Origin of the sequence: Zobellia galactanivorans, from assembly GCF_000973105.1 — a bacterium.
Taxonomy (GTDB): Bacteria; Bacteroidota; Bacteroidia; order Flavobacteriales; family Flavobacteriaceae; genus Zobellia; species Zobellia galactanivorans.
Genome location: NC_015844.1, coordinates 287,714 through 403,056, shown reverse-complemented (window position 1 = coordinate 403,056; position 115,343 = coordinate 287,714). Strand labels below are relative to the sequence as shown.

Here is a 115,343-nt window from a genome sequence, read left to right as displayed (position 1 = left end):
TTGTCACGGATCAATTTGCCTAATAATGAACTTACCGAGATCAACGCCGGTTCAAAAGAAGGTCAATTTACAGAGGGATTTGGGGTAGAATCAACACTTCGCTCTTTTTTCGGTAGGGCCAACTACGCTTTCAAGGATAAATATTTGTTCGAAGCCAATTTGCGTTACGATGGTTCTTCAAAATTTGCAAAAAGTGATAGATGGGGATTGTTCCCATCCGTCTCGGCTGCTTGGAGAATATCACAAGAGTCTTTTTTGTCCGAGGCCTCTTGGTTGAATAATTTCAAGCTTCGTGCTTCTTGGGGAAAATTAGGAAACCATCGTATCGGTGACTACGAATACATACCTAAGATAGCAACTAGTGTCAACTATAGTTTTTTCGACGAAGTGGCCGATGGGGTGGCAGAAGTCGTTGCCGTAAACGAGAACCTGACGTGGGAAACCAATACCAGCTATAATCTAGGTTTGGATTTAAGTTTACTTGAAGGGAAGGTGCAATTTTCTGCCGATTATTACAACAGGTTAACCGAGGATATTTTAACTCCGGTGCCGGTGTCACAAATATTCGGTTTGCCCGCACCTCTTGTAAATGCAGGGGCAATGCGAAATAAAGGTATAGAATTCGTTATCGGCACTTCAAAGATTCAAGGCGACTTTACCTACGATTTATCGTTCAACATCGGCTTCAACGATAACAATGTTGAAAAATACGCCAAACCTGACAAGAGCAATGATCGTTTACGGGAAGAGGGGTCTCCTTGGAACGCCTATTACGGATATGAGTCTATCGGATTCTTTCAAACCGACGAAGAGGTCTTGAACGATCCGAAAGTGGTAGGGGCACCCATTCAAAAAGGGGATTTGAAATTTAAGGACCAAAACGATGATGGTGTAATAAATGCCGATGACCGAGTGGTCTTGGGTAGTGATATACCAGGAACTTCCTATGGCGTGAACCTAAGTTTTGGCTATAAGAACTTTGATCTATCTATGTTCGGAATCGGAGCGGCGGATGTTTACGGTCTTTTGAACGATCAAGTGGAGTTTCCTTTTGTAAACGGAGGGAAGGCACAAGCAAGACATTTAGATCGTTGGACTCCCGAAACCCCTAATGCAGAGTATCCCATTACCCATATCAATCAATGGCATAACTATGAGGCCTCGAGCTTCAACGTTAGGGATGCAAGTTATTTCAGGTTAAAGAATGTTCAGGTAGGGTATAACTTGTCAACAGCGGTCTTAGAGACTTTGGGCGTCTCCAAATTGAGATTGTACCTAAGTGCCGAGAACCTATTTACCATTTCAAAATTTTCAAAGGACTTCGATCCTGAAAGCCCTGATAATGCCTGGACGAATTATACCCCGGTCAAAATTTTCAGTGGAGGTATTGTAATTAATCTTTAAAATTTTTCATCATGATATCTAATAGACATTTAATAGGAATTGCCTTGATATTCTTAATGGGGTCGTGTTCAAAAGATTTTTTGGATGTAGCTCCTAAAGACCAACTTTCAGACGCAACGTTTTGGAAGACCGAAAATGATGCCGATCTCGCCTTGGTCGGGGCATATGGTACCCAGACCACGGATGCATTTCCCAATTTTTTTGATTGGAACGAGAAAAGTTCAAGTTGGGAATCTTCGTGGAATATCAACTTTATGGATTTAATGACCGATAACGGATACTCTCAATTTATTTGGGATGGTGTTCAAACATCGGGAAACGGACAGGTAAATCCATCCGATAGGAACATGCACAATTTTTTCAAATACAACCGAATCACAAAATACAACACCTTTTTGGAGAATATCGATAGGGTTGAAATGGATGGGGAAAAAAGAAGCAGGTACAAGGCCGAAGTGAGGTTTTTACGGGCTTATGACTATTTTAAAAAAGTAATGTGGTATGGCGATGTTCCTTTGGTTACCGCCAGTATTGTAGATCCCCAAGAGGCGAATTTGACACGTGACCCCAAAGAGGAAGTTGTAGCTTTTATTCTTAACGAATTGGGTGAGATTGCCCCTGATTTACCGGTGCAAGACGCTATTGAATCTGGTGGACATGCCACTAGGGGAGCGGCACTGGCGTTAAAGGCAAGGCTTGAGTTGTACGAGGAAATGTACCCAGAGGCAATGGTAGATGCCAAGGCCGTAATGGACATGGGGGTGTACGAATTGTACCAAGATGGGCCGACCGCTTATTACGACATGTTCCTTTCTAAAAATGAAGGAGTGAACAAAGAGGTGATTATGGCGGTTCAGCATATACAGAATGAATTCCCTTCAAGTGTAATGCAACATTTGCTGTCAGGCGAAGATGGGGGATGGTCTTCTATTAATGCCGTACAGGGTATTGTAGATGCTTACGAAACCATAGATGGCAAGACCATCGATGACCCTAGCTCGGTTTATGATCCCGATAAACCTTTTGAGAATCGAGACCCAAGATTGAGCATGACCGTGCGCCATGCCGGTGTAGAATGGAGTGGAAGATTCTTTGATCCCTTCAATTCGGAAAGCAACGACTTCCATGCCGTTGCGGTCGGACCGAATAGTGGTTATGGGGTAAATAAATATGCCGAGATCGTGCCAACGGCGGACTTGTTGAACGGTGATGTAAATGTGGTGGTGTTCCGTCTTGGGGAAATGTTGTTGACCTATGCGGAAGCGGCCATAGAGAGTAATCAAATCAACGATGATGTCTACGATGCCCTTGACCGATTAAGGGTTCGTGCAGGTATGCCGGTAGTGGATCGGGCGGTTTATGATAGCCAAGAAAAACTAAGGGAGCTGGTGCGCCGGGAGCGTCGGGTAGAACTTGCCTTTGAAGGTTTACGCCACTACGATATTAAGCGTTGGGATATTGGAGACCAAGTGATTCCCGGTCCCTTGTACGGTAGTCGTACAGGTTCGGTCGATCCGGTAAGCGGAGAGGTTACCCTAGACGATGAAAGTACCCGTATAATTTTAGAGGAAAGGGTCTTTCTGCCTTCCCGTAATTATCTGTTGCCCATACCACAGGCAGAAATCGATGCGAACCCGAATATGGTGCAGAACCCAGGGTATTGATAATGTGGTAATAGAGCTTCCTTTGGTCTTTTCCCTGTGTAACACAAAGGGGAAGACCAAAGGCCTCTTAATTAGAAAGATCTTTAAATTAAAAAACAATCATGAAAAGAAGGGATTTTATAGCATTGTCGGGAGTTGGCGTAGGTTCATCCCTATTTGCATATCCGACGATTGATTCGTTGTTTAAGAATAAAATTAAATGGCAAAAAGCAAGTGACGGCAAATTGTTTCATCAGGTAAGTTGTGATGGTATTCCTTTGGTTGGATCGGAACAGTTGGGACTCTTGAATGCCAATATACGTATTTCCGATAGTCGGCATCGAACAAAACTCGATCCGGAAAATAATCGTGGAAAGTTGGCAGGTTTGAAATTGAATCTGGCACACCAGCTTAAAACATCCGGGTTGTTGGGGGAAGATGTACTCGAGGCGACCTTGTCAATTGAAAATCAGAGCAAAGATGCAACCCTTATAGATATAGCTTTTACAACTGCGGCACAACCTTCGGCTAAGGTCGGGGGACAAAAAATCTATATCCCCATATCGGCCACGGCACTTAATAAGGATCCGCGGTATACAGAATTTGGTAGTGCCGATTTCCTCCAGGAGTGCGAGCAAAAAATAGGAGAAGACAGTTTCAGCTGTCATTATTTGGAACCTATGGCCAGCACCCCAAATGAACAAAAGACCAAAGCCTTGCTATTAGCTCCGGTGATTCATATTGAAAATGATAGTTCAACATGGAGGGTCGCCCTTTTTACACCTTCCGACCAACCCTATCGTTTCGCGACGATCAAGGATGGTGGGAAAAGAAATGGTTGGGAGGCGACGCGCACAGTTGAAGTAAAAGCGAATCAAAAAATGGAATTGAAGTGTTATCTTCTTTGCCATAAAGGGGAGGCCGATACAGCATGGAAGGCATTTCACAAATTGGCCCACACCGATAAGTTGGAACCTATTGATTGGTTGCACGACGTAAAGGTGCATTATTACGATTTCTTATCATCGGCCAAGGGTGAATATGGCTTAAGGGGCGATGGTTATGAAGCCGACCTTTCACATTTCTGGGACTTTAAAATAGGACTGGCAACGCAACATGGATATTATCCATATATAGGAGATTTTTTAGATCCAAATCGTAAAGATTGGTTGGCTATGCAAGGAGACGCGGCCGGCCCGGCCCATATGTCTATACAAAAAATGAAAGATCGTATAAGCGCTACTCGAAAGATGGGTTCCCGTGCTGGGGTTTATATGCATACCGTTCTTTTTGACGAAGGCTCTCCATTGTTCAATTCCCTTCAAGACTCTATTTTAATCGACCCTAACGGTCAAAAAAAAGGTTTTAAATGGATAGGCCCTGACACAGTTAAACGAAATTGGTGGATGTCTTTTGCCGCCGAGGATTGGAGAAATCATATACTAAAACAAGTAGAATATATCATGGAGATACTGGATCCAGATGCCATTGTGTTTGACGAAACTTTTGTATGTCTGGGTTATGATCACCATCCTGATCGTATGGGGCCATTGTCTACTTACAGTATACCTTTGTTTAAGGAAATTCGAAAAGTGATTCGTTCTTATGGGGAAGAAAAGGCCTTGATCACTAGTGATTGCGGTGGGTCTAATATGGTTATGTGGGCTGATGCCGATGGAGGGGACCACTCTTATCCAAAATTGTTGGGAAATCCTCTTTATCGGCAAGAGCCGATACGTTATAAGGCGGCCCTAGGTCAAAAGCCTTGGGTTCCCTGTTCATGGCATTTCCTTAAAATGTGGGACGAGCAAATGGATCTGGCCCAAAAAACAGGTAGTGCGATAGGTGTTTCAAATGGGTGGATCGAATTCAATGGTCTGCACGGCCTTGATGAGCAAACTAGCGCACGCCTAATCAGCGATATTAACCAACTCTATTGAGCCAATGAACTTTATTCACTAGTTTCTATCTCTAAAATTATTGTCTTTGGACCGGGCAGACTAGGGTCGGTTTAATCGAATCTCGAACAGGCATACATCCGCTCCGTGATAGTGCGTCGGTAGGCCCTCGGTGTTTTTTAGCTTTTTTATTCCCAAAAAATCAAAGCCGCAGCGCGTATAGTGATCGATCAACCTTTGGTTATTGCCGCAGGTATCCATTCTGATGAATTGTCTGTCTTGCCCTTTAGCAAATCCTATGGCCCAATCCACAATGATTTTTACAAAGTTGTTGCCCCTAAAATCGGGGTTCGTGGCAATTCTATGGATATATATGGAAACAGGGTTGTCATCTTCTTCCCAAATATTGGGATCGCTGAAGGTTATCGCCCAAACACAGGCGATTTGATCGTCGATCAGTAATTTAAACTGTCTGTTCTCGGTAATCTCGCCACGTATCAAGGCTTCCTCGAAAACCGGCCATTGGTTTTCGGGGAATTTGATTTTCTGAAAATCGGTAGCGACTTTATAGAGCTCGAAAATCTTTGAAGTATCTTCCTTGGTACAGTTTTGTATTTCCATTTTTTCTTCGATTCATCTAGGTTTGTATTCCTTTCTTAGCAACTTTTTTGCTGTCCAGATCCGTTATTTTCCTTGCGTGTTCTAAGGTAAATCTTTTCTATGGACTTGCTTTTGTGGTGGCGAGGGCGATTTGCTTTAAAATGTGCGCTATGTCTTCCTTGTGCTTTTCAATAAGGGGCGCTTGCAACTTATGATATGCCCTGAGCGCTAAGCCAAGGCCTGCTAATTGCCAAAAAAAGTTGGGATCCTTGGGATAGGGGATGCGAAACGAATCGTTTTTAAGGGCCGTATTGTGAGCTTTCTGATAGGTGGGTGAATGCCATATCGCGTAGATGTAGCCCATTAGGTCTTTGTGGTCAAAGGTGTCTTTGTACTCGTTTCGGACTTCGGGATTATTGGCCATACACATGTTTCCGTGTTCGTCTTTTTCGGGAACAAAGCTCAGTCCTAATGCCCTTTCCATGTTTGGGACAATTTTAGGGCCAAGGTCAAAGGGGGGAGGGGCCTTCTCCGGGTTTTCCGTGGTAAGGGGCTTGAGTAGGGTCTCTATGTTTTTTACATAGGTCATAAGCATAGCCCCCGAAACGCAAAAGTCCGTTGTTGCTTCCGATGCTTCCCCCATGTTTTTTGATGCTTTGCCATCGGCCTTATAGCTCATGTTTCAGTTCTTTTTCCAAGGTCTTGATTTTGGGGAAAAGGATGTTGTTCTCTAAATGGATATGTACCAACAGGTCGTTCACGAATTCTTGAAGCGCCGTAAAGGCGGTTTGGTAGGCATCGCGGCCATCATCGGGTAGGGCATAGTTGTTGGTTAGCTCCACAATATGACTGAAACGCTCGCTTTCGGTCTTGTGGGCGTTCTTCATCTTTAAAACAGGGTTTTTCAGACTCCCGAATTGACTCTTGGTCAATTTTACCCTTGAGTGTTCGGCCTTTACCATTTTACGGACAGACGGAAAAAGAAAGAGTTCTTCATTCTCCATTTGGCTCGTAAATTTCATAACGGAATCATTGAACTGTTCGGAAAGGGCTATGAGTTCAGGATGTCTTTCGCCATTTGTTTCGGCCAGTTCTTCTAACTGCGCCTTGACGATCGGTGCGTTTTTCTTTATGTAGCGGTGATGTTTTTTTTCAATATAATCGACCAGCAGGTCTAAAGGCCAAGACACAAAGTCGATGTTTTCCTCGCTTTCGAGACTTTGAATGGCTTCTACTTCCTCTAGTAGGAGTTGGGCATCCAGTTGATGTTCTTCGGCGACTTGGGGAATCGTTCTATTTCCTAAAAAATAAAAATTGATTCCGTGCTTTTTGAAGATTTTGACCGTGCGAAAATCCTCGGCAACGATTTGTCCGATAGGTTTTTTCGATAAAATATGCATCATTGATTTGAAGTTAAGTAAGGGGGCAGCTTGTTGACATGGACTTTAGTCGCAGGCTGTCCCAAAATAGCTGCTTGCCACGTAGCAGACGTGTTCGGGTTTATTCATGACGATTGTTAGAACAAGGCTAGGCCCGTGAAAAACAATCTAGGTTTTTTAAAGAATATTTTTTGTATCAAAGCTTGTCAAAGCTTCTATTATTGCAGGAAATTCAGGGTTGACAAAAGATTGATATCGGTTGAACTACAAAAATAATAAATTGATCGTATTTGAGGGCTATGTAGACCCATCCTAATTTAATTTAATACTTCGGTTTTATGTCGAGATGGTCTGTGTTCGCTGTCGGATACTTATATTTTATTCCGCATATTTGTGATTTTTTCCATCGATAAAAATTAAGGAGGAGATCTTGCTCCTTTAAGAATAAGGCTCGAAAATTCTTTTCTATGATGCTCATTTATAGTGGTAAAAAACAATTCGGAAGGGCAGGGCTACTTGAAGGAAGCTGCTGATAAAAGGGGAGAACGACGGAGCTTAAAGTGTAGGGTTTCAGTTTTCCGTTGAGGAAATATACGTATTATTGTACATGTTCGATTTTCGCTTAAAAGTTTTTTATACGGTTGCAAGAAGGCTCAACTTTACCAAGGCGGCCGAGGAGCTGCTGATATCGCAACCCGCGGTAACCAAGCATATCAAAGAATTGGAAAGTGGTTTCAACTTGGCACTTTTTGACCGAAAGGGCAACAAGGTCGTGCTCTCTCCCGCAGGGGAGGTATTGTTGAAACATACCGAGGATATCATGGATATCTACAGGCAAATCGAATTTGACCTGAACCAGTTTAACCAAACCCTCAAAGGGGTATTGCACATCGGTTCAAGTACCTCCATTACCCAATACATCCTCCCTCCCTTGTTGGCCCGATTCCATAGCATTCATCAAGACGTAAAGGTGGAGTTGCTCAGCGGTAATTCCGAACAGATAGAACAGGCCCTCTTGAACAAAAGTATTGAGCTCGGGGTCGTCGAGGGAAAATCCAAAAGGCGCGAGATCCACTATACCCCGTTCTTGAAAGATGAGATCGTTTTGGTGTGCAGTAGCAAGAACCATCTGATCAAAAAAGAGGAAATCCGTCCCGAGGAACTGAAAAACATCCCCTTGCTTCTTAGGGAACCGGGTTCGGGAACCTTGGAAGTGATCGCCAATGCCCTAAAGGAAAAAGGGATTCGTTTGGCCGACCTAAAAATTGAAATGCAATTGGGCAGTACGGAAGCGATCAAGTCGTACCTACAGCATTCCGATTGCATGGCTTTCTTGTCTTTGCATGCCGTTCTTAAAGAGCTTGAGAATAATGAACTGAAAATAATAGAAATCAAAAAAATGCCCATTCCCAGACATTTTTACTTTATTACGCCACAGGGTCCCGAAGGCGGCTTACCGGCCTTGTTGATCCAGTTCTTGATCCGAAATCACAAATTGTAAAACCTCATTGTTGCACAAGGTCTAAGCAAACGCTTGTCGCGTTCAAGGGCTTCTTTCTTACATTTTATCATAACTATTTTATTGAAAATCTCGCATTAGTATAACTTCAGGTTATTATAAATCAAAATTTGCTATGAGCGATTCATCGGGCTGGCGGTTACCTTTGTCTTCACGGAAAGCTAGAACCGACAGGTACGATGCTTTAATACATAACCAAATAAAAAGTAAAACAATGAGTTTAAGAATTGGAGACTACGCACCTAATTTTTCAGCCCAGACCACGTTGGGTGAAATTGATTTTCACCAATGGTTGGGAGATAGCTGGGGAATCATTTATTCCCACCCCGCCGACTTTACCCCTGTTTGTACTACCGAGCTTGGCCGTACCGCACAGCTAAAGGACGAATTTGAAAAAAGGGGCACCAAGGTGGCCGCGATAAGTACAGACGATTTAGATTCCCATATTGGGTGGATTGATGATATCAACGAAACCCAAAACACTCAGGTTGAGTTCCCTATAATTGCCGATGCCGATAAAAAGGTAGCTACGCTCTATAACATGATCCATCCTAATTTTTCTACCACGGCAACCGTACGTTCGGTGTATTTTATAGACCCCGACAAAAAGATACAGGCCATCATTACCTATCCGGCCTCTACCGGAAGGAACTTTGCCGAAATTTTACGCGTACTCGATAGCTTACAGCTTACGGCCGCACACAGTGTGGCTACACCTGTAGATTGGGAGCCAGGGCAAGATGTTATTATTTCCCCTTCGGTAAAGCAGGAAGATGTCGAGGCTAAATTCCCAAAAGGGCATCGCGTTATAAAGCCTTATTTGAGGTATACGCCACAGCCTAACAAATAACCTGAAATTATTATAAAGCATGGAACTGAAAAAGGGATTGGAAAGAGGTCCGTTCAACGATAGGCAGGCGGAAAAACTCAGTGAGGCACTGTCGGGACTCGATACGGAACAGCTTTCTTGGCTTAGCGGATATTTTTCGGGCCTCGGCCAAACATCGGCCACAACTGTTGCTGTAACCGATACGAATGTAGGCATTCCAGCCCAGGCCCTTGCCGAAGCAAAGCCGGAAAAACTGAATATTTTGTTCGGCACCCATACGGGAAACAGTGAGGCCCTGGCCCAAAACCTTGCCCTAGAGGCCAAGGAAAGAGGGGTGGAAGTCGAGGTTTCCGATATGGCTTCCTTTAAGACCCGTGACCTGAAGAAAATCAAAAACCTGGCAGTGATCGTGAGTACCCACGGATTGGGCGAACCCCCTGTACAGGCCGAAGACCTTCATAAATACCTTCACGGTAAAAAGGCGCCCGATCTTTCCCATCTCAATTTTTCGGTTCTAGCGCTTGGTGATAGCAGTTATGTCGATTTCTGCCAGACCGGTAAGGATTTTGACGCCGTTCTGGAAAAGTTGGGGGCAAAGCGACTCGCACCCCGTCAAGATTGCGATGTAGATTATGGGGAAACGGCGGAGGCCTGGCAAAAAACACTTTTGGACAGCCTTGTAAAGTTAACTCCCGAAACGGGCACCCCAACTGAGCCGAGCAATGAAACCGCAACGGTCGGGGAGGTGAAGTACTCCCGGAAAAACCGCTTTGAGGCGACGGTTTTGGAAAAGATAAACCTTAACGGAAAAGGCTCCTCAAAAGAGACGGTACATATTGAATTGGACCTGGAAGGTTCGGGCCTAAAGTATGAGCCTGGGGATGCTTTGGGCGTATACGGCAGCAATTCCCCCAAATTTGTCCAGTCCGTTTTAGAGGCAACAAACCTTTCGGGCGAAGAATTGGTGGAAAGCCATGCAGGGGAAAAAACCTTGCGCGATGCCCTTACCTATGATTATGAACTCACCCCGTTGACCAAAACCACCCTATCGAAATATGCCGAGTTGACTGACAGTGCACGATTAAAGAACATCTTGGCGGACCCTAGCTTGGTTCCTGAATACCTCCAGGGACGCGATATCTTGGATTTGATAAAAGAGGAAGCCCACGGTTTTTCGGCCAAGGAACTGATTTCGGTCTTACGGAAAAATACCCCGCGTATGTATTCGATCGCTTCTTCGCAAGAGGCGGTAGAAGACGAAGTGCACCTATTGGTGTCGGTAGTGCGCTATCAAGCTTATGGAAGGGATAAGGAAGGGCTCTGTTCAACTACCATTGCCGACCGCTTGGAAGTGGGCGACAAGGTGGAGGTATTTGTGGACAGGAACACCCGTTTTAAGCTTCCGGAAAATCCTGATGCCCCTGTCATAATGGTAGGTCCTGGTACGGGGGTTGCCCCTTTTAGGGCCTTTATGCAGCATCTTGAGGTATCCGAAAATAGAAGGCCTTCGTGGCTTTTCTTCGGAGATCGGAATTTTACCACCGACTTCCTATACCAAACCGAATGGCAACAATACCTGAAAGAAGGGGTGCTGACCAAGGCCGATGTGGCCTTTTCCCGAGATCAGGAACAAAAACAGTACGTGCAACACAGGATGTTGGAAAATGGCAAGGAATTGTTCGATTGGCTGGAAAACGGCGCCCATTTTTATGTTTGTGGCGATGCCCAAAAAATGGCCAAGGACGTAGACCTCGCCCTAAAAGAGATCATTCGGCAGCAGGGAGGCGTAACGCTTGAAAAAGCGGAAGAGTATGTAAAAAACCTTCAATTGGCAAACCGGTATCAAGCGGATATTTATTAACTCGGTCGGGTATTGGTAGCAACAGCCCGTAAAATACAAGTATGGACAAACAATTTGCACAAGATAATCTGTCGGAAGACGAACATATCAAAGATAAAAGTGACTTTCTTAGGGGAAGCATAAAGGAAAGCCTAAAGGATCGTTTGACCGGGGCCTTAGACCCCGACGATGTCAAGCTTATCAAATATCACGGGTCGTACCAACAATACGACAGGGACCTCGAGAGCGAGCGTAAGCAACAAAAATTGGAGCCCCTATACCAGTTCATGGTCAGGGTAAGGGCCGCTGGTGGCATTACCACCCCTGAACAATGGTTGGCCCTCGACGGACTCTCCGACGAACACGGCAACGGTACACTGAAACTGACCACGAGGCAATCCTTCCAGTTTCACGGGATATTAAAGCGAGGGTTAAAACCAACGATCCAGGCCGTGAACGAGGTCTTGTTGAGTACCCTTGCCACCTGTGGCGACGTGAACCGAAATGTAATGTGCAACCCCAACCCCTACCAATCGGCCATACACCAGGAGGTCTATGCCCTCGCCGGTGAGATAAGTAATTATTTCCTTCCGAAGACCACGGCCTATCACGAGATCTGGCTCGACAAGGAAAAAGTGGCGGGGACACCCGATTTTGAACCCCTTTACCACCACACCTATTTGCCTCGCAAATTTAAGATCGCACTGGCCATTCCGCCCCATAACGATATCGACGTTTTTGCCAATGACCTCGGGCTGATTGCCATTGAGGAAAACAATAAGCTTAAAGGTTTCAATATTTGTGTCGGAGGCGGACTCGGAAGTACGCTAGGGAACAAGGCCACTTACCCACGGCTGGCCGATGTCATAGGTTTTGCACCTAAGAACAAAGTCATAGAGGTGGCCGAAACCATAATCGGTATCCAGAGGGATTACGGGAACCGATCCGACCGCAAGTTGTCTAGGTTGAAGCATACCATAGACGATAGGGGGCTCGAGTGGTTTGTAAGCGAACTGAACACCCGATTGGGATGGAAGCTCCAGAGTCCGAAACCCTATCGGTTTGTGTCGAATGGCGATACCTATGGCTGGCTCAAAGGGGTAAACCAAAAATGGTTCTATACCTTGTTCGTAGAACACGGAAGGGTCAAGAACGAAGAAGGTTATACCTTAAAGGAGGCGCTAAGGGAAATCGCCCACATCCATAAGGGGGACTTCAGGTTGACGGGAAACCAGAACCTGATTATTGGAAACGTCGAAGAAAAAGATAAGGAAGGGATTGAAGCTATCTTAAGGAATCACGGGATCAAAGACCACAGAAAGCTTACCGGCCTCCGAAAAAACTCCATGGCCTGTGTGGCTTTGGGTACTTGCGGACTCGCCTTTGCCGAATCGGAACGTTACCTTCCTTCCTTGATCGACAAGCTCGATGTAATCATGCGAAAACATGGACTTGAGGAAGACGAGATCAATATTCGAATGACCGGCTGCCCCAATAACTGTGCCCGTTCTTCCCTCGGGGAAATCGGTTTCGTTGGCCGTGCCATTGGGCGCTATAACCTGTACTTGGGAGCGAGCCACAATGGCGATAGGTTAAATTCGCTCTACAAGGAAATGTTGTCTGAGGAAGATATCCTTGCGGAATTGGAACCCATTATAGCGGCCTATGCGCAGGAACGGGAAGCCAAGGAAACTTTTGGCGATTTTGTGATCCGAAAGGAAATCGTGGAAACCAGCCATCGCCCGTTACAATTGCTTCAATAGGGAGGGAACCTATGTCGACAATAGGGTATGCTAGGATTTCAACACGGGCAATTCTTTATTCTGATAATTTTGTCCGAAATAAAAAAGCCATTATCTTTGCCGTATCCAATAGACAAAAAATGTTTTCAAAAGCTTGTGAATACGGCATCAGGGCAACGACCTATATCGCCCTACAGTCCATGCAAAACAGAAGGGTAAGCCTAAAGGAGATCTCTGAAGAAATCGGATCTCCTACGGCATTTACGGCCAAGGTGCTGCATCAATTGGCCAAAAACAACATCTTGGACTCAACTAAGGGGCCTTCGGGCGGGTTTCAGATTGCAAAGGAACGAATCGACGGTATAAAACTGGGCGATGTCGTCTTCGCTATCGATGGTGATTCTATCTATGAAGGTTGCGGTCTAGGCCTGGATAAATGTAGTAATGATAGGCCTTGCCCCGTACACGATAAGTTTGCCGTGGTTCGCGATGAACTAAAACATATGTTGGAGCATACCAGCCTCCTTGAATTGGCAACAGGTTTGGAAACCGGGGAAACCTATTTAAAAAGGTAAAAACCTTCCCATTAATGATGATATAATGGTCAAAATATCTAAATCTGTAAGCTGGCGGAAGCCCAAACCCCTAAAAGCCCTTTTTTGATGAAACGAGAGATACTGCATTTGGAAGATGTACAACTTTTGGTAGATACCTTTTATACCAAGGTAAGGCAAGATGGGCTATTGGGCCCCATTTTTGAAAATGTGATCCAAGACCAATGGTCGAAGCACCTGAATAAAATGTACACTTTTTGGCAAACCGTGCTCTTGGGCGAACATACGTATTCGGGACATCCGTTTATGCCCCATATCGATCTTCCGATTGAAAAGCGGCATTTCGAGCGCTGGCTTGAACTTTTCTACCAAACTTTGGACGAAAATTTTGAAGGGGAAAAGGCGGATGAGGCCAAATGGAGGGCGTCGAAGATGGCCGAAATGTTCCTATACAAACTTACCTATTTCAGAAATTCAGGTTCAACCCATCTCATATGACCATAAAAGTCAAGTATCCCCTGGCATTGGCGTCCGTGTTTCTGTGGATCGGCTTCGTTGGGGCCATTAGTTTTATGGAGGCCTGGCTGAAATTCAGGGCACCGGGGATTACCATTCCCTTGGGGCTCGGTATAGGGCGCTTGGTTTTCAATGCCCTCAACAAGGTCGAATGGGTTCTGGCCCTCGTGGTTTTAATCAACCTACTAATCGTAAATGACGGTGTTTTTTCCAAAAGGACCATCACTTATTTTATTGCGCTCTTGGGCTTGGCGATTCAAACAGGATGGCTTTTGCCGGCATTGGACCTTCGGGCCGAACTGCTTATTCAAAACTTAGAGCCGGGAGCTTCATATCTTCATTTTTATTATGTCGGGATTGAGATGGTCAAAATACTTTGCCTCTTTATCTTTGGCATCAAACTTTTTAAAACCTAAGAAATGTCCGATACAGGAAATAAAATCAAGGAAAAGTACGAACATTTGGGAGAGAACCCCGAAACCTATCTTGAGGGACTTCTACATGCCAAACCTATTAATTACTGGGATTATGTAGAGGTTGATACCTTGCTTTCGCTTCAAAAGCCCCGTACGGATTTTAAGGACGAAACGATCTTTATCATGTACCATCAGGTGACGGAGCTTTTGCTAAAGATGATGCGCCACGAATTGGAACAGATCGTTGATGAGGAGAAGATTACCGAAGCTTTTTTATTGACCAAATTGGGAAGGGTCAACCGCTATACCACCATGCTGATCACTTCTTTCGATATCATGAAAGACGGTATGGATTATGACGATTTCAACCAATTCAGAAAGGCATTGACACCGGCCAGCGGCTTTCAGAGTGCCCAGTTCCGTTATATCGAAATTCTATGTACAAGCCTTGGTAACCTGGTCAATGACGAAGGAAAGAAAAGGTTGCCTGCCGAAGCCTCGGTCGAAGATTACTTTGAACAGATCTATTGGAAGGATGCCGGGTTGAACCGAAAAACGGGCAAAAAGACCCTGATGATGGAGCAGTTTGAGGAAAAATACCTGGAAAGCCTGATGGCCTGGGCCAAAAAAGTGCAGGGCCGTACGGTTGAAGATAGGGTGTTGGAGGTGCAAAATCCGTCCGTAGCGCTCACCGAAAAGCTTAGGGATTTCGACCGGCTATACAATATAGAATGGCCCCTGGTACATTTAAGGACGGCGGAACACTATCTGAACAGCAAAGGGGAGAACAAGGCCGCTACAGGGGGGTCGGAATGGAAAAAATACCTGCACCCCAAATACCAACAACGCAAGTTTTTCCCGCTATTGTGGACCGAGAGTGAAAAAAAGCACTGGGGAGAAACCGCAGACCTTAATTAAGGGAACAGCGGTTCAAACTGGGGTAGGGGATATAGGGAAGTATAAAAGGGGGCTTCCCTTCCGACATTAAACCACAATATGCCAATCTTTTGCCTATCCCATAGATGTCCCGATTTTTTGTGTTCCAAAGAAACCAGACCTTCCTTGTCCCTTCAGCAACTAGGTTTACACCGCTTCAAAACCTGTTTAGGGGATGCAATGGGGGAAATCGGTATATTTGATGCTGATACCCTTGGTTTTAGAGGTTTGAAAAACGTTGACAATGGATTATTTCAAGAAGGTTTGGCGCTACTTGCTCGTAGTTACGGTTTTTACTTCCTGTGGAAAGGATGCGGTTGATACTTCGCCCCTTGTACTGTCATATGTGCCCATAGATTTTTCAAAATTGGAATCCGTTGTGGCTTTTGGGGAAGAGATCAATGCCGAAAAGAAGAGTCCCGCCATAGAATACATCCTTCTCGATGCCAATGCCGATATCCATGCCATGGCATCGGGCTATGTTGAAGCTTTGGTCATGAACGAAGGTATTGCCGATTATGAAATACGGGTAAGAAATAAGAAATCGCCCGACTGGCTCGTCATTTATGACCATGTTTTAGATGTAAAGGTTTCCGAGGGCGACCCTATTGATCCGGGAATGGTCTTAGGTAAGGTAGGAATCGGTCAACGAACCGAAATACAGCTCAATGTAAAGACCAAGGGAACCGAATTGTCGTATTGTCCCTTGGGCAACGCAAGCCCTGAATTTGTAAGGGAACACCAAGCGTTTATATCAGATTGGTGTCTTGAAGATTCGGTAGTGCCATAGCGTTCTCAGCCGACCGAAATGCTAGACTAGCGCTTTTTGTGTAAACATAAGGGCCGTGAATTGCTTCTTTTTAAAGGTAGAAACCGATAACATCCTTTGGCGGGGTAGGTCGTAAAAAAATCCCTTTTAATTTTTTTAAAACTGACGAAGGTCATTCTTGGCCTCGGGAAAAATGCTAAGCTTTGTAACCAAAGTTACTTCGCAGATTATCAATCCGTTGTAATTTTACCCTAATTAAAAATAAAGCAAAGCATAATGAAGATAGAACAAATTTATACGGGATGTTTGGCACATGCGGCCTATTACTTGGAAAGCAATGGGGAGGCAGCTATTTTTGATCCACTTCGTGAGGTGCAGCCTTATATCGATAGGGCGGAAAATGACCATGCGAAAATTAAATATGTATTCGAGACCCATTTTCACGCCGATTTTGTGAGTGGCCATTTAGACCTGAAAAAGAAAACGGGGGCCGAGATCGTTTTTGGCCCTACCGCAAAACCGGGTTATGATGCCTTGATTGCCGAAGATGGTCAAATTTTTACCGTAGGAGCCTATAAGGTGAAGGCCATCCACACCCCAGGGCATACCATGGAGAGTACCACATACCTCTTGATCGACGAAAAAGGTAAGGAACACGGACTCATTACGGGGGATACCCTTTTTATTGGCGATGTGGGTAGGCCGGATTTGGCCCAACACGTAGTGGCCGACCTCACGGAAGAGAAATTGGCAGGCCATCTTTACGATTCGCTCCGCAACAAGATCATGCCCTTAGACGATAACCTGATCATATACCCTAACCACGGTGCAGGTTCTGCTTGTGGAAAGAAGATGAGTAAGCAAACGACAGACACCCTACGTCACCAAAAAGCGACCAATTATGCCTTGCGTGCCGATATGGGCAAGGAAGAGTTCATTAAGGAACTGTTGACGGGCTTGACCACGCCTCCGAGCTATTTTCCACAAAACGTGATGATGAACATTAAGGGCTATGATAGCTTGGATACGGTTATGGACCGCGCCAAAAAACCGCTGTCGGCCGAAGCTTTTGAAGTGCTTGCCAATGAAACCGGGGCATTGTTGCTCGATACCAGGGATGCTAAGGATTTTGCCAAGGGCTTTGTTCCCAACAGTGTTAATATAGGCCTTGATGGAAGTTTTGCCCAATGGGTAGGGGAAATGATCCCCGATGTAAAACAGGAAATTTTACTGATTACCTATCCCGGTAAACAAGAAGAGGCCATCACCCGATTGTCGCGTGTAGGTTATGACAATACCATAGGCTATCTCAAAGAAGGATTCGACACTTGGAAAAATGCCGATAAAGAAATTGAAACCGTTGGTCGTATTACTCCCCAAGAATTGGAATTGGCCTATGCTTCGGAAAAACCGCTGATCATCGATGTCCGGAAGAAAAGCGAATTCGATTCCGAGCATGTTATCGGGGCGATCAATGTTCCGCTCAATGAAATCAATCGGAATTTGGCCCGCTTTCCAAAAGACCGGCCCTTTGTTATCCATTGTGCGGGCGGGTATCGGAGTATGATCGCAGCGTCTATTTTAAAGCAAAGGGGCTGGGACGATTTTGTAGATGTCGCCGGCGGATTTGAAGAGATGAAAAATACGGGGATACGAATATCGGAATACGTCTGCCCGACCACACTACTCTAAAGCGCAAGCTTGAATACCCGTAATTTCCTGTAGATAAAAACGGAATGTCGGGACATAAAAAACAAAAACAGTAATTGAATTTGGTTGGTTATTTTTATGGGAAGCGGTCTTATTGATCAGGCCGTTTCCTTTTTTAAATCCCTTCCCTTAAAATAAAAACTATGTCATTCTTAAGTACAATATTCGGTCATAATAACGAAGCCTCCGATAAGATAGTGGTCTTGGACAAGATCGATTATGCATCGGCCATTTCAAATAAAAAAGTGCAATTGGTAGATGTGCGTACCGCTAATGAATTCAGCGGCGGACACATCAAGAACGCTTTGAACATCGATTTTTTCAATGCGGCCAATTTTGAGATTTCTTTTTCAAAACTTGATAAAACAAAACCCGTCTACATCTATTGCCGTTCAGGGGCAAGGAGTCAGAAAGCTGCCAAAAAATTAGTAGATATGGGCTTTTCGCAAATCTTTGACTTGAAAGGGGGCTATTCAAGATGGTCATAAATACGATTCACAACGAACAGGTTTAGCTTGATACAATAAAAGGTAAAATCAATATGAAGACAACGATTATAGTACAGAATTTAAAGTGCGGTGGCTGTGCCCATACCATAACCTCCAAAATTTCAGGGATGGAGGGTATATCTAACCTTAGGGTTGATGTAGCATCGGCCAAGGTGTCCTTTGTTCACGAGGATATTAACGATGCCTTAGTGGTAAAAGACCGCTTAAAGGCCTTGGGATATCCCTCTATCGAGAGTGATAATTCCATGGCGGCCAAGGCCATTTCCTTCTTTAGCTGTGCAACGGGCAAGATGTCGAAATCGTAAAAAGGCTTCTTGTCAGAGGTCAATAGAGTGGGGAAGCTAGGCGAGATACGCGTACAAAGATCTAGAAACAACTAAATTTTATATATTATGAAAACAAATATGGGGCGTACAGATCGTATAATTAGGCTTATTTTCGCAATCATTGTAGGGGTGTTGTTTTGGCAACATGCAATAGGAGGTATTTTGGCCTATGTGCTGTTGGCAATAGCAGCTATTTTTGTGATAACAAGTTTTATAGGTTTTTGTCCGCTGTATACCCTCTTCGGCTTTTCAAGCTGTAAAATAAAGGAAAAGTAAACCGCTTTAAGGGATGAAGCTTGATTGGGCAAGGAGCAAGGTCGATCGCTTATAGGGAAAAGGACTGAATTATTAGAATGAACCAACATTTAAAAGAGAAGTACGGACATATTTTTGAGAGCGACCTTCTTCAAGAAATCGATAGGGTGGCTACCTATAAGGAAATACCCGAAGGGTTTAAGCTTATTGAAATAGGGGAATTTATCAAAACGATGCCGCTCTTGGTTTCGGGGGTGGTAAAAGTACTTAGGGAAGATGATAAAGGAGATGAATTGCTGCTTTATTTCCTTGAGCATGGCGATACCTGTGCCATGACCTTAAGCTGTTGCGTAGGCCATAAAAGAAGCGAGATCCGTGCGGTGGCCGAAACCGAAGCCGTATTGATTATGGTGCCCGTGGGGAAAATGGAGGAATGGATGGCCAAATACCCAAGCTGGCGCAACTTTATTCTACAAAGCTACCACAACCGTCTGAATGAAATGCTGGAAACCTTGGATAGCATCGCATTTTTAAAGATGGATGAACGCCTATTGAAATACCTAAGGGAAAAATCACGGGTTACCGGCAGTAGCACCATTAACAGCACCCACCAAGAAATTGCCTACGAACTACATACATCGCGCGTAGTGGTGTCGCGTTTGCTCAAAAAACTTGAGAATATGGGCAAGGTAAAACTACACAGATACTATATTACCCTGGTGGACCTATAAATTTTTCGATAGGGCGGCATCTTCCTTGTAAAGATTTAACCTGTTGTAAGCTGTCGCGAGATAGACTGCCCAGTGTTCTACAACTTCATTCAAGCTATTGTTTTTAATTCGTATGGGACTAGCCCCAAAGCAATTGAATCAAGGGACAGGGGTTGATTTACAGACCCGGCATTAGTTTTTTGCAAATTCAATTAACTGTTTATAATTGCCATGGTCTGCTTCTCTTAGGGCTTTTATATATTGTTTTCTTGTTTCATTAGCTTCAACCATATTTGATTGATGCCAAGAAAATATTTCATTTCCAAATATTGATTCCATAATAATGTCGGCCATCATTCTCGAGTGTCTTCCATTTCCATTTGGAAAGCAATGAATGGATACTATGCGATGTTTAAATCTTATAGCTATTTCTTCAGGTGGAAAAGTTTTGTTTTCTATCCAATACTTAGTGTCGTCCAGTAAATTTTTTAATTCAATTCCAATTTGCGTCCACGGAATTCCAATGTTCTTTTCGGTCTTTCTAAAATCGCCTGCCCATTTCCATACATCACCATACATTCTTTTGTGCAAGCCTCTTACAAACTTTTCAGTTAAAATTTTTTCAAGTTTGAATTTTGTATGAATAGTCCATTCCACTGCTTTTTCAATATTCAATTGCTCAAATTCATCTAGTTCTGCTTGAGTAGTAATAGACTTTATTTTAAGGCCTTCCTTTTCTTCTTCGTCTAAAGGTGTTTGTCCATCTTTATAATCGAACTCTAATCCCATAATGATTTTTTCATCTCTCGTTTTATTTCGTCAGCAAGTTCTTTTATGGTTTTGTTTATTTTTTCATCCCCAATTCCTTGGTTCTCTAATTTCATGTTTTGATTCGTCCTTAAAACTATTTTTCGTGCTAGCTTTTCGGCCTTTAAGTTTACTAAGCTTTCAATCGTCCCATCTTTCGGAATAAAACCATAGACAAGTTTCATATTCAAAGCATTACCGACATCTTTTAATTTATTGAGGGTTATCTGGCCTGTAGCTTCACGTTCCTCGATTTTTTGTATAGCTCCTTTAGTTAAGTTAAGTTTGGTCCCTAATTGGTCCCTCGTCATATTAAGGGTAGTTCTAATAGTATTCACCCATCCCTTTTGTGGGACCAGGACGGTTCCGGCATCTTTAAAATTCGCCAATTTTTGGTCTAGTTGTTCTATGAGTAGTTTTTTCTTGTTTCTCATTTGTTCGTATTTTATACATATAAGTATGTAATTTAATTTAAAAGTATACATATAAATATAAAAAAAATAATAAAAGAATACTTATATGTATCTTTTTTGGATTTTGATTATACAAATACGTATTACCAAGTTTGTGTGAGAGCCTAAGTTTTAAATTAATGTCAAGGGTCTTGGCTAAGCGTAGTTGCGTGGGGTAGCACTAAATTTTGCAAGTACGCACCAAACTGACACGAGCGCAGCGAACTGGCGCAAGCAAAATCTGCGGGGATTTTCAGAAGTAGGTGAGAACAAGCAATTATTTATGGCCATTGTGCCTGTTGCGCAACTATGAATTCCATCTGCCTAATCTTGACGTTTCGGAGCGTATTCTGTGAGAAATATATCAACGTAAACTTGCTCACGTTTCCGTTTATATAAACTTGCTAAAATCCGTTTGTGTTTTATCTTTCTGTAAGCTTCCAGTTAGCTGTCTTTTGACATTTCAATCTTCCGCGAAAGTGAATAGCAGCTTTACAAGAAACATTTTGCAATGGAGTAAAAAACAATGCTCATGTTAACCTATTATTTTTTTCTTCATCAAATGGTCAATCATAATACTAGAGGTCATGAGAAAAATAGAAATAATTACGATAAAAATTTTAGCACTTTGCTTAATTGTAAGCTGTTCGGCACCAGAAGTTGAAATTATTCCAGAAACCGAAACCCAAGGAGAATACGTAAACCTTATAAACCAGCAGTCAGAACTAAAGCCGCAAGGTGGAAGGGGTACATGTATTGTGTTCGCAGCGGTAGCAGCTGTGGAGGCCAAATTGAAAAGAAAGGGTTTTGGAGAAGTGGATCTGTCTGAAGAATTCGTAAACTATGCCAGAAAGGCATTTTATATTCATCCCGTAATGCAAGATTATGTAGATGGAAGAAAAACAGAGAATCAATTAGGATCACAAGGTGGTGGTGGAGGTTTTTATACTGCTTCGCATATGCTAGCCGGATTAAAAGTGCCAAAGGAAGTGGTTATGCCCTATCAAACGAGTAATAATTACTACACACAAAATTACCCTATACTAAATCGTTTATTGAATGAAGACGAATTTAAAACCCAATTTAATTACAATACTTTTAACTTGAATCCTGAAATTTTAACTGACGATTTGTTAAGGGGGGAGCATACTTGGTATTCCGTTACCGGTGTTCAAGAAATTATTGACCCAAGGCAAAATATCGACCAAATAGAAAATGCCCTGCGCAATAGAAATGAGGTCATTATAGATTTTAGGGTTCCTGTAGATTTTAACCTTGATGAAAATAATACGTGGAGAGCCTCATCTAATGATTCGGCAAATGGTGCCCACTCGGTGCTATTGGTTGGTTTTGATAAGAGAAATCCAGATGCTTCAAAACATTATTTTATCGTAAAAAATTCATGGGGAAATGTGCGTACGGATAAACGGGAAGAGTATGCTGGGTACACTACTTTTAGCTATGATTTTATTCAGAAAAATGTTACTGTTGCAGGTTTTATCAAAGACGTTAAAACCCTTAGTTTTGGAAATGATGGATTTAAATGGCCAGAACTAAAATTTATTGGGCGTTGGAAAACAGTTTTTCATGGACAAAACGGAACTTTAGACATCTATAATATTCCAGGATTGAATGATGCCGTGATTGAAAGTCATTTTCAACAGGGCAGAATAAGTTCCAAACATGAAGATTATCGTATTGGGACTTATTATGACGAAAACGGCACTGTTTATCGCGTTAATGGAAAAATGGAAGGAAATAAATTAACATTCAGTCTCAATTATGAACAGCCCATATTACCATGGGAAGAGCCTTTTCCCGGTATATTTTCAAACGAGGAGACCTATGCGAGAGATGGTTATAAAAAATTCACATTCTACTTAGATAAGAATAATTTTATGGGTGGTTATGCCACCAAAGGGGAGTATTATAGCAGTGCGCATAAATATGTAGGTGGATTTGCAACAAAGATGGAACGCCCTAATATTAATTATACCATATTAACACGTACAACACCTTCCAATTATTTACAAAGACCGTTTAAATTTTATTCAGAATTGATTGAGGGTGATATATATTTTGATAAAACAACCTTGTATTCTAGTTCATATTTTGAAGTGAGTGGTCAATTCATAAGTGAAAATAATTTTGGTGTCTCGGTTAAGCTGTTAGTGCCAAGGGATGCTAATGAAAATACTATTTTTAAAATTGTATATCCTAATAAAGAATTACGTTTTGAATGTAAATTAGCACAACGAAAAGATGCATTTATAGGAATTCTCCCAGATGCCGATGAAGATAAGGTTATCCCCTTTTTACTATACGTTAACGAGTAATAAACTCTGATACGAAATCAGCATAGGATAGTTTTTTAGTAACTGTTGGGTCTGTAAATTAAACTTTGTCCGATTTGTCAATCCCTCTGGGACTAGGCCCAAAAGAATTAAAAACAATAGCTTGAATGAAGTTTTAGAAAACTAAGCAGTTCTATCTAGGGGGAGCTTATAAGATGTGTCATAATTGATTCCAGTAACCAAAATATAGAAAGTCCCAATACTCCCCCAATGAGATATGACAATTCCTTTTTTCTTCTAGATAGTTTAGAATATTTAATCTCATAGAAAACGAATACTTGAGTATATAAGCCAAAAGAAAGAAGTCCAATTACATAAATAATAATTGCTGTAATTATTTTCTTTTCAAACGAAATATATCTAAGAACTCCAAGAATTGTTAACCAACCCAAAATTTCAAAAAATTTTGGAACATACTTTAGAATAGCTTTATCATATTTTTTTAGAGGATTTTTAGACTTCTTCGACATTTTTTATTGGTGCTATATGCGTTTCAAGTTTAGTACAGTTCATTTCAGCTTGCAGGTAACGATTGGGCTAAGCGTAGTGTGGAGGTACGACATCTGCGACAGCAGTGGGCGAGTTGGCGCGCTGGCCAGTTTACGTCTGCGCACGAAGCTAAAGCTTTTGGTTTTGCTTTTTTTGTTCCAAAGCTAAAATTTAATATTTCGCTGTCGCGTAATCTTCAATTTAGCGACATCATAAAAATACACAGACATTTAGATTTAGCCCTAAACTCCGCATTACGTATAGGTTTTGTGCCTGTTGCGCAACTATGAATTCCATTAATACGTACTTCTTGGTTATTTATTACGAAATATAACTAGCTGATATATTGAGTTTTAATTGTTTTTGATAATTCAAAAACTATCAATTTATTCCTGATGACGAGTTGTGCAACGGTTACCATTGTTGTAACCAGTACTTATTCTACAATGCTTAATAAATCTGTGAACATTTCCGTGAATTCGTATCGCTCTGTTCCATTGTCATCATATCTCTCGACTTCTCTTATTTGCTCTGTTGTCATAAGTGTCCAATAATCTTCAAGAACATTTTGTTTTCTTGATGTCTTTTCTGCCGCGATTAAAACCTTTGCATCGCAGGTATCTGTAAAATTAAATGTGCTACCTGCTGGCAAATTCAAAACATCAATATGTACATAATTTTCAGGCTCTCGTTTACGAGTTAAATATGCTTTTATTCCATTATTCCTTAATTCTTGAATTTTATCTCTGTTTTGTTGTTCTTCATTTGTACCTAAGTCTGAGTCTAACATTACACCATATGGAATAGCAAATTGCTCAATGAGTCGAAGAGTTGTCCAATGTTTTAAGTTTCCACAACCTCCAATAGGAACTAAAGCAATCCTTTTATCCACAAAGGTATGAGCAATATATCCTCCGTTTTTTAATTGTGTAGCAGTATGATTTATAAACGTCACATCGCTTTTACCTTCTATTAGCAAAATTCCGCTTGCATTTTTTGAAATTGGGTCTGCTAAAACTCCTAAAGTATCTGCAATTTTTTCAAAAACATCTTCCGTACCTAATTCGATTGTTCTGTCATTTCCATTTTTTTGAATGAAACGTAAACTATCTAATGGCAGTAAACCTGCAAGAGCAGGTGTATGTGTAGTTAAAATTATCTGTGAATTACCTGTATTTGATAGTTCCATAAATGCTTGAATCAGCATTTCTTGATGGTCAGGATGTTGAGAGGTTTCAGGTTCTTCAAATGCGAATATTATTTGATTTCCTTGATGTTGAGCTCTTAATCTTTCTGCTTCTGCTCTGAAAAAGTTTAATAGAATTAATCTTCTTACTCCACTTCCTCTTTTATTTATAGGAATATCCTCTTCAGATTTTATTGTTAATTTAAATTGTGAATCAAATTTAGGTTCGGTTTTAAACTCTGGAATTAATTCATTCGCTAAATCAGGCGACATCTCTTTAAGTTTGTTTAAAGTCCTGTTAGCTGTGTCAATAGCTTTAATCCTAACTTGTTCTTTTATGTGTTCAAGTTCAGTATTTAATTCAGATAAGGCTTGTTGAACCGCAATTTTCATTGGGTCACTTACTTCTTTATCATCATCTTTACTTTGCCTATCTGATTGAAAAAGAGCATAAAGTGGTAAGTAAGTTTTTATAGTATCGTAAACTTTTTTAGTGTCTTCTTTGTCAACTAACAATTCTGTTTCCTCGAGCTCGAGATTTTCAAAAGAATTTCTTATTGCTTCTCGAATTGATGAATTGACATTTCCATTATAATTTTCAGTTGGAATACCCAACGCCTTAGCTCTTTGTTTTAGTTCAGCTTTTTTAAGAGTAAGTAAATCATTTCCATTATCTACACTCGGATGATTACAAATTATATAAACTTTCTCTTTAGGTTTTGCGGCGGTAGCTGCAAAGACCTTTTTTATCTCTAGTTTATTTTGTAAATTTAATAGATATTCGTTTTGTAAAGTAGTAGGATTTGCTGTATCAATTATTAAATCAGCCGGAAAATCAGTAAAAACACAGGTTATTTCAATCTTATTATTATCCGCTGTAGTGTTTAAATCGCCCTTTTCACAATTCACTAAAGAATTATTGAAGAATATTTCAAGAGCTTCGAGAATAGTAGATTTCCCTGCATCATTCTTTCCAATAAATGCAGTTAGATTAGAAATTGGAACAATTGTCTCAGTTTTATAACCTCTAAAATTTTTGATTTTTACTGTTTCTAATATCATTGGTTGGATTTTTTCGTATTGGTTACAACAACAGGATATAGTTATTGATGCTATCCTTCTTATAGCACCCGCAAACCGATATCCTTCTTTTTAACTCCTCTAATTTACCACCTTTACGAACACCTGCCTTACGGATTTACGTAAGGCCTTTAAGAAAGTTTTTAACAGGGGCTCCGTAGGGGGCAGAGAACAGTAGATAGGTCGGTCTTTGCCCTAAAAAGCGCTTAGGAGGTGGTTATTTCGACAATTATAGACTGGTGCAAGGGGTACTATTGTTGTAATTCGTTTCCCCCTCTGTAAATTCACCAGGTAGTTTTTTTCTTGCCGAGCTTGCCCATAAGTACGGGATACATCCTATCCATATCAGAGTCCTTGAATAGCTTTCGATAACGGCAAAATCTTTGTTTTGGGGCAATTGAAGATAACGTTATCATGTGAACAACGTTTTTTTTTAAATAGTGCATTTAGCAAACCATACTGTTTCTTTGGCAAATCCTTTCAATGCGGTGAACTGCCTACAGTTCATATTGGATTTCTTCGATGTCGATGTGATGCTTAAAACTGCTTTGAGTTTTAATGGTACAATTAAAAGTAAGATTGTGTCGTTAACTTTAATAACTAGCTGAAATAACTTACTATATTCATTTTTCCGATTAAAGCCTTCAAAATCCCTATTTTCACCTACTAAGATTGAAGGATAAATAGCCTTAAATTCAAATCATTACCAGCAAGTACTATTATTTATGAGACAAGTTACTATAATTGTTACCAGTTTTACCTTGGCAAATGCACACATTCCAAGCTATCCCGATAGTCAAAATTATCAAATTTTATATCGAGTTCCATTGTACCGTATTTATGTCGAGGGGAGGGACGCTGCGAACAACTTAGTACAAGAAGATTTTGAAGCGATTCGCTTTGGAGTACATAAGAGTACTTCTAGCCAACCTATGGTCGTAGGTATGGCCCAGGCTCAAACACATACGCTGTCATGGGAGGATATAAGTACAATGCCTGGTAACGCATGGAGAGTCTATGACGGGTTTTTTATTCACGAAGGACCAGAGTACCCATTAAATGGCAATTTCGGCTCGATTGGATGCGTAGAGATTTGTGGTGTATCGGAGTGGGATCGATTCAACAAGGTAATCAAAGATTTAACGGGAGTGAATAATTATAATCAAATAAGCAATAGTAACCTTTTGACCGCGGAATACGAAATTGCTACACGCCCGCCACTAATACAGGTATAAGATATGAAGCAGTTAATTATTATTTTATTGGCTATTACGCTGTTTTCCGCTTGTAAAGAGAATACGAAACAAAAACCGGAAACTCATCTAAAGCAATCAATATCAAAAACTGATAGCGTCTCAAGGTCACCAATTAAAGTTTTTACTATCATACACGATAGTACTTCTATCGGTGGTATGGAACAATTGACCAAGCTGAATAAGGGCTTGGACCAATCTTTCAAAGAAAATAAGGATGTGCTAGATGAACAATGGTTAAAAGAAAGTTTAGACAGCTATGAACGCATGGGATTTAAAAAAGTTTTAGCTCGAGATTTCGAAAATAACAGCTTTGTCAAAGCGACCCAAACCCATGTGTCTTTTTTGGCTCCTGAACGTGAAGGTACAACCGGTACTATCAATTTGGAAGAATGGCATTTTGAAGATGAGGCCACGGCTATATCTTGCTTTGAAAGTCTTACCACTTATAGGGAAAGAGAAATATATTATAAAGTCATCAATTGGATTTTTGTACGTAAAAAAAACAAACTGTTTTTAATATTTGGTTTTCACTTTAATGTAGACTCTGAACCGATGCGAACCGTAAAACAACATTTGATCGATGACCTAAAAGGACAAGGGGAATATGAGGTAATTGAAATTGGTCCAAAACGTCGACCATCTTGATGATTCTTATATATAGCGGTTACTGAAACTGGACGATTATCGTCAACTAGCTGTTTTAAGGTAGCTTCTGGAGCTATACAAACTATAAGCATATTGTAAGGAAACAGGGAGCATATAATCTTATCGCAATGGGGTAAATGTTATTTTTAATCAAATGCAAATTCCTATGGTTTTTGGGAGCCATTGGGGATAAGGGTCTTGACTAAGCGTAGTTCCTTGGGTTAGCACTTACATTTTGCAAGTACGCACCAAGCTGACACTAGCGCAGCGAACTGGCGCAAGCAAAATCCGCGGGGATTTTCAGAAGTAGGTGAGAACAAGCAATTATTTATGTCCATTGTGCTTGTTGCGCAACTATGAATTCCATTAATACATGCTTGTTAGGTTATTTTTTGAAAAATATAACTAACTGATATATCGGGTTTTAATTATTTCAAATAATTCAAAAACTATCAATTTATTCCTGATGACGAGTTGTGCAACGCTTACCATTGTTCTACACCGTTTTTTACTCAGCCAACAGCTTCTCCATTTCCTTTATCGAATCTGTATAGTCGGACGTTTTATGGCCTTTTCCGATGTGGATTGGGCTTGTGTTCAGTCTATTTGTCAAGTCCTTGATCGGCATGTTTTCGAGACTGCCGAACTCATATTTCCACCAGTCCAGGTCCCGTAATCTGTGATTTTGGTAACCAGTTGTTTTTCGGTCATTGTCCGTTGGCAAAAACTCCAATTGTCCGATTATCAAGTCCAACTTTTCAAAGTCCGTTATTATACCGTCGTACACGAGTTGTCCAAAGAACGATTCCTTGAATATTGAATCGATGTTCGTCAAGTCCGACGCTTTGATGTCCGTCAGGATTACGTTGTATTTGGTAAGTCCATTTGTGAGCAACCAACATTTTTTTCTGTCTACGTAGAAGACCGTTCCATTCCATTTGCCGAGTTTCCCGGAATCGTGATTCTGATCGGTCGAAATCAGTTTCTTGACCAACTTTTGCAGTTTCTTCGTGGTATGGATTTTTGTTCTTTTCAAAATGGTGTAGAGCGGTCTGGTATAAGATTAGTTACGTTGTTTGACGTACCTAATTTAGCAAATACAAACCGAATATAAAATCCGAGAGGATCTTCGTAAGTAGGCTTGCACTAGCAATTAATTTCATACGTTGTGTGTGCCCGGCATGGGCATCTTTTACCTACGGAAAAGCAGTATGAATTAACCTAGATTTGTAGAAAACCTGTCCTACTAATTGGGGAATGAACACTTAGAGAACTTGGTGTAGAAAAATAATCATTTAGGTGAATTTGAGTCTTCTTTATTAGTATCTTTTCCATTAAACTGTTTTTAGAGGAATGTTTTTTTTGCAACTATAAAATACAACTATTTTAAACAGTTTTTCTCTTTTTTACTTCACGAAAACATCAGTAAAATCAATACTTAACAAAATATTATAGATGATTTTCAGGGGATGGCTAAATAAAACTGGATTAAAAAAGTATAAGAAATAATAGGGTTTTTCTTTTATAATTTGTTTTTATAAAAAACACACATCAATATGTTTAGTGATACAGAAATAGCAAAAGAAATGGGAAGACAACTTGTAAAGAGAGGTGTCATGGATAAACAAACTTTAAGTAGCCTTATTAATGATGGCACCACCGAAAATGATGTAAGAGATAAGGGGAATACTATAGACCAAGGTAAATTTAAAGATTATTGGAAGGAAATGGAAAAATGGGTAAATAATAACGGAGGTGATTTTAATAAACTCAGTGGTAATTTAGCCCAAGGGCGTGAAGGAGGTAATCCAAGGGGGTTGACAGCGAAGCCATTATATAATGATGCCTTTAAGGATGTTAATATTCATATAAATTCTAGTGGTTTCAAGCCTATTAAAGCAATTTCAAATCAATTACGTTTTATAGAAATCTATCAAGGTCTACAACAAAGTCAGTCCCCATCAAGGGCATCAAGTCAGTCCCCGTCAAGGGCATCAAGTCAGTCCCCATCAAGGGCATCAAGTCAGTCCCCAAAGGGCATCAAGTCAGTCCCATCAAGGCCTAAATTTAGAAGATAATAGATAGAGCGCACCAGTGGCAAGAAAGCAGTTATTAAAATCGTTACAGAGAAAATTTGATAAACTTTCAGTCTGAGTAGTGAAATGAACGCTAACGTGTTTGTGTCTGGTTAGTTACGTGGTTTATGTAACTAATTTGGCAAATAAAAACTGAATTAAAAGTCTGCGAGTATTTTCCTAAATAAGCCATAAACAGCAATAAATTATTCACGGTGTGTGCCCAGTATGGTCGTCTTTTAACCACAGAAAAGTAGTTAATTAATCTAGAGGGTGCAAGTCCCTTATGCGCCGGGGTAACGTCTGGAAGCATTAGTAAGTCGCAAAAGGGGTAACCGTGAGGTTACACCTGAAGAAAGCGAGACTACAAAACTCGGTACCGACGAACAGGAACCGTATACGGAGGCATATTTACTTGGGTAAGCAAGCACATCATTGTAACGCCCCAAGATTACAAAAGGGTAAGTATGTAGATACGGCGGTTATTGAGCGAAAGAAGATGCAATTACCCCGATAAAGATCGGGGCAGGCTCTGGGGAGGTCTCCAAAGCTACGTGTAGCTATATGGAGAAGTCAGCAGAGGTCATATTACTTAAGGGAAACGAGCTAGGGCAGTATCCTAGAGGTCTCACGAACAAGGAAGGACCGAACGTAATTCTCTTCAAAATTCGCATAGGAGCACATGTTGTGAGACTGTAAACTGAACTCTGTCTGAAAAAAGATTATAATTATTAATTTTATTCAGACAGAATTATGACAAAGAAAGAACAGACTGAATTTGAAAAAAAGGTGCTCGAGCAGTTCATGTCGGGCAAGAACCTATTCGGAGAAGGGGGCGCCTTTGCCCCCATGCTGAAGAATGTGATCGAGAAGGCCCTTGAGGCGGAGATGGACGGCCATCTGGACGAGGGTGAGCGCGCCAAGGGCAACAAACGCAACGGCAAGGGGAAAAAGACCCTGAAAAGTGGTTTTGGCACCTTCGACATCGATACTCCCCAGGACCGCCAGAGCAGTTTTGAGCCCGAGCTGGTGAAGAAACGTCAGACCATTTTGGCGGACAACCTTTCGGAGAAGATCATCGGCCTCTACGGCCTTGGGATGAGTTACCGGGACATCTCGTCCCATCTGTCAATTTATTCCTGATGACGAGTTGTGTAACGGTTACCAATGTTGGCGTTTCGTTTTTTTTATTCTAAGGTCGTTCCGTCTTCAAAAATTACTTTTTCTGGTTTCCAAACAATTTTCAAATCTTTCAAGTCTTTATTTTTTAAGGTCTTGTCATCGTCCATAAATTGATTGTAATCGGTAGTAGCGTTCCAATTTACTTCTTGTCCTGCTGGAATTGGTTGGTCATAAACGAAGTTTAATGATTTGATTTCTTCATCAAATAAATTAGTAAATGTTATTCCACCTTTTACCGCCCTGATGGCTTTATCTGATTTGTTTTGAATTACAAACTTATAGGTGATATAGTCTTGGTAATCAACTTCTGTATATCCTTTCTCAAAACAAGAAACAATAACAGCTTCTGTTAACTTTTTAATTCGCTTAGCTTCTTCTCTTGCAGCTTTTTCAGCAAGTGCTTTTTGTTCGGCTTCAATTTTTTCTTGCTCCGCTTTCCACTTTTTGCCATCTTCTAAAATTTCGGCATAAGTCATATCTTCAAGTTTCTTGTCTTGAAATTTTAGCCTTATCATCGAACCTGCCAAAAGCTGTAATTCAGTTGAGTCAATTTTGTCTTTGATAGTTTGAATATCTTCTTTGGCTGTTTCCTCATTAAATTTCTTGTCTAATGGAGAAGAGCAAGAAAACATTAATGCCACCATTGCAATTAGTAAAAGTTTTTTTTTCATTTCTGATTAATTTAATTTTTGTCTACTCTTTAAAATCGGATTTTCGACTTTACTCCATTTATGGCTTTTTCAAATGAACGCCAACAACTGTATATGTGTACAATTACACATATACCTCTTTATTCGGGTGTAAAAACAATAGTTTAGCTTGCCCAAATACACGCGCAATGTAAAACGTCCTGTATTTTTTTCCTTACGTAAAAGCGTAACGAGGTGTTAATTAGAATATTTTTTTTTGGGATTATAAGGAGGCAGAGGATTGACGGTTGGAAATTAAAAGCCCTATAAGCGACTTGTTAGAGTTATGTATTTATAAAACCGAGGGATTCTATATCAGGTGCATTTACCACCAAAACTATTCTTTAATTAAAGGTTTTCCGGAACTCCAAGGGAGACATTTCCGTTTTGTTCTTAAACAGTTTGTTGAAGGAGCTTGGGTATTCAAAGCCTAAATTATACGCAATCTCGTTAATGGGCAAAGGGGTGGTTGAAAGCTGTTCTTTTGCTTTTTCGATCAGTTTGTTATGGATATGCTGTTGGGTGCCCATTCCGGTCAAAGACTTCAACATACTACTTAGGTAACTTGGGGAAAGGTGGAGTTCTTGCGAAATATGCTCCACCGTCGGTAGGCCGAGTTCCATTAAATTTTCTTGATCGAAGTACGCTTGCAATAGCTGTTCTACCTGCCCTAAAAGTTGATGGTTCGGGGTGTTGCGCGTGATAAATTGCCGTTCGTAAAACCGTTCGGCATAGTTGAGCAAGAGCTCCAATTGCGATACGATAATTTTTTGGCTGAATTTATCGATTGGGGAGCGATATTCTTTTTCTATACGCTTAAAGATATCGATCATCATCTCTTCTTCCTCTTCCGACAAGAACAAAGATTCGTTGATGTCATATCCAAAGAATGCATAAGATTTCATGGTTTGGGCCAAGGAGGTATTCCACAAAAAATCAGGATGCACCAAGAGGAGCCAACCGGTAGGTTTTGATGCTCCCTTTAAATTGATATTCGGATTCCTTTCCATGCCCATCACCTGGTCCGGGGCCAAAAAGGTCATTATGCCCTCGTTAAAATCGTACTCCTTTTGTCCGTAAAACAGTTTATAGGGCACGTTTCGCTTTAAACCGATGGTGTAGTATTTCTGCACCAATTTCAGTCCCTTTAGGTCTTCGGGAAACCTTACCTGGCCAAAATCGATCAGACTTATTAAAGGATGTCTGGGGGCGGAAAGATTCGCAAAACGGTGAAAGTCCAGAATTTTCGGAATGTATTTGAGATGGCCCATATTCGTATTTTACTCGATCATCGAGATGACATGCCCCTAGGCTTGCCCCGAGGTAGTTTACGGTAAGGTATATTTTTTTTTGATAATGCCCCGTGGAATATCTTGCGATTGGCAAAGATAAGTTCCAAAATACTCTAGGTGTTTCACTTAAAACGCTTTGTGCCGAGGCTTTCTTCGACTAGGCCATTCCGCCGTTGATCCCTATATTCTGGGCATTGATCCATTTGGCTTCGTCACTCGCTAAAAAAGCTACCACCTGGGCGATATCATGGGTTTCGGCAATGCGTTGAAAAGGGGAAAGTGCGGCCAAGCGGTCTACGGTCTCTTTTGTTTTTCCTTGCATAAACAACTCGGTATTTGTCGGTCCCGGGGAAACCGAATTAACATTGATCCCACGACTCCCTATTTCTTTGGAAAAAATCCGTGTAAGTTGCTCTACGGCCGACTTTGTAGCGACGTATGTACCGTAGGTTGGGAGCATCAACCGGTTTACCGAGGTGGAAACATTGATGATGCTTCCGTTTTCAGAAAGCTTTGTAGCGGCCTCGCGAAGTGTATTGAAAACGCCCTTTACATTGGTGTCAAATTGAAGTTCGAAAGCTTCGTCAGTGGTGTCTTTTATCAATTGATTGACCATAATTCCGGCATTGTTCACCAAAATATCCACTTGGCCAAAATGGGCAATGCTTTGGTCGAATAAACGGCTTACGTCTTCCTTTGACCTTACATCGGCCTGAATTTGTATGGCTTCGCCGCCTTCGGCGATAATCGCGTTCACTACATTTTTAGCGGCTTCTTCGTTACCGGCATAATTGACTACTACCTTTGCCTTGTTTTTGGCCAAGGTTTTAGCGATTTCCGCACCGATTCCTTTAGATGATCCCGTTATTAAGGCCACCTTGCCTTCTAGATTACCCATGTTTTTTTCGTTTAAGATTCATACGACAAAGTTGGGGTATTTGGTCGACTTAAACTTGTCCAAATCGGGTTTTTACTTGTCCTTATTTGCTATGGTTTGGTATTGTGGGGCAAGGCGGTTTGTTTTTTTTACTGATGGGGGCTAAGGTTTCATTGACTAAATCGTTCCTTTCCAGTACATAGAAAGTTCTATCGTTTCAGAATTTAATGAAGTCGATATATGGGGTGATATTCCCCCATATATCGGGCATGGCCTAATTCACCTGTCTTTGAAACGATTTGCTGAATATTAAAAATAGCAATCCACAAAGCAACCATGCGGGCAGGGTTACAAACGAAAGGAATACATCAAATTGAATTGAAATAAAATAGAACAACCCGAAGCTGATCGCCCACGCCAAGAACACCGACTTGTTGAATTTGATTTGGGCAACTTCGGCATAGTTTTTTACGATTCCCACTTTTTTATGGAAAAAGTGTTCGAATACGATTACGGCCCCAAAAGGCGCCAAGATGAATCCGTACAAGGCTACAAATCCGAGAAGCTTCATGGCAAAAGCGGGGAACAGTCCTGCTATGGTGGCTACGGTACCCGCTATAATGGTTACCCAAAAGGTGGATAGTTTGGGCATAATGGCCTGAAATGCCAATCCGGCCCTATAAATTGTGGGGTTTGCCGTGGTCCATCCCGCTAAGACTACCGCAATGATTCCAAAAATCCCAATAGCATTATTGGCCAAAGGGCCAGGGGCTACCGGTGGTGCCTCTCCGTTAGAGAGGAAGGCTTGCGCCTCGGGCGACTTCAAATAGACGGCATAGAGGAGGGCAGCGGCGATCCAGGCCATGTAATGGCCCACATACATACCGGCTGCGGTCGTCCAACCGGCATTGGCGGTTTTCGCAAACCTGAAAACCGATAGGTCGGACATGCCTACGTGCATAGCGGCATTGGCGAACCAAGACCAGATAACTACGTGCCAAAACGTATATTTCAACTGCCCGGGGAAGGGGTCGGAACCTTCTCCCCAGATATTCCAAAAATCGGAAAAGCCCTTAACTCCCAATTGGTTTAAGGCCACGATGCCGCAGGCCAAAAAGGCAAGTACGATAATGGGTGACATCCAATTGGCGGCCTTGGATACGGTATCATATCCTTTGGAGGCAATTAATGAGATTACCGCACCAATGAGCACTACAATAATTACCCAGGTTGCCCCGTTGGGCGTGGTATCGGTCAGTTTTGGCATTTCCATATCAAAGGGGATGCCCACGGCCGTGGCCGAAACCGTTATCATGGCACCTGCAAGAAAGCAAAACAGTATTCCGTTGGCCAGGTTGTAACCGATGACCAGTTTTTTGCCACAGATTTTTTCTAGTTGATAGTAAAGTGTCAATCGATTTTCGACGGCTATTTTCGCCGTCAAAAATCGCCAGCTCAATACAGCCAAGAGGTTTCCTAATAATAAGCCTATGATGAGGTCAAAGGCGCTGACCCCTGCCGTCAAGAACAAAGGGCCGATCATAAATTCGGTGCCGGCCGCGTGTTCACCGGCGTACATGCCCAAAAAACTCTTCCAGCCTTTTAGTTTTGAAGTAGGTACAGGCTCTCGTTCATATTCACCGCCTGCTATCTCCTCGATTTCTTCGTCTATGTTATACTGGCTCATTTTTAGTACACTTTAGTTGGTTCTTGGGTGTTTAGGTAAATCTTTTATACGTTTACGGCACAACTGGTACACCACTTGTGGGAACCTCGGTTTCAATATGGTTTAGCTAGGGTCTCTACCTTATTTTGGGTGCCGACAACCATTGAAAAAAACCGGCTTCCCTAAAATATTGGCCCTACTGGCCATGGCCTAAAGCGACAAGGTTTTCGTCGCTAATTTGCTCAATACCCATGGGGGCGAGCCGGACGTGTTTAAACTTCTATTAAAAGAAAGGGCTTTTGTTGCTTGCACCACTATCAAATGCGGCCCTTAATTTCTTGTTTATAATCCTGATGCTACCGAGTTGGCGCCTCTTTCCTTGATTAGGTTTTCCCTCACTTTTAAAGATCGATAAGCCTTTATCGGGCTTAGAGCTCCACCTTGGTTTAATCTGGCTTTTTCTAAAAGTGGCCTGACATCGGTACGGTATGCATCTTGAATGATTTCTTGACACTTTACTACATCGTGGTTCAATTGTGCTTCGGTCAATAATTTTTGGTCGACCAGTAGGGCTTTGGCGTGTGCCTCTTGTATGGCCTCTAAAGATTGGATCAAATCTTCCAATGGATCTTTTATGTTATGGCTGGCGTCTATCATCCAAGCGGGATATGGGTTTTGCGGATTGTTTTCCATTCCGTACACCAAGGCATTGAAAATTAAGAATAAGGCATAAGGTTTGACACTGCCGACCGTAAGGTCGTCATCACCGTATTTACTATCGTTAAAATGAAAGCCGCCCAGTTTACCCTTAAGCATTAAGGTCGAGACGATCTGTTCGATATTAGCGTTGGGAAGGTGGTGTCCTAAATCGACTAGGGTATAGGCTTTTTCCCCGCAGGCATTGGCTAGCATAAATGAGGTTCCCCAATCTTGGATTACCGTACTATAGAAGTTAGGTTCGTAGGGTTTGTACTCTATGAACAACTTCCAATCTTCGGGAAGGGTTTTATAGATTTCCTTTAGACTGTCTTCGGTATTTTGTAATGCGGTTTGAAAATTACTTTGTCCTGGAAAATTGGAGCCGTCTGCCAACCAAACCGTCAGGCTTTTAGATCCCAGTTTTTCCCCGATTTTGATGACTTCAATATTATGGGCTACGGCCTGCTCGCGAGCGGCCTTGCTGGTGCTGCTTAAAGAACCGAATTTATAACTTTCCTTACTGTTTTTTTGGTCTTGAAAAGTGTTTGAGTTTACGGCATCAAACAAGATGTCATGGGAGTTGGCCAAATCTTTAATGGCATTGTAATCGGTTGGCACGTCCCAAGGTATATGTAAAGATATGGCACCCGCACTTTGGGTAAGTGCATGTATCAATCCAACATCATCTATTTTTAGCTCTAGGGTCGAAGGCTCCCCTTGAAATCCAAAACGTCCGAATCTCGTTCCTCCTGCACCCAAAGCCCAACTTGGTATAGCTATCTGAAAGTCTTCTAGCTTTTTTATTATGGCATCGATATCTTTCCCTTTTTTAGTAATGCTATTCGCTAAAAAATCGAAATGTTCATTATGCCCGTCAATTTGTTTTTGATTGGCCTCGCCAAGCTGGTTTTTATCTATTCTCATAAAGCTTTTAATTTTGGAAAAATACTTCCTTAGACTTGGTGGCCCACGGAAGTAAAAACAAACTAACTCAAAAAAATTATCTTACAAATGCATTGGCCATACCGCCATCTACATTGATAATATTACCTGTAGTCTTATTTAAGATGGGCACACAGGCAAATACCCCATGGGCAATATCTTTCGGATAAATAATTTCATTTAAAAGATTGCGCTTCGCGTAATGGGCGGGAAGTTCTTCCTCGGTAATTCCGTAGGCTTTGGCCCGACCTTCGGCCCAATCGCCTTCCCATATCTTACTGCCCACAATAACCCCATCGGGATTGACGGTGTTTACACCGATTTTATCACTTCCTAACTCTGCCGCCAATAAACGCGACTTGGTCATCACCTAGGGCTGCAGCTTTCTTTTCATCCCAGCTGCAGCTTTCTTTTCATCCCATAGATAATCCACATACTTGAATTGTTGTACTGTATTTTTCATTTGAACGGTCATTATGCTTCAAAACAAAACTAGTCTATGAAAGAATGCTTTGTATCCTGTACTGTACCGCTCGGGTAAACTAGACCCTTCCTTTAGGCGAGGATGATAAAGGAGGCCCGGAAAACAACAATTAAAACTCAGTTGTAACCCAAGGAATTCCAAGGAATCGGCGAAAACGTCCCCCTTTGATGATAGACAGGGGGCAGGTACGACCGAGCTTGTGGTACGACTGTTTAGAGATAGCCCAGATATTCTATCTTGTCTAGGTTTTTATGGGTTCTTTGTTCGTATAATTCGTAAATAAGACCGTCTTTTAATCCGACTTTAGGGACAAGAATTTGGTCGCTTCTCATTTCCTTTAAGACCCGTAAATATATTTCCGAAGCCGGAACAATAACATCGGCCCTATCGGGATTCATTTTGAGGATGGACATCCGCTGCTCATAAGTGAACTCGCTAACATAGGCCCGCAGGGCTTTGAGCTCGGCAAAGGATATGGCCATGTTGGAGGCCTTATTGGCCAATCCGTACAAGCGGTTAATATTTCCGCCGGTGCCTATTCCAACGATATTCTTTGATTTTTGAAAGCTTGTGGAGTGGATCCATTCTTTCATGTCGGCAAAAACTTCCGCCCGTTCTTTTGCGGTCAATTGCCGGACCGATCCTATTTTGAACGACCGGCTCTGTAACAGTTGTCCGCCTTCAAGTAAGTTGAGTTCCGTACTTCCGCCACCGACATCGATATGCACATATTTTCTGTTTTTCAGTGTCGGTTTAATGGCCTTGTTCAGAATGCTGGCTTCCTTTTTTCCCGTGATGACGTTGATTTTCATGCCCACCTCTTTTTTGATGTGATCGCTCACTTCCTTACCATTACGGGCTTCCCTCATGGCCGACGTAGCTACGGCATAGTAATCTTCTACTTCGTACAGGTCGATGAGATGCTTAAAGGCGCTCATCAACTTAATGAACTTCTCCTTGGTGGGCTGCGATATTTCTCCTTGGGAAAACACATCATGGCCCAATCGCAAGGGAAAGCGCAATAGCTGTAGGTTTTTAAAACTGACTAAATCTTCGTCTTCGTATACTTTGACTACTTGAAGCCGTATGGCATTTGATCCAATGTCTATTGATGCTAGTTTCATTTACGGTAAATTTAATTATAAGACACCGCCGCTAAGGTGTCTTAGGTTTCTTTTCATAATTGCATAGGGAATCCATAGGGCGATAGCCTTTGACCGATACGGGTACATGGGCCCAAAAAGGAGGGTTTTAATAGGCCGGACAAGCTGTAAGGTCTTTTCGATATGGAAGCTTCCTGTAACTGACAATCCTTGTTTTTTTATTTGCGGTGCGACTTTATGGTTTGGGGTCGATTACGGTTTCATTTCCATCGGGGTCGAAAACCCTTATCTCTTTTTCTTTTCCCGAGAGCCCAATGCTTCGGGTAGATTGTGATAGATAACCGGAACCCCGATAAAATTCGTGCCGTCTTGTTTTTCCATTGTCAAGAAGTATTTTGGCGAAAATACTGGTTGTCGGTACCTTCAAGACTTTGTTTTGGTCATTTGCATTACTTGGCGCATAGGCCTTTAGAGAACCGTCGTTGCTTCCAAAAATAAGGTTTGCTGTGCCCTTTATATCGATAGCAACGGCCCCTCGGGAATTACCGTCTACAAACAGACCGCTTTCTAGGGGAGCTACCGGAAGGAAGTCTCCCGTGCCTGTTCCTTTCAGGTAAAGGCCTTTTGAGGCATCATACCTTCCGATTCCCACTTCGGTGCCATGGTCGTTTCCCGTTACCAGTAGGTCTAGGTTGCCATCCTTGTCAAAGTCTGAGATGATAATGCCATAAATAGGGGATACTTGCGCCCAATTCGGTAGGGGTCTCATTTCAAATGTTCCATCACCTTGATTGATTAAAATGGATGAGGCTAGCTGAAACACTTTGGCGCTATAGGCGCTACTTTTTTCCTGGGGGCTTAAAACCTCTGAAATGGTGGCACGGGCATAGCTTGCGTAATCAGGGAATTTTTTCTTTAAGGTAGGCACCTGTTTGATCAGGTCGTCCCTTGAGTGAACCGGATATTCCTTGCCTTCGTTAAAAGTGGTGAGAATGGGGTCTACGGTACCGTTCTTATCATAGTCTAGGGCATAGATCGAAAGGGGTTCTTCGGAAGTGGCCTTGTATTTAGAGTTTAGCCCTAGATTGCCCACAATGTAATCGATATCTCCGTCATTATCAAAGTCGCCTCCATTGATACTGTTCCACCATCCTGAGGTATGGCTTAGCCCCGTCTTATGGGAGCTACTCGCTAACGTGCCGTTTTGGTTTTCATAGAATTCAATGGACATAAACTCGCCCATAACAATTAAATCAACATCGCCGTCGGCATCATAGTCTGTCCAAAGTGCGTCAGTGACCATACCGGGTTTTCTAAGTGAGGGCGCTAGTTTATTGGTGGCATCTGTAAATTTGCCCCCTTCGTTGATCAGCAGATAACTAGTGGGGGGAAAGGGGTATTTTAACGGGGTTAGCCTGCCTCCGACAAAGAGGTCTAAATCGCCATCTTGGTCAAAGTCGGCCGCACGTACACATGAGTTGCTCGTCAATAGGCTGGGGAGCACCCCTTGGGAAAGTTTAAAGTTTCCTTTTCCATCATTGGTGTACAAGCGGTCTTGATAATATTCCGATTTTTCATAAAACTCGTTACTGCCGCTGGCAATGTATAGGTCGAGGTCTTGGTCATTGTCATAGTCGAAGAAAAGGACGCCCGTATCTTCCCCGTACCTTTCGTTTTCGTTGCGGGTCAATGCCCTGTGGGTAAAGGAACCGGTTTTTGAGCCGAAGAATAGCTGTCCGCTGTGGTTGTAACCACCTCCCATAAAAAAGTCCTCATAACCGTCATTGTCTATATCGCCAACGGCTAGGCCGGGACCTTGTTCGGAGAGTTTATGCGGTAAGAGGTATTCCCTGTTAAAGTCATAGTAAACCGTTTCCCCATGGCGTACTTCTACATTGAGCCCTTTGGTAACATCCTTAAAGTGTCTTTCTTTTTCATAAGGTAGGGTAGGGGGCAAGGACTTGCTGCCCTTATTTTTTGTGATCGTCAAATTTTGGTCGGCTATCGGGGCAAGTATTTTTTCGGTTTGGCCATCGGGCCATGTTACCAATAAGCTATCTATCTTGGCATCGCTTCCTAGTCCAAAATGCAAGGTGTGGTCTACGGAGGACTGATAGCCACGGGTTACCGAATGTCGTATTAGCTGTACGCTGCCGGGTTGGAATAGGCGTACTTCGGTGCCTACGCCAAACGGATTTAAACTATCGCCAACCAGTTTAATGTTCAGGTAGTGGTTTTTGTTTATGCTGTTTGTCTGGTTTTCATAAACAGAGGCGGGTTCATTGATATTGTTTATCACTAAATCCAAATCCCCGTCATTATCCAAATCTGCATAAGCGGCACCATTGGAAAGGGATGGGCTTCCAAAACCCCAATCATCGGTATGATCTTCAAAAGTGAGGTTCCCTACATTTTTAAAAATGGCATTGGGTATTTTAATGGAAGGCATTTCTTTGGCCTTTGTTTTAAGGACATGGTCGAGACTGTCATGTGCCATCACGCCGTATAGGGTACTTGTATAATTGATAAAATCTAGATCGGTGATATCCCTCAAATATCCATTGGTCACAAAAAGGTCTTTAAGGCCATCGTTGTCAAAATCGGCAAATAAAGGAGCCCAACTCCAGTCCGTTGCGTCAATGCCGGCGAGCTGTCCTATTTCCGAAAATTTGTAGTCGCCAGCGGTGTCTGGTCCCGTATTTACCTGAAGGGTGTTTCTCATGTACTGGGGCATGTAGCCTTGTTGCAAAGACCTTTGGAAAAGGTCGAAGTTAAGGGGGCCGGACATTTTCTTTTCATGGAAATTGTCTTTTGGCCTCATATCCATGGTTATAAGGTCGAACAGGCCATCGTTGTTGAAATCGGCGATATCGTTCCCCATGCTAAAATGGCTAACGTGGTTTAGGTAAGATTTAGCCATTTCCTTAAAGGTGCCGTCTTGCTGGTTGATATAGATATAATCATTGGCTACAAAATCATTGGTCACGAATATGTCTTCCCAGCCGTCGTTGTTGAGGTCGGCAATGCTTAAACCGAGTCCTAGTCCATCGAAGTCAATGGCCGCCTGCTTTGTAACATCGGTAAATCGAATGCCCGAACCCATGTCCTCGTCATTTCTATATAATCGGTCATTGGCGGGGCCGCTGCTGTCGGAGATCAAGGGCCTTATATTATTGGGGTCCCGTATGGCATTGGTGTGGTTGAGCAGATACATGTCGAGGTCTCCATCTTTATCGTAATCGAAAAAGGCAGCTTGGGTAGAATAGCTGTCGTCGGCTAAGCCGTAAGCTTCGGCTTGTTCTTTAAAAGTGAGGTCTCCCTGGTTAATGTACAGGAGGTTTTTGCGTTTGTCCTTTTCAAAATTTCCTGATCGGCAAACGTATATGTCAAGAAAACCATCGTGGTTGATGTCTACCATTGTTACCCCGGTAGACCAGCCTTCATCGGTAACGCCCAGCTTAGAAGTGATATCTTTAAATTTTAGGTCGCCTTGATTGATGTAGAGCGCATCGTTGACCATGTTACCGCTTAAGAATACATCAGCTAGCCCATCGTTGTTCAAATCGCCAAGGGCGACCCCTGCACCATTGTAGACATAGAAATAATCGACCATGTTGAACTGTTCGTTTTCGATTATTTCGTTGTTGAAATCGATATTGGTAATATGGGAAGGGGAGCGTTTAAACTGTTCTTTTTCGTTTTTTTGATTTTCGGAAGTTGGATTTTTGTCACTACATGCACTAGCAAGAAATAGCAAAAAATAAAAGATAATTTGCTTGAATGGGCTCATTTGTTTCATTGTAAATATTCTTTCCGGAATACATAGGTAATTTAAGAAAAAATAAAAACCTGTCGGTAAGGACAGGTTTTTAAGTTTACTCGATAATCGAGATTAAATGCTCCGGGGCTTGCCTCGAAATCAAGGTGTATTCGTTTTAATGCCTCGCGGGCTTGTCCCGAGGTAGTTTGCTAAACCAAGTCAAGGTTTATTGATATTGTGGGTTTTGGGTGACGTTGGGGTTTCCTAAAACCTCGTTCAAAGGAATAGGTAATACGTAGTCTTTGGCCGATAAGGTTCTGTCTACTCCGTACATATCTATAAACTCTTGTATGTATTCCCCAAGGTAATCCGGTGATCCGCCAAAGGTACTTTTCCTTTTTAGTTCAGGATAGGTCTCGCACTCCATGGCAAATTCAAGAACACGTTCGTTTACAATGGCGTCTCTAAGTTGCTCTTTGTTCAAGCCATCGAGTGGATCAAGGCCGGCCCTTCTTCTGACTTCGTTGATTCCGTAAAAGGGATCGCCGGTACCACTTTCGTTAGCGGCTTCGGAATGTCCTAAAAGCACATCTGCCAATCGAAGGTATACGATGTTCTTCTCGGTTAAATTGGCATTAGATATGCCCATTTCGGTGTATTTGGCCGACCATCCGTTGGAGAAAATCAATTCATCGGGATTGTTGGGGTCGGCATCGGCCGCTACCATTCCACCAAAACGGCTCAGGTTGTATGAGGCTTCCGCACTCCATTTTACCACAGGTCTTGCCCCTTCGGAATTAGGTCCGACCCTAGTTGTCTCATATTCTTCAATAAAAGTTCCCGCGATTCTTTTATCGGCAGGGTCGTATTTTTCACGGAACGCCTGGGTTGAGTTGAGCCAATGCCAGCCCACGCCACCTAGGTCATTGGGTAAATCACCTGGAATAAAGTGTTGATGGTAGTTTTGGTTCTCGGCGGAGTTTGCGGAAGCGGAAACCTGGGCTTCAAAAATCCTTGGTCCGGAATTTTCCCTTTCGACCGAAAAAGTATCGGCAAAATCGTCGAACAATACCAGGCCACTTTCGTTGATAAAGGTATCGGCCAGGGTATAGGCTTCATCCCATTTCTCGTCTTGTAGGTAAGCTTTTACCAATAGCGCTTCTGCGGCCCATTTGGTGGCCCTGCCCACATTTGTGGATTCATAGGACTCAGGTAGAATTTCCGCGGCCATTGATAGATCTGATTGTATAAGGTCAAGGGCCAAACGCTTACCGTTTTCGTTGGAAGGAAGGTCTTTATCGCTCTCCGTTTTTGAGGTAGTTACCGGAATGTTGTCAAAATAGCGTACAAGGTTGAAGTAATAAAATGCCCTTAAAAACTGGGCCTCTGCCTTGACCCTATCGATCAAGGCGCTATTGGAGGCCCCGTCGGCTTTTAGTTCATCCGCTTTTTGAATTACGGCGTTGGCCCTGTTTATATTTTCATAGGAAATCCTCCAATAGGTAGCGATATACTCGTCATCTGGCGATACGTTACCGTTCTGGTAGTTTAAGGGGCCTTTTTCCCAGCCTACTTGATAGCCGGCCAAACACTCGAATACAAATCGATCATAGAAGTGGTTGAACCAATCTTGACCATATCCTATACCGTCGTATATGGCATTTACACCCAACTCTAACTGTTCCGCAGTGGAAAAGAAGTTATCCTCGGTGGTAAAATCAGGATTCTCCTCCAAGTCCGTACAGCCTATTATGTTTATCGCAATGAACAGGAACGGGATAACCCTCCATGAAATTGCTTTTGTGTATTTCTTCATAATATACTTTTTTTTAAAAAAATTAAAATTCTAAGTTAATCCCAACGGTCAACGTCCTTGATCTAGGGTAGGCATCATAGTCATCCCCACGGTTCAGGTTATCTTGTCCCCTGTTGTTTACTTCTGGGTCAAAGCCGGAATAATCGGTGATAGTAAACAAGTTCTGTCCACTTACGTAGATTCTTGCCTTTGAGATAAAATCATTAAAATCTGGGAAGGTATATCCTAGGGATACATTCTGTAACCGAATAAAAGAACCGTCTTCTATGAAATAATCGGAATCTCTATAAGAATTCGCAAAATCTCGGTTACCGTCAATGACCGGTCTTGAAGCACCGGTATTGGTCGTTGTCCATGAATTGGTAAGGATGGAACCGATCTGATTGATCTTTTGAACACCATCTCCAATTTCGGAAGCCTGTAGGTTTCTTACGTCGAAGCCTTGTGATCCCCTAAAGAATAATCCCATATCGAAATTCTTATAGGTAAAGGTCGAATTCAGGCCCCAAGTGAAATCGGGGTTCGGGTCACCTATAGTGACATAATCATCGGGAGTGATCTGGCCATCGCCGCTAACGTCCCTGTATTGTGGGTAACCTGGTTTGTCTCCCGAGCGTGAAGGGTTGTTGGCTATTTCCTCATCGGATTGAAAAATACCGATGTAATCGTAACCCCTCCAAACGCCGATAGGGTTTCCGGCTTCTACCCAGCTACCTTCAACACCAAGGTGGCCACTGGTAGATTCGGAGAAAAAGGGAGTACTGTCACCTAAATCGGTAAGTTCGTTCCTTAAGATAGATATGTTTCCACCAATATTCCATTTAAAATCTTCACCATCTACCACATAACCGTCCAAACCAATTTCAAAACCTTTGTTTTCCAAGGATCCCGAATTTTTTAGGATGGATTCAAAACCAAGGCTACTTGGGATGGATACAAACAGTAGAAGGTCTTCGGTTTGATTGCTAAAGTAATCTAAGGTTAGGTTCAATCGGCTATTAAAGAAAGAGGCATCAAGACCGACATTTCTCATGGTCGTCGATTCCCATTTCAAATCTGGGTTGCTCAGTCTTTCGTCTCCAAGCCCTAGAACAAGCCCTCCGTTGAATACATAATTGTACTCGCTGAGGTTGGCCAAGGAATTGTAAACCGGAATTTCTGAATTTCCTGTCAAGCCCCAGCTACCCCTTAATTTCAGGTTGTTCATGATATCGGAGATACCTTTGCCGTCAAAAAAGCTTTCGTTGGAAATATTCCAACCTAAGGCCACAGAAGGGAAATTGGCCCATTTGTTCTGGGCGCCAAACCTTGATGATCCGTCACGTCTAAAGGTAACGGTAGCCAAATATTTACTGTCGTAATTGTAGTTGACCCTACCCAATACGGATTCCAATAACCATTCACGTCGGCTAGAGAACGGGGTCAGTACATCCGGACCTCCTTGCAGGGTCGCTTGGTCTACCGAAGCAGCGGTAATTCCACGGGTCGTACTGCTAAAATACTTGTTGATCTCTTTTTGGTAGGTATATCCTACTACGGCATCAACAAAGTGTTTTCCGCCGAATTCATTGGTATAGGTCAATAGGTTTTCGTTCAAAATATTTGCCGAGTTTCTATTGGCCAATGTTAATTCCCCGGCGTTATCCCTTCCGATCCGGGTATTTACCGACGGGAAAAAACTGGTTCTGTTAATGTTGAGTATATCTGCCCCGATACTGGTTTTGGCCTTTAAGTTTTCAGTTATGGAGAACGTAAAAGTCGTATTTCCAAGAACCCTGTTCGTGATATCTTGATCGGTAGCGTATTTCAATTCTTGTAGGGGGTTGATTGAGAATCTACCGTCATAGGAAGCAAGGGCATAAGTGCCATCTTCATTGTAAACGGGTACGGTAGGATCTAAACCTAAAGCGGTAATGATGATACCCCCTGGCCCACCACGGTCGGTAGGGGCGTTATTGGATACCGTTCTGTTGTACGACCAGCTAGAACTAACGTTCAGTATGTTATTGAAGGCCGAGTTGTCGAGGTTTAAACGGATACCGTATCGTTTGAAGTCCGTCATTTTTATGATACCGGCATTGTCGTGGTAATTTCCGGTAACGGCATATCTGTTGTTTTCATTACCTCCCGAAAAGGAAAGTTGGTGATTTTGAATGGACCCGACCCTTGTAACTTCATCGAGCCAATTGGTTCCCGTTCCGAATGCATCTATTTCCTCTTGGGTGTATATGGGCGCCCCTCCTTGACTGGTCTCCAAGGTATTCAGGTATGTAGCGAATTCTGAACCGTTCAATACATCGATAGGGTTTGAAATGGTTTGGGTGGAATATGAACCTTCATAGCTGATCTTGGTTTTACCGGCCTTTCCCCTTTTGGTGGTGATCAAAACTACACCGTTGGAACCCCTGGAACCATAAATGGAAGTTGCCGAAGCATCTTTTAATACTTCGATCGATTGAATGTCGTTTGGGTTGATCGATGCCAAGATATTGGTCGCTTGTCGATTTCCCCCAGCACCGTAGGCACTATTGTCGGGGTAAATAGGAAAACCATCTACGACGTATAAGGGTTCGCTACCGCTATTGATAGAGTTGGATCCCCGTATACGTACAGATACCCCACCTCCAGGTGCGGCCGAGGTTTGGGTTACTTGTACCCCTGGCGCCCTAGCTTGAATGGCCTGGTCTACCGAGGTTACCGGTAGCTCTTTGAAAGCGTCGCCATCGATTGAAGATACAGAGCCCGTAAGGTCACTTTTCTTAACGGTTCCGTAGCCTACGATTACTACTTCGTCCAAGGCTTCGCTCTGTGGGTCTAGAATAACATTGATGACCGAACGGCCATCTATGTCGACTTTTTTTGCAGCAAACCCTAAGGACGAAAATTCAATGACCTTAATGTCATTTGAGATGTTCAATTCGTATTTTCCATCGAAATCGGTGATGGCACCTTTAGCTCCGGCGACTACGTTGACTCCGGGCAAGGGGGTCCCCGTTTCTCCGTCCGTTACCGTACCGCTAATGGCGGTTTGTGCATTTAATGATAGGCTGCCCCATAATAATGAAACGCCTAACGCTAAAAGTTTGAGTTGAGTTGCGAATAGTGATAACTTCATACGTCTAGTGAATTGGTTTTTATTTAGGATGTAGGAAGGCCCCTTTGTTATAAAGAAGACCCCATACATAACAATATTATGAAGATGTGATGACAGAAAGATGGACAAACTTCTTGAAAGCATGGACAATCTTCTTATTTAGTTGTCAAATCCTCAAATTAATTGCATTTGATTGCTAATTTATAAAAATGAAAACAATAAAAATGATAAAATAACAACACAAGGCTTTCTTTTTTTATTTTTTTGACCGCCTAGATTCGCTCTAGGCCTTATTCTTATTGCGATTGTCGGTGTCTTGTTGATGAAATGCCAAAATTGATTTTGGAAATTTTGGAAAACTATAACGGGGCTTTAAGCCTTTATATGTAGTTTTTTCTCTGGTATTTGAACTCCGCACATTTAAATTATTCAAAGGTTTTGAACGATTTTTCCGGATTAAATGAGGGCTAAGGGATTCGTTTTTAAAGCGCTGTTTAACGAACGGAAAGGTTAATTTTAAAAGGAAATCTATGGGCTCAAAGCATAAAGCGAAAAAAGGCCTACATTAGCCGAAACCAATAAGATTACCATGAGCGAATTACAAGATTTTCAAAAACTGGTCATTTCAAATGCGGCCCATGTCAAAGGATTGTCAGTAGGCGACAAGGCTCCCGATTTTTCCTTGCCGAACGCCGTAGGTAAAAACGTCTCGCTTACCGAAATGTTAAAATCAGGAATTGTAATCATCAAGTTTTACCGTGGGGAATGGTGCCCTATTTGTAATCTAGACCTAAGGGAGGTACAAAAGAATTTGGCGGAAATTAAATCGTATGGAGCTTCATTTTTGGCGATAAGTCCGCAAAGTCCCGATAACGCCCTTACCGCAAAAGAAAAGAACAGTTTGGATTATGAGGTGCTTAGTGATGCGGATCAGAAGGTAATCAAGGCCTACAAGCTTCAGTTCGATCCAGGAGATGATTACCACGGAAGACGCGATTTGACCCTTTTGAACGGTGATGGATCAAAAACCCTTCCCGTACCCGCCACTTTTATAATCAATACCGACCAAACCATTGAGGCGGCCCATGTTGAAGCCAACTACACCGAAAGAATGGGAGTAGCTGAAATACTGGGGGCACTAAAAGTATTGACCGAACAAGCCTAAAACAAAAGTGTTTTTCGCTGTTCAAAAGGAAATAGGAATTATCCTGTTCTAACCTATTGTAACATATTGTTGAGGTATTCGGTAGGCGATTTTCCGTATTGTTTTTTGAATGATTTGCTAAAACTCGAGGGGTTTTTAAAACCGACCTGCCAGGCAATTTCAGAGATGTTGAATTTTCTTTCCAAGAGCAGTTTCATTCCATTTTGCAATCGAATGTAGTAGATGAATTCTACAGGACTCATTTTTGAGATGCTCTTTACTTTTCGAAATAAGTTACTTCGGCTCATCGACATTTTTTCACTAAGTTCTTCCACGCTAAAGTCCCCATTATCCAAATTCGCTGTAATGTGTTCTACAACTTTCTGTATAAAGGCTTCGTCTAGAGGGTTTTTGGTAAATGCCGAAGAATCCACTACCTGTTCCTTGACCAGTTTTTGAATGAGCATTTTCCTGCTTTTTACCAATGCATGGATGCGAGTTTTAAGGATGTCGGGGTCAAAGGGTTTTTCCAAATAGGCATCCGCTCCAAGATGAAGTCCTTTTATCTTTTCTTCGGTCATAGTCTTGGCAGTCAGTAAGATAACGGGGATGTGTAGGGTCTTTTGATTTTCTTTAAGGCTTTGGCATAGGCCATATCCGTCCATTTTGGGCATTAACACATCGCTAACGATTACGTCAGGAGGTGTTTTCCCCACCACTTCGAGGGCTTCAAGGCCATTACTGGCCGTTTTTATGATAAAATCGTCCTTCAGTAACAGAGTTAGGTATTCTAGAAGCTCGTTATTGTCATCCACTAGTAGGATATTCATTTTTCCCGATTCCCCATAGGTAGTTTCATGGGGTTCGTCAAAGGACCGGTCATCACCCAGATAGGGTTCCAAAGCAAGTATTTTTGAAAATGATGCGGGATCTGTATTCGTATCCTCTAGGGGGGAAGTGGCATTTCCTTTTGGAAGGAGGATAGTAAATTCGGTTGTCTGGTGGTCGCTTTTGGCGTGGATGCTTCCGTTGTGTAGTTCTACGAGTTCCTTGGCTAGCGATAAACCTATGCCCGTTCCTCCATGGGCGTCGTTTCCTTTGTAATAGCGGTCAAAAATACGTACAAGGTTTTCCTTGGAAATACTAGGTCCCGAATTGCTTACGGAGAGACGAATCCACGAATCGCATATTTCCTTTTGGGGGACATCTAGTTTTTTCTGGGCCTTGATCTTGATTTGTACCACCGAACCTTCGGAACAAAACTTTAGGGCATTGGCCATTAGGTTGTTGATCGCTTTATAGAGATGGGTGGCGTCGGCCAGTATTACATTGTCTTTTAAAAGGCTGTGACAATTGATGATGACTTCCTTTCCTTCAGCGAACAGTTGGAAACTTTCACTGATTTCTTGCACAAAATGAAGAATATTGATGGGTGTCGGTTTAAGGACAAGCCCCCCTTTTTCAAGTTTCCTAAAGGTAATCAGCTCGTTGATTAAGTGTATGAGCTTGTCGCTGTTCCTCTTGATAATCTTGGCCTTTTTTCGAATATCGACAGATATGGTATTGTTGGAGATGATATCCTTTATTGGCCCTGAAATCAAGGTAAGCGGGGTTCTGAACTCATGGGAAATGTTGGTGAAAAACTGTAATTTTAAATTGTTCAGTTCTTTCATTTGTTCTTTTTCCCGCTTTTCAAGGAGAAGTTCACTCTCTTTTCTTGCATTTGCCGTTCGGTATCGGATAAAAATGTAAATGAGTCCGTTTATAATGGCCACATAGGTCAAAATGGCCCACCAGGTCTTCCAGGGCGGGGGTAAGACGCCGATGCTAAGTTTGGTAGGTTTTGAGTTCCAAGAGCCACTATGGTCTTTGGCCTTGACTATAAAGGTGTAGCTGCCCGGACTAAGGTTGGTATAGGTGGCTGTATGTTCCTCGCTTTTATTGTATACCCAATCATTGTCAAATCCCTCTAGTTTATAGGCGTAGTCCCTACTTTTTTCGAAACTGCCATTAATGTTGGCATATTCCAAAGTGAACATATCGTTTTTATAATTTAGGGTGATGTTTTCGGTATTGAAGATTTGTTTGTCAAGTATAATATCACCATTGATACGTTCTTTGACTTTGACGGGTTTGTTTAAGATCCGAAAACCTGTAATGAGTACGTCGGGCGGGCTTTTAGTAAAGGAAATTAGCTTGGGGTCAAAACTGATAAATCCATTGGCATGACCAAAGAAAAAGTCGGTATCGCTTTTCTTATAAAAGCATGAGGGACTGAAGATTAAACTGGGCAAGAAATATTCAAAATGCTTTTCTTTATCGCTATACCTCATTAACCCCTTGATGCTGCTGATCCAAAGGTTGTTTTCGTTGTCTATAATCAGGCCGTGTACCGATTTATCGGCGAGGCCTTCGCTTACACCGATCAATTCGCAGGTATATGGCTTGCTTCCGATTTTGGTGAGTTTGTTGAGGCCACTTTCCGTACCGATCCACAAATGGCCGTCGTTATCCTCTTCTATGGCATTGATCATAGAGCCAAAAAAGCGGTCAGGTATGGCTAAGGGGACAAAATCTCCTTCTACATCTTTTTTATAGATGAAGGGGCCATCTATTCCCGAATATATGGTCCCATTTGGCGATTTGTAGAGCGATCGTACAAATCCTTTCAGTAAGGGGAGCTTGCTGGCCAAAGTGTTTTTTTGCATATCGTAAACGAAAAGTCCGCTTATGGTGCCAATGTAGACTTTGTTGTCGGCGGTGTCGAGTAAAAGACTGAACACATTCTTACTAGGTAATAGATGTTGTACTTGGCCGGTTTTCAAGTCTTTTATTACGAGGCCATCTAAAGACCCAATAAACAATTTTTGACCCATAGACGCTATAGAACGCCCCATATTGGCCTCGGCCCCCATATTCAGTGCCAATTTTTTAATGGTTCCATCTTCATTTGAGATACCCGATGTTCCCTTTGAGGATGTGGTATACCATAGGTCGCCTTCGGGTATGGCCGTGATGCCCCTTACTTCGTCTTTGTTCGTACTTTTGGTGAAACTGAAATTTGAAAAATTCCGGTTTCGATTGAGCAAGGTGCTTAATCCGAGATTGCTGCCGATCCATAAATTATTACCTGCATCAAAGTTTAGCTTGAATATTCGGTCGTTGCTTAGACTGTAATCGTTTAGATAATGTTGCTGATAAAAAATAATCGGGCTATCGTTTCCATTAGGTTTTTGTCTTTCTATTTTACCCAATCCCTGCGTGGTTCCCAACCAAATATCCCCCGAATTGTCCATGGTGAGGTCATAAATTTCAAGATTCGGGGAAACCCCATCGCCAAGAAATAGTTTTTGAAAGGCACTCCCCCCGTGAGCGGTTAGCGAATCGGTTTTTGAACGATAGATACCATCACCGCCACTGGCGACCCATAGTTCGTCTTGTACAAAAAGTATATCCCATATTCTATCGTTATAGGCGTTGGGTTTTACATTAAAGGGGAAATAGGTTTGGGATAGGTTTTTGTTCTCAAAGCGTACGATACCTGTTTCACAACTCACCCATATATGTCCCTTTTCGTCAGGAACGATAACATTTACGGCATTATTGAGCGGGTAATCTTTAAACTGATGTACTTTGCCGGTTTTGATTTCCAATATGCTGAGCCCCCTTTTCGTGCCGATCCATAAACGTTGTTTTTGGTCGATATAAAGGGATTTGATTTCCTTATGGGGCAAAAAATCGGAGGTTTTGAAATTTAGAATGGAGTCTTTGTTGCGTTCGATCTTACTTAAGCCTTCGGTAGAGCCTATCCAAATATTCTCTTCCTCATCTTCGGCTATGGCATAGACCCAATTTCCTGCAATACCGTTACCCTGCACGTTTTTTGAAAATTGTTTAAAGGTATACCCATCGTATCGACAAAGGCCGTTCATCGTGCCTATCCAAATAAATCCTTTTTTGTCTTGGTAGATGCTTCTCACCCTGTTATCGGGAAGTCCATCCTTAGCGAAAAAACGGTTAAAGGCCAATCCTTTTTGTATGGTACTTTCTCCTTCTGTCTTTTGGGAAAAGCTAGGTGTAGTCAAGAATAAGACCGCTAGCACTACGAGTAGCATTTTGATTGTGAGATAGTAGTGTTTGATGGTCATGGTATCGTCTGTTTTTGAAAATGTACCGGTCTGTCTTGAGTTTTATTAATTTATGCTTTACGGTCGTAAGGTCTTCGTTATAGATGCCCACAATGGGCCGATAAGTACTAAAATTGGAATCGTTGTCTATGGTCTTATCCTTCAAGTCCTTAATGCTCCGTTTCAAGGTTTAGGAAAAAAAACATCCATTGTACGATGATGTATTGGGGTGAACGGGGTGCTTTAATAGTACAATAGGGTGATAATCAAAATAGTACTCAGAATTAGTATTGAAATATAGAGCAATATATAGGTTACATACTGGATTTTCTTTTTATTTCGTTTTTTCTTTTTTGGTTCCTGTGGCATATGTTAAGTTTTAATGGACGGGGAAAAGAATTTTTTCTCTAGTCCAAAAAACTGAATTTCCACCGATAAGGGCATGCCCCAAGTTTCATTTACATGTCTCCATCGCCCATCTTCTTCAAATTCAACTAGAATAGCAGCTTGCAACATATAGAAAAGCTTTTGGCACTTCCGGGCACGTCTATGAGTTAATGTATTCTGACTTTTGGGTGCTAGTATTTACGAATATAATAACTACAACCAAAAAATTATGAAAAAATGTAAAAAGCAAACTCTGGGGCTGAAATTGGTTTATTTCTTGATGATTTTATCAGGGAGTATCTTTTCCGCACAAGCACAACAAACGGTTTCCGGAACGGTTACCGATAATAAAGGGGAGTTACTTCCTGGGGTAAATGTGGTAGTCAAAGGTACCAATAGGGGGGTAGTCGCCGATTTTGATGGTAACTATAATATTAAGGTTGACACTGGGGAGGTGTTATTGTTCTCCTTTGTAGGTTTTGAGGCCAAGGAAAAACTTGTTGGAGGAATGACTATTATGAATGTTGTGTTGCAAGAATCTTCCGAGAATTTAGATGAGGTAGTTGTTGTTGCCTACGGTACCAAGAAAAAACGTGATGTAATAGGGTCGATAGCAAAGGTAGATGGCGCCAAGATTGCACAGACGGCAACAGGATCGATAACAACTGCTTTGGCAGGAAGGGCGTCTGGGGTGCAGGTTACGAACGGACAGGTTACCTTGAGGGGTATCAGTTCCATAAATTCAGGAAATTCCCCTCTTTGGATAGTTGATGGTGTTGGCGGAGGTCAAGGCGACATCAACCCAAATGACGTTGAATCTATTGAAGTGTTGAAAGATGCAGCGGCTACGGCGGTGTATGGTTCAAGGGCTTCCAACGGGGTAATCATAGTGACGACCAAAAGAGGAAAAAGGGGTAACCCGCGTTTTAATTTGAACTATCACTCGGGTATATCCCAATTGACAAATACGGATTTGGGATATGCTGGTACCGATAGACTATTCGATATTATGGAGATTGGTAGCCAAAACTACGATGGTACCAGTTGGGATTTTCAGCAGAGTGTAATGTCCCAAAACCCATGGGCAACGGGTAATGAAACGATTACCAATGAAGAGGCTCGAAGCATCAATACCAATTGGAATGATTTGCTCACACGTGCCGGTAGTTACCACGATGTCAATTTTTCCGCCTCTAGTGGTACCGAGAACTCTAATTTGTATGCAACGATCAACTACAGAAGCTATGATGGCAATTACATACATGATGAGGGTGAAAACGTGTCGGGCCGTTTAAATGTGGAGTTTGTAAAAGGAAGTCTCACCTATGGATTAAGGGTTTTTGGTAAGTATAGTGAAAGCAGTAATAGCGGGGCGGGTTTTGTACACGGTCTTACTTGGCTGCCTGTTTATAGCGATACCAATGCATCAGGTTATTGGAATGCCGAGACCGGGGCCAATCCATTGGCAAATTCGGACCCTAAATTCAGGTCTAATAATAACCGTAATTTTGGGGTTAATTCAGTAGTTTTTGCCAAGTGGAAGATGCCGTTTGTTCAGGGTTTGACATTGTCGGCAAATTATCAGCCCAATATAAGTATGGGCAAAAGCGATTCGTACAAAGCGGGAGCCATTACACAAAATTTCGCAACCCAAGGCAATACGGGTAACGGAAGCGCTACTCAGAGCTACGGATATGTTTTTAATTCACTCGTAAACTATAACCATACTTTTGGCGAGGATCACAATATTGATTTTGTGGGCGGATTTGAACAAGGGGCTTCAAAAAGTACATGGACCGGTGTTCAGGGTACCAATCTTTTAGGGGTGTTTCACGAGGTTAAAAAATCAACTGATCCTATAACGGGATCTGATTATTTGAGTTCTGAAGGTTACCGGAGAAATTTCTTTTCGCGCTTGGACTACAAATTTAAAGACCGTTATTTAATTGGTGTTAGTGCAAGTAGGGAAGGGTCGGCTAAGTTCGTGAAGGAAAACCGGTGGGGAACCTTCTATTCCGGGTCGGCCGGCTGGATTATCTCAGATGAGAACTTCTTGTCATCGGCAGATTGGATTTCGCTGTTGAAGTTAAGGGGAAGTATCGGACAGACCGGTAATTCAAGTATTCCTTATGTAACGGAAACCAATTATTCTACCAATATATCTATTAGAAATTATGGAGGAGTAGGAAATACTTACATCACTAATTTCGCCAATAAATTGGCATCATGGGAAACTTCTACCATGAGCGATTTTGGAGTAGACTTCGGATTTCTTAAAAATAGGATTAACGGTTCCATTGCATACTACAAACAAGATGTGGAGGATATGTTATTGGCAACACCACTACCTTATTCTTCTGGTTTGGCTAGCGGAAACGGGGGCACGGCAAGAGGAGGTTCTTTTGTAGAGAACATTGGAGACATGGTCAATAAGGGAATTGAATTGGATGTTTCATGGATAGCCGTGAACAACGATAAATTTTCATGGACCGTGGGAGGTAATGTCGCTTTTAACGAAAATAAAGTGGTAGCTCTTAACCCTGAAGCCGATATAACAGGAAAGGGAATAATTAAATATGCCGCCAATAGATACTATACACTTACAAGGTCAGGGGCGGCAATTGGTCAATATTATCTACCTGAATCTGCCGGAGTGGATCCTCAAACCGGGGTTTCAATGATTTATGAGGTTGATAGGGAAGTTTATGAAGAAACAGGTGCTACCGTCAAAACGGGAAGGTTGATTCCTGCAACTACCAATAACAAAGGAAATAACAGAATGATTCAAGAGGATAAGACTGCCTTACCTACTTTTTACGGAGGTTTTTTCAATGATTTTAAATATAAGAACTTTGATCTTTCTGTCTTATTTTCTTTTCAAGGGGGCAACTATATCTATAATGATGACCTATACAAAGGTTTAGGGACGGGAAGCGCTCCGGTCTTGGCTGACGCCTATACCAAATCTTGGGAAAAACCGGGAGATATTACCGAATATCCACAGTTGATGTATGCAAATCGATATCCATATGATGATGAGGGCGAATATGTAGAGGGGGGTAAATTCTTATACGACGGAGCTGAATCCAAATACCTTCAAAGAGGAGATTATATGAAATTAAAAGAGCTGGTTCTAGGGTATTCCATTCCCGCTTCCGTTCTAGATCGTTTAGGGGTTTCAAAATTCCGTCTGTATTTTAATGCCACGAACTTATTCACTATTACCGATTATACCGGGTTTGACCCCGAGCTTCAGCGCTATGGCGGTGATGGTGTTCTTAATGGTATGACTTCTCGCTCTTCTATGCCGCAGACAAGAACATTCTCCCTCGGTATCAACCTTAATTTCTAATCAAAAAAAGACAAACGATGAAAAATAGATATAGTACTTTAATATTGTTATCGCTATTGGCTTTGGTTTTTGTACAGTGCAATGACGATGAATTTTTTGAGTTGGAACGCCCTCAATTGTTCCCTTGGAACAGTGTGGATGAGTTTGAGCTTTCCGTTGTGGATTCTTACTACGGATTTTTTCTTAACTCAGGTTGGACTGCCCCTTATGGTTATTCGGCATATCGCGATTTTGTAATAAGTGATATTTCAACCCATACTGACCATCAACCTTTGGAGCATGCCGCGATCAATCAATACGACCGTGATTTTACGGCGGTATCCAATTCAGAGGGCGATGCCGAGTTTGCCCAACTATACAGGGTTTTGAACCAAATATTACCAGGTTTGAAATTTATCGAGGAGAAAGAGCAAGAAGGTACCGATGCCTTTTCTGCTATGACTCCCGAAGATCGAAATCAGCTGCAACAGCAAAAGGGGGAGTTGTACTTCATGAGAGCCTGGACCAATTATCATTTGGCCAAGGGCTTTATGCCTACCTACGTACCGGGAGGGGATAATTCGGGAAGATATATTCCGTTAAAACAGAATTTTGACGAAACGGCCGATGCATTGCGGAGTTCACAATTGGGAAGCGTTCAAGAATTTTATGATTTGATGGTTTCCGATTTGCAAAAGGCAAAAGAGCTGCTTCCTGAACAACACGCTAAAGCGGGTCGAGCTAATAAGTATGCAGCAGCGACCCTATTGTATCGCATAAAATTTGCTATGGGCGACCATGCCGGGGCCTTGGATGAATGCAATTTTGTCATTACCGATGCGGTAGATGCCAAAGGGTATTATGACCTTTCCCAAGATCCTGAAATGGCCTGGACAAGAAATTTTGGCGACGCCAAAGCGAATGAGGTGATTTGGGAGGTGGCTTTTCGTCCTGAATCAAGTGATAATGATATTCCCTTTGCGCGAATGACCAAAATAGGCTATTACAGGGCCAATGGAGGCGGTAGAGGTGATGGTACACTTGACGAGAACGGTAATGTGAACGGTTGGGTACAGAGTTGGGCCGGAACCATGGCATTGTCTTATTACGCCTTGGGGCGAATGGGTTGGATGGATATGACTACAAATACCCCTACACCTGAAGCCTTGGCCGATAAAAGGTTCAATCAACTTTATTATTTCCTAAAGGCAGGAGCAGATAGAAATGCTGCAGTGGATACCGTGGGTATGTCGGTACCGGAAAGAGTGGCATATATGACTTCTTTTGACGGTAATCCCAAGGTAACAAAAAACCATATTTGGATCGATAAGTATTATCGGGCCGAAGATGGAAGGTATGCCCAACTGCCTTTGATGCGATTGGCTGAGCTTTACCTGTCACGAGCCATGCTTCGCCTTTCTGTAAACAATGATGTAATCGGTGCTACCGCCGATGTTAATGTGGTGCGACAAAGGGCAGGTCTGACGGGTCTGGCTTCGGTTACTGCACAATCGGTAGAGGAAGAACGATTAAGGGAGCTTGCCGGTGAAGGTGGAGATCGCATGTTGTACATGAAAGGTTTTAAAAAGGAAATTGACGGTAATAAATTCAACGAAGCCGGAGTTGCTATTCCTGCCATTGCTTTTCCTTATGAAGGCATGTATACCCCCGTTCCTTTGGGAGAAACCGATTATAACGACAATTACAACAACTAATAAACAAGTAGAGCCAAGAGTTCTATATATTGCCCTTGATTTGGCAGTTTTTTTAACTGCCATCTTCAACCTTTCGATTTTTTGAGGCACCAGAGGTCCCTTCCGGTATGACGCTGTATTTTAAATGCAACCATCATATGGGAAGGGAGGTCGGTGGGGTTTTTTTCAAAAGGAGTTTCATCGCAGACAGTAGAGCAAGTAAAATAAAGAACAGGATTATCTTTAAACCTGCTGTTTTATACGATTACCGACGATTTCCTTTCCAAAACCTACCACTAAACTTATATCGTCGATACTACTGTTTTTTCTGTCATAGACAGTAATCACGGGGAATGGGCGTAAACAATCCGTCCTTTAAAACCCTCTGAAAATACCAAAATTCGGGCAACACCCTTGTCTTAATTTTTTTGGAATCCCAAAGGGCATTGTACCTGATATGGGGCATTTATATAAACGGTAGGGCGAGAGAAAACTTCATACAGAACGAAATAGAAAGAATAAAGGGAATGTTCACTATGCAAAAAAGAACAAATGCGTAATTCATTGAAAATGGTAAGGGCCCTATTGGTCCTATGCATCGGTACGATAATGGGTAGCTGTGGCGAGATACCTGAAGTTGAGGTAAAACTCGATTGGCCGTCCTTTCTGTCCGATCACGATTTGGTTTGGGAACAATTGCCTGAAGCCTACACGGAAGGAGCTTTTATGGGGAACGGTATGCTAGGGAATATGCTCTATAAGGTTCCCGGTAAAAACGCTATTCGAATGGAAATCTGCCGTTCCGACGTTCAAGACCATAGGGGTGATGATCAAGGGGAAACACCGTATAGTCGAGGGCGTTTGCCAATAGGCCATTTTCTGTTAGTGCCCAAAGGGGAAATAGAAGAGGCTTCTATGCGCCTTGATTTGTGGAATGCGGAGACTAGCGCTAAAATTAGAACCAGTGCAGGTGAAATACTTCTCAGGTCTTATGTTCATGCCGAAAGTATGCTGGTGGTTACCGAAGTGAACGCCACCGAAGGGGAGAATGGTTTTGAATGGAAGTGGGAGGGGGAAAAGGCTATCAGCCCCAGACAATTGTGGGGTATTGATAAGGATCAGCCGTTTAGGGTTTTTGAAGGCTACAAAGAGAATCCTCCCTTTGAACTGGGGGAAACCGAAGGTATTTCCTATTGCTTACAGCCCCTCTTGGAATCGGGACAGACGGTAACGGCTTGGAAAGAAATCGATACGGGCAAGGGCAGGACCTTGGTGGTAAATGTATCCCACAGTTGGCCCGATAACAAAGCCAAAGACCTAGCAGTGGCAACAGTGGCCCAAACTCGCGCAAAGCACTTTTCGGAATTGGAGCGTAGCCATAGACAATGGTGGCATAACTATTATCCTCAGAGTTTTGTATCCATTCCCGATAATAAGTTCGAAAGCTTTTATTGGATACAGATGTACAAACTGGCATCGGCAACCAGAAAAGACCGGGCTTATATTGATAATCACGGCCCTTGGCTCGAAAAAACGGCATGGCCCTATGCTACATGGAATTTAAACGTACAATTGACCTATTGGCCGGTTTACACCTCAAACCGCTTGCCTTTAGGGGAGTCTTTGCTCAATGCTTTGTGGGATAATCGTGAAAACCTAAGGAACAATTTACCAGAAGTTTACCGAAAAGAGTCCTATGGAATCGGTAGGGCGGCAGGAACTGACTGCATTGCCTCGGTGGGTATTCCGGGAGTCGATTCGGGAGATTGGATACTTGACCAAGCGAATACACCTGAAATCGGGCTGCTTCCTTGGGCCTGTCATAATCTGTGGTTGCAATACCGGTATTCTATGGACGAATCGTTACTGAGAGAAAAGGTCTTTCCCTTATTAAGGGGGGCAATCAATTATTACCTCTATTTTCTTAAGGGAGGTCCCGATGGAAAATTACACTTACCCAAGACCTACTCCCCTGAATATGGGCAATCTTATGACGATTGTAATTTTGACTTGGCGTTGATCCGTTGGGGGTGTGAAACCTTGTTGGAGAGTGCGGAAATACTGCAAATTTCCGATCCCTTGGCTCCAAAATGGAAAGATGTATTGGAAAACCTAGTTGATTTTCCCGAAAATGAAGAAGGCTTTATGATAGGAAAGGACCAAGCCTATGACAGATCGCATCGTCATTTTTCACATTTATTAATGGTTTATCCCTTGCACCTGGTACATATTGATCAGCCTAATGGACGGGAACGGATACAGCGGTCATTAAATCATTGGCAATCTAAAAAAGAATACTTAATGGGGTATTCGTATACGGGTGCTTCGTCTATGGCCGCGACCCTAGGGGAGGGCAATCTGGCCTTAGACTATTTGAAAGGACTGTGGGGCGAATTTCTTCGGCCGAATACCTTATATGTTGAAGATGGGCCTTGTATCGAGACCCCGCTTTCAGGGGCCCAAAGTATTCATGATATGCTTCTGCAAAGTTGGGGAAACAAGATACGGGTATTTCCGGCAATGCCAGATGTCTGGGCCGATGCCAGTTTTGCCGACCTGAGAACGGAAGGGGCTTTTCTGGTTTCTGCCAAACGCGAAAAAGGAAAAACCGATTTTGTGAAAATAAAGAGTCTGGCAGGGGCCCCCTTGATAATAGCACCGGGAATAAAAGGGAAAATATTGACCTCGGGGAAGCGAAAATTTAAAATGGAGAACATAGGGGAAGGACTCTTTTCCATTGATTTGAAAAAAAATGAAGAGGTCATACTGCATACTGACCAAACAAAGCATTTCGTATTAAAACCCGTGTCCGAAAAACGACGCGTTGGCAACTACTACGGTTCAAAGGCCATGAAGAAAAAAAAGGAGTATAAGGGCTTGGAATAACTTGTTTAGCCAAGTTGATAAAGGGTAGATGCCAAGCTCCTTTCTGCTTGAAATATTTTTATGAACGCCCATTATATAGGCCTTAAAACCCTGTTGTGCAACCTTAGCGTAAGAGATTGCACCTTGGGGACCGATAAAAAAAGGGAAGGTGGCCTTATTTTGTTCTCAGCAGGATCTCTTTCCCAAGAGGGGGCGGAAAAGGCGTATTGAAGAAATAAAATTTTGAGTCGAATATAAAACTTGAATCTAGTTATGAATAAAAGAATAACTGTAGCACTTTGCTTTATAGGGCTGTTGGCCTATAACGAAAGTGAGGGACAGGTCTCTGGTGGGGGACAAGAAAATTTGCTGAAAAAGAAGGAGCTTCCGGGCGAATATTCCGCGGAACAAATTCTTAATGGGGAATATCAATGGCCCGCTTCCCCTGAAATCAAGATGGAGGCCCTTGATTCTCCTTTCTTTGTAAAGGATGCCTTCGGAACCGTACCTGAACCTGGGGTGCATCCAAGAATTTTATTTTCCCCGGAGGATTTGGAGGATATTAGAAACCGGTCCGAGAATACGCAGACCGGAAGGCTCGCCTTAAAAAACTTAAGGGCATACCAAGATGTATCGATCCGTAAGGAACATACGGCCAGTTACAATGTCTATCAAGCCTTATTGGCCGGAAATATAAAGAAAGCTAAGGGTTTACTTGATAATTATGCCAAAGCAGGGGAAAGCGATGGGGTGAGTTGGCACCACCGTCCGCAGTTTCTTTATGTCCTTTTATTGGAAACATTCGACTGCCTATTGCGAGACGACACGGAAAAAGGGGCTGAACTGGCCACGGTGATAACCAACCTCGGGAAAATCTATCAAAAGAATTTGGATCAAATGGACCGAGCCTTTAAAAGCGCGTCGGAAATTCTATCCCAAGGAGGGGATGATGGCAATGCTTTAAAATTCAATTCACAACTCAACAGTGATGTGTGGCGTAGCGGTCGAAAAGACGCCATTGGAGGTGAGCCTTATTTTGCCTTTTTATATGATTTCGCCTATAACTGGATGAATAAAAGACAGCAGAAGAGCTGTAGAAACCTTTTGAATACTTACACCAAAGGAAAGACGGCCATGGGCTCACATATGCCCCATCATTTCCGTAATTGGAACTGGGTTGCCGTAGGATCGGGACTATTGCTGACCTCTTTGGCTACTGAAGGGGAAGAGGGTAACGATGCTCGTGTCTACGAACACCAGAAAGAAGTTCAGACCGATTACCAAAAATACGGATGGTCAGAAATGGGGATGAGCAAAGAGGCTATAGGATATACCCAATATGGTTTGCGATGGCACGGGCCCGCACTTGTGGCCATGGCCAGAAGAGGGCATAATCTATGGAATCAGAAGCGTTGGTACAACTCATTGAAATGGTATGCCAATTCGGTACAGCCGGGAGGTGCACGTTTTCTTAGCCATGGTGATGGGGGAGAGGCCGGGCCTACCCTGCAGACCCTTCTCGCCTGGAAGCGGAGTTATCCCCAAGATCCTTTGGTAAATTATGTTTTACAAGAAACCCTCGCCTATCAAAATGGCGGCGGCGATAAGTTGGACGGAGGAAGAGGCTATGTCATATATCAAATTATTTTTGCGGATGACCCCTTGCCGATCGATTTTGAAGCGGGAAAGCGATTAGGACTCCCAAATACGTATTTTGATCCCGAACGCAAGTCCTTGATTACCCGTTCGAATTGGGGTGACGATGAGGTACAGCTACAATTGGAATGCCGCGATGACCAAATAGGGCCAAGCCATCAACATGCCGATCGCGGTAATTTTACCTTTTCTGGAGTCGGAAGGGCATGGGCGATCGATCGTTTTAGGGGTATAGAATCACGACATCATAATTGTGTGATCATCGACGGTAAGGGACAAGGTTATGTGCCGCCCCCGGGAGAATGGTTGGGCCTTGTAGATAACAACGACGCTACGTTTGGGGTTTTGAACGCCAAGTATGCGTACGATTGGTATTGGCAAGGTACATTGAGCGGGTTTGCCGACAAAGACCAACCAAGACGCCGTTTTAAACGATGGGAATACTTGACCGGGGAAACCGATAAATGGCTGGCCAAACACCCAAATTTTGACTGGAAGGCGAATATCGACCGTTCACCTGTGGTCGAAGCCTACTACAACGGCTTTGAAAGTGGCGATCCCAGAATGTGGGATGAATATGCCCGTCCGGTTCGTGTAAAGCACAATCCCGTTGAAAAAGCGTTTCGTTCGGCAGGACTCGTTCGAGGGGCACATCCTTATGCGCTGGTGGTAGACGATATTCAAAAAGACAGCAAAGACCACACCTATGAATGGATCATGATGGTCGATAGCGATGTGGAAATGCTTAGTCTTCAAATTGACGAAATCATACTAGGCGGTGATACGAAAAGGACCGAAGGGGCCTGGGGTACCTTAAAATTCGAACCGAAAGAGGGAGACGCCCAATTATTGGTCAAGGTTTTGGATCGTACCGTTCCCGAAGACGAGTTCAAGAATCCCCAGATACGGTTGGAAACCTTTGAATACAAAGATGCAAGAGATTGGCCCGATGGTAGAAGTTTTGGTATGGCCAAGCGCTTGGTCATTCCTTCCTATGGGGTGAATCCTAATTTCAAGATGCTGCTTTTTCCCTACTATCATGGAGAGGAAAAACCGCTGGTAAAATGGAACGAATCTAAGACCGAAGTCTCCATAGAATGGCAAGACCAGAAAGATAGGGTCATTTTTAAGGAGGACGAAAAGGGGCGTACCACCTACAAGGTAATCCGTAAGGGAAAAGTAATCGCAGAAATCTAAAAAGGCTTGTGCGAAGCGAAACATAATTTACCGATTCACTATCTGGGGTTAGGGCCGGCCCTGTATCGACCGGTCGTATTGTACGATTGTAAAACCGATAAACCGACCCCGGGAACAAAGACCAAACCAAATGAAAAAAACGTTCGAAACATTCCTTTTTGCAGTTTGTCTATTCGTTATGGCACTTTTACCGACGGAGGCAAAGGGCCAATTAGACCGTTCATATGACCATCTTGATAAAGAGAGGGCCAAAGACCAACTGAAGCATTTCTTTACGCCCGAACGCTTGGCCTACTTTTCAAAACAGGGAGAGTGGAAAGGAAAGGAAGAGTGGGGTTTTACCCGTTCTTTGGAACCGCTGGCTTATTGTCAAGCGGCCTTTGCCTCGGGCCATAAAAAGGCCATTGCCCAAGCCAATCGCTACCTCGAAAATTTTCCCGATTACTATCAAGAGTGGCATCGTGTCAACTTTTTACTGTCAAAATACGGCGCGCTGGTCAGTGAAAGGGCCAAAGTAAAGCTCGAAGGTCACTTAAAAACCATTGCCGATGGCTTTTTGGAAGACCATTGGAACTTTGTAGGGACCAATGATAATTTTCCCTGTATGGCCACCTGTGGCAATATTTTGTACGGCGAGCGTACCGGTAATACGATACAGGTCGACAAAGGCAGGGAACGTTTGCAAATGTTCAAGGAGCAACTTACCCGTAGTGGGGTAAACACGGAATACAGTTCGCAGGCTTATTGCTTTTTACAGATAGAGCCCATAGCTATGATCGCCGAGATGACGCAAGATAGCACGATTAAAAAATTGGCCCTCGAAATAGAGGAGCGTCTTTGGATCGATGTATTGGCACATTACCACCTCCCTACGGCCAAAATGGTGGGGCCTTGGTCGAGGGCATATCAATGGGATATGAGAGGGGTTGGACTTCCGTTCGCTATGTTCGATTTTGTATTGGGCGACCTTACTCCTTACTTCCGTCTTGACGATTATTTCCTTCCCAGTGAAGAATGGATAAAGGTGAGGGCGGCTTCCTGTTATGGAAATGAGTACCATTGTCCGAAATATCTTGTCGATTGGGTAAAGAACCGACAATATCCATTTCATTTCCTTGCTACCGCAGATGGATGTGCCAGCTATGACGATAGGGGAATGGAGAAGTTGGGGATCAATGCCGATGCCATGGACCCCTTTGTCGATTACGATTTGGAACCTTACGGGGCATGGAACAGTCGCATAGAAACCTATATGACCGAAAAGTATACCATAGGTTCCGCTTCTATACCTTACCATTCAGGTGAGCAGACCGAAAGTTTTTTGCTTACCTATCCTAAAAAGAACATAGTTAAGAGCCCCAAAAATACAGCGACCATCTTTTCGCGCTTTATTGTCAATGGGCAGGAAAAATTATCGGGACCAACCGACGGATATGGAGATCGGGGAATTCTATACAGTGAAAGGGGAAGACGCCTGGTCACCCAACATAAAAATACCGCCGTGGTTCTCTATCGTCCAAAACGATATAACCGGGAACAAGTAAGTAGCCTAAGCGTAGGTATCTATATTCCCAATGATCAATGGGGGGATGGGGCCAACACCATAGATGAAATATGGGTGGGTGATGATAATATCTCGGGAAAAGACTTTACGGCCAAAGGCCATAAGACCATTTATGTGAAAGATGGGGATGTGTATATGGCGTTTGTGCCACTGGTACCCGTAAACTATGGTTCGGAATACGACCTTCGGATTCAAGAGAGGGAAGGTTATACGGTCATAGAGTTCTTCAATTATCAAGGGAAACCGATCGACTTTACACGTAATCAGTTCGCTTTAATAGGGAATGGTTTTGTATGTGAAGTGGCTTCTACGAAGGAGTATTCATCTTTTGAACAGTTTAGGAAAAAGATGGGCGGGGCAAAGGTGGAAGATAATTATAAGGCGTATCAACATTATAGGAAGAATCCCCATAGATATGTGAAGTATGACCGGGGAGATCTCTTTATAGAAACGGAATACAGCCCCATAGACGAAGGGGTCCGTTATCAGACGGTCAATGGAAAAAACGTGATAAAACCGGTACTTGAGACCGATGGCTTGGAGATAGGGCGAATCCCCTTTTTAGGATATTGATATAAACTTTACTACAGAATTTTAACAGAATGCACATGTGTACTAAAAAATTGACTTTATTAGCTTTTTGCATAACCCTTTTTTTAGGGGAAGGGCTTGCCCAAGAATATATTCCGAAAGGCGAACAAGATTTCTATAAGGGAAGCCACGGACCGGATGCGGATTATATTTTGGAAGGTGGATTAATAAAAGATTTGCCTCCCATGCCCAAGGTCGATTTTGATTTTAAGGGTGAAGGTTTTGATTCGGAAAAACTGAGCGAGGTACCCGAGCCAGGGGTACATCCGAGGGTAATCATGAGCCCGTCGGATGTTGAGCGAATGAAGAAGATGGTGGCTATGGGAGACCAGGCCCCGAAATTCTTCAAACTGCAGTTAGAAGATCTGCGCAAGAATGTACAATGGGAAGTGCCTGAAAATTTTGAGTATTATGCCAATCCTTTCGGTGCGGACGGTAATATTGCCAAATGGGCCCTCTTGGCCTTGCTGACCGATGATCAAGATTTAGGGAGGCGCGCAGCGGAGGCAACTGTGGCGCATGCCTTGTATTTGGAACCTCGTATCGATATCCTAAATCATGAGGAAACCGCGGAAAGCTTCAAAGATGTATCCTACGACTTTGTTAGGACCGATTTAAAATTTGGCCCCTATACCTACGCCCAAGCCTATTATTCCGGAGGACGTAAAAGAGTAGAGGAGCTAAAGGAAAAATACGGCATGGAATACTTCTTTTCCAACACCCCGGGAGGTTATTTTACTTTGGGATGGGAATACGACTATGGGTATAATTTTATGACCAAGGAAGAGCGTACCATTGTACGTAGGGTCATTGCTAAGGCCACCTATGGAAAATACGACACGGGAATGGCCATTCCCGGGCAGATGTACATCAATAACCATATGTCGTGCCAGGCCAACTGGATTCCCTTGGCACTTGCCATTGAAGGGGAAAAAGGATATGATGAAAGGATCTTGCCTATAGCTACGTGGAGTTTACAGAACAAATTAAATTACGACCTGTCTTCCAGTGGTACCACCTATGAGAATACCAAGGGATTTATACCCATGTTGGCCGTATGGGCCGCTGGTAGAAGGGGGAATCGCAACTTATTAAAGCATAGCCATCTTTTGGCAAGGGCCGAATCGGAGGCCTTGAATGCCCGAAAAATATACAACCGTTATGTACATCGGCCTCGTCAACGCCCAAATGCCCCCGGATTGGAAGATATACGAACAGGTTTTGATGAACCCCGATTTTGGCGTACCTCCCCAGGGAGTGGTACAGGCGGACATTTAGAGTTTTGGCACATAATGAAATACTTTTACCCTAAAGATACCCGGGTAGATTTTGTATACAACATAAAGAACTCCATATTCAATGCCGATATGTTTGAAGGCAAGAAGGGCGAAGATTATTCGGGAAAACTTCATAAATCGTGGTTTCAGTTACCAGGGATAACCCTCATAACGGCCTCTGAAATTACATCCTACGAACAGAAGGAAGAATTAGACCAGTTTGAAGATATGCCCCGCTTTTGGTATGACGGAGAACGGGGTATGGTCACCATGGGCAATGGTTGGCAACAAGATGATATGTTGGTACATATGGAGAATAGGGTAGACCAATACTACGCCGGACATGAGACTCCACAACATGGTGATTTTCAAATATGGTCACATGGTATTCCTTGGAGCCCAAACGTAGGGGCTTACCGAGATGCCTCATATAGGGCCTTGGTGACCGTAGACGGACTTGCAGGGGTCTATCAGCCTGTCTCTGGAGATTCGATGACGGCGACCAATACCGCAGAGGCGGCCTCAAGTGTAGTGGAAATGACCACGGCTTACGGCTGGAGAAAATATGAAAAGTTGATGGAACTAGACCATCCGGCCTTGGCACAGGTCAATCATATTATGGGACGTTTTAAGGAGTCGGCCTATAAATTAGATCGCTTCTCTGAACTGCCTTTCCAACCGAGGATAAAGGAACACTATGACGGATTCGGCCACTTGGATTACGGTCCGTGGCATGGGGAAACCCGTGGTGTGGAACGATATGGAAAATGGGCCAATGATATGGACCACGTGTTTCGTACCATGCATTTTGCACGTGGAAAAAAACCTTATTTATTGGTCATTGACGATTTGAAAAAAGACGACAAGGCCCATCAATACGATTGGCGAATGCCCCTTATAGGTGATTCGTATGTATATGAGGTAAACCCGGCGGCACAGAACCGTCATTTAGAATTGAATACCAAGGGCGTAATAGGAACCGATATCATTATGGCCATGGCCGATAATAATGTGAATAGGGGTAGGGCCGCAACATGGGAGGCCTCATATCCCGTTATGAAACCCAATCCTAAAAAGGGAGATCCCATGCTCTTGGTAAGGGTTTTATGGAGAAACAGTAATTTTCCGTTTCCCTTGCCCAATGTTCAAAAAGCTTGGGGATACAATATGTTGAGTATTCCGGCGAATGCCGTTGATCCAGAGTATAAGGTAATGCTTTTTCCTTTTCGATTTGGTGACAAATTGCCTACCACGGTGTGGTCGGATGACCTTACCCAACTTACGGTAAACGTTGGGGGGAATACCGATATCTACACTTTTGGGAGAACCGATAAAGAACGTACGGTCTACGCCATGGAGCGTAATGGCAAGAATGTTATGAACTCTAAAGCCACTCCGAGTAAGCCTATTTTAATTGAGAAGGGGCAGTGGACCATAGACCACAATAATCCAGGGTATCGCCCTGCCCGCCTGTTCATAGGCAAAGAGATGGTTTCTTTTGAGCCTTCCCAATTGGGTAGCGTGGTGTATTATACTACTGATGGAACCGAACCAGGTCCCACTTCAAAAGTCTATGACGGTCCCATTAAAATTGACAAGTCTTGTCTTTTAAAGGCGCGTACCTATCAAGACTCATGGGAATTTGGCGAAAAATGGAGTCCGGTTTCCGAATTTGCCTTCCAAAAGGCCAGTCCTTTGAAAGCTTCCGGTCAGGTACAGAGTGTTCAAGGCCTTTCTGCCAAGGTCTACGAGTTGAAAACAACGATATATGATAAAAAGGGATTCTTTCAAGGAGACAAAATATCTTTACCTGAAGTAGAAGATCACAAGCCTATCCTTACCTCTACAAGCTCCAATTTTACGGTGCCATTTGCAGAACCAAGGCAATCCAGTACTCTAATGACGAAGTCTTTCTACCTTTTTGAAGGGTATTTTGAGGCCAAGGAAGATGGTGTTTACAGGTTTGAGGTAAGCTCTAACGGCCCTATCGATTTTAGCATGGGAACTGCTTCGGTCTTACGTGTAGACAAGCAATACGGACTCTCGTACAAGAGTAGGTATGGGGAGGTGGCCCTCGCCAAAGGCAAGCATAAGTTCAGGCTTTTGGTTTGTGATCCCATGTTTTGGAAAGGCGATATCGAGGAAGCTTATAAAATTAAGGTGGGTGTTAAGCGACCGGGAGAAAAACAATATACACCGGTGCAAGACCAAGAGTTGACTACCAAGGCTCCCTTTGTACTACGTGGAAACGAAACCCATGTAGATCAAGTTAGGTTAAAACTGTTGACCGATCATTCCAAACTTAAGTATGCCTATACGCTAGATGGTTCCGACCCTCTTGTAGCAAAGGCAAGGGAATTACAGGAAATCGTGGTCACGGAACCCGGCTTACATTCGCTACGCGTGGCTGCTTTTAAAAACGGGTCTAGGCTTGGGGAAATTATCGGGAAGCGTATCCACGTGCTAAAGGCCCACCCTGCCGTGGAGGTAGCCTCCGTACAGGGAATAAGGATTCAAAAATATGATCGAATCGATTTACTGGGAGGCAATAATGACATTCCTGAAAATGGATTGGCTCCTTCATATTTTGAAGTGAAGGGATCAAAACCTTACGAAGATCGTTTTGTAACTGCACTTTCTGCCAATGATACACCTAGAAAGCTGATGGTCTATACCGGTCTATTTGAGGTCGTGGCCGATGGCGTCTATGAATTTATGATGCCCAATGGTAAGGATAACAGTGTGCAATTGGTGATAGATGGCGAAACCGTCTTGCATAGAAGGGTACACGCCCCTGCCTTACCTGGCAGTATTTACCTCAAAAAGGGAAAGCACCGGATACAGATCAAAGTGGCACTTGGTAAGGCGGAAATCAGTGTTAAATATCCCAACGACAATGCCGTACAAGACTTTCCGGTATCGGCTATTACCGTGCCTTTGACGCCGACCTTTAAAATTGCAGGGGAAGAACTAAGCAATAATGCCATAGAAATTTTTGAGGATACTCAGTTGTCATTGGCCGCTCCCGACAAGGCGTACAAGATCCGGTATAGTCTCAATGACGGAAAGATTCAATCGTACAAACGCCCCTTAAAAGTGTCAAAGTCGACGGTCGTAAAGGCTGGATTGTTCAAGAACAAGACATTGATTGGTGAATTTAGGGAAGTCCACCTAGAAAGAAACGAGATTCCGGAAAAAGGTTTGGTCGCCTATTTGGCTTCAGAGGAAATTACAAACGGACTTACCCCGGTAAACGGAGGGGGCAATGTTTCCGCAGTCGTTGAGGGTGGTGTAATCGTCCCAGGGAAGATAGGCAACGGAATAGGGTTGTTCAAGAAAATTTCACAGTTGGTGGTCGATGAAATGCATACGCATGAAGATGCGGCGACCGTTAGTATGTGGATAAATTTTAAGGATAAGTCAAACGTCATGTTCGTTACGGGACTACCTTATTTCTATGAAGAATATACCTTAGAGAATAGGGGGAGTGCTCTTCAGGCAGACTATGCCAGGGGCATCGGACTGATAAAAAAGGAACTGAACGAAGCCGACATGGCCCCAGGCAAATGGTTTCACGTGGCAGCGACCTACGGAGAAGAAATCCGACTGTATTTTAATGGGCAAATGATCAATTCGGTACAAGTACAGAACAAATCGGCAAGAAGGGGAAGCGGCCGGGCGTCAAAAATCAACCTGATGGTCAATAGGTCAGGGGCTGCCAATGCTACCATGGACGAATGTCGCATATACGATAGGGTCTTGACCGCTAAGGAAATCGAAACTATCTATAATGCCGAAAAATAGTTTTATGCGATTTCTATATTATTTGTTGCTCGTAGTGGCTTGTTCCTGTATAGGGGGCAAGCATACAGATCCTGTTTGGAAAACATATGGCAGTATTCCTGTGCGGCCTCCAGAATCTACTATTTCCTTGACTTATGACGGTGGGAATACATATTGGGCCCTTACTTCGAGCAAAGGCAGCAAGGGAAATACGCTCATGGTACTCCCGGCGGGAAAGAAGGTCTGGGAGAAGGAGACTTTAAGCCATGCTCCGTCAGGACTTTGGCATACGGTACTGGCCGACGAACATGGGATGTTATGGTTGGCGAGTAACAAGAGCTTGTTGTATTGTGACCTTAGGGATTTAAGTCAAGGGTGGACCGAATTTACGGGCTTGGCCGAAGGCGATATTATGGACCTTGCCATAGGCAGCAATGGTTCCGCCTTATTGGGGTTGAACTCGGGAAACCTCATTGAGGTCGATTTGGAGAAAACCACAAAGGACGGAACTAGTTCCTATCTCCCTAGTTTAAAAGTTCACCGTATACCAAAGGGACTAAAATCGTTGAGCCTCGATGATCGAGGTGATGTAATTTGTGTAACCACGGAAGGCAGCCTTAGCGTAGATTTGGGGGGGGCATGGATGGAAAACTGGGAAATGGTCGCCCGTATGCCCGGGAGTAACCACGATCTTAGAGGTGATGTGTTAGACCATCGGTTTTATATGGCAGGAGGGCTTACGGCCGAGTATGGCTATCCTATGGACAGCTATGCGTATTCCAAGCTTTTTGCCTTCGATCCCGAAACGAATAATTGGGAGGTCATCGCCGACCTTGGGGTTCCAAGAGTATACTGTGCCACCGGCACCCTAAACGGACAGCTTTGGGTAGCGGGGGGAGACCTACTGCCCGAAAAAGGGGAAAGGCACACGACCCGTATGGTCCAAAAAGTAGACCCTAAAAGCGGAACTGTAAAAACAGCACCCTCCTTAAATAACAACCTCTCCGCGCCCTTGGCCTTTAATTCTAGGGGAAGGCTCTATGTTATGGGATATACCAACTGGTTAGGGGATGCCCAAGCGCCCTTATATGTGACCAGTATAGGTGAAGGGGAAACCCAATGGCGCACCGAACCGACAGGACCGGAAGGAAAAGGAGCCATTTACGGATGTAAGTATAAAGACCAAATTTGTATCGTAGTAGCCAACACGTATCTGGCCCTCTTTGATCCGATTACGAATCAGTGGACTACTATAGATATGCCCCTAAAAGTACGCTCTCCCCAAGTGGCGAGTATAAATGATGAAATTTGGGTGATGGGCGGACGTGATACCAATAATCAGGCCGGTGTACAGATATACAACCTTAAGAACAAACAGTGGAAAATGGGGCCTGACCTTCCTCGCGAATTGGCTTGGGGTGTCGGTTTTAATCTAAATGGGCAGCTCTACGTTACAGGTGGGGCTGCAGGAAAGAGTTATAACAACAGGACTTTTCGCTTGAAAAACAAGTAGGTTATCTGTTGCTATACCCATAGTTCTATCAAAGACAACGATTCTAAGAGAATAATGGCAAGGACCAACTGCCTCAAGACCAATAAATCAAAGTAAATACTATGAGCATTTTTAAGAAACGTTTTATACTACCGGCTTTGTCCGTTTTAATGGCAATGGGCAGTAGTTGTAAAAAAGAGTTACGGGATACGGGCAAAATTTATGAAAAACCCCTTATCGTCAGGGATCCTGCCGTTAGGTCGTTGACTCCCGAAGAAAGTATGGAAACTATGCATTTGCCAGAGGGCTATCGTGTAGAGCTCGTAGCCAGCGAGCCAATGATCCACGAACCAGTGGCCATTGCTTGGGGACCCAACCAAGAACTCTATGTGGCAGAGATGCTGACTTATATGCAAGATATAGATGGTACCAATGAAAATGAACCATGGAGTAGGATTTCGGTATTGGAAGACCTTGATGGCGATGGGGAAATGGACAAGAGTACCGTATTCATTGATAGTTTGATTTTACCAAGGATTCTTTTGCCTTTAGATGATAGGGTAATCGTGGGACAAACCTATGACCGTAGCTTATACAGTTACCGCGATACGGATGGGGATAAGAGGGCCGATGAGAAAATACTGATTTTGAAAGATACGGTTCGGGACAACGCCAATCTAGAACATCAATCCGCCAATATGATGTGGAGTATAGACAATTGGTTGTACGTTTCACGAAATTCGTTTAGATATCGGTTTACCCGAGGTAAGATGGAGATAGATACCCTGAGGGATGCGCCTGTTGGGCAATGGGGACTTACCGAAGACGAAAATGGACAATTGTTTTATTCGAGTGCAGGGGGGGAAGTACCTGCCTTAGGATTCCAACAACACCCTACCTATGGTAATTTGGAGATGCCCGGCAAATGGGAGGAAGGATTCGAGAAGGTATGGCCGATTATCGGCACCCCTGACGTACAGGGAGGAAATAAACGTCTACGGGAAGATGGTACCTTGAACCACTTTACGGCGAGTTGTGGCCAATCTATATTTTTGGGCGACCAGCTTCCGGCCTATGGCGACCTCTTTATTCCGGAACCGGTGGGTAGATTGGTGCGTCGCGCCAAAGTAGAACACATAAACGGCAAGACTGTCTTGCGGAATCCTTATGGGGAAACCGAATTTTTGGCGTCCACCGATGCCAATTTTAGACCGGTAGAATCAAAGACCGGACCTGACGGCTGCCTGTATATCGTCGATATGTATAGGGGAATCATACAAGAGGGAAATTGGGTCCGTAAAGGAAGTTTTTTACGTCCCGTGGTCGAAAGAAAAGGCTTTGATAAACATATTGGCAAGGGAAGAATTTATAGAATCGTACATGAAAGCGGGAAACCTAGTAGGCCGGAGAGGTTGTTGGGGCGAACCAGTGAGGAATTGCTTTCGTATCTCGGTCATCCTAACGCATGGTACAGAAAAACGGCACAGAGGTTGTTGGTTCTTCGTAAGGACATTGCCGTGGTTGGCGAACTCAAGGATATGGTACAAGGTGAGGAAGCTTTTTATAAGTCGTGGTTCAACGATACGGATTTGGCCCTGGGCCGACTTCATGCCTTGTGGACCTTGGAAGGTATGGATGCCATAGACGAAACCCTCGTACTATCGGCTTTAGCGGATGAAGACGCAAGGGTAAGGCGTGCGGCCCTCCGGATCAGCGAACGCTTTCTAGAGGTATCGAACAAAGAAGTCTTTGCCGCGGTAAGTCAACTAAAGACAGATTCCGATAAGGAGGTCCTGGTACAGCTATTGTTGAGCCTTAGGTCGAGTCCGATAGGGGAAGCAAAGACAATGATGCAACAGGTCGTTTCTGGAAATGCTGAAAACGAGGCTCTAACGGTTATTGGCGAAGAAGGCATCAAAGACGTTCCTTTGGAAATAGAAACCTTGAAGAAGAAATACATTTTAGAACGTCCTGAGCTTAGGAATAGTGTGGTTAACGGATATGGTCATTTTAAGACAATTTGCGCGGCTTGCCACGGGCCAAATGGCGAAGGGATTAAGAATACGGCCCCTCGATTAGTCGGCTCTTCTAGGGTAAAGGGCAGTATTGATGTACCCTTGAGAATTGTCTTGAACGGCCTTACCGGTCCGGTAGATGGCATTAAATATGCTGGTGTAATGGCAGGAATGAAAGGGAACGACGATCAATGGATCGCCGATGTCTTGACCTATGTAAGAACCGAGCTGAACGATACCAATAGAATTACCGAAAGGGATGTGAAAAGGGTACGCGAAGAGGTAAAAGACCGCGAAGCGTATTGGACCCTTGAGGAGTTAACGGGAGGAAAGTAATATTTTTGGAAGTGGGGGATAACTCGATTGTTAAGGTTCCGAAAGAAAATAACAAAAGGCCATTTCGTTTTAGAAAATGGCCTTTCTTCACTCAACAAACTAAACTATTCAACTAATAAAACCCAATTTCTAAGGGGGCGTGGTATAGCTCCTATTAATACCACATATAGTCTTGATAATCTTTCATTTTATGGATTTCTACCCCGGCCAGCAATACGGCGCCCAAACCATGCGGGTCGTTCAAGGGGCGGGGGCGATTGTAGTAATATGACAGGTCTTGCCGTATGTTGAAGCCTTCGCTAATATTGGTAATCTGTCCGTCGGCCATTATGTTTTCTGAAATTCCCTTCCATCCATTTATGGCAATGGACGAATATATTTCGGGAATCCATTTTTCATTGACCGCTTTGGCTACCGCATAGGTAAACATGGCGGTACCCGATGTTTCCAAAAAGGAATCGGGTTTGTCAATGAGCTGACGCCACATGCCGTTTGCCGTTTGGTACCTAGATATGCCTATAATCTGCTCGAAAAGGGATTTCCGAACTTCTTCCCAACCAGGGTAATCCTTAGGGATATATTCCAGTAAATCGCATTTGGCAACGATCGACCAGCCATTGGCCCTTCCCCAGTGTGCAACTCCTTTTTCGCCTATTTGGGTACAGTACGAATGCCAGTATAGCCCTTTGGAATCGTCAAATAGCAATTCGTGGAACCCGAGGGCATTTGAAATGGCATCGTCCCAAAATGAAGTGTCACCGCTCATTTTGCCCATGCGTACCAAAAAGGGAACGCTCATATATACGTCATCGGCCCATACGGTAGTATAGCCTTTGTAATTTCTGCAAAACACACCGTTTTGCAACCGGTCTTGCCCCGATGAAACCCAAGCTTTTACTTTTTGGAGCCTATCGAGCCAATGGTCGTTCTTTCGTATCTGATATGCCTCAATGAGACTGCCGTCCATGGCCCCGCAATCATCAAGCCTGTCGAGCCTAAAAAATTGATGGAAATTGGGGGCATATTGCTCGGGGTCGAAATCGGCGAATTGTTTTTCAAAAAAATCAAGGTTTTCAAAGATGAAATCAAAATTACGTAGCACATAATCTTCGTATTTTTGGTCTTGAAGAAGGTGGGCCATTTTGAACAATGCAATATGGGTTACCCCGTTCCAGTATTTCCAGTCTTCGTAACCGCTCTTAAGCCAAACATCCTTGGTAGGAGCTACCGTTTTTAAATCGTCTAGGGTTTCTCCCGAAGCCTTGTCAATGAACCGATAGGTGGTGTCTTCTATTATCCTGTCCGCAACGAGCCGTATTAGGCGCTCTACTTCTTTTTTATCGTGTAAAAAACTCATTTTTTAGTTTTAGGGTTATTGCAGCTCACTGATCGGATAAGGAACTATGGGGTCGTCATCGCCCGCCATTCCCCATATAAAACTGTAGGGAGAGGTTCCTGCCGCACAGTGGATGCTCCAAGGCGGGGAAATGACCGCTTGCTCATTTGCTACCCATAGTATTCGGGTCTCTTGGGGTTGGCCCATGATGTGCGCCGCAGCCTTTCCTTCGGGAACGTCAAAATAGAAATAGGCTTCCATCCGGAGTTCATGTACGTGGGCAGGCATAGTGTTCCATGCATTTCCAAGTTCAGGCGAGGTAATCCCCATCATTAATTGACAGGTTTCGACGGTATGGGGAACAATGTGTTGGTATAATTTTCGTTTGTTCGATTCTTCTGTAGTCCCCAGTTCAAGAACAGGGGCGTCGGCAAATGATATTAATTTTGAGGGGAGCGCTTTATGGGCGATACAGGCATTCAAATAAAACTTGGACGGTTTGCTGGCTTCTTCACTTTCAAAAGATATATCCTTAACGTCACTGCCCAAGTATAGGGCGTCTTTATGTTCAAGTTCATAGGTCTGACCGTCGGCGATAACCTTGCCCTTCTGGCCAATGTTGATGATTCCCATCTCCTTCTTTTGCAAAAAGTATTTGGTGGCAAAAAAGGGAATGGACTCCAATTGCAACTTTTCATGAACTGGCATGGCCCCGCCCATGATGAATCGGTCATAGTGGGAGTAGGTGAGGTTTACTTCGTCTTCGGTAAAGATGTCGTTTACCAAAAAATCCTTTCTCAATCGTTGGGTGTCATATGTTTTGGCATCGTCGGGATGTGTGGCGTATCGTATTTTAAAAGTACTCTTCATATGTATAGTTTATTTATGGGTATCGATGGAATCAAGGCAAATTGCCTAATACTATCCATATCGCGATATGGAGATGTTCAACAAGATTGGCCGAAGGTTGAAAACGGTGGTGTTTGTTCCAATTTTCAACTGTTGGCCCGTTATTTTTTAAAGGTTAATGTGATATGTCCTTGCTGAGGTACCGTTACAGGTTTGGCTTTCAGTAGGTAATTGGTTTCCAGAAACAATTGTCTTTCCTTAAGGTCTTCTTCCCAAATCTTGACCTTCGCCTCCATTTGGGTCGGGTTTTTTACTTTCACTTTTATGTATTTGGGAGTATCCTTAAGTATCTCAACGGTGAGATTGTCAAAAGAAATTACTTCAGATTTGGCCGTACAGACATAAATACCTGGAATTTCGGTATAAGTGAGCATCAGTGCCGTCTCGGCCCAAGTTGAGCCCACGAATATTTCCCCGATGCCTTCGTTCCAGTCGGTGGTACTTAAGCGTTCGCTCATCCATCCGTCAGGCGCATCCATTATCCTTCTTGAAGGAACGGAGAGGCATTGCGGAATGGCATGGGTAATATCGGATAGGAGTTCGGCATAGAAAGGCTCGCCCGTAGAACGAAATAGTTTTAAGAGGGCCAAGCCGCTATGGGTGCAAATACCGGGCGACCCATGGGTGTTTTGTGTATTGGCCCATACTCCACCGATAGAATGGTTGCCCAACTTGCCAAAGGTAGATTCTTCGGGAAATTCGTAATTATAGGCAATGACCCAAGATGAGAATTGCTTGGCGGCTTCCTCGGCAGCGACTTCCCATTGTGGATCGCTAGAGGCTTCATAGAGGCTGTAGTAAGACTCAATTAAAGCATAGGCGGACTCGCTATCGAAATTCTGTAAGGCATCGCCCGGACCACCGCATGAAATGCCTTTTTCCGTAAAATTGCTATAGAAATACTGGCCAATTTCCTTAGCGGTGTCCAAATAGTTCGGGGCCTTGAAATAGTCGGCGGCAAGCACCAGTCCGGCAGGCAATATTCCGGCAGAGGAAGAGCCCCCTACCTGAATGGTACCGGTTTTGGCGTCTACAAATTGGCCTATTTGCCCATATGTTTGCCATATGTTGACAAAGGTATCGCAGGAGGTTCGAATTCCCTTCTCCCATTGTGGGTCGACCGGAATTCCCTTGGTCTTCATAAGTTTGAATTGTTCGAGTACAAAAAATATGGCGTCGGCACTTTTTCGGGTCAGCAGCCAATCTTTGGTATGGTATTTACGCTTGTCTCCGCCAAACCAATCCGTGCCTCCTTCACAAAATCCATAAAAAAGTCCCGAGGGAGAAGTACTGTTGGGAAAGAACCAATCGAAATTTTTGATTACCCGTTCACGCGTGTCCCTCTTTTCCGAAAAGAGCAGGGGATAGGTCGAAATCATTCCTCCCGTCCAACCGGTTTGAAAATCCTGCAGGAAGTTTTCACGTAGGCCTACTGAAAAATATCCAAGGTCGTCAATGGGTACCCAATTGTCCCTTTTGAACTTTTTTTCTATGGTTTCAAAGGCATAAGAAAGAGGTATAACATTGTTGTAGGCCTTATTGGTATTGAGTTCTTTCCTGACCATGGCAAATTTGTTGAACAGGTCTTGAACGTTTTGGGCCTCAAATGAATAGGATTTAAAGTGGAAGGTAAGGGTATCGCCGGCCTTGAAATCGGCCCCACGGTCATTGGAAGGGGCCAGGTTGTCATTGGCGAAATATTGGTGCTTTTCCCTCACTAGGGGAGAGCTTATCGAAAATTCGGCATGCTCGCGGTTTCTTGATTCTACTATGCCTAGGCCGAAATCCCCTAAGCTATTGCCTTGTTCGCTTAATAAAATGTAGCCTTTATTCTGTATGGAATCAAAATAGGAAATGGAAGGGGAGGTGGTAGCCCCGCTTCTGAGTTGTACTTCTGAAACGCCTTCATATTTGTTGAGACGAGGAACGTCTGTAATGATAATGGGTACCTCTGGAGCAATGTCCCTAGGGTCCATGAGTTTGGGCGAATATCGGATTCTTCGGTAATCGTATTTATTCCCGTTATAAAGGGCACCGGGCATTAGTACATAGTTGGAGTCGTGCCAATTGTCCATCTGAAAGACAAGACCAATACTACTTTGGGGTACTTGACCGGAAACACATCTTAAGCTGATCCTAAGGTCAATGGTTCCCGATTCATTGTCGATTCCTACCGTATCTATTTTACGTATCCAACTCGATTCTTGAAAATGAAGAGGACCGTTTTCGGCTAGGGAAAAGTCTTTTTGGGCGACCCTTTGATTGTATTTCTGATGGTCGTACTGTTTGAACCGTATTTGTGGAACAACAGTTTCCGTTTGGGAATAACCGTTAAGACTGATAAGGAGCAAAATAAGAATACTAAGAATTCTGATCATAGGTATACACATTGATTTATAATATGAATAGGGAAGAGCCATCGAAAATGGAGTGTTCCATATTTTGGGCAGCTGCTTCTTACAACAAATCGCCTCACTAAAAGGCCGGTATAAAATTATCGGTTTGCTCGGCATATGCTTAGGGCGAAATGTCTCATATCATGTTTCCGAGGTTGCAGTATGTCGTTTTGTTAGTGGTATAGTTGTAGATGTGAAGCGGGTCGATATCAATTAGGAAGTTTGCGGACCCACCTAGTCATGTGATTTTTGGGAGTTTGGGGTGATTTTTCAAGGAAAACTACGGGCAGCAGAGCTTTTAAAGAGCATCAACTTTAGTTGAGATCGTGGTTCAATATGCCCTTTTTATAGGGAAATATGTTTTCTCTAGAGGGTATTGGCTTATCTCCAATAGCTTCTGCAACATCTCTAAGCCATCACGGTCTGGGGATGGTCTTAATTGCACGGGAATTAATGGCGGTTCGCTAAAATAAAAGATATATGTTCGGATTAAGTACTATCGACCTAGTGGTAATTGTGGTCTATTTTGTGGTAATCATAGGGATTGGTATCAGGTCTATGTTAAGAATTAAGAATCAGGAAGATTTTTTTCTAGGAGGGAGAAAATTTGGAAAGATCGTGCAGATTTTTGCCACCTTTGGCCAAGCGACAAGTTCTGATACCGGCCCGTCTGTTGGTACAGCTACATTTAATAATGGAGCGGCCGGCGTATGGGCCAATTTGTTGATGCTTTTTAGTACGCCCCTATTCTGGTTTATAGGGCCTTGGTATAGAAGGATGAGGTGTACGACCTTGGCCGATTTTTACACCGAAAGGTTTACGAGCAAAGGATTGGGGAGAATGTATGCCATTATTTCGAGTATTGGCTTGGGTATATTGCTTTCCCTAGGGTTTATAACCATTATCAAGACTGTATCGGTAATGACCCCGAAAACGTATGAGGAATTTACCTTTGGAGAAAAAGAGGAGTACGGACAGGCCGAACGAATGCGTGTGCTCGAAGCAAAGGATTTTACCACCTTAGACGCTCCTGAACTGAAAGAGCTTACTTATTTACGGCAGTTACAACCCGAAAAATCGTTTTCCCACATCAATAAGTATTGGTTGGTATTCATCATCGTGGTCATTGTGGCCGGCTATTCTATGATGGGAGGGCTCGAAGCGGCATTCTTAAGTGACCTTATTCAAGGGGTTTTTATCATATTCCTCTCTATAATGCTCGTTCCCTTTGCTATTATGGCCATCAACGATAAATACGGCGATACCGGTGTGATGGGGGCTTTGACCCGTATGCACGACAACCTCCCCGAGAGCTTTTTTGAAATTTTTGGTTCTCCATATTCATTGGATTTTACATGGTACTATATAGCGGCCTTATCGATTATGGCCATCATAAATACCTGTGCGCAGGCCAACACCTTTGTGACTCCTAGCGCTGCCAAAGATGAATACTCGGCAAGGGTAGGGTTGACCTTTGGATCGTACCTCAAAAGGATTACCACGGTACTATGGGGTTTTACGGCCCTACTTATAGTGTTCTTATATGCCGATGAGATTACCGATCCCGATAAAATATGGGGGTATGCTTCCTTTAAATTGTTGGGCTCGGTCAATATGGGACTTGTGGGATTAATGATTGCTAGTTTAATGGCGGCGCTAATGTCTACGGCCGCCACGCTTATGATTACGACTTCAGGTTTGCTTACCAATAATGTATATCGACCTTATTTTCCGAATAAAAGTGAACGCCACTATGTAGCCATAGGACGCATATTGGGAAGTCTGGTTATCGTTGCCGCGGCTGGCATTACCCTTTTAAATGACAATCTGTTTCAAATCATGAAATTGTGGTGGGAATTTGGGGTAATATTTTCAGCAGGGTTTTGGATGGGTATTTTGTGGCGCAAGACCAGCCGCCTTTCTGTCAAGGTCTCTATTATTTCTACTTTTTTGGTATTCTTTGGAATACCGATACTAATTAATTTAATAAATCCCGACATTAAGGAAGATCTTTACTTTTTAAAGACCACCTCCGAAAAATTCGAGATACGCACCTATTTTGCAAAGGAGTCGGACGTAGAAAGCAGAAAACAGGAAATAGCGGCTTGGAAAACCGATCACATTGGCGATAGACCTGAAGAACTAATAGTGGGGCAGGAGTTTGTCAAAAAGTTTAAACTGCCTAGTAAGTCTATCTTTTGGAGTACGGGCATAAAAATTGATAAAGAGGGTAAGCCTGTTGGCACGGGTATGATCAATCCCGAACTCTTACTTCTTGATAAAATGGGCTTCGCCCTAGAAAATAATTCTTATTCCTTGAACGAAACCTTGAGAATTTTGATTCGGATGAGTTTTCCATTTTTATTGATCATTTTGATCAGCTCTATTTTTCCCCGAAAAGAAGATGAGGAGTATAATATTAAAAGGTTCTATGCGAAAATGAAAACCCAAGTAGGGGAAACCAAGGAGGAGGATGAAATGAAATTGGAGTGGTCTTATGCCCATATGACTGACTGCAATGAAACCAAATTGTTCGGGCCCGATTCCAATTGGGAATTTACCCGATGGGACCGTACCGATGGGGTAGGCTTTATTGCGGCCTGCGGTTTTGTTCTCGTGGTTTTGGCCTTGTTGTACTTCTTGGTGAATTTGGGAGGTTAAGCTAGTTCGTACCATAAAGGAAGGCCTAAACGGGGCGGTAAAGGAATACCCGTCAAGATTCTATAGGGAACCAGAATATTATAAAGTAAAAAAATATAAGAACATGTCAAAAGAATTGTTTGACCTGACCGATAAAATAGCCTTGGTCACAGGAAGTACGCACGGATTGGGAATGGCTATGGCCAAAGGTCTTGGACTGTCAGGGGCGACTATTGTAGTGAATGGGAATTCTTCCCAACAGAAGATCGACGATGCGGTGGCATATTATAAAAGTGCCGGTATACGGGCCTTCGGATTTAAATTTGATGTTACCGATGAAGTAGAGGTGAAAGATGCCGTAGGGCGCATTGGGAAAGAGGTCGGTAATATTGATATTTTGGTCAATAATGCGGGCATTATAAAAAGAACACCTTTGGAAGCCATGGAAGTGGCCGATTTCAAACAGGTCATCGATGTGGACCTTGTGAGTCCTTTTATTGTATCAAAGCATGTGGTAAAGGGAATGATTGCCCGAAAGCAGGGAAAGATCATCAATATCTGCTCTATGATGAGCGAATTGGGAAGAAACACAGTAGGTGCCTATGCGGCGGCCAAAGGGGGGCTTCAAATGTTGACAAAGAATATGGCTACGGAATGGGCCAAGCACAATATACAGGTAAACGGGATAGGACCGGGTTATTTTGCAACTGCTCAGACAGCTCCTATTCGCGTAGACGGACACCCTTTCAACGATTTTATAATTAACCGAACCCCTGCGGCAAAATGGGGAAACCCCAAAGATCTTTCAGGAGCGGCTATATTTCTGGCCTCCCAGGCAAGTGATTTTGTAAATGGACATATCTTATACGTAGATGGTGGGATTTTGGCCACCATAGGAAAACCAATCGGTGAAATTTGACCTCACTTTAATTACACCTTCCTGATTTCGCCAAGAACAAATGAGGGATAAAATAATGTGCCGAGATAAAGGTCTGGAATAAGTGAAAAAGAGCCGCCAATATTAGGTTCGTGTTCTTTGGCGAATAACTTATGTTTTAAAATATAATTCCAAACCATAAAAGGGCTAAAGAAATTAAAACCGTATAGGGTCGCTCACTAGAAGTTACTTCATTAACCCCCCCGTTCCCAAGTCAATGCTGAATTGAACTGAAGGCTCCCCTTGCATTTGTTTTTTGAAAATGGCGGCAAATTGCTTTAAGCTACTTTTTCCTTCATTTTCTGACCATTTTTTCAATAGAAATTGATATGCTTTTAAGCGCACGGCATCTATATCCCGTTTGGCGAGTTCGTCCCCGTTTTTAAATTTGTAAAAGTCAACGATAAGGTCGGCGCCTTCCCAACCAATGAAGTCCTGTTTTGTAAGTCCCACTTCCTGTAATTGGGTTACAAGGTTTTCTTCACGCTCCAAAACGGTCAATAGCTCCCACCCCCTCCTGTTCAATAGCTGCTGGGTGAGTTCTTCGGGCCAATCCGTAGGTATGAATCTTAGTCGTATCAATTCCTGTAAATGCATTTGGGTATACGCTAGATACGAAGTGGAGGAGAGTATCTTTTTCTCCCATAAATCATTGGCAATATCGGAAGCTAAAAAAGCATATTCTTTTTCATATGTACCAAAGAATGTATCGTATCCTTTTACCTCGTCCAACACTACGGTTTCGACCTCAAGTTGGTCATTTTTCACTGTAATTATTTTATAAGCGGGTACATAGGCAGCTAAAGACGGACTCTGAATATTTACCAAGGTATGGCCTTCCGCCGTGGTTATTACCCCTGTGTCGTTTATATGCATATGGCCGCCTACATGTATTTTCAGCCCCGCATTGGCAAAGGTTTTGCCGACCAATTGAGAGGGGATACGGTGTGCCTGAAAGGCTTTTTTGCCGAATAGGGCTTTGATGTCTTCTGAAGCGCCATCATTAAAATCTACCATAGGGTAATGGCTAAAAGCGATTAAGGTTTTACCTAGTCTATCGGCCTCTTGTACCACCTTTTCCGTCCAACGTATGAGATGTTTTTTGTGCGTGAGCACTTCGTTATACCCGATTCCTGCGCCACTAAAACCACTGCTGTTTTCTTTGGGCAGATATACATTGGCATCTAGGGCCAACAACCAAAGTCCGTCTACAGGCTCTACCAAGTAACTCACATCTGGTAAGGCCACCTCCGCAACATCTAAATTATAAGTTCTACGTTTTAGGCCGGAAGCTTTCTTGGCCTTCTCAAAACCATAATCTTCATAGGCATATTCAGAAAAGGGAGTGGACCAAAAACGATAATCTCTCTTTGGAAAAAAACCGTGATGCTTCAACTCTTGAACCATATCCGCATAACCCCATTCTTTTAAATCGGTCACCACTTGGGTCGGGTTTTGAGATTTTTTATCCGCCTTATATTTACCGACTTCGCTCATGAGCGGTTGCGCTTTGCCATTGGCTCCTAAAAAATCGCTTTTACCGCCTTCCTCACCAAAAGGGGTGGTCGGGTCGTGATTTCCGTTAATGAGAAAGAAGGAAATACCGTGCTCCTCGGCATATCGGTCTAGTATTTTCCCCAAACCTTTAATGTGCAAGGGCTGGCCGTCATCACTAAAATCACCGGGTAAGGCAATGGTTTTGATTCCTTTTGCTACGGCATCGTCCAAAGCGGCGAAAAATGCAAAATAATTCTCGTTGAAAAGTCGGGTGGAATGCAATTGGGCATTCATTGTCCTAAGTAAGGTACTCCGGTTATGTATACTATCGTAAATGCCTTTATAGTCACTTCCTTCCAAATTCGGATAAACGTCCGCGAAATGGACATCCGCAATAAAGGCGACCTTGATTTCTTTCTGTGGGATTTCTTTTTGGGACGGCTCCGCCTTACATCCACATAAAATGAAAACCAACAGGTATGGCACTAAGTTTCTAAGCATTTTGCTTACTCTGGGGTTCTTTCGTAGGTGTTGTTCTCAAAACTAACTTTATAATCGGACTTAAAAAAAGTGCTGGGCAGGTAATAATCGGTAGTGATAACCTGCGCACCGGAGGCCTTTGCTTTTTCAAATCTGCCGTAGTCGTTTTCCCTGGCTTCCTTGGTGTCGGCATCGGCACGTGTACGGACCATATAGCCTAAGTCTACCAAATTCTTAATCTGATCAAAATTCTCTACAGGGTCGTTTATGATCCGAAAGGCGGCAGTAGGGTTTCCTTCTTCTTGGTTGACAAATAGGGCCGCCCCTTTTAAATTTGGAAAACGGGACAAATACGCATCTATTTTTTCCGTCCCTTCATCCAAAACAAATAAAAACCGATTCTGAACCTTGTTCAGCTGTGGCCAACCCTGTTGTAAGACCGCTTCCTCCAAGGTATCGAAATTACCTCGAACCAAATCAGGTGTTACCAACCTTTCCTGGGAAAATACGGCAGCTATTTCCGTATTTAAATTTTGTAGAGCTTCGGCATCAAACTTTAAGGGATTTCTGGTCTGTGGTATTTCGCTATCCTTGGTGTTGATGGTGACGATTATCGGGAGATGCCCTTCATTGGCGTCGGACCAGGCTTTTAATTCCTCCAGAGCGTCCTTAAACAATAATTGATGGCTTCTAAAATCTATCTCTTGGATATGAAAAACTTTTAGCCCAGGTGTTTTCAACTTTTGTTCCGTATCGAAAGGTTTCGGCTCGGAACCCATAGATTTTATGATTTCCAATCCTTTTGGGTTGGAATAGTGACCGCCTTTGGGGTCGTGAAAAACGTCGAGTTCCAGGCCACGGAGCCCTAGGTCCAATTGTTTCGACAGGGGGATATGTCCGTATTCCAGACCGCTCATAGCAGGGTTTTTTTGCCACAGATAATCGAATAAAGGTTTTTCTATTGCAATTTTATAGCTGTTATGGCTACCGATGACCTGAAAGTCGTTCATCTTTGATTTTTCTTTATTGTTCGTAACACAATCCTTAAAAAACAGAGAGGTCAAGATTACGGATAGTACGATGTAAAATGTTTTCATATGGGTATGATAAATAGGTATTTCCTTTAATTTTTGTGCTTGATCAAATATAGATGGAAAAAAGGCGGCAAGAAATCAACTTCCTTGCCGCCATCTTTTTTTTTCCATTTTTTGGAATTAGTATCCTAGGTTTTGCTCTAAGAACCCTGCTTCGCTTGAAGCGCCGTCCATTGCTTTTTGAGGAATGGGGAACAATCTTTTGTTTACGTCGGTATCGGTCTTTCCGGTCCAACTTCCTTCGTATTTTCCAAAACGGATTTGGTAGTTTCTTCTAAACCCTTCCCAATATAACTCAAATCCGGATTCACGGAACAAAATATCCAAATCGATATGGTCCAATGGTTGTGGGATTTGTTCTGGCCGGGCAGTTCTTGAAGTTCTCAAAGTGTTGATGTCGGTCAACGCACCAGCGGCATCACCCTTTCTTAACTTCGCTTCGGCACGCATCAGATATATTTCGCCCAAACGGATCAAAACCAAATCTACACTACTGTTCGTACAACAGTTTGGGGCGGTATGACTGAACTGGTATTTAGAGAATCTATACCCTGTATTGTGTAAACTGCCCTCATCGGTAAAGTCCACTTTAAGGGTATGGTCTACATAACGGATATCGGCACCGCTACTTCTTTTATTGATAACCGGATAAATACGCACTTTTCCATCATCGCAAGTTAAAATATTACCTCCGTCATCTTTTCTAGGCCCCCAAATGATGCCCCTGATTATTCCGCGATCCACTTCAAACTGCTCGGCCTCTACACAATAGTAGTGTTCCGAATCGTTTGTTGGGTTTACCCCTGTAAGGTCTTGAAGTTCTTCGGGAATAATAGTATTGGTTTGAGAGAAGCGGGCATCGGCATCGGCAGGGTCTACATCGCCATAGGCATCTACCCAGGTCTGATAAAAATCTGAAGTAGCTGCTACCGCATCGGTACCACGGGTACTAGGAAATTCAGGTCTTGGGATCTGATCGCCAGACATAGACCAATAGGCCCACCGGCTATGCTCTGTTTGAAGGACCCCTCTTTGGTCTAAGGCGAATATAAGCTCGGGGTTACTATGGTTGTCATCGTTGAACAATTCAAAATATTCGGGAGACAGGGCATAGGGGCCGGCAATGATATCGTTGGTATAGGCAATCACCTTGTCCATGTCCTCGCTTTTAAAATCCGGTGTTCCGTAAGGATCCCGGTATACGGCGGCGTTCAAATACAAACGGGCCAATAAGGCCTTTACTGCAGCTTTGTTCAGCCTGCCCGGGCCTTTATCGTCGTTGATGAGGTCTACGACGGATAAAAGTTCACTTTCGATATAGTCTATGGCTTCTTGGGCCCTTAAAATTTCAGAAATTTCATCAGAACTGGTTTTCTTGAATACCAGGCCCCAGTTATCAAGGGTAAGCATATTGAGGTATGCTTTCATGGCGATCATTTCATACAATGCGGCTTGAGCTTCCGCATCACCGGCTTCCGCTTCGGGTCGTAGTCTTTCCTCTGCCAAAACCGTTCTTGAAATGGTCAAGGTAATATTTGTCCAAGCATCGGATACCAAACCGTTACCGGGCGTCATAAGGTGCTGGTGAACCGCAATAAATTTACCACCATCAAACCAATCCGTGCCGCCACGGTAGGGAAGAATACCTTCGTCAGAAGCCACTTCTTGAAGGCCAAAATTGACCGTATGGTACCATACGGCGCGTAGATTTCCGTATACCGGGGCTATGGACCCACTCACCACTTCGGCCTCGCCGGTTCCGGTGAGCGACTCATCAAGGATTTCTTCTTCTAAATCCGTACAGCCGAAGAATGCAAATAACATTACCGCTATGGGAAGTGCTCTGTTAACTATTTTATTTTTCATAGTATTCTATTTTTCTAAATGATATTAAGGCTATCTCTTGTTTTCTTCTTAGAAGGTTACGTTAAGACCAACCATAAACGTTCTTGCTTTTGGATATGTAAAACGGTCGATTCCGAAAGTTTGAATTCCTGCTTCCGTGGTCCCGGTGTTTACTTCTGGGTCGAAGCCTGAATAATCGGTAATTACGAATAGGTTTTGCCCTGTTACGGAAAAACGGATGTTCTGAAATGCATCGCCAAACCCGATTTTATCGGGACTAAGGTTGTATGACAAGGTAGCATTGTTCAGCCTTAGGAAAGAACCATCCTCTAGGTAACGGGTGGAAACGGTATTGGAATTGTTGGGTGATTCATTTGCATATTCCGTAGCAAAATCCGTAGAGTTATTGGAACGGGACAATTGGGCCTTGCTAAAAAGCGTCATAGTGGTATGGTTGTAAATCTCGTTGCCCGATACCCCGTTGAAGTTTAAACCTAGATCGAAGGCTTTGTATTTGAAGTTTAGGTAAAAGGCATAGATCAAATCGGGAATTGCACTTCCGACCACGCTACGGTCGTCGTCCAAAACTTCGCCATCGCCGTTAATGTCTTTGAATCGGTTCAGTCCGTTCTCGTCTATCCCATCAAATGTCAACATGTAGAAGGCACCAATGGATTCATTGTTGATGTACCCGTTTATGGTGGCATCCGTTTGGCCTGAACCTTGGGCGGCGCCTGTTGTCAGTACGGAATAGGGCGAGTCTTTTACTTCGTTTTGGATATAGGTGATGTTCCCTCCAATGTTATAAGAGAAGTCGTTTTCAGAATTGCTGCTATAATCCAAGCCCAGTTCTACACCGGAGTTATAGATTTTCATATCCTCAATATTGTTCCAATAGGTAGACGTGGGTTCAACGGGATCTGCAGGAACGACCTCCAATAAAATATTGGAAGATTTTTTGTTGAAGTAATCTAAAGTACCGGTCAACTGGTAATCAAAAAGGGCGAAATCGATACCTAAATCAATTTGAGTCGATACTTCCCATTGTAAGTTAGGATTAGCCAAACGGGTATATACAATTCCGTAAGGATAGCCATCGATAGAGTTGGCATCGGTATCGATTGGGTAGGTATTTAAACTTTCGCTTCCTGTTATCAGTCTATCTTCGGCAAAACTCGCTTTTGTAATCTTCGAGGGAATCTCTTGGTTCCCCGTTCGTCCCCAACTGGCTCGTAACTTTAGGTTGTTGAAAACCGAGTTGGCCATAAAATCTTCGTTGCTGATGTTCCACCCCAGGGCAAAGGAAGGAAAGTATCCGTATTTGTTGTTCTCGCCAAATTTTGAAGAACCATCGGCTCGAAACGTAGCGGTAGCCAAATATCGGTCATCGTAAGTGTAGTTCAACCTCCCGAAGAAAGACTGTAGTTCGTTCTTAACGGCGGAAGCACTCACCGAGGTCGGGTATTCGTCCGTGCTGGTCTGATCTTGGTACTTGGGCTCTATATTGTTATTGGCGAAACCGCGGTATGAAAATTGTCTGGCTTCGTCCAGAAATTTTTGGTACGAATGTCCTGCCAAAAGAATTACATTGTGTTTGCCTTGGTTCCAGTTATACGTAAGGGTATTTTCTACCAATTGATTGGTGTTCGTTCTGATATAGCTCTCCAGGGAACCATCGGATACATTGGACTCGTTTACGACCGAAGGAAACGGTTTGTACTGTTTATCCCTGTTGGTAGCGGAATAATCAACACCTAGGTTCATTTTATACACCAAACCGTCTACGATAGTTACCGATGGGGAAATGCTCGCCAAGATACGGTTGTTCATGGCCGTGTCACTATATAGGTCGTTTCGTAAAACCGGATTCAACGCGTTGGTGTTCAGCAAGGTCGGTTCACCGTTAGTGTAGGGGGCTATGGTAGGGTTGAGACTCAACATATCACTGATTGTGGACGAAATGTCCGGTCTCAGGTTTTCCGTGTGGGAAGCGGTAATATTATAATCGATACTCAATTTGCCATCAAAAGCTTTTTGGTTCATATTGAGTTTTCCCGAATACCGCTTGAGTTCACTGTTTTTCAAAATTCCTTCTTGGTCTTGGTATCCTGCCGAGGCGAAATACGAGAACTTTTCGCTGGTAGCCCCGCTCATGGAGAAATTCACATTTTGGGTTAGACCGGTTTGCGTCAGTTCATCTTGCCAATCGGTGTTTGCACCGAAATCTTCAAGGGTTCCCCCTGCGGCAGCTACTTCCCTTCGGAAATCATCGGCACTGAATACGTCGATCGTATGGGCGATGGAAGACATGGCCGTAGAAACGGAAAAGTTCATTTCGGTTTTTCCCGACCTTCCTCTTTTTGTCGTGATCACTACCACCCCGTTCGATGCTCTTGAACCGTATACTGCGGTAGCACTGGCATCTTTTAAGACATCTATACTTTCAATATCGTTGGGGTTCAAAAAGTTCAATGGATTCGTGTCAAAACCTGTAGAAGAATTATCGAGCAGGAAACCATCGACCACATAAAGCGGCTGTGTTCCTGAACGCAGACTACCAATACCTCTTATGATTACATTTTGTGCGGCACCCGGCTCGCCACTTGTAGTGGCAATATTTACACCGGCCATTTTGCCCTGTAAAAGTTCGCCAGGGTTGGCCACCACACCTTGGTTGAAATCTTCACTTTTTACGGAGGCAATGGCCCCTGTAATATCGGACCTTTTTTGAGTACCGTAGCCTACCACCACTACATCTTCCAATTGTGTAGCGTCTGGATCCAATTGTACGTTCAAGTTGTTTTGTCCGTTTACGGCAACTTCTTTTGTAGAGTATCCTAAATAAGAAACTATCAGTACGGCATTCTGTGAAGCACTGATTTTATAGTTGCCATCAAAATCGGTTGTGGTACCGTTGGTCGTACCTTTTTCTAATACGGTAGCACCGGGTAAGGGGGCACCTGTTTCATCGGTAATGGTACCGGAAACGGTTTGCTGCACCGGAGACAATCCTTCGTTAACGCCTTTTGTAACGGTTAGGCTGGGGGCAACTGACATTTTAGCGAATGAATGGGAGTTGTTGGAGGCAAATCCAGCCCATGTAACCAAGCATGCCGAAGCACAGACGATTTTAGAAAATCGGGTTTTTGAATACATAAAGTTTAGTATTGGGTTATCGAGAATGTTTCGGGGTTTATTTATCGGAGCCCAAAATGAAAGCTCTTTTTACGAGCCCAAAACTATTCCATTTGGAGAGCGGCATAGTTAACGGAGCTTTAGCAATACATTAACAATACCCTAAATTTTAACGGTTATGTTATGACAATGTAAGGCCGTAGTTTTTGTGGTAATTCCGATTGCGAAAAATCCGACCTTGGCGGAAGGGCGGCTTTGTAGCCTTCGTTTTGGGAAGTACTGGACTGTTGTCAGGGGGCTATGTTGCTGATGGTGTGTGGATTTATGTTGTTGAAAAACAATATTTTGTGTATTTGTTTTTTAAGGTGCACATCACTCCCGTAGGAAGGGGGGTAGATTTGATGTGACCCCGGCTGCCCCTGTTTCGCAGCTTTAAGAGGTAGGACGACAGTATAGGTGTTGTTTAAAGCAATGTGGTATAGAATGGCTGTAGTTTTTCCATCAGCCCTGCCTAGTTGCTATGTCGTTGATTTCCCGTATTAGAAAACGAAGTGTGACGTCCCATGGTTGATGATGTGTTATGTTTTGATAGGGACTTGATTCTCTAGACCAATATCCTTTAGTTTCGCGTATACCCTATTCATGATTACTATCGAAACACGAAGAAATTTGCCGTACATGGCAAAGTTTTTACCTATATGTAGTCGAAAAGTGGGTTTGCGAAGCACACTTTTGTCCTAAAAAAAATGCAATTTATCGGTTTTGGTCCATAACATTTCAGGGCCCTTATTTTTTTCTTCGGGCGTAAGCCTCTTGTGTACAATGCCTTTCCTTCTATAAACAATGCGTTGTTAATAAAAGGCTGAAAAAACAAATTTCAGAACGATGAATCGAGGGAGATATGTTACGACCTTTGTACTTCTTATTTAGAGCATTCTAACATACAAATCATGGAAATCACACATCTTATTAAGAGGGATTTTACCAAAAAGCCCTTTCAATTACATAAAATAACGGATGCTATTCTGAAAGCTATGAGGGCGGTAGACCATGGCGGCCCGGATGATGCCGAGCGAATAGCCAACAATGTTCATGCCTCACTTCTAGAGCGAAAGGCGCTAGATGAGAATTATCTGCCTACGGTAGAAGAGGTACAGGATTTTGTGGAAAATAGACTCATGGAAGGCGGGTTTTTCGATGTGGCCAAAGGATATATACTATATCGTAACGAGCAGGCCCAAAAGAGAAAATTGAACATTTTTGAAAAGCGTATTAATCTAAAACCTTACGAATACCCACAGTTGTACGAGTATGTACCCGCTATTCGTCATTCGTATTGGATTCATACCGAATTTAATTTTACCAGTGATATTCAAGATTTCAAGACCCGGCTAACGGAGACCGAAAGAAGCGCTATTAAGAATACCATGTTGGCCATCTCACAGATCGAAGTGGCCGTAAAGAGTTTTTGGGGCGATATCTACCATAAGATGCCCAAACCTGAAATAGGCTCGGTAGGGGCGACCTTTGCGGAAAGTGAAGTGCGTCATGCGGATGCTTATTCCCATTTGCTCGAGATTTTGGGACTCAACCCCGAGTTCAAGAATTTAAAGAAAAAGCCCGTTATAATGAAGCGGGTACAGTATTTGGAAACGGCACTTAAAAATGCGAAAAGTGACGACAATAAAGAATATGCGGAATCTATCTTATTGTTCTCCTTGTTTATCGAACACGTTTCCCTTTTCTCGCAATTTTTGATAATAATGGCCTTCAACAAACATAAAAACATGTTGAAAGGTATTTCAAATGTGGTAGAGGCAACATCAAAAGAAGAACAGATCCACGGCGACTTCGGTATTGATATCATTAAAATTATCAAGGACGAAAACCCTGATTGGTTCAATGAGGACTATAATAACATGATTCAGCAAATGTGCCGAGAGGCATTTACGGCTGAAAGCCAAATCGTGGATTGGATCTTTGAAAAGGGCGAACTCGATTTCTTGCCCAAAGATGTTGTCAATGAATTTATCAAGAACCGTTTCAACAATTCATTGACCAGTATCGGAATAGACCCCATATTCGACGTAGACGAAAAACTATTGGCCGAAACCGAATGGTTCGACGATGAAATCATAGGTACCAAACATGGCGATTTCTTCGTAAAGCGCTCGATCAACTATAGCAAAAGAACACAAAGTATAACCAGTGAAGACCTTTTTTAAATGAACGAATTAAACACTACCCAGCAAAACAAAACAACAACTTCTGAGGGCGATCAGCTTATACTCGCTAGAAAGCAAGCCCTTAGAGATCATAAAAAAGAGTCGGACACAGGTTTTGAATGGCTTACCGAACACAGTCGTAATTTCTTGAATTCAGGGTATTTGACCGAAGGTGTAACTCCCGAACAACGTATTCGTGAGATTGCCGATAGAGCGGAGAAATTATTGCAAATGCCTGGGTTTTCCGATAAATTTTACGGGTATATGTCCGAAGGGTTTTTCTCTTTGGCGTCTCCCGTATGGTCAAATTTCGGAAAGGAAAGAGGCTTGCCTATTAGCTGTTTCGGATCACATGTTGACGATGATATGGGGAATATTCTTTTTACCCAATCGGAAGTGGGAATGATGTCGAAACTCGGTGGGGGTACCTCTGGTTATTTTGGTAAGATCAGACATCGTGGTGCTGAGGTTAAGAATAACGGACAGGCTTCTGGTGCCGTACACATTATGCAGCTTTTTGAATCAATGGTCGATGTCGTAAGTCAAGGGTCTATACGTCGTGGTCGCTTTTCACCATATTTGCCGATCGAACATCCCGATATAATGGAATTTTTGGAAATTGGTACCGAAGGGAACCCTATTCAAGAACTTACCCACGGGGTAACCGTAACCAATGCCTGGATGCAGGAAATGATCGATGGCGATGTAGAAAAACGTTCTATCTGGGCCAAAGTCTTACAAAGAAGGGGCGAGATGGGATATCCGTACATATTCTTTAGCGATAACGCCAATAATGGGGCGTCGGATGTTTACCGAGATAAGGACTTACCTATCTATGCCAGTAATCTTTGTACCGAAATCATGTTGCCTTCAAACGACAACTGGTCGTTTGTTTGTGTCTTGTCTTCGTTGAACGTGCTTCATTATGAGAAGTGGAAAGATACCGATGCCGTGGAGACCATGGTGTTTTTCTTGGATGCCGTTATTACGGAATTTATTGAAAAATTGGAAAGGTATCGCGACTCCGATAGCCGTGAAGACCGACAGACCTTTCTCTTTATGGAACGTGCCTACAATTTTGCCAAAGACAACCGTGCCCTTGGTTTGGGTGTCCTAGGATGGCATTCGCTGTTGCAGTCCAAGAGATTGGCCTTTAATAGTCAAGAAGCATATAACTTGAACAGTGAAATATTCAAGAATATAAAAGAAAAATCGTACCAAGCTTCTGAGGCTTTGGCCGATAAATTTGGCGAACCGGCCATTCTTAAGGGCTATGGTAGAAGAAATACCACCCTTAATGCCATTGCACCGACCACTTCTTCGGCCTTTATCTTGGGTCAAGTTTCACAAGGTATCGAGCCTATCTGGTCGAATATTTACGTAAAGGATATCGCTAAGGTCAAAACAACGATTAAAAATCCTTTCTTATTGGAATTGTTGGAAGAGAAGGGAATGAATACCACCGAAATATGGCGTAGTATTCGTGAACGGGACGGATCGGTACAGCACTTGGACTTTTTATCGGAAGAGGAAAAGGATGTGTTTAAAACGTATTCGGAAATAGACCAATTGGATATCATATACCAAGCGGCCAACCGTCAAAACCACATTGACCAAGGGCAATCGGTGAATATCATCGTACATCCCGATATGCCCGTAAAGGAAATCAATAAGATTCACGTTACGGCATGGAAACTTGGGTTAAAATCACTCTACTATCAACACAGTATGAATGCGGCCCAAAAATTTAAGCAGAAAAAAGAATGTGCGAGCTGCGAAGCATAAACGATAAAACGGGCGGTGCGTTAGAATATGCCTTTTTAAAACCGCTATCGGTAGTTCAATAACAAACGCAAATGATTTAAACGGATAAAGGTCGGCCATCAAAGCCGACCTTTATTGTGTTATACCCCTTCGGTAACTTGATTATGGCGGTCCGAAACTGTCCTAAGTCAAACCGATTCGGCTTAGGGAACATTAATGCGTATTCCGTTTTATAACTGTGAGTGGATGAAGTTTACATACTCTTCCATAAGGGCGTCATAGAGCATGTCTAAGCGGTGATGAAAATCTTTGGTCATCGGAAAGAGAAAATCTTTAAAGCCGATCTGCAATTGCATTTGCCCGTTGATCTGCCCGTATAAAAAATCGTAATCATAGCACGCCTCATCCTTCGACTCCAATGGTTGGGCGGCAAAATATAACATCCCCAATTTGGTTTTACGATAGGAATATCGCACATCAAATGAAATGGAAGGATAGTGTTTTGTGTATTCAATGAGTGGCGAACCGTCTATAGGCATGTATTCTGGTTTTGGCTTGGTTAAATCTTAAGAACCTGTCCAAAATGTACCATAAATTGAGAAAAAGAAATAGAATATTCGTCTAACGTGCCATATCTAAGACGTAAGTCGGTTCTTGACGAAACGAATAGGTACGTAGGGAAAGCAAACAGCTATTGGAAGAAAAATAAGAGAGGAAATTCCAGCGGATCTAGGTAGTGAAAAACTAATGGATCTTTACGGAAGAATTTCTTCAAGAACCTTCACTGTTAATTATAATTTCATGAATTTAGCCATATATTAAAAAAGGGGAAGGCCGTGCAATGAGCAAAGCTAGTAGTAACCCCCAACATTAACGCATATTTAAACCGTTTCCCCTGTCTTACTTCAATAGCTTTTTCTGTCTGCCGAGATCAATACGGTTCAAAAACCTGCTTTGTACAAGCGTGTTTGCCTTGTCGGCCATGGCCTCCTCCTTGGCACAGGGTTTTGATTATAAGATCAGTGTTCTTAACAATGAACTCAGTATCACGGACAATGTGGCGTCTTCTTTTTACAAGGATAAAAAAGGATTTTTGTGGATCGGTAAGATGGATGGCCTGTATCAATATAACGGCTACGACTATGAGGTCTTTCCGAATACCTTTAATGGTAAAACAGGACTGAGCAATCCTTGGGTAACAAGCCTTAACGGATTACATGACTATTTGGTGGTAGGTACCAAAAACGGGCTAAATCTCTTCAATAAGACCAATCGCAGCTTTGCTTACATTTTTCCGTCGGAAACCAATCCGAAACGAAGTAGTTATATAACGAGTGTAGATATTGGTTTCAATAAAAAGGGAATGTATGTGGGCACGACAAACGGGCTCTTTTGGGTTCTTCTTGACCCCGATGGTTCTTACGTGATTCAAGAAATCGATTTTAAGGGATATAGTGCTACGGCCGATGATCATCCCGAAGTACACCAAATCATTGTCATATCGGAAGGAGTGTTACTACGGACTTCAAAAGGGCTTTTCTTTTTAAGGATAAATTCCCATGTGGCCGAACCCATGTATGTAGGCTTGGATAAGGGGGAAGGCTTCCTTGAAAACTTAGAGACCTTACATCTTACCAATTCGGGGGAGTTGCTGATCTTTTCAGAGGGTAACACCTATTTTTCCGATTTAGGTATTACCACAGAAGAGAATCGTTTATCGATTAAGGCCCAAGCCATTTACGATAAGTACAAAAATTGGCCACGTCCGGTTCAGATCAACAATTTTTTGGAAGATATAAAGGGAAACATTTGGATAGGTACCGAAGGAGAAGGTTTGTTCGTGTACAATAAACAAAATGCAAATTGGAGAAATTACCGGCATAAGATCAATCGGGCCAATGTATTGAAAAACGATTATATAAGAACATTGTATGAAGATCCTTCAGGAATGATCGTGGTCGGTACCGATGCCGGCGTCAGTACCGTTATTACCTTGGATAGTAGGTTTCGTACGATCAATAAAATCGATAAGGAAGGGCAAGCAGGGGCCGACATTATCAACGTTCACGGAATTTTGGAAGATGCCGACCATAATTTATGGCTAGGAACCCGGGGAAAGGGACTTTTCGTACTGAATTCGGAAGAGCAAATACAGGTTGACTCCGATACGAATGGTGCATTGGGGCATGTGAGGTCAATAATTCAGGATAGGGACGGGGCCATATGGATCGGTACACAAGGAGGAATCTTTATCATAGATAAGTTTTTAGGGGGCGATCGTGAACTAAAGGACCATTTTTACCATAAAAAGGCAAGTCTTTTGCCCGGTAAGCGTGTTTACTCGATCTTAGAGGATAAAGATGGGAACAAATGGATCAGTACGGCCGGGGGGTTATACGTGTATAGCGTAGCGGGAAAACTAAAACAGATAACCAACACGGCCATTGCGACCTCCCTCGATAACAAGATCATTTATTCCTTATTGCTTGATAGTAAAGGAACCCTCTGGTTCGGAACACTGAACGGAAGGATAGCCTATTTGGAGTATAAAGACTATGGGATTCAAATTTCAAAATACGGTAACTTGGGTAAGCCGTTGAATTTTAAAATTATCAGGATAGACAAGACCTATAAGAAATACTTTGAGAACTACGAATCTTATAATCTTTGTGAGGTTGCCGATAATAAAATAATGGTAGGGACCAATTTTGGAGTTTGTGAAATCGATTTTATAAAGAAGGAAATAAAACCCTTCTTTCCATTGAACAGTTCGTCAGATGTGTTGAACCTTGGTAGGGGCTATGTATATGGTTTATTGTACGATAAAGCCAAGAATACGCTTTGGGCAAGTTCCAATAATGGAATATTCACCTATAATTTAGATACTTCCGAACTGGAACGCTATGGTGTAAAGGATGGTCTGCAATCTTTGGAATTCAATGGCAACTCTGTATATGCCGGTAAGTCGGGTAACTTCTATTTCGGTGGGGCAAATGGCTTGAATAGTTACGATTCGTCAATCGATATCAGTAAAAACGACTATAGGCCGAACCTCGTTTTGACCCGTTTGATCGTCAACGGCAAACCTGTTAAGGTAAATGATGGAAGCCAGATACTGTCCGAAGAAGTATCCTATGCCAAGGGCATTCAATTAAGAGCGAAACAAAATACGGTAGGACTCGAATTTGCATCCTTGCATTTGCCGTATAGCAGCAATAACACCTATAAATGTAAATTGATAGGGGTCGATAACGACTGGCGGTTTTTGGGTAACGAAAGGTCTATTAACTATGCGAACCTTCCCCAGGGCGATTATAGGTTTCATCTTTTGGGCACTAATAATGATGGGGTTTGGAACACCGAGGAACTTGTTTTCGAAATACAGGTATTGCCGGCATGGTATGCCACATGGTGGATGAAACTCTTGTGGTACTTGCTTGCCGCCGGAATCGTTATGGCTTTCGTTTTTGTACTAGTGAAGAACAGGGACAGTAGGAACGAAGTGAAAATACAGGAAATAGAACGGAAAAAACTATCGGAAATTTACGAATCAAAGCTAATATTCTTTACCAATATTTCCCATGAACTGCGAACGCCCCTATCGCTGATATCCGACCCTATTCAGAGTTTGATCCAACAAAAAAGGGCCGATCAAGACAATGAATTACTGGGCATAGTCAAAACCAATGTAGAACGGTTGCGAAGGTTGGTCGACCAAATAATGGATTTTAGAAAATACGAGTACGGGAAATTGGAATTGGATATAAGTGAAGGGGATATAGTCGAGAGTGTTCGGGTCATTAGCCATTCGTTTCTACATGTTTCTAAGATAAAGAATGTTAAGTATAAGGTGAAACTGCCTGAGGAACCCTTGTTCATGTTCTACGATCACGATAAGGTAGAGAAGATTTTGTACAACTTATTGTCAAATGCGTTCAAGGCCGTACAAAATGGGGGACAGGTAAAAGTATCGATTGGGGCTTTGAGTACAAAAAAGAAAAGGTTTGGAGGGAAAAAATATAAACTCATCTGTGGGGAAAGGGAATATCCAGATCCCGATAACCATATTTTTTTGAAGGTAGAGGACAATGGTGTTGGAATTTCCAAGGAACATGTACAAGATGTTTTTGATCGTTTTTACCAAGACGATACCACAAATTCAGGAACGGGCATAGGCCTATACATGGTCAAACAACTGGCTGAATTGCACTTTGGCTCCGTTTTGTTGAAAACGAGGCATAATAAAGGGGCCTCTTTTGTGGTGCTCCTTCCAAAAAACAAAGATTTGTACAAGGTCTCAAAAAGGGTGCTGCCCTCGGTCATGCCTCCTGAAGTCGCTATCGAGACATTTCAAGAGCCTGTTCCCGAAGAAGCATTGACCGTTGCTAAGGTAAAAGATTATAGTGTGGCCATTATTGAAGATAATGATGAATTACGAATGTATTTAAAGCGGATCCTGCAAGGTAATTTTAATGTATATACTGCAATTAATGGTGTGGAAGGCGTCGATTTGATTCGGGAAGTGACCCCCGATGTAGTTGTCAGTGATATCTTGATGCCCGAGATGAACGGCCTTGATCTGTGCAAAAGGATAAAAGGTGATTTCGAAACGAGCCATATCCCTATAATTATGCTTACCGCCCGGGCCTTCGATCAGCAAATAGTAGAAGGTATAAATTCGGGAGCCGATGCCTACCTGACAAAACCCTTTAACAAAGATATCTTGATCGCCAAGATCAACAACCTGATCAAAAGCCGTGAAAAGCTTCGTTTGATGTTCCAAAATGCAAAAATCTTAGAGCCGTCGGAAGTGACCGTAACCTCCATAGATGAAAAGCTGTTGTGGAAATTAAAGCAAACGATCGAAGAGAATATACAAGACCAAAACCTGACCTTGGAAAAACTGGCCACTGAGGTTGGGGTCAGTAGGGCCCAGTTGTTTAGAAAAGTAAAAGCTTTAACTGGATTAACCCCGAACAATTTTATAAAATCAATTCGCCTAAAGTATGCGGTCTTGCTTCTTGAGGAAGGAAAATTCCAGATTTCGGAAATTGCCTTTCTTTCTGGATTCAAGGAAGCAAGTTATTTTTCAAGATGCTTTAAAGAGGCCTACGGATGTAGCCCCAAAGAGTACAAAAAAGGCAAATAATGCCTTCCCTCTAAAATCCCTTTTCCATTCTTCACCGGGTGCCGTATAAAGTGTTCCCCCTTCCCAATACCCCTGTTTTTAGGGTGTTTGGTACTATTTTATATGTATTTGATACGTAGGGATAAGTTTTGAAGCCGATCATTCCGATAATTTTACCCAAAACAAATCCCTTTCTTTTGAAACGTATTTGTGAAGCCCGCTCAAACGGGTTTATGAACCGAGCTAACTTAAAACTTTAAATCTATGAAGAAACAAATTAGGGGCCTGATCTCTAAAGCCAGGGTTGTCGGCTTTTTAATCTGCAGTGTTGCTTTTGCGTATAACGCGAATGCAAACTACAAATCGCCATTCCCGACGGATGCGAAAGACAAAGAAATAACGGGTAACGTTGTAGACGACCAAGGTATACCTTTACCTGGGGCGTCAATCGTGGTCAAAGGTACTATGAAGGGTGCCTCTGCCGATTTTGACGGTAATTTTACACTTCAAGTGCCTGCAGAAGACGCGGTATTGGTAATATCATACTTAGGGTATAAGACCCAAGAGATCAGTGTAGGTTCATCATCCCATATTGTGGTGCAGATGGAGCCTGAGGCCAATTCTCTTGAGGGGGTAATGGTCGTTGGATATGGAAAACAAAAGGTTAAAGACCTTACCGGAAGTGTCGGTTTTGTCAACGAAAGTGTTTTAAAGGAAAGCTCGGTACCTACGGTTTCACAAGCGCTTCAAGGCAAAGTTGCCGGGGTGCAGATTACTGCTGATTCCGGCGAACCGGGAGGAGGCATCGCTGTTAGGATTAGGGGTACGGGTACATTTGGTAACAATGATCCCTTATACGTTATTGACGGATTTCCAACAAAATCGGGCATCAGTTCGGTAAACCCATCGGATATCGCTTCGATTTCCATTCTTAAGGATGCCGCAGCATCTGCTATTTACGGTGCACGAGCGGCCAATGGGGTGATCATAATTACGACCAAAAAAGGGAAGGCCGGTGTGTCTAAGATCAATATTGAGAGCTATTATGGTTTTCAACAAGCGGCCAACCAGATCGATGTATTGAATTCGCACGATTATGTGATGATCACTAAAGAGGCTTACAGAAACTCAGGTCTACCTGACGATGAGTTTTGGGGAGACCCCAGTGAGTACGGTCCAGGTACGGCCAATCCAACCGATACCAATTGGCAAGATGAGGTATTCAGAAATGCGCCTATTCAAAACCACCAGTTTACCTTTTCAGGAGGATCTGAAAAATCAGATTACCTATTGTCGTTAGGGTATTATGGCTTAGAAGGTATTGTCGTGGGAAGTGGATTTGAAAGAATCTCGGCCCGTATCAATGGTAGTACCAAGTTTTCCGAGAAGTTTAAGGTGGGCACCAATCTGTCCTTGACTACCAATACACAAGATGTAGTGCCCGATGACCATTCTTGGACAAGCGTTCTTTTCGGTGCATTACGCGAAAGACCTATGGTGCCTGTCAAGGATGCCAATGGCGATTGGGGAGGAAACATCGGTCCGGCAGAATACGTTGGTGATGGTGGTAACCCATTGCGTTTGGCCTTGTTGAACTACGATAGCAGAAAAAGCTATAGGGTGCTAGGAAATTCGTATTTGGAGTATAAGCTTTTTAAAGATTTTACCTTTAAAAGTTCCTTTGGATATGATTTTCTATACTCTAAAGGAAAGGATTTCGACCCTACATATACCGAGGGTAGCTCACAGGCCATCCAGAACCAACTCTCCGAAACCTCTTCGATCTATACCACTTGGGTATGGGAGAACACGCTGAACTATACATTCGATTTGGGAGAAGACCACCATTTTGATGTTTTGGCGGGTATTACTAAAGAAGAAAATAGGTACGAAACCTTAAATGCGAGTAGAAAAGACTTTCCCAATAACCAAAAATACATCTGGTACCTAGATGCGGGAACGGGAACAAGGGACAACAGCGGTGGAACTTCGGAATATGCCCTAATGTCTTATTTGGGACGACTTAATTATAATTTTAAAAACCGGTATCTTTTTCAAGCCAATGTAAGGCGAGATGGCTCTTCCCGATTTGGTGAGTCTAACCGCTTCGGTACTTTCCCTTCCGTATCTGCCGGATGGATCATGAGTGAAGAAGGTTTCTACGATAATACAAAGACGTTCAACTACGTAAAGCTACGTGCCAGTTACGGTAAATTGGGGAACCAAGATATTTATAGCAACTACCCCTGGGCCAATAACCTAGATTTGGTGTACTATCCTTTTGGTACCTCGCAGGCAACCGTGCCGGGTTATGCACCTAATGCCGCATCCAATCCCGATGTTACCTGGGAGACTACGATTCAGAGCAACTTCGGACTTGATCTAAAATTGTTCAATAGTAGTGTTTCATTAACGGCCGATTATTTTATTAAGGATACCGAAGACATGTTGTTGACCTTGCCGGCACCGGCTACCTCGGGTTATTCAACAACGGCCTATACCAATGTGGGGAAGATCAGGAACAGTGGTATTGAGTTGGCGCTAGATTATCAATCGCCTTCCGATAAAGCGTTTACGTACAATATCGGCGGTAACTTTACAAAGATCAGGAACGAAGTGAAAGACCTGGGAAGTGTCGATTATATTTGGAGCGATCAAGCGTACTTAGGAGAACGATGGACCCGTACCGAAGTAGGCAAGCCTATTAGTCAGTTTTTCGGATATGTAGCGGACGGACTATTTCAAAACGATTCCGATGTTACCGCCCATGGAATGCAACCCGATGCCAAACCGGGTGATATTCGCTTCGTAGATGTGAACGAAGATGGTGTTCTTGACGATAAAGACCGTACCTATATCGGTGATCCCAATCCCGATTTTACTTTCTCGGCATATGCACAGACGAATTATAAAAACATAGACTTCAGTGTGCGTGTGTACGGTTCTTACGGGAATGATATTTACAATGGTATGATCCGTCAGGTAGAGACGGCCTCGGAACCTTATAACAAGTGGAGCAATATCTTGAACCGATGGACGGGCGAAGGAACTTCCAATTCTGTGCCAAGGGTGACCCGTGATGATATAAACCAAAACACAAGAAGCTCTTCACGTATGATCGAAGATGGTTCTTTTATAAGGATCAAAAATGTACAGTTGGGCTATTCTTTGCCGAAAAGTGTTTTGGAAAAATTAAAAGTAGACCGCCTGCGCTTTTATATCAGTGCCGAAAACTTGCATACGTTCACCTCATACCGAGGCTATGATCCAGAGATGTACCAGACCAAGGGGTCTAGAACCGACCTTGGTGTCGATAGGGCCAAATACCCTGTTGCGAGTTCTTTGGTGCTGGGCGTAAACTTATCCTTATAATTCAAATAAACGAAACCATGAAGAAATACATATATATCACTTTACTGGCTTTAGGCACATACGCTTGTGACGATTCTTTTTTAGATAAGGAACCCTTGGGTTCATTGAGCGTAGGTACTTTTTATACCAATGAAGAAGAGGCCACACAGGCCGTTAACGCCATTTACGACGGAATTCAGAGCTATACCCTCTATGGAGCCATGTCTATTGTAGAAGACGTACAATCGGACGATGCGGAAAAAGGCGGGGGAGGGCCTTCGGATCAACCGGGTATGGATCAAGTGCAAAAGTTCATTGCATCGGCCGACAACCACATTTTTGTAGACAAATGGAAGGCTTATTTTGTACCTGTATTCAGGGCCAACCTGGCAATTCAAAAAATTCAGGAAATGACCGAAGAGAGCATTGATGCCGATGTTAAAAAAACATTGGTGGCCGAAGCCAAGTTTCTTAGGGCATTCTGTTATTTTGATTTGGTGATTCGCTATGGCGATCTACCTATTGTCACCGAACCGAACAGTCCTGAAGATTATGAGATTTCAAGAAGTCCCGAAACCGAGGTTTGGGCGTTCATCGAAGGAGACCTTACTGCGGCCATGGAAGGGCTGAAAACACCTGAAGGTCTATCTGATAACGATTTGGGCAGGGCTACCGTAGGAGCGGCAAAGGCCCTGTTGGCCAAGTCTTATATCTTCCAGAAAAAGTGGAAGGAAGCAGATCCCCTGCTAACGAGTGTGATCAACGATTACGGCTATGATCTTTCCGATGATTTTTCCGCCATTTTCGGCATAGGAAACGAAACCAACAAAGAAGTGATTTTTCAAGTAAACTTCCAGACAGGTGGAGCCAGTGACCGTGAAGGATATAACCGTAACGGTTGGATGTCTCCTAGGTCTTCCGATATTGATTGGGGTGGAATCGGTTTTATGTTGCCGACCCAAGATTTGGTAGACGAATTTGAACCGGGCGATATCCGATTGGAAGCTTCCGTTCTAAGGGATGGCGATTTATTTAGTGGGGATGTCTATAAAGGAGAATGGTCGCCTACGGGATACAACTGTAAAAAAGGCTTGGTTGCCTTTGACGATTATACGGCGGGAACCCCATATTTTGTCGACAACAATTACGTAGTCATACGTCTAGGGGATATTCTTCTCTTAAAAGCGGAAACGCTGAACGAACTCGATCGTACGGGTGAGGCCGTCAACTTTATCAACCCTATTCGTAAACGGGCCGGTGTTCCGTTAATTGATGGAGGTATTGCTAAAGAGGAAATGCGGGAGGCTATTTACCACGAACGAAGGGTAGAATTGTGTTTTGAGCAAAAACGATATTTTGACCTGGTTCGCTGGGGCAAGGCGGCAGAAGTAATGACCGACAAAGGCTATGCTTTTATAGCGGGCAAGAACGAATTGTGGCCCATACCTCAAAGTGAGATCGATATTAACCCAAATTTGGCACCCAATAACCCGAACTGGTAGTTTGGCAATAGATAAGAATTGAGTTAGTTGTGAGTTGAACGAGAACGCTTTTACTGGTCCGTGGGGCTACCGTTAAGGAAGATGCACCATGGACTAGGGCGTTCTTTTCAATTGATTTGAAAACCAAGGGAACACAACTGTTACATAAAAATATGCCCAATTATGATAGGGGCGAATAAATCATTAGATAGATGAAAAAAGCATTTCTACTTTGTATGACCATAGGGATGATGGCGGGCTGTAATCAAAAAAAAACGCCTAATAATAAAGCTATGGTAAATACGGAACTAGCAGATGATTTTACGAATGACGAAAAACTAAAGGAGCTATATGCGCAATTGAGCGAGAGTTTTGTTGGGCAGTCTAAGAAAGTCATCCAACCGGGCGAGGGCTATTTGGAATATCCATATCTCATCCCTTCCGGATTCTATAAACAAATGTGGGATTGGGACGGTTTTTTTATGGGTAACTATTTTGTCAGTAAGGGAAAACCAGAGTATTTAAAATATTGGGCGCTCAACCTTATCAAGGGAATCGATAAGGAAGGCTATGTTTCCGGTTGTGCGACCACCAAGGGTCCCCGGCCTATTTTTGGAAAATTTGCCATGAAGCCTTTTTTGTCGCAAGGCGTTTACTTATCGTCAAAAGGGTTAAAGGATTTTTCTTGGGCCCAACCTTATTACGGGCAGTTGAAAAAAGTATTGGAGTACCGTGAACGTACCCAACAAGATGAAAAAACAGGACTGTTTTATTGGGATATCGCCATGCAAAGTGGTGCGGACAATAATCCGGCCATGAATTATTTTCAAGAAGACAAGCGGTCTTTTTTGGCTCCCGATGCCAGTACCCTGCAATATAAGGAATACCTGGCACAGGCAGGCATTGCTAAAGCACTCGGCAAAGAAAATGACGCTAAGGTATACGCAGAAAAGGCCGAGGCCTTGAAGAAGGCTATCAATACCTATTTATGGTCGAAGGAAGATCAAATGTATTATACGATCGATCGTGAAACCGGACATTTTTATAAAAGGGTGAGTTATTCTTCCTTTGTGCCCCTTATGGCCGGTATAGCCCCACAAGAGGAGGGAAGGGCCATGATTCAAAACCACTTGTTGGATCCAAAGCAAATGAAGGCCAAGTACGGGTTTAGGTCACTTTCGGCAGAAGACCCCGATTACAATAACAAAAATATAATTGTACCATTTTCCAATTGGCAAGGGCCTGTTTGGCCGATTGCCAACTATATCTATTCGATCGGACTGAAGAAATACGGTTTTGAAAATGAAGTAGCCTGGTTGGGGGAAGCCTTGGGTACCTTGTTGTTGAAGGATATAGAAAAACACGATACAATGCACGAAAACTATAGTGCGGAAACCGGTGAGCCGTTGGCGCCCAGTGATGACCATGTAGATGAAAATGGAAATATAGTCGGCTTTGTAAGCTGGAACCTCTGTACCGAAAATATACTTGATGGCGTAGTCAATGACAATTGGATGTTACTTGATATCGATTAAAGGGAAATTGAATATAACACAGATCGTAATGGGAATAAAAAAGCTAATGATTATGGTTGGCCTTTTAGTATCGCAAGGGCAAATGGCGCAGGAGGGGCAACACTGGACAATTGAAAAACCCGATGAAATACGGTTGGACGCTACCCAGAGTTACAACCATCCGTACGACGACAATATAGAAATGTCGGGGAAAAGGGTTTCGGGTATTATTGGCTATTCCATTAACGAAAAAAGGGAGGTATCGATTTCCAGGGAAATTTTCTTCCCACAGTTACGCACCCTACTGAAGACCAATGATGCCGACTGGAAGGCCTACCGCGCCTACTTGAAAGGGGTCTACACCGACAATATCCTGCCCTCTATCGCTATGGGGAATAGGATCTATGTTCCCGGACCCGTAAAAGAGGTAAGGATCAATGGTATGTTGAAAATCGTACACGAGGCGGTAAACGGCGTTAGCCTTAGCCGTACTTTCTTTCCCTCCATGGGTCAACGATTGTTTGTGGAACAATGGACAATGACCAATACCGGTAGCACTCCGGTCGTGTTACATGGCGGGCAGAAGGAAGTCATGGAGACCCTTGATGGGGCAAAAGGGATATATACGATTCATGTCGGGTCGAACATCAAGAAGGAAACCACCTTGGCACCGGGCAAGTCGTATACCTTTTCCATTGGAATTTCGGCCACGATGAACGATGAAGCCAAAATCGAGATTTCCGGAAATGAATACTATAATGAGCGCTTGGCCTTTTTAGACCAAATGAAAAATTCATTGGAACTACAAACGCCCGATCCAACATTGAACACCCTATTCGGGTTTTCTAAGATAAGGGCCTCCGAAAGTATTTTTGAGTCTAAACTGGGGCTGGTACATTCCCCGGGAGGGGGGCGCTACTACGTGGGGTTTTGGGCGAATGACCAAGCCGAATATGTAGGGCCATTTTTTCCGTACTTGGGCTATGATACCGGTAATGACGCCTCATTGAACGTATATCGCCTATTTGCAAAAGAAATCAACGACGCGTATGACAACTTGCCGTATTCCTTTGAAATGGAGGGAGACGCCCCGAAAAGCACCTTGGATCGTGGCGATGCGGCCATGATAGCCTATGGCGCCGCTCAATTTGCCTTGAGTACGGGCGATAAAGAAATAGGCAAAGAACTTTGGCCATTGATAAAATGGTGCTTAGAATACAATAGAAGACAGTTGAACGGTGCAGGAGTAGTGGCATCCGAGTCGGATGAAATGGAAGGGAGGATAGCCACGGGAACGGCCAATTTGTCGACTTCAAGCTTGTATTACGGAGCCTTGGGCCTGGCGGTAAGTCTCGGAAATTCCTTGCACGGAAGTAGTAGTACGACGCGTACGTACGCAAAGCAGGCCAAGGCACTCAAGAAAAATATCGAGGCATATTTTGGGGCTACTATCGAAGGATTGGAAACCTACCGATATTATGATGGACATACGAAACTAAGACATTGGATATGTTTACCCTTGGTTACGGGCATATACGACCGAAAGGAAGGAACGATCCAGGCCTTGTTTGATAAACTATGGTCGGAAAACGGGGTACATGTCGAAAAGAACGACGAGAACAAGGTTATATCTGAAATATTTTGGGACAGGGGCACCCTATATGCCCTTAGGGGAACTTTTTTGGCAGGGGCCAATGCCCAATCTTTAGAGAAATTGGAGGAGTTTTCAAACAAGCGGTTGTTGGGGAGTCGGGTGCCTTATGTGGTAGAGGCCTATCCCGAAGGGAACATGGCCCAACTATCTGCAGAAAGCGGTCTCTATTGCCGGGTGTTTACCGAGGGGGTTTTTGGAATTGTCCCTACCGGACTAAATAGCTTTAAATGTACGCCACGATTGCCCGCGGAATGGGACCATATGGCCCTAAGGAAAGTAAAGGCCTTTGGTGAAGATTTTGATATTTCAGTAAAAAGGCAAGGAAAACTCTTGAAGGTCTCAGTGGTTAAAACTAACGGAACGGTAATACTGAACAAAACGATTAAGGACGGAAAATCGGTTCAGGTGTTCTTTTAAGGGAGTTGGGTAGATCCGGTAGATGAAAATCGGAGATGAGGTTTGTAATCAAATAAAAACACCATGTTGAAAGTGAAGGCTTTGGCCACTCTGATCGTATTGTCAATGCTTGGTACATCTTTACAGGGCCAAGAAAATGCAGGGAAGCGTTCTGAGCTCGATTTGGCCATTGGGTTTAGATTGGGACTCCTTATGGACCCCCAATTGGAGGCAAGTCTTGAAATGACCCAGCAAAAAATTCTTCAATACGGAGTAAAGGAAGTCCGAATTTATGGAGGAGGAAATGCCATAGCCTATAAATACCTCGACATAGAAGGGTTTCCAAAAATTGAACAAGGGGGAAGCCTAGAAGAAAAGGCCAAATATGAAAGGCGGTTACAATGGTTCAAAGATCACGGTGTCAGAATTACCTTGAGTGGGGGAGAGCCCAGTTTGCCCGGAACGGATTATTACAGCGACGACAAGAACAGTTTTTTTAACCTCTATCCAGAGGCCAGGTATCTTGAAAACGGTCTCTTGTGGAAATTCTATGAGGAAAGGACCTATGCCCTTTTTAAAACATTTCCACAGGTAGATGCCACAGATTATTTTTTATGGGAAACCCCAATATTGGACGACCTTAATTATTTTCCGGGAATCAAATGGCAAAAGCCACTTACTTGGCATAAAGGGGAAAACCAATACTATTCGCAAGCGGATTATTTGACCGAGTTCATGGCCGCCGTGATACGGGGCGCCAACCGTGCGCAAAAGGATTTTTCTATTTTGACCTTCAGTCATTATCCCTACCAAGAAAAATTATTGTTGGAGTCGTTGAAAGAACTTGAACGGAGAAATGAGTCCTTTTTGATGGTGCATAAGTCCCAGTCGGGTGATTGGGACCCGTATAAAGGGCCGAATCGTATAATGATGGAAACGGATACCAGGGCCTCCCTATTGTTTGATGGTGTAGGGGAATATTGGGGGAGGTCTTTTATTCCTTATTGTTTTCCGGAAGAGATACAGGTGAGGGTTCAGCATGCCTTAAGCCACAACAAGGCCATACGTACTTTGGCCATGCGTACCTATTGGGAAAAGGACCAGACCCTGTTCGAAAATTACAATGAAGTAAATCTGTATGCCCTGTCACGCTTTGCGAAAGACCCTTATGTAGATGTAGGGAAAGTGTGGGACGATTGGGCGATGGATAAATTCGGAAAGGAGGCGGCACCAGCTATGGTCAAGGCTCTAAAGCGGACCAACGATATCGCTAACTCCGTGTATTACTTTAAGGGAGTTTGGGTGCAGGAACACAGTAAGATGGCCTCGCTTGATTATATGACGGCCCAAGTGCTTCATACCGGAAAATCAATGGTCAAATGGAATCCTGATGATATAAAGAACAATGCTTTGATCGAGGCATTCGTCTATCACCCAACCGAAGAGATTATAAAAATGGCAATGGCCGAACGTGAAGAGGCCTTGGTGTTATGCCATGAATCGATTTCAGATATAGAATCGGTGAAAAAATTCCTCTCAAAAAAAGAGTATCAAAAGGTAAAGGGGCAATTTTTGCTTATGGAAGACTTTGTGAAACTTAGTATGCCCCATATAGAAGCCTATCTGAGATACATCATCAATAGAGACCGCCCAACGGGGAAAAACCGTAGTGCATTGTCCCAAAGTCTTCGAAAGTTAGAGGGCATAGCGGCGCAAATGGATAAAAAATATGGAACGACCAACTATTTGATCTCTAGTGATGCCATCCTAAAATTCGTCGCGGATATCGAAGAACGCATCGAACCTCTACATAACTAATGTTGCGTATAAAAGGAAAGCAGGTCTGTGTTAAGGGTAAAAGTCGCAACAATCGTTTCCGCCCATAATTTTAAAAACGGGCAAAGGAAAATCCCTTTGCCCGTCTGTAATCCTGTAAAAATTGATTTTTAGTTACTCCACGAGTATCTTTTTTGAAACCTCTCCATCCGGGCCACTAATTTTAACGATATATAGACCGCTCTTGAATTTAGATTTGGATTCTAGGAGCTGAACCGAAGTTTGATCGACAACATTTCTTCTTAAGAATGTTCTACCGTTTAAACCGGTGATTTGGACCTCGCCGCTGAAGGGTTTGCCAAAATCGATTGTCAATGGACCGTTTTTATAGGGATTCGGATAAATGTGTATACCTTTTTCCAGTGCTGTTTCAGTCTCATTTTCATTGAGTTGTGAAGCCCCGCTGTTTATTTCAACAAGGTTAAAATCATCGCAATAGGCTTGCCCGGAAGACCAATACCATATGCGATATGATTCCTGAACATTTCCAGTTCTTATCTCAATCTCGCCTTTGGAGTATGAGGTTGTTTTGAATTCAAAATTGCTTATGAGTTCGTTGTTGGATGCTTTACTAATGCCTAGATAAGCCGATGTTCCGGGTGAGCTGGCCTTTCCGAAAGCCGATACCTTATATGAAGTATTCGCTTTTAATGTTACTATCTGGGCGATGCTCGCGTTGTTCACTGAACCGGCATATTGACCTGTCTTTGTATTGTTACTGACAGCCGAAATAGTCCCTGTACTTGCATCCCAATGGGTCAAATCACCAGTTTCGAACCCTTTGTTTTTTAGTGTGCCGACCTCGCTGGTTGGGGGATTGGTAGTGTTACCTGCTGATTTTTCCCAGACCCGAACGTAATCCACATACATCGATGTAGGTATATCCGATAATTTTTCCCTTGCCTTGGCATCGGTTTCTGGATTTATGGCATTGTTCTTATTGTCGAAAAATTTCACAAATGGTTTTCTGAGTCCCAATGAAAGGGTAACGTTCATGGGGCGATGCCAATATTTATTTGGTTTTCGGGCAACCTCGACACCGTCAACATACCATATGATTTCGTTCTGGTTCACTTCACAACCATAGATATGAAAGTCTTTACTCGGGTCCCATGGGGCTCTCCATTTGTTCAACTGTTCTTGAGGGTACATTTTTGGCCTTTTCCAAACCCCCTGTCCGTTTTCTTTGACAACGGCGTGTAGATTTAAGTCCATGTCGTAAATGTCGTCCTGATGGCCTTCATACCAATCGAATTGTTGTAGTTCAACTACATCTATTTCACTGTATACCGTTTCCCCATTGGCTACGGAATAGTCGAAATCACTATAAAGCCAAAACGATGGGCATACGCCTTCACCTATATCCGCTCCTTGGATTTTGGCCTCAAAGTATCCATACGTAAATTTTTGGTACGACTTAAATATCCCAGAGGTGAAATAGGTTCCTCCGTCAGGGGTATTATTGGCGTTATGCCTCATCGTTAGTTCCGCAATTCCGTTGGAAATCTTTACGTTTTTTTGATTGTTCCATTTCCATGCCGATGTATTCGGAAGGTTTCCTGTCTTGATCCATTTTGCCCAGTCGGGGTCATTTTTGTTGAATTCGTCCGAAGCACTCCATTTGATGGTCCACTGATCGTTCGGATTTGAAGTCTTCGTAGGTTGTTGCCCATACACAAGGCCTAGGAAAAAGAGGTAGAAAAGACTTGAAAGTGCAGTTCTACCCATCTTGCCATAAAAATTTGGTTTTTTCATTACTATAATTGTTTTTGTTAGCCGACTAAAGTAGAGGCTATGGTTCAATCTGAGTAATCCAATTTTACCATTTTGTAGTATTATCCTAACTAATTTTAGTAATTTCTTATAAATACTGTAGGAAAGAACCTTAATTAAATTTTGATATGGAATATGTTTTTATTTAAACGTTCGCGGTCGAACGGCCCTCCTTTATTCTTGTTGGACATCTGTTTTCAATAAAGCTCCATGTCATGGTAAGCCCTGTTTTTTCAACTAATTATAGCCATGATCTTCCTTTGTCACTTATTGTGTTTTATAAATCATATCTTCAAGTAAACCGCTCTTTTGGGGGCTTTACCTTTCTTCTAAAATTGAATCGGACCCCGTTTTTGACTAGATTTATTACCGAACGTTTGGTAAAATTGAATGTTTGTTATAGATTTGTCCCATGAGACCGCAAAAAATATTGGATAAAGATTTAATGGTGGCCTTGGCCAAGGTGTTTCGGGCCAAAGGTTATGAAGGAACCAGCTTGGCGGAATTAGCTGAAGTAACCGGTTTAAAAAAGGCAAGTCTGTACCATAGGTTCCCAAAGGGGAAGGAAGCCATGGGTAGTTCCGTATTCAATTATATAGGTGACTGGGTCCAAGCGAATGTATTTGCGGCCCTAGCCGATGAAAGTAATACCCCTGAAGTAAGGCTGAAAAAGGGGTTGAAGCATATTGGAACCTTCTACGATGGGGGGCGGGAAAGCTGTATTTTTAGGGCCTTTTCAATGGAAACCGGGTTGCATTTGTTCGAAAAGAATATTGAGTCCGGAATGAATGAGTGGATAAGTGCCTTTACGAAAATCGGAGTTGCTTTAAAACAGAGTCCCGAATCGGCCAAAGCGAATGCGGTACAAACATTGATCGAAATTCAGGGGAGCCTTATCGTAACCAAAGGATTAAACGATACCGATGTCTTTGAAAAAACCTTACAAAACATAGAGAATAGGTATTTGAACAAATAAAAATTTTTACCCTATTTAATTACCGAACGTTCGGTAAAATTCGTATTTCTGTTATAGTAAAAGGAAAGACGGTAAAAACGTAAGCCGCGATGAAGAAAACCGTTCCGATTTATATGCTTTTCCTGATGTCAAATGACAAAAACGGGGGGTGGCCCATTCAATTATATAAACATAAAACATATCTAAAATGCAAAACACGAAATACAGAAAAACAGTGGTCGAGGGTGTTAACATAGCTTATCGCGAAGCCGGAAATCCTGATAATCCGACCCTGGTATTGTTACACGGATTTCCTTCATCCTCCCATCAATATAGAAAGGTCTTGAACCAATTATCGGACGACTACCATTTAATTGCGCCCGATTATCCGGGATTTGGTAATAGTGATTTTCCTTCGCCCGACGCATATGACTATACTTTTGATCATATAGCCTTGACCATTAACGGGTTTCTAGAGCAAAAGGGAATACATTCTTACGCCCTTATGATACAAGATTACGGTGCACCGGTAGGTTTTAGGATAGCCACGGCCCATCCGGAAAGGGTTACGGCTATTATTAATCAAAATGGCAACGCCTATGAAGCTGGGTTGGGCAAGGCCTGGGCCAGTACAAGGGCATTGTGGGAAAACAGGAACGAGGAAACGGAAAAGGCCTTGTCCGCCGTATTTTCCTTGGAAGGCCTTGAGTGGCAATATACCCATGGTACCAGAAATCCGGAAAATGTTAATCCCGATACCTGGCATTTAGATTATTTGAGGCTATCACGGCCCAATGCACATAAGGTAAATCTTGACCTGTTCTATGATTATCGAAACAATGTAAAATTATATCCTGAATGGCAGAAATATCTAAGGGATAATCAACCACCCCTTTTGATCGTTTGGGGTAAAAACGATAAATTTTTCCCAGAAAGCGGGGCGGAGGCGTTTAAAAAAGATGTCAAGAATTTACATTACCATATCTTCGATACGGGACACTTTGCCCTTGAGGAAGACGGAGACGAAATCATTGAAAAGATCAGGGGTTTTATGAAGGAAGTTATGGTGTGAAGTCCTGTTTGAACATATTAAGTCAAACAAAAAGCGCAAGTGATAAAGACTTGCGCTTTTTTTTTAACTGTTTTATTTGCTTCGCACCATATTTCTAGAGCTTGGTTCTTGATTTGAAATCATTCCCCTTGTTCGAGGGTCCACATTTTTTCGGCATAGCGTTTCCCCAATTCCCTTACCCCATCGGAGTCAAAGTGTACATGGTCTTCCCTTACGGTACAGCCTTTGGAGGAAACGATATGGGCCGTAGGTATGGTTTGGGGCAAAGTATTTATGATCTTGTTCATACTTGCGCAAACACCGCCTTGGTCTTCTCCGACCACCTCACCCGCCAGCAGGGGAACATTTTCAGCCTTCAGCCCTAAATCTTCCAGCATATTCCGGTATACCTTTTTTACGTAGTGGGGCCAATTTTTATCATCTTGGTTGGTCTCTCCTTGATGCAATAGGATGCCTTTGATCACACCGGTTTTCTGGGCTTGTTTTGCCATGGTGATTAAGCGTTCGTAGGGATTTCCGCCATAGGCCTTAATCTTGTCGGTAAACCAACTTTCCTTGTAGGTTTCCGTATAATCCCCGTAAATCTCCTTATCAAATAATCGAATGTCACAACCGCCGATAGCAACATTGATTACTCCTACCGAAATACTGTCCGGTAGTTTTTGTATCATGGTGCGCCCAAAATAGTCGGCAGGGGAGAGTCCGGCCCCGCACTGGCTTAAAGGGGGGATTGCGGTATACCAAAAGCCTTTTTGCTTTCCTACCGCTTTACAATCAGTGGAAGGCATTAGCTTGAACCGGCTACTGACAATAAGGTCTTCTGGCTCTATCGATGCGGAACCTTCCATGTTAGATTGGCCAAAACATAGGTAAATATGAAAATTCGGGTCTTGCGTAAACCCCTTTAGGGAGGTAAAAACAAATAGGATAAGTACAAGAGATCTTGTTCTCATTTTTCTTTTA

The 115,343-nt window shown here is 43.0% G+C and carries 74 protein-coding genes and 1 pseudogene (1 of these 75 cut by a window edge); 45 read left to right on the top strand and 30 right to left on the bottom strand.

The genetic code is table 11. From position 1 onward, the window contains the following. The 3 genes from ZOBGAL_RS01470 to ZOBGAL_RS01460 all read left to right on the top strand — a co-directional run. A protein-coding gene (locus ZOBGAL_RS01470; protein ID WP_013991699.1) for a SusC/RagA family TonB-linked outer membrane protein crosses the window boundary here: on the top strand, window positions 1-1,404 show its 3' portion. The gene continues 1,734 nt to the left of window position 1, outside the view; 1,404 of the gene's 3,138 nt are visible here — the last part of the coding sequence; the start codon falls outside the window, past its left edge; its stop codon occupies window positions 1,402-1,404. A gap of 11 nt (window positions 1,405-1,415) precedes the next feature. Continuing rightward, window positions 1,416-3,068, top strand: a complete 1,653-nt coding sequence (locus tag ZOBGAL_RS01465) for a RagB/SusD family nutrient uptake outer membrane protein (RefSeq protein WP_013991698.1) — start codon at window positions 1,416-1,418, stop codon at window positions 3,066-3,068. Window positions 3,069-3,169: 101 nt separating this feature from the next. After that, window positions 3,170-4,987 carry a hypothetical protein gene (locus tag ZOBGAL_RS01460; protein WP_013991697.1) on the top strand — a complete coding sequence of 606 codons (1,818 nt, stop codon included), beginning with the start codon at window positions 3,170-3,172 and terminating at the stop codon, window positions 4,985-4,987. 60 nt (window positions 4,988-5,047) lie between these two features. Here ZOBGAL_RS01460 and ZOBGAL_RS01455 read toward each other — a convergent pair whose 3' ends face one another. From ZOBGAL_RS01455 to ZOBGAL_RS01445, 3 genes are all read right to left on the bottom strand, one after another. Beyond that, window positions 5,048-5,566 (bottom strand): GNAT family N-acetyltransferase, encoded by a 519-nt coding sequence (locus ZOBGAL_RS01455; RefSeq protein WP_013991696.1) that lies wholly within the window; start codon window positions 5,564-5,566, stop codon window positions 5,048-5,050. A gap of 97 nt (window positions 5,567-5,663) precedes the next feature. Next, window positions 5,664-6,224: a type ISP restriction/modification enzyme gene (locus ZOBGAL_RS01450; protein ID WP_013991695.1), complete on the bottom strand. Its 561-nt coding sequence runs from the start codon at window positions 6,222-6,224 to the stop codon at window positions 5,664-5,666. Then, a complete protein-coding gene (locus ZOBGAL_RS01445; RefSeq protein WP_013991694.1) occupies window positions 6,214-6,948 on the bottom strand; it encodes a DUF542 domain-containing protein in 735 nt (244 codons plus the stop codon). Before ZOBGAL_RS01445 ends, ZOBGAL_RS01450 begins: the two co-directional genes overlap by 11 nt. A 583-nt stretch (window positions 6,949-7,531) precedes the next feature. Here ZOBGAL_RS01445 and ZOBGAL_RS01440 point away from each other — a divergent pair. The 14 genes from ZOBGAL_RS01440 to ZOBGAL_RS01375 all read left to right on the top strand — a co-directional run bounded on the left by ZOBGAL_RS01440 (window position 7,532) and on the right by ZOBGAL_RS01375 (window position 19,576). After that, on the top strand, window positions 7,532-8,425 hold the full coding sequence (locus ZOBGAL_RS01440) for a LysR family transcriptional regulator (RefSeq protein WP_013991693.1): 894 nt from the start codon (window positions 7,532-7,534) through the stop codon (window positions 8,423-8,425). 232 nt (window positions 8,426-8,657) lie between these two features. Continuing rightward, on the top strand, window positions 8,658-9,293 hold the full coding sequence (locus tag ZOBGAL_RS01435; RefSeq protein ID WP_013991692.1) for a peroxiredoxin: 636 nt from the start codon (window positions 8,658-8,660) through the stop codon (window positions 9,291-9,293). A gap of 19 nt (window positions 9,294-9,312) precedes the next feature. After that, complete coding sequence (locus ZOBGAL_RS01430) at window positions 9,313-11,133, top strand: assimilatory sulfite reductase (NADPH) flavoprotein subunit (protein WP_013991691.1); 1,821 nt, start codon at window positions 9,313-9,315, stop codon at window positions 11,131-11,133. Window positions 11,134-11,174: 41 nt separating this feature from the next. Further along, on the top strand, window positions 11,175-12,875 hold the full coding sequence (gene cysI / locus ZOBGAL_RS01425) for an assimilatory sulfite reductase (NADPH) hemoprotein subunit (RefSeq protein ID WP_013991690.1): 1,701 nt from the start codon (window positions 11,175-11,177) through the stop codon (window positions 12,873-12,875). A 119-nt stretch (window positions 12,876-12,994) separates the two neighbouring features. Then, a complete protein-coding gene (locus ZOBGAL_RS01420; protein ID WP_046287689.1) occupies window positions 12,995-13,429 on the top strand; it encodes an RrF2 family transcriptional regulator in 435 nt (144 codons plus the stop codon). Window positions 13,430-13,516: 87 nt separating this feature from the next. After that, complete coding sequence (locus ZOBGAL_RS01415; RefSeq protein ID WP_013991688.1) at window positions 13,517-13,906, top strand: group III truncated hemoglobin; 390 nt, start codon at window positions 13,517-13,519, stop codon at window positions 13,904-13,906. Beyond that, the gene (locus tag ZOBGAL_RS01410) at window positions 13,903-14,340 is read left to right on the top strand and encodes a hypothetical protein (RefSeq protein ID WP_013991687.1); all 438 of its coding nucleotides are present in this window, start codon (window positions 13,903-13,905) and stop codon (window positions 14,338-14,340) included. Before ZOBGAL_RS01415 ends, ZOBGAL_RS01410 begins: the two co-directional genes overlap by 4 nt. Before the next feature lie 3 nt (window positions 14,341-14,343). Next, a complete protein-coding gene (locus tag ZOBGAL_RS01405; RefSeq protein WP_013991686.1) occupies window positions 14,344-15,258 on the top strand; it encodes a tryptophan 2,3-dioxygenase family protein in 915 nt (304 codons plus the stop codon). Between the two features lie 262 nt (window positions 15,259-15,520). Continuing rightward, window positions 15,521-16,066, top strand: coding sequence for a M23 family metallopeptidase (locus ZOBGAL_RS01400; RefSeq protein ID WP_013991684.1), 546 nt, complete (start codon window positions 15,521-15,523; stop codon window positions 16,064-16,066). Between the two features lie 255 nt (window positions 16,067-16,321). Beyond that, window positions 16,322-17,737, top strand: a complete 1,416-nt coding sequence (locus ZOBGAL_RS01395) for an MBL fold metallo-hydrolase (protein ID WP_013991683.1) — start codon at window positions 16,322-16,324, stop codon at window positions 17,735-17,737. Window positions 17,738-17,898: 161 nt separating this feature from the next. Then, window positions 17,899-18,243 (top strand): rhodanese-like domain-containing protein, encoded by a 345-nt coding sequence (locus ZOBGAL_RS01390; RefSeq protein WP_013991682.1) that lies wholly within the window; start codon window positions 17,899-17,901, stop codon window positions 18,241-18,243. Between the two features lie 53 nt (window positions 18,244-18,296). Continuing rightward, on the top strand, window positions 18,297-18,569 hold the full coding sequence (locus ZOBGAL_RS01385; RefSeq protein WP_013991681.1) for a heavy-metal-associated domain-containing protein: 273 nt from the start codon (window positions 18,297-18,299) through the stop codon (window positions 18,567-18,569). 87 nt (window positions 18,570-18,656) lie between these two features. Beyond that, window positions 18,657-18,866: a YgaP family membrane protein gene (locus ZOBGAL_RS01380; protein ID WP_013991680.1), complete on the top strand. Its 210-nt coding sequence runs from the start codon at window positions 18,657-18,659 to the stop codon at window positions 18,864-18,866. A 77-nt stretch (window positions 18,867-18,943) separates the two neighbouring features. Next, complete coding sequence (locus ZOBGAL_RS01375; protein ID WP_013991679.1) at window positions 18,944-19,576, top strand: Crp/Fnr family transcriptional regulator; 633 nt, start codon at window positions 18,944-18,946, stop codon at window positions 19,574-19,576. A gap of 171 nt (window positions 19,577-19,747) precedes the next feature. Here ZOBGAL_RS01375 and ZOBGAL_RS01370 read toward each other — a convergent pair whose 3' ends face one another. Both ZOBGAL_RS01370 and ZOBGAL_RS01365 read right to left on the bottom strand, forming a co-directional pair. Next, window positions 19,748-20,344, bottom strand: coding sequence for a mobile mystery protein B (locus ZOBGAL_RS01370; RefSeq protein WP_013991678.1), 597 nt, complete (start codon window positions 20,342-20,344; stop codon window positions 19,748-19,750). Continuing rightward, complete coding sequence (locus ZOBGAL_RS01365; protein ID WP_013991677.1) at window positions 20,335-20,796, bottom strand: mobile mystery protein A; 462 nt, start codon at window positions 20,794-20,796, stop codon at window positions 20,335-20,337. Before ZOBGAL_RS01365 ends, ZOBGAL_RS01370 begins: the two co-directional genes overlap by 10 nt. Before the next feature lie 605 nt (window positions 20,797-21,401). Here ZOBGAL_RS01365 and ZOBGAL_RS01360 point away from each other — a divergent pair. Further along, a complete protein-coding gene (locus ZOBGAL_RS01360) occupies window positions 21,402-23,150 on the top strand; it encodes a C1 family peptidase (RefSeq protein WP_013991676.1) in 1,749 nt (582 codons plus the stop codon). A 155-nt stretch (window positions 23,151-23,305) separates the two neighbouring features. Here ZOBGAL_RS01360 and ZOBGAL_RS01355 read toward each other — a convergent pair whose 3' ends face one another. Together ZOBGAL_RS01355 and ZOBGAL_RS01350 are read right to left on the bottom strand one after the other, a co-directional pair. Continuing rightward, window positions 23,306-23,638: a hypothetical protein gene (locus ZOBGAL_RS01355; protein ID WP_013991675.1), complete on the bottom strand. Its 333-nt coding sequence runs from the start codon at window positions 23,636-23,638 to the stop codon at window positions 23,306-23,308. A 455-nt stretch (window positions 23,639-24,093) separates the two neighbouring features. After that, window positions 24,094-25,905 carry an AAA family ATPase gene (locus ZOBGAL_RS01350; RefSeq protein WP_013991673.1) on the bottom strand — a complete coding sequence of 604 codons (1,812 nt, stop codon included), beginning with the start codon at window positions 25,903-25,905 and terminating at the stop codon, window positions 24,094-24,096. A 743-nt stretch (window positions 25,906-26,648) separates the two neighbouring features. Between ZOBGAL_RS01350 and ZOBGAL_RS01345 the strand changes: the two genes are divergently transcribed. Next, on the top strand, window positions 26,649-27,158 hold the full coding sequence (locus tag ZOBGAL_RS01345; RefSeq protein WP_013991672.1) for a hypothetical protein: 510 nt from the start codon (window positions 26,649-26,651) through the stop codon (window positions 27,156-27,158). A 3-nt stretch (window positions 27,159-27,161) separates the two neighbouring features. Continuing rightward, entirely contained in the window at window positions 27,162-27,824 is a 663-nt protein-coding gene (locus ZOBGAL_RS01340) for a hypothetical protein (protein ID WP_013991671.1), read from the top strand. Between the two features lie 508 nt (window positions 27,825-28,332). Here the strand turns inward: ZOBGAL_RS01340 and ZOBGAL_RS01335 are convergent. Next, a complete protein-coding gene (locus tag ZOBGAL_RS01335; RefSeq protein WP_013991670.1) occupies window positions 28,333-28,860 on the bottom strand; it encodes a DUF6933 domain-containing protein in 528 nt (175 codons plus the stop codon). 520 nt (window positions 28,861-29,380) lie between these two features. On the opposite strand from ZOBGAL_RS01335, the gene ZOBGAL_RS01330 reads away from it, so the two are divergent. The 3 genes from ZOBGAL_RS01330 to ZOBGAL_RS01325 all read left to right on the top strand — a co-directional run bounded on the left by ZOBGAL_RS01330 (window position 29,381) and on the right by ZOBGAL_RS01325 (window position 31,042). Further along, on the top strand, window positions 29,381-29,902 hold the full coding sequence (locus tag ZOBGAL_RS01330) for a hypothetical protein (protein WP_013991669.1): 522 nt from the start codon (window positions 29,381-29,383) through the stop codon (window positions 29,900-29,902). Window positions 29,903-30,463: 561 nt separating this feature from the next. Then, window positions 30,464-30,598 (top strand): hypothetical protein, encoded by a 135-nt coding sequence (locus ZOBGAL_RS23875; protein WP_262507923.1) that lies wholly within the window; start codon window positions 30,464-30,466, stop codon window positions 30,596-30,598. 54 nt (window positions 30,599-30,652) lie between these two features. Further along, on the top strand, window positions 30,653-31,042 hold the full coding sequence (locus tag ZOBGAL_RS01325) for a transposase (RefSeq protein WP_013991668.1): 390 nt from the start codon (window positions 30,653-30,655) through the stop codon (window positions 31,040-31,042). A 44-nt stretch (window positions 31,043-31,086) separates the two neighbouring features. On the opposite strand, the gene ZOBGAL_RS01320 is transcribed toward ZOBGAL_RS01325, so the two are convergent. The 10 genes and pseudogenes from ZOBGAL_RS01320 to ZOBGAL_RS01275 all read right to left on the bottom strand — a co-directional run bounded on the left by ZOBGAL_RS01320 (window position 31,087) and on the right by ZOBGAL_RS01275 (window position 47,524). Continuing rightward, a complete protein-coding gene (locus ZOBGAL_RS01320; RefSeq protein ID WP_013991667.1) occupies window positions 31,087-31,752 on the bottom strand; it encodes a hypothetical protein in 666 nt (221 codons plus the stop codon). Window positions 31,753-32,114: 362 nt separating this feature from the next. Next, complete coding sequence (locus ZOBGAL_RS01315; protein ID WP_013991666.1) at window positions 32,115-33,041, bottom strand: helix-turn-helix domain-containing protein; 927 nt, start codon at window positions 33,039-33,041, stop codon at window positions 32,115-32,117. Between the two features lie 178 nt (window positions 33,042-33,219). Continuing rightward, window positions 33,220-33,960 (bottom strand): SDR family oxidoreductase, encoded by a 741-nt coding sequence (locus tag ZOBGAL_RS01310; protein WP_013991665.1) that lies wholly within the window; start codon window positions 33,958-33,960, stop codon window positions 33,220-33,222. A 253-nt stretch (window positions 33,961-34,213) separates the two neighbouring features. After that, window positions 34,214-35,626 (bottom strand): purine-cytosine permease family protein, encoded by a 1,413-nt coding sequence (locus tag ZOBGAL_RS01305; protein ID WP_013991664.1) that lies wholly within the window; start codon window positions 35,624-35,626, stop codon window positions 34,214-34,216. A gap of 321 nt (window positions 35,627-35,947) precedes the next feature. After that, a complete protein-coding gene (locus tag ZOBGAL_RS01300; RefSeq protein WP_013991663.1) occupies window positions 35,948-37,228 on the bottom strand; it encodes a sugar isomerase in 1,281 nt (426 codons plus the stop codon). A 76-nt stretch (window positions 37,229-37,304) separates the two neighbouring features. Then, window positions 37,305-37,604 (bottom strand): annotated as a pseudogene (locus ZOBGAL_RS01295) (bifunctional rhamnulose-1-phosphate aldolase/short-chain dehydrogenase); the annotation flags it as partial. Window positions 37,605-37,942: 338 nt separating this feature from the next. Then, window positions 37,943-38,854, bottom strand: coding sequence for a Ppx/GppA phosphatase family protein (locus ZOBGAL_RS01290; protein WP_013991660.1), 912 nt, complete (start codon window positions 38,852-38,854; stop codon window positions 37,943-37,945). A 214-nt stretch (window positions 38,855-39,068) separates the two neighbouring features. Further along, window positions 39,069-42,623 (bottom strand): VCBS repeat-containing protein, encoded by a 3,555-nt coding sequence (locus ZOBGAL_RS01285; RefSeq protein ID WP_158499702.1) that lies wholly within the window; start codon window positions 42,621-42,623, stop codon window positions 39,069-39,071. 196 nt (window positions 42,624-42,819) lie between these two features. Further along, the gene (locus ZOBGAL_RS01280) at window positions 42,820-44,409 is read right to left on the bottom strand and encodes a RagB/SusD family nutrient uptake outer membrane protein (RefSeq protein ID WP_013991658.1); all 1,590 of its coding nucleotides are present in this window, start codon (window positions 44,407-44,409) and stop codon (window positions 42,820-42,822) included. 22 nt (window positions 44,410-44,431) lie between these two features. Continuing rightward, window positions 44,432-47,524, bottom strand: a complete 3,093-nt coding sequence (locus ZOBGAL_RS01275) for a SusC/RagA family TonB-linked outer membrane protein (protein WP_013991657.1) — start codon at window positions 47,522-47,524, stop codon at window positions 44,432-44,434. Window positions 47,525-48,092: 568 nt separating this feature from the next. On the opposite strand from ZOBGAL_RS01275, the gene ZOBGAL_RS01270 reads away from it, so the two are divergent. Beyond that, window positions 48,093-48,668 carry a peroxiredoxin-like family protein gene (locus ZOBGAL_RS01270; protein WP_013991656.1) on the top strand — a complete coding sequence of 192 codons (576 nt, stop codon included), beginning with the start codon at window positions 48,093-48,095 and terminating at the stop codon, window positions 48,666-48,668. A gap of 53 nt (window positions 48,669-48,721) precedes the next feature. Here ZOBGAL_RS01270 and ZOBGAL_RS01265 read toward each other — a convergent pair whose 3' ends face one another. Both ZOBGAL_RS01265 and ZOBGAL_RS23265 read right to left on the bottom strand, forming a co-directional pair. Next, entirely contained in the window at window positions 48,722-52,795 is a 4,074-nt protein-coding gene (locus ZOBGAL_RS01265) for a hybrid sensor histidine kinase/response regulator transcription factor (RefSeq protein ID WP_013991655.1), read from the bottom strand. Beyond that, a complete protein-coding gene (locus ZOBGAL_RS23265; RefSeq protein WP_148560678.1) occupies window positions 52,719-52,961 on the bottom strand; it encodes a hypothetical protein in 243 nt (80 codons plus the stop codon). The genes ZOBGAL_RS01265 and ZOBGAL_RS23265 overlap by 77 nt, the downstream gene beginning before the upstream one ends. Before the next feature lie 429 nt (window positions 52,962-53,390). Between ZOBGAL_RS23265 and ZOBGAL_RS01260 the strand changes: the two genes are divergently transcribed. The 9 genes from ZOBGAL_RS01260 (at window position 53,391) to ZOBGAL_RS01225 (ending at window position 74,962) form a co-directional block, all read left to right on the top strand. Continuing rightward, window positions 53,391-56,513, top strand: coding sequence for a SusC/RagA family TonB-linked outer membrane protein (locus ZOBGAL_RS01260; RefSeq protein ID WP_013991653.1), 3,123 nt, complete (start codon window positions 53,391-53,393; stop codon window positions 56,511-56,513). 17 nt (window positions 56,514-56,530) lie between these two features. After that, window positions 56,531-58,207: a RagB/SusD family nutrient uptake outer membrane protein gene (locus ZOBGAL_RS01255; RefSeq protein WP_013991652.1), complete on the top strand. Its 1,677-nt coding sequence runs from the start codon at window positions 56,531-56,533 to the stop codon at window positions 58,205-58,207. A 531-nt stretch (window positions 58,208-58,738) separates the two neighbouring features. After that, entirely contained in the window at window positions 58,739-61,072 is a 2,334-nt protein-coding gene (locus ZOBGAL_RS01250) for a glycosyl hydrolase family 95 catalytic domain-containing protein (RefSeq protein WP_013991649.1), read from the top strand. A 60-nt stretch (window positions 61,073-61,132) separates the two neighbouring features. Further along, window positions 61,133-61,282 carry a hypothetical protein gene (locus ZOBGAL_RS23460; RefSeq protein WP_013991648.1) on the top strand — a complete coding sequence of 50 codons (150 nt, stop codon included), beginning with the start codon at window positions 61,133-61,135 and terminating at the stop codon, window positions 61,280-61,282. A 42-nt stretch (window positions 61,283-61,324) separates the two neighbouring features. Continuing rightward, window positions 61,325-63,904 (top strand): hypothetical protein, encoded by a 2,580-nt coding sequence (locus tag ZOBGAL_RS01245; RefSeq protein ID WP_013991647.1) that lies wholly within the window; start codon window positions 61,325-61,327, stop codon window positions 63,902-63,904. A gap of 130 nt (window positions 63,905-64,034) precedes the next feature. Then, the gene (locus ZOBGAL_RS01240; protein WP_013991646.1) at window positions 64,035-66,041 is read left to right on the top strand and encodes a hypothetical protein; all 2,007 of its coding nucleotides are present in this window, start codon (window positions 64,035-64,037) and stop codon (window positions 66,039-66,041) included. A 35-nt stretch (window positions 66,042-66,076) separates the two neighbouring features. Next, window positions 66,077-71,140 (top strand): chitobiase/beta-hexosaminidase C-terminal domain-containing protein, encoded by a 5,064-nt coding sequence (locus ZOBGAL_RS01235; protein WP_013991645.1) that lies wholly within the window; start codon window positions 66,077-66,079, stop codon window positions 71,138-71,140. 4 nt (window positions 71,141-71,144) lie between these two features. Continuing rightward, window positions 71,145-72,632 (top strand): Kelch repeat-containing protein, encoded by a 1,488-nt coding sequence (locus tag ZOBGAL_RS01230; protein ID WP_158499701.1) that lies wholly within the window; start codon window positions 71,145-71,147, stop codon window positions 72,630-72,632. A 101-nt stretch (window positions 72,633-72,733) separates the two neighbouring features. Continuing rightward, window positions 72,734-74,962, top strand: a complete 2,229-nt coding sequence (locus tag ZOBGAL_RS01225; RefSeq protein WP_013991643.1) for a DUF7133 domain-containing protein — start codon at window positions 72,734-72,736, stop codon at window positions 74,960-74,962. Between the two features lie 154 nt (window positions 74,963-75,116). Here the strand turns inward: ZOBGAL_RS01225 and ZOBGAL_RS01220 are convergent, their stop codons facing one another. From ZOBGAL_RS01220 to ZOBGAL_RS01210, 3 genes are all read right to left on the bottom strand, one after another. Further along, a complete protein-coding gene (locus ZOBGAL_RS01220; protein WP_013991642.1) occupies window positions 75,117-76,319 on the bottom strand; it encodes a glycoside hydrolase family 88/105 protein in 1,203 nt (400 codons plus the stop codon). Between the two features lie 15 nt (window positions 76,320-76,334). Further along, window positions 76,335-77,168 carry a 5-dehydro-4-deoxy-D-glucuronate isomerase gene (kduI, locus tag ZOBGAL_RS01215; RefSeq protein ID WP_013991641.1) on the bottom strand — a complete coding sequence of 278 codons (834 nt, stop codon included), beginning with the start codon at window positions 77,166-77,168 and terminating at the stop codon, window positions 76,335-76,337. A 140-nt stretch (window positions 77,169-77,308) separates the two neighbouring features. Next, complete coding sequence (locus ZOBGAL_RS01210; RefSeq protein ID WP_013991640.1) at window positions 77,309-79,585, bottom strand: glycoside hydrolase family protein; 2,277 nt, start codon at window positions 79,583-79,585, stop codon at window positions 77,309-77,311. 498 nt (window positions 79,586-80,083) lie between these two features. Here ZOBGAL_RS01210 and ZOBGAL_RS01205 point away from each other — a divergent pair, with 498 nt between their 5' ends. Both ZOBGAL_RS01205 and ZOBGAL_RS01200 read left to right on the top strand, forming a co-directional pair. Further along, window positions 80,084-82,264 carry a sodium:solute symporter family protein gene (locus tag ZOBGAL_RS01205; protein WP_013991639.1) on the top strand — a complete coding sequence of 727 codons (2,181 nt, stop codon included), beginning with the start codon at window positions 80,084-80,086 and terminating at the stop codon, window positions 82,262-82,264. Between the two features lie 103 nt (window positions 82,265-82,367). Beyond that, the gene (locus ZOBGAL_RS01200) at window positions 82,368-83,162 is read left to right on the top strand and encodes a gluconate 5-dehydrogenase (RefSeq protein ID WP_013991638.1); all 795 of its coding nucleotides are present in this window, start codon (window positions 82,368-82,370) and stop codon (window positions 83,160-83,162) included. A gap of 204 nt (window positions 83,163-83,366) precedes the next feature. On the opposite strand, the gene ZOBGAL_RS01195 is transcribed toward ZOBGAL_RS01200, so the two are convergent. From ZOBGAL_RS01195 to ZOBGAL_RS01180, 4 genes are all read right to left on the bottom strand, one after another. Further along, complete coding sequence (locus ZOBGAL_RS01195; RefSeq protein ID WP_013991636.1) at window positions 83,367-85,178, bottom strand: metallophosphoesterase family protein; 1,812 nt, start codon at window positions 85,176-85,178, stop codon at window positions 83,367-83,369. Window positions 85,179-85,183: 5 nt separating this feature from the next. Then, window positions 85,184-86,254 carry a phosphatidylinositol-specific phospholipase C1-like protein gene (locus ZOBGAL_RS01190; RefSeq protein WP_013991635.1) on the bottom strand — a complete coding sequence of 357 codons (1,071 nt, stop codon included), beginning with the start codon at window positions 86,252-86,254 and terminating at the stop codon, window positions 85,184-85,186. Between the two features lie 117 nt (window positions 86,255-86,371). Then, window positions 86,372-88,117 carry a RagB/SusD family nutrient uptake outer membrane protein gene (locus ZOBGAL_RS01185; protein ID WP_013991634.1) on the bottom strand — a complete coding sequence of 582 codons (1,746 nt, stop codon included), beginning with the start codon at window positions 88,115-88,117 and terminating at the stop codon, window positions 86,372-86,374. Between the two features lie 48 nt (window positions 88,118-88,165). Beyond that, a complete protein-coding gene (locus ZOBGAL_RS01180) occupies window positions 88,166-91,252 on the bottom strand; it encodes a SusC/RagA family TonB-linked outer membrane protein (RefSeq protein ID WP_013991633.1) in 3,087 nt (1,028 codons plus the stop codon). 929 nt (window positions 91,253-92,181) lie between these two features. Between ZOBGAL_RS01180 and ZOBGAL_RS01170 the strand changes: the two genes are divergently transcribed. Next, window positions 92,182-93,456: a ribonucleotide-diphosphate reductase subunit beta gene (locus tag ZOBGAL_RS01170; protein WP_013991631.1), complete on the top strand. Its 1,275-nt coding sequence runs from the start codon at window positions 92,182-92,184 to the stop codon at window positions 93,454-93,456. Further along, window positions 93,457-95,241 (top strand): ribonucleoside-diphosphate reductase subunit alpha, encoded by a 1,785-nt coding sequence (locus ZOBGAL_RS01165; RefSeq protein WP_013991630.1) that lies wholly within the window; start codon window positions 93,457-93,459, stop codon window positions 95,239-95,241. Window positions 95,242-95,450: 209 nt separating this feature from the next. Here the strand turns inward: ZOBGAL_RS01165 and ZOBGAL_RS01160 are convergent, their stop codons facing one another. Beyond that, complete coding sequence (locus ZOBGAL_RS01160) at window positions 95,451-95,759, bottom strand: hypothetical protein (RefSeq protein ID WP_013991629.1); 309 nt, start codon at window positions 95,757-95,759, stop codon at window positions 95,451-95,453. Window positions 95,760-96,202: 443 nt separating this feature from the next. On the opposite strand from ZOBGAL_RS01160, the gene ZOBGAL_RS01155 reads away from it, so the two are divergent. From ZOBGAL_RS01155 to ZOBGAL_RS01130, 6 genes are all read left to right on the top strand, one after another. Continuing rightward, window positions 96,203-100,369, top strand: a complete 4,167-nt coding sequence (locus ZOBGAL_RS01155) for a hybrid sensor histidine kinase/response regulator transcription factor (protein ID WP_148560677.1) — start codon at window positions 96,203-96,205, stop codon at window positions 100,367-100,369. Between the two features lie 243 nt (window positions 100,370-100,612). Further along, window positions 100,613-103,720, top strand: a complete 3,108-nt coding sequence (locus ZOBGAL_RS01150; protein WP_013991627.1) for a SusC/RagA family TonB-linked outer membrane protein — start codon at window positions 100,613-100,615, stop codon at window positions 103,718-103,720. Between the two features lie 17 nt (window positions 103,721-103,737). Further along, complete coding sequence (locus ZOBGAL_RS01145; RefSeq protein ID WP_013991626.1) at window positions 103,738-105,201, top strand: RagB/SusD family nutrient uptake outer membrane protein; 1,464 nt, start codon at window positions 103,738-103,740, stop codon at window positions 105,199-105,201. Between the two features lie 191 nt (window positions 105,202-105,392). Further along, on the top strand, window positions 105,393-106,715 hold the full coding sequence (locus tag ZOBGAL_RS01140; RefSeq protein ID WP_013991625.1) for an MGH1-like glycoside hydrolase domain-containing protein: 1,323 nt from the start codon (window positions 105,393-105,395) through the stop codon (window positions 106,713-106,715). Between the two features lie 52 nt (window positions 106,716-106,767). After that, complete coding sequence (locus tag ZOBGAL_RS01135) at window positions 106,768-108,765, top strand: six-hairpin glycosidase-like protein (protein WP_158499700.1); 1,998 nt, start codon at window positions 106,768-106,770, stop codon at window positions 108,763-108,765. Between the two features lie 63 nt (window positions 108,766-108,828). Beyond that, the gene (locus ZOBGAL_RS01130; RefSeq protein WP_013991623.1) at window positions 108,829-110,562 is read left to right on the top strand and encodes a hypothetical protein; all 1,734 of its coding nucleotides are present in this window, start codon (window positions 108,829-108,831) and stop codon (window positions 110,560-110,562) included. Between the two features lie 132 nt (window positions 110,563-110,694). Here the strand turns inward: ZOBGAL_RS01130 and ZOBGAL_RS23455 are convergent, their stop codons facing one another. Then, the gene (locus tag ZOBGAL_RS23455) at window positions 110,695-112,335 is read right to left on the bottom strand and encodes a family 16 glycosylhydrolase (RefSeq protein ID WP_013991622.1); all 1,641 of its coding nucleotides are present in this window, start codon (window positions 112,333-112,335) and stop codon (window positions 110,695-110,697) included. Window positions 112,336-112,765: 430 nt separating this feature from the next. Here ZOBGAL_RS23455 and ZOBGAL_RS01120 point away from each other — a divergent pair, with 430 nt between their 5' ends. Together ZOBGAL_RS01120 and ZOBGAL_RS01115 are read left to right on the top strand one after the other, a co-directional pair. Continuing rightward, window positions 112,766-113,329 carry a TetR/AcrR family transcriptional regulator gene (locus ZOBGAL_RS01120; RefSeq protein WP_013991621.1) on the top strand — a complete coding sequence of 188 codons (564 nt, stop codon included), beginning with the start codon at window positions 112,766-112,768 and terminating at the stop codon, window positions 113,327-113,329. 187 nt (window positions 113,330-113,516) lie between these two features. Continuing rightward, entirely contained in the window at window positions 113,517-114,380 is an 864-nt protein-coding gene (locus tag ZOBGAL_RS01115; RefSeq protein ID WP_013991620.1) for an alpha/beta fold hydrolase, read from the top strand. 119 nt (window positions 114,381-114,499) lie between these two features. Here ZOBGAL_RS01115 and ZOBGAL_RS01110 read toward each other — a convergent pair whose 3' ends face one another. Then, window positions 114,500-115,333 (bottom strand): sialate O-acetylesterase, encoded by an 834-nt coding sequence (locus ZOBGAL_RS01110; RefSeq protein ID WP_013991619.1) that lies wholly within the window; start codon window positions 115,331-115,333, stop codon window positions 114,500-114,502. Window positions 115,334-115,343: the final 10 nt, after the last annotated feature.

Bases quoted from the DNA above. Each gene is read 5' to 3' on its own strand.
- ZOBGAL_RS01345 (WP_013991672.1), top strand. From the start codon at position 26,649: ATGAGACAAGTTACTATAATTGTTACCAGTTTTACCTTGGCAAATGCA.
- ZOBGAL_RS01285 (WP_158499702.1), bottom strand. From the start codon at position 42,623: ATGAGCCCATTCAAGCAAATTATCTTTTATTTTTTGCTATTTCTTGCT.
- ZOBGAL_RS01385 (WP_013991681.1), top strand. From the start codon at position 18,297: ATGAAGACAACGATTATAGTACAGAATTTAAAGTGCGGTGGCTGTGCC.
- ZOBGAL_RS01320 (WP_013991667.1), bottom strand. From the start codon at position 31,752: ATGAAAAAAAAACTTTTACTAATTGCAATGGTGGCATTAATGTTTTCT.
- ZOBGAL_RS01170 (WP_013991631.1), top strand. From the start codon at position 92,182: ATGGAAATCACACATCTTATTAAGAGGGATTTTACCAAAAAGCCCTTT.
- ZOBGAL_RS01220 (WP_013991642.1), bottom strand. From the start codon at position 76,319: ATGAGTTTTTTACACGATAAAAAAGAAGTAGAGCGCCTAATACGGCTC.
- ZOBGAL_RS01370 (WP_013991678.1), bottom strand. From the start codon at position 20,344: ATGGGATTAGAGTTCGATTATAAAGATGGACAAACACCTTTAGACGAA.
- ZOBGAL_RS01155 (WP_148560677.1), top strand. From the start codon at position 96,203: ATGGCCTCCTCCTTGGCACAGGGTTTTGATTATAAGATCAGTGTTCTT.
- ZOBGAL_RS01185 (WP_013991634.1), bottom strand. From the start codon at position 88,117: ATGAAAAATAAAATAGTTAACAGAGCACTTCCCATAGCGGTAATGTTA.
- ZOBGAL_RS01250 (WP_013991649.1), top strand. From the start codon at position 58,739: ATGCGTAATTCATTGAAAATGGTAAGGGCCCTATTGGTCCTATGCATC.
- ZOBGAL_RS01140 (WP_013991625.1), top strand. From the start codon at position 105,393: ATGAAAAAAGCATTTCTACTTTGTATGACCATAGGGATGATGGCGGGC.
- ZOBGAL_RS01375 (WP_013991679.1), top strand. From the start codon at position 18,944: ATGAACCAACATTTAAAAGAGAAGTACGGACATATTTTTGAGAGCGAC.
- ZOBGAL_RS01235 (WP_013991645.1), top strand. From the start codon at position 66,077: ATGTGTACTAAAAAATTGACTTTATTAGCTTTTTGCATAACCCTTTTT.
- ZOBGAL_RS01225 (WP_013991643.1), top strand. From the start codon at position 72,734: ATGAGCATTTTTAAGAAACGTTTTATACTACCGGCTTTGTCCGTTTTA.
- ZOBGAL_RS01460 (WP_013991697.1), top strand. From the start codon at position 3,170: ATGAAAAGAAGGGATTTTATAGCATTGTCGGGAGTTGGCGTAGGTTCA.
- ZOBGAL_RS01290 (WP_013991660.1), bottom strand. From the start codon at position 38,854: ATGAAACTAGCATCAATAGACATTGGATCAAATGCCATACGGCTTCAA.
- ZOBGAL_RS01265 (WP_013991655.1), bottom strand. From the start codon at position 52,795: ATGACCATCAAACACTACTATCTCACAATCAAAATGCTACTCGTAGTG.
- ZOBGAL_RS01255 (WP_013991652.1), top strand. From the start codon at position 56,531: ATGAAAAATAGATATAGTACTTTAATATTGTTATCGCTATTGGCTTTG.
- ZOBGAL_RS01130 (WP_013991623.1), top strand. From the start codon at position 108,829: ATGTTGAAAGTGAAGGCTTTGGCCACTCTGATCGTATTGTCAATGCTT.
- ZOBGAL_RS23460 (WP_013991648.1), top strand. From the start codon at position 61,133: ATGAACGCCCATTATATAGGCCTTAAAACCCTGTTGTGCAACCTTAGC.
- ZOBGAL_RS01145 (WP_013991626.1), top strand. From the start codon at position 103,738: ATGAAGAAATACATATATATCACTTTACTGGCTTTAGGCACATACGCT.
- ZOBGAL_RS01405 (WP_013991686.1), top strand. From the start codon at position 14,344: ATGTCCGATACAGGAAATAAAATCAAGGAAAAGTACGAACATTTGGGA.
- ZOBGAL_RS01280 (WP_013991658.1), bottom strand. From the start codon at position 44,409: ATGAAGAAATACACAAAAGCAATTTCATGGAGGGTTATCCCGTTCCTG.
- ZOBGAL_RS01315 (WP_013991666.1), bottom strand. From the start codon at position 33,041: ATGGGCCATCTCAAATACATTCCGAAAATTCTGGACTTTCACCGTTTT.
- ZOBGAL_RS01380 (WP_013991680.1), top strand. From the start codon at position 18,657: ATGAAAACAAATATGGGGCGTACAGATCGTATAATTAGGCTTATTTTC.
- ZOBGAL_RS01160 (WP_013991629.1), bottom strand. From the start codon at position 95,759: ATGCCTATAGACGGTTCGCCACTCATTGAATACACAAAACACTATCCT.
- ZOBGAL_RS23455 (WP_013991622.1), bottom strand. From the start codon at position 112,335: ATGAAAAAACCAAATTTTTATGGCAAGATGGGTAGAACTGCACTTTCA.
- ZOBGAL_RS01350 (WP_013991673.1), bottom strand. From the start codon at position 25,905: ATGATATTAGAAACAGTAAAAATCAAAAATTTTAGAGGTTATAAAACT.
- ZOBGAL_RS01195 (WP_013991636.1), bottom strand. From the start codon at position 85,178: ATGCTTAGAAACTTAGTGCCATACCTGTTGGTTTTCATTTTATGTGGA.
- ZOBGAL_RS01465 (WP_013991698.1), top strand. From the start codon at position 1,416: ATGATATCTAATAGACATTTAATAGGAATTGCCTTGATATTCTTAATG.
- ZOBGAL_RS01165 (WP_013991630.1), top strand. From the start codon at position 93,457: ATGAACGAATTAAACACTACCCAGCAAAACAAAACAACAACTTCTGAG.
- ZOBGAL_RS01135 (WP_158499700.1), top strand. From the start codon at position 106,768: ATGGTTGGCCTTTTAGTATCGCAAGGGCAAATGGCGCAGGAGGGGCAA.
- ZOBGAL_RS01230 (WP_158499701.1), top strand. From the start codon at position 71,145: ATGCGATTTCTATATTATTTGTTGCTCGTAGTGGCTTGTTCCTGTATA.
- ZOBGAL_RS23875 (WP_262507923.1), top strand. From the start codon at position 30,464: ATGGAGAAGTCAGCAGAGGTCATATTACTTAAGGGAAACGAGCTAGGG.
- ZOBGAL_RS01260 (WP_013991653.1), top strand. From the start codon at position 53,391: ATGAAAAAATGTAAAAAGCAAACTCTGGGGCTGAAATTGGTTTATTTC.
- ZOBGAL_RS01400 (WP_013991684.1), top strand. From the start codon at position 15,521: ATGGATTATTTCAAGAAGGTTTGGCGCTACTTGCTCGTAGTTACGGTT.
- ZOBGAL_RS01360 (WP_013991676.1), top strand. From the start codon at position 21,402: ATGAGAAAAATAGAAATAATTACGATAAAAATTTTAGCACTTTGCTTA.
- kduI (WP_013991641.1), bottom strand. From the start codon at position 77,168: ATGAAGAGTACTTTTAAAATACGATACGCCACACATCCCGACGATGCC.
- ZOBGAL_RS01445 (WP_013991694.1), bottom strand. From the start codon at position 6,948: ATGATGCATATTTTATCGAAAAAACCTATCGGACAAATCGTTGCCGAG.
- ZOBGAL_RS01270 (WP_013991656.1), top strand. From the start codon at position 48,093: ATGAGCGAATTACAAGATTTTCAAAAACTGGTCATTTCAAATGCGGCC.
- ZOBGAL_RS01415 (WP_013991688.1), top strand. From the start codon at position 13,517: ATGAAACGAGAGATACTGCATTTGGAAGATGTACAACTTTTGGTAGAT.
- ZOBGAL_RS01190 (WP_013991635.1), bottom strand. From the start codon at position 86,254: ATGAAAACATTTTACATCGTACTATCCGTAATCTTGACCTCTCTGTTT.
- ZOBGAL_RS01240 (WP_013991646.1), top strand. From the start codon at position 64,035: ATGAAAAAAACGTTCGAAACATTCCTTTTTGCAGTTTGTCTATTCGTT.
- ZOBGAL_RS01455 (WP_013991696.1), bottom strand. From the start codon at position 5,566: ATGGAAATACAAAACTGTACCAAGGAAGATACTTCAAAGATTTTCGAG.
- ZOBGAL_RS01440 (WP_013991693.1), top strand. From the start codon at position 7,532: ATGTTCGATTTTCGCTTAAAAGTTTTTTATACGGTTGCAAGAAGGCTC.
- ZOBGAL_RS01365 (WP_013991677.1), bottom strand. From the start codon at position 20,796: ATGAGAAACAAGAAAAAACTACTCATAGAACAACTAGACCAAAAATTG.
- ZOBGAL_RS01310 (WP_013991665.1), bottom strand. From the start codon at position 33,960: ATGGGTAATCTAGAAGGCAAGGTGGCCTTAATAACGGGATCATCTAAA.
- ZOBGAL_RS01390 (WP_013991682.1), top strand. From the start codon at position 17,899: ATGTCATTCTTAAGTACAATATTCGGTCATAATAACGAAGCCTCCGAT.
- ZOBGAL_RS01340 (WP_013991671.1), top strand. From the start codon at position 27,162: ATGAAGCAGTTAATTATTATTTTATTGGCTATTACGCTGTTTTCCGCT.
- ZOBGAL_RS01355 (WP_013991675.1), bottom strand. From the start codon at position 23,638: ATGTCGAAGAAGTCTAAAAATCCTCTAAAAAAATATGATAAAGCTATT.
- cysI (WP_013991690.1), top strand. From the start codon at position 11,175: ATGGACAAACAATTTGCACAAGATAATCTGTCGGAAGACGAACATATC.
- ZOBGAL_RS01305 (WP_013991664.1), bottom strand. From the start codon at position 35,626: ATGAGCCAGTATAACATAGACGAAGAAATCGAGGAGATAGCAGGCGGT.
- ZOBGAL_RS01110 (WP_013991619.1), bottom strand. From the start codon at position 115,333: ATGAGAACAAGATCTCTTGTACTTATCCTATTTGTTTTTACCTCCCTA.
- ZOBGAL_RS01410 (WP_013991687.1), top strand. From the start codon at position 13,903: ATGACCATAAAAGTCAAGTATCCCCTGGCATTGGCGTCCGTGTTTCTG.
- ZOBGAL_RS01430 (WP_013991691.1), top strand. From the start codon at position 9,313: ATGGAACTGAAAAAGGGATTGGAAAGAGGTCCGTTCAACGATAGGCAG.
- ZOBGAL_RS01300 (WP_013991663.1), bottom strand. From the start codon at position 37,228: ATGAGAATAGATAAAAACCAGCTTGGCGAGGCCAATCAAAAACAAATT.
- ZOBGAL_RS01395 (WP_013991683.1), top strand. From the start codon at position 16,322: ATGAAGATAGAACAAATTTATACGGGATGTTTGGCACATGCGGCCTAT.
- ZOBGAL_RS01115 (WP_013991620.1), top strand. From the start codon at position 113,517: ATGCAAAACACGAAATACAGAAAAACAGTGGTCGAGGGTGTTAACATA.
- ZOBGAL_RS01435 (WP_013991692.1), top strand. From the start codon at position 8,658: ATGAGTTTAAGAATTGGAGACTACGCACCTAATTTTTCAGCCCAGACC.
- ZOBGAL_RS01205 (WP_013991639.1), top strand. From the start codon at position 80,084: ATGTTCGGATTAAGTACTATCGACCTAGTGGTAATTGTGGTCTATTTT.
- ZOBGAL_RS01210 (WP_013991640.1), bottom strand. From the start codon at position 79,585: ATGATCAGAATTCTTAGTATTCTTATTTTGCTCCTTATCAGTCTTAAC.
- ZOBGAL_RS01120 (WP_013991621.1), top strand. From the start codon at position 112,766: ATGAGACCGCAAAAAATATTGGATAAAGATTTAATGGTGGCCTTGGCC.
- ZOBGAL_RS01275 (WP_013991657.1), bottom strand. From the start codon at position 47,524: ATGAAGTTATCACTATTCGCAACTCAACTCAAACTTTTAGCGTTAGGC.
- ZOBGAL_RS01245 (WP_013991647.1), top strand. From the start codon at position 61,325: ATGAATAAAAGAATAACTGTAGCACTTTGCTTTATAGGGCTGTTGGCC.
- ZOBGAL_RS01330 (WP_013991669.1), top strand. From the start codon at position 29,381: ATGTTTAGTGATACAGAAATAGCAAAAGAAATGGGAAGACAACTTGTA.
- ZOBGAL_RS01200 (WP_013991638.1), top strand. From the start codon at position 82,368: ATGTCAAAAGAATTGTTTGACCTGACCGATAAAATAGCCTTGGTCACA.
- ZOBGAL_RS01180 (WP_013991633.1), bottom strand. From the start codon at position 91,252: ATGTATTCAAAAACCCGATTTTCTAAAATCGTCTGTGCTTCGGCATGC.
- ZOBGAL_RS01150 (WP_013991627.1), top strand. From the start codon at position 100,613: ATGAAGAAACAAATTAGGGGCCTGATCTCTAAAGCCAGGGTTGTCGGC.
- ZOBGAL_RS01420 (WP_046287689.1), top strand. From the start codon at position 12,995: ATGTTTTCAAAAGCTTGTGAATACGGCATCAGGGCAACGACCTATATC.
- ZOBGAL_RS01325 (WP_013991668.1), top strand. From the start codon at position 30,653: ATGACAAAGAAAGAACAGACTGAATTTGAAAAAAAGGTGCTCGAGCAG.
- ZOBGAL_RS01450 (WP_013991695.1), bottom strand. From the start codon at position 6,224: ATGAGCTATAAGGCCGATGGCAAAGCATCAAAAAACATGGGGGAAGCA.